Source organism: Fredinandcohnia quinoae, from assembly GCF_022427965.1.
GTDB classification, from domain to species: domain Bacteria; phylum Bacillota; class Bacilli; order Bacillales; family Bacillaceae_L; genus Ferdinandcohnia; species Ferdinandcohnia quinoae.
The window spans coordinates 1-85,353 of record NZ_JAKTTI010000018.1 but is presented as its reverse complement, the minus strand read 5'-3'; the positions used below and the strand labels follow the sequence as shown (position 1 = coordinate 85,353).

General features: G+C 36.7%; 99 protein-coding genes, 3 pseudogenes, 1 riboswitch and 1 other annotated feature. Of the genes and pseudogenes, 93 read left to right on the top strand and 9 right to left on the bottom strand.

Features of this window, described 5'->3' with window-relative positions:
* Positions 1-530: 530 nt before the first annotated feature.
* Positions 531-575, top strand: a riboswitch (PreQ1 riboswitch).
* A gap of 9 nt (positions 576-584) precedes the next feature.
* The 18 genes and pseudogenes from MJG50_RS12410 to MJG50_RS12325 all read left to right on the top strand — a co-directional run bounded on the left by MJG50_RS12410 (position 585) and on the right by MJG50_RS12325 (position 23,633).
* The gene (locus MJG50_RS12410) at positions 585-1,070 is read left to right on the top strand and encodes a QueT transporter family protein (RefSeq protein WP_240256053.1); all 486 of its coding nucleotides are present in this window, start codon (positions 585-587) and stop codon (positions 1,068-1,070) included.
* Between the two features lie 243 nt (positions 1,071-1,313).
* Positions 1,314-2,018 (top strand): MgtC/SapB family protein, encoded by a 705-nt coding sequence (locus MJG50_RS12405; protein ID WP_431307278.1) that lies wholly within the window; start codon positions 1,314-1,316, stop codon positions 2,016-2,018.
* A gap of 129 nt (positions 2,019-2,147) precedes the next feature.
* The gene (locus MJG50_RS12400; protein ID WP_240256052.1) at positions 2,148-2,609 is read left to right on the top strand and encodes a CtsR family transcriptional regulator; all 462 of its coding nucleotides are present in this window, start codon (positions 2,148-2,150) and stop codon (positions 2,607-2,609) included.
* 39 nt (positions 2,610-2,648) lie between these two features.
* Positions 2,649-3,194 carry a protein-arginine kinase activator protein McsA gene (gene mcsA, locus MJG50_RS12395; RefSeq protein ID WP_240256051.1) on the top strand — a complete coding sequence of 182 codons (546 nt, stop codon included), beginning with the start codon at positions 2,649-2,651 and terminating at the stop codon, positions 3,192-3,194.
* A gap of 3 nt (positions 3,195-3,197) precedes the next feature.
* Positions 3,198-4,295, top strand: coding sequence for a protein-arginine kinase McsB (gene mcsB / locus MJG50_RS12390; RefSeq protein WP_240256050.1), 1,098 nt, complete (start codon positions 3,198-3,200; stop codon positions 4,293-4,295).
* Complete coding sequence (clpC, locus tag MJG50_RS12385) at positions 4,292-6,730, top strand: ATP-dependent protease ATP-binding subunit ClpC (RefSeq protein ID WP_240256049.1); 2,439 nt, start codon at positions 4,292-4,294, stop codon at positions 6,728-6,730. Before mcsB ends, clpC begins: the two co-directional genes overlap by 4 nt.
* A gap of 78 nt (positions 6,731-6,808) precedes the next feature.
* Positions 6,809-7,450: pseudogene (locus MJG50_RS12380) on the top strand (AAA family ATPase); the annotation flags it as partial.
* Between the two features lie 179 nt (positions 7,451-7,629).
* Positions 7,630-8,940, top strand: coding sequence for a site-specific integrase (locus MJG50_RS12375; protein ID WP_240256048.1), 1,311 nt, complete (start codon positions 7,630-7,632; stop codon positions 8,938-8,940).
* Positions 8,937-11,465 carry a helix-turn-helix domain-containing protein gene (locus MJG50_RS12370; protein WP_240256047.1) on the top strand — a complete coding sequence of 843 codons (2,529 nt, stop codon included), beginning with the start codon at positions 8,937-8,939 and terminating at the stop codon, positions 11,463-11,465. The genes MJG50_RS12375 and MJG50_RS12370 overlap by 4 nt, the downstream gene beginning before the upstream one ends.
* On the top strand, positions 11,462-13,207 hold the full coding sequence (locus tag MJG50_RS12365) for a site-specific integrase (protein ID WP_240256046.1): 1,746 nt from the start codon (positions 11,462-11,464) through the stop codon (positions 13,205-13,207). Before MJG50_RS12370 ends, MJG50_RS12365 begins: the two co-directional genes overlap by 4 nt.
* Before the next feature lie 3 nt (positions 13,208-13,210).
* The gene (gene radA, locus MJG50_RS12360; protein ID WP_240256045.1) at positions 13,211-14,599 is read left to right on the top strand and encodes a DNA repair protein RadA; all 1,389 of its coding nucleotides are present in this window, start codon (positions 13,211-13,213) and stop codon (positions 14,597-14,599) included.
* Positions 14,600-14,852: 253 nt separating this feature from the next.
* Positions 14,853-17,177 (top strand): EcoAI/FtnUII family type I restriction enzme subunit R, encoded by a 2,325-nt coding sequence (gene hsdR, locus MJG50_RS12355; protein ID WP_240256044.1) that lies wholly within the window; start codon positions 14,853-14,855, stop codon positions 17,175-17,177.
* 149 nt (positions 17,178-17,326) lie between these two features.
* Positions 17,327-17,689, top strand: coding sequence for a replication/maintenance protein RepL (locus MJG50_RS12350; protein WP_240256043.1), 363 nt, complete (start codon positions 17,327-17,329; stop codon positions 17,687-17,689).
* A 13-nt stretch (positions 17,690-17,702) separates the two neighbouring features.
* The gene (locus MJG50_RS12345; protein WP_240256042.1) at positions 17,703-19,142 is read left to right on the top strand and encodes an N-6 DNA methylase; all 1,440 of its coding nucleotides are present in this window, start codon (positions 17,703-17,705) and stop codon (positions 19,140-19,142) included.
* A complete protein-coding gene (locus MJG50_RS12340; protein WP_240256041.1) occupies positions 19,135-20,415 on the top strand; it encodes a restriction endonuclease subunit S in 1,281 nt (426 codons plus the stop codon). The genes MJG50_RS12345 and MJG50_RS12340 overlap by 8 nt, the downstream gene beginning before the upstream one ends.
* Positions 20,416-20,644: 229 nt before the next feature.
* Positions 20,645-21,742, top strand: coding sequence for an SAVED domain-containing protein (locus MJG50_RS12335; RefSeq protein ID WP_240256040.1), 1,098 nt, complete (start codon positions 20,645-20,647; stop codon positions 21,740-21,742).
* Positions 21,743-23,125 (top strand): nucleotide-binding domain-containing protein, encoded by a 1,383-nt coding sequence (locus MJG50_RS12330; RefSeq protein ID WP_240256039.1) that lies wholly within the window; start codon positions 21,743-21,745, stop codon positions 23,123-23,125.
* A 52-nt stretch (positions 23,126-23,177) separates the two neighbouring features.
* Positions 23,178-23,633 carry an autotransporter adhesin family protein gene (locus MJG50_RS12325; RefSeq protein ID WP_240256038.1) on the top strand — a complete coding sequence of 152 codons (456 nt, stop codon included), beginning with the start codon at positions 23,178-23,180 and terminating at the stop codon, positions 23,631-23,633.
* A gap of 155 nt (positions 23,634-23,788) precedes the next feature.
* On the opposite strand, the gene MJG50_RS12320 is transcribed toward MJG50_RS12325, so the two are convergent.
* Complete coding sequence (locus tag MJG50_RS12320) at positions 23,789-24,019, bottom strand: helix-turn-helix domain-containing protein (protein ID WP_240256037.1); 231 nt, start codon at positions 24,017-24,019, stop codon at positions 23,789-23,791.
* Positions 24,020-24,271: 252 nt separating this feature from the next.
* On the opposite strand from MJG50_RS12320, the gene MJG50_RS12315 reads away from it, so the two are divergent.
* From MJG50_RS12315 to rpsI, 70 genes and pseudogenes are all read left to right on the top strand, one after another.
* Entirely contained in the window at positions 24,272-24,691 is a 420-nt protein-coding gene (locus MJG50_RS12315; protein ID WP_240256036.1) for a hypothetical protein, read from the top strand.
* 69 nt (positions 24,692-24,760) lie between these two features.
* Positions 24,761-25,087 (top strand): hypothetical protein, encoded by a 327-nt coding sequence (locus MJG50_RS12310; protein ID WP_240256035.1) that lies wholly within the window; start codon positions 24,761-24,763, stop codon positions 25,085-25,087.
* Positions 25,088-25,102: 15 nt separating this feature from the next.
* Positions 25,103-25,573, top strand: coding sequence for a hypothetical protein (locus MJG50_RS12305; protein WP_240256034.1), 471 nt, complete (start codon positions 25,103-25,105; stop codon positions 25,571-25,573).
* Between the two features lie 408 nt (positions 25,574-25,981).
* Positions 25,982-26,641, top strand: coding sequence for a lasso peptide biosynthesis protein (locus MJG50_RS12300; protein WP_240256033.1), 660 nt, complete (start codon positions 25,982-25,984; stop codon positions 26,639-26,641).
* Positions 26,625-26,759 carry a hypothetical protein gene (locus MJG50_RS22185; RefSeq protein WP_275695599.1) on the top strand — a complete coding sequence of 45 codons (135 nt, stop codon included), beginning with the start codon at positions 26,625-26,627 and terminating at the stop codon, positions 26,757-26,759. The genes MJG50_RS12300 and MJG50_RS22185 overlap by 17 nt, the downstream gene beginning before the upstream one ends.
* A 365-nt stretch (positions 26,760-27,124) precedes the next feature.
* Positions 27,125-27,673: a recombinase family protein gene (locus MJG50_RS12295; RefSeq protein WP_240256032.1), complete on the top strand. Its 549-nt coding sequence runs from the start codon at positions 27,125-27,127 to the stop codon at positions 27,671-27,673.
* The gene (locus MJG50_RS12290) at positions 27,670-28,287 is read left to right on the top strand and encodes a hypothetical protein (RefSeq protein ID WP_240256031.1); all 618 of its coding nucleotides are present in this window, start codon (positions 27,670-27,672) and stop codon (positions 28,285-28,287) included. Before MJG50_RS12295 ends, MJG50_RS12290 begins: the two co-directional genes overlap by 4 nt.
* Before the next feature lie 125 nt (positions 28,288-28,412).
* A pseudogene (locus tag MJG50_RS12285) lies at positions 28,413-29,147 on the top strand (magnesium chelatase domain-containing protein); the annotation flags it as partial.
* Between the two features lie 227 nt (positions 29,148-29,374).
* Entirely contained in the window at positions 29,375-30,466 is a 1,092-nt protein-coding gene (locus MJG50_RS12280; RefSeq protein ID WP_240256030.1) for a PIN/TRAM domain-containing protein, read from the top strand.
* A gap of 72 nt (positions 30,467-30,538) precedes the next feature.
* Positions 30,539-31,225: a 2-C-methyl-D-erythritol 4-phosphate cytidylyltransferase gene (gene ispD / locus MJG50_RS12275; RefSeq protein ID WP_240256029.1), complete on the top strand. Its 687-nt coding sequence runs from the start codon at positions 30,539-30,541 to the stop codon at positions 31,223-31,225.
* 26 nt (positions 31,226-31,251) lie between these two features.
* Positions 31,252-31,728 (top strand): 2-C-methyl-D-erythritol 2,4-cyclodiphosphate synthase, encoded by a 477-nt coding sequence (ispF, locus tag MJG50_RS12270; RefSeq protein WP_240256028.1) that lies wholly within the window; start codon positions 31,252-31,254, stop codon positions 31,726-31,728.
* A gap of 74 nt (positions 31,729-31,802) precedes the next feature.
* On the top strand, positions 31,803-33,260 hold the full coding sequence (gene gltX / locus MJG50_RS12265) for a glutamate--tRNA ligase (protein WP_240256027.1): 1,458 nt from the start codon (positions 31,803-31,805) through the stop codon (positions 33,258-33,260).
* A gap of 408 nt (positions 33,261-33,668) precedes the next feature.
* Positions 33,669-34,337: a serine O-acetyltransferase gene (gene cysE / locus MJG50_RS12260; RefSeq protein WP_240256026.1), complete on the top strand. Its 669-nt coding sequence runs from the start codon at positions 33,669-33,671 to the stop codon at positions 34,335-34,337.
* Entirely contained in the window at positions 34,318-35,715 is a 1,398-nt protein-coding gene (cysS, locus tag MJG50_RS12255; protein ID WP_240256025.1) for a cysteine--tRNA ligase, read from the top strand. Before cysE ends, cysS begins: the two co-directional genes overlap by 20 nt.
* A gap of 3 nt (positions 35,716-35,718) precedes the next feature.
* A complete protein-coding gene (locus MJG50_RS12250; RefSeq protein WP_240256024.1) occupies positions 35,719-36,123 on the top strand; it encodes a Mini-ribonuclease 3 in 405 nt (134 codons plus the stop codon).
* Between the two features lie 17 nt (positions 36,124-36,140).
* A complete protein-coding gene (gene rlmB / locus MJG50_RS12245) occupies positions 36,141-36,884 on the top strand; it encodes a 23S rRNA (guanosine(2251)-2'-O)-methyltransferase RlmB (protein ID WP_240256023.1) in 744 nt (247 codons plus the stop codon).
* A 5-nt stretch (positions 36,885-36,889) separates the two neighbouring features.
* Positions 36,890-37,399: an NYN domain-containing protein gene (locus MJG50_RS12240; protein WP_240256022.1), complete on the top strand. Its 510-nt coding sequence runs from the start codon at positions 36,890-36,892 to the stop codon at positions 37,397-37,399.
* 71 nt (positions 37,400-37,470) lie between these two features.
* Positions 37,471-38,127: an RNA polymerase sporulation sigma factor SigH gene (sigH, locus tag MJG50_RS12235; RefSeq protein ID WP_431307279.1), complete on the top strand. Its 657-nt coding sequence runs from the start codon at positions 37,471-37,473 to the stop codon at positions 38,125-38,127.
* A 157-nt stretch (positions 38,128-38,284) separates the two neighbouring features.
* On the top strand, positions 38,285-38,434 hold the full coding sequence (gene rpmG, locus MJG50_RS12230) for a 50S ribosomal protein L33 (RefSeq protein ID WP_240256020.1): 150 nt from the start codon (positions 38,285-38,287) through the stop codon (positions 38,432-38,434).
* 33 nt (positions 38,435-38,467) lie between these two features.
* Positions 38,468-38,650 (top strand): preprotein translocase subunit SecE, encoded by a 183-nt coding sequence (gene secE / locus MJG50_RS12225; protein ID WP_240256019.1) that lies wholly within the window; start codon positions 38,468-38,470, stop codon positions 38,648-38,650.
* Between the two features lie 164 nt (positions 38,651-38,814).
* Positions 38,815-39,348 carry a transcription termination/antitermination protein NusG gene (gene nusG / locus MJG50_RS12220; protein WP_240256018.1) on the top strand — a complete coding sequence of 178 codons (534 nt, stop codon included), beginning with the start codon at positions 38,815-38,817 and terminating at the stop codon, positions 39,346-39,348.
* A 194-nt stretch (positions 39,349-39,542) separates the two neighbouring features.
* Entirely contained in the window at positions 39,543-39,968 is a 426-nt protein-coding gene (gene rplK, locus MJG50_RS12215) for a 50S ribosomal protein L11 (RefSeq protein ID WP_240256017.1), read from the top strand.
* A 123-nt stretch (positions 39,969-40,091) separates the two neighbouring features.
* Entirely contained in the window at positions 40,092-40,781 is a 690-nt protein-coding gene (gene rplA / locus MJG50_RS12210; protein WP_240256016.1) for a 50S ribosomal protein L1, read from the top strand.
* Positions 40,782-40,842: 61 nt separating this feature from the next.
* Positions 40,843-40,992, top strand: a sequence feature (ribosomal protein L10 leader region).
* Between the two features lie 43 nt (positions 40,993-41,035).
* Entirely contained in the window at positions 41,036-41,536 is a 501-nt protein-coding gene (gene rplJ / locus MJG50_RS12205) for a 50S ribosomal protein L10 (protein WP_240256015.1), read from the top strand.
* Positions 41,537-41,602: 66 nt separating this feature from the next.
* On the top strand, positions 41,603-41,965 hold the full coding sequence (rplL, locus tag MJG50_RS12200) for a 50S ribosomal protein L7/L12 (protein ID WP_240256014.1): 363 nt from the start codon (positions 41,603-41,605) through the stop codon (positions 41,963-41,965).
* Between the two features lie 105 nt (positions 41,966-42,070).
* Positions 42,071-42,676: a class I SAM-dependent methyltransferase gene (locus MJG50_RS12195; protein WP_240256013.1), complete on the top strand. Its 606-nt coding sequence runs from the start codon at positions 42,071-42,073 to the stop codon at positions 42,674-42,676.
* 287 nt (positions 42,677-42,963) lie between these two features.
* Complete coding sequence (rpoB, locus tag MJG50_RS12190) at positions 42,964-46,533, top strand: DNA-directed RNA polymerase subunit beta (RefSeq protein ID WP_240256012.1); 3,570 nt, start codon at positions 42,964-42,966, stop codon at positions 46,531-46,533.
* A gap of 90 nt (positions 46,534-46,623) precedes the next feature.
* Positions 46,624-50,220 carry a DNA-directed RNA polymerase subunit beta' gene (gene rpoC, locus MJG50_RS12185; protein ID WP_240256011.1) on the top strand — a complete coding sequence of 1,199 codons (3,597 nt, stop codon included), beginning with the start codon at positions 46,624-46,626 and terminating at the stop codon, positions 50,218-50,220.
* Positions 50,221-50,355: 135 nt separating this feature from the next.
* A complete protein-coding gene (locus MJG50_RS12180; protein ID WP_240256010.1) occupies positions 50,356-50,604 on the top strand; it encodes a 50S ribosomal protein L7ae-like protein in 249 nt (82 codons plus the stop codon).
* Between the two features lie 102 nt (positions 50,605-50,706).
* Positions 50,707-51,129 (top strand): 30S ribosomal protein S12, encoded by a 423-nt coding sequence (gene rpsL / locus MJG50_RS12175; protein ID WP_240256009.1) that lies wholly within the window; start codon positions 50,707-50,709, stop codon positions 51,127-51,129.
* Between the two features lie 39 nt (positions 51,130-51,168).
* Positions 51,169-51,639 (top strand): 30S ribosomal protein S7, encoded by a 471-nt coding sequence (gene rpsG / locus MJG50_RS12170; protein ID WP_240256008.1) that lies wholly within the window; start codon positions 51,169-51,171, stop codon positions 51,637-51,639.
* A gap of 92 nt (positions 51,640-51,731) precedes the next feature.
* Positions 51,732-53,810, top strand: a complete 2,079-nt coding sequence (gene fusA / locus MJG50_RS12165; RefSeq protein ID WP_240256007.1) for an elongation factor G — start codon at positions 51,732-51,734, stop codon at positions 53,808-53,810.
* 131 nt (positions 53,811-53,941) lie between these two features.
* Entirely contained in the window at positions 53,942-55,132 is a 1,191-nt protein-coding gene (tuf, locus tag MJG50_RS12160; protein ID WP_240256006.1) for an elongation factor Tu, read from the top strand.
* Positions 55,133-55,462: 330 nt separating this feature from the next.
* The gene (gene rpsJ / locus MJG50_RS12155) at positions 55,463-55,771 is read left to right on the top strand and encodes a 30S ribosomal protein S10 (protein ID WP_003348621.1); all 309 of its coding nucleotides are present in this window, start codon (positions 55,463-55,465) and stop codon (positions 55,769-55,771) included.
* A gap of 42 nt (positions 55,772-55,813) precedes the next feature.
* Entirely contained in the window at positions 55,814-56,443 is a 630-nt protein-coding gene (rplC, locus tag MJG50_RS12150) for a 50S ribosomal protein L3 (protein ID WP_240256005.1), read from the top strand.
* A gap of 26 nt (positions 56,444-56,469) precedes the next feature.
* A complete protein-coding gene (rplD, locus tag MJG50_RS12145; RefSeq protein ID WP_240256004.1) occupies positions 56,470-57,093 on the top strand; it encodes a 50S ribosomal protein L4 in 624 nt (207 codons plus the stop codon).
* A complete protein-coding gene (gene rplW, locus MJG50_RS12140) occupies positions 57,093-57,380 on the top strand; it encodes a 50S ribosomal protein L23 (protein WP_240256003.1) in 288 nt (95 codons plus the stop codon). The genes rplD and rplW overlap by 1 nt, the downstream gene beginning before the upstream one ends.
* Before the next feature lie 27 nt (positions 57,381-57,407).
* Positions 57,408-58,238 carry a 50S ribosomal protein L2 gene (gene rplB, locus MJG50_RS12135; protein WP_240256002.1) on the top strand — a complete coding sequence of 277 codons (831 nt, stop codon included), beginning with the start codon at positions 57,408-57,410 and terminating at the stop codon, positions 58,236-58,238.
* A gap of 57 nt (positions 58,239-58,295) precedes the next feature.
* The gene (gene rpsS, locus MJG50_RS12130) at positions 58,296-58,574 is read left to right on the top strand and encodes a 30S ribosomal protein S19 (protein ID WP_240256001.1); all 279 of its coding nucleotides are present in this window, start codon (positions 58,296-58,298) and stop codon (positions 58,572-58,574) included.
* A gap of 17 nt (positions 58,575-58,591) precedes the next feature.
* Positions 58,592-58,933, top strand: coding sequence for a 50S ribosomal protein L22 (gene rplV / locus MJG50_RS12125; RefSeq protein ID WP_229141896.1), 342 nt, complete (start codon positions 58,592-58,594; stop codon positions 58,931-58,933).
* A 3-nt stretch (positions 58,934-58,936) separates the two neighbouring features.
* The gene (gene rpsC / locus MJG50_RS12120; protein ID WP_240256000.1) at positions 58,937-59,593 is read left to right on the top strand and encodes a 30S ribosomal protein S3; all 657 of its coding nucleotides are present in this window, start codon (positions 58,937-58,939) and stop codon (positions 59,591-59,593) included.
* 1 nt (position 59,594) lies between these two features.
* Positions 59,595-60,029, top strand: coding sequence for a 50S ribosomal protein L16 (gene rplP, locus MJG50_RS12115; protein WP_240255999.1), 435 nt, complete (start codon positions 59,595-59,597; stop codon positions 60,027-60,029).
* The gene (rpmC, locus tag MJG50_RS12110) at positions 60,019-60,216 is read left to right on the top strand and encodes a 50S ribosomal protein L29 (protein ID WP_010285065.1); all 198 of its coding nucleotides are present in this window, start codon (positions 60,019-60,021) and stop codon (positions 60,214-60,216) included. Before rplP ends, rpmC begins: the two co-directional genes overlap by 11 nt.
* 28 nt (positions 60,217-60,244) lie before the next feature.
* Positions 60,245-60,508 (top strand): 30S ribosomal protein S17, encoded by a 264-nt coding sequence (gene rpsQ, locus MJG50_RS12105; RefSeq protein WP_240255998.1) that lies wholly within the window; start codon positions 60,245-60,247, stop codon positions 60,506-60,508.
* A gap of 47 nt (positions 60,509-60,555) precedes the next feature.
* A complete protein-coding gene (rplN, locus tag MJG50_RS12100; protein ID WP_240255997.1) occupies positions 60,556-60,924 on the top strand; it encodes a 50S ribosomal protein L14 in 369 nt (122 codons plus the stop codon).
* 37 nt (positions 60,925-60,961) lie between these two features.
* Positions 60,962-61,273, top strand: coding sequence for a 50S ribosomal protein L24 (rplX, locus tag MJG50_RS12095; protein ID WP_240255996.1), 312 nt, complete (start codon positions 60,962-60,964; stop codon positions 61,271-61,273).
* A gap of 23 nt (positions 61,274-61,296) precedes the next feature.
* Positions 61,297-61,836, top strand: a complete 540-nt coding sequence (gene rplE, locus MJG50_RS12090) for a 50S ribosomal protein L5 (RefSeq protein WP_240255995.1) — start codon at positions 61,297-61,299, stop codon at positions 61,834-61,836.
* A 13-nt stretch (positions 61,837-61,849) separates the two neighbouring features.
* On the top strand, positions 61,850-62,035 hold the full coding sequence (locus MJG50_RS12085) for a type Z 30S ribosomal protein S14 (RefSeq protein WP_240255994.1): 186 nt from the start codon (positions 61,850-61,852) through the stop codon (positions 62,033-62,035).
* Between the two features lie 30 nt (positions 62,036-62,065).
* Entirely contained in the window at positions 62,066-62,464 is a 399-nt protein-coding gene (gene rpsH, locus MJG50_RS12080) for a 30S ribosomal protein S8 (protein WP_240255993.1), read from the top strand.
* Between the two features lie 28 nt (positions 62,465-62,492).
* On the top strand, positions 62,493-63,029 hold the full coding sequence (rplF, locus tag MJG50_RS12075) for a 50S ribosomal protein L6 (RefSeq protein WP_240255992.1): 537 nt from the start codon (positions 62,493-62,495) through the stop codon (positions 63,027-63,029).
* Between the two features lie 32 nt (positions 63,030-63,061).
* On the top strand, positions 63,062-63,424 hold the full coding sequence (rplR, locus tag MJG50_RS12070) for a 50S ribosomal protein L18 (RefSeq protein ID WP_240255991.1): 363 nt from the start codon (positions 63,062-63,064) through the stop codon (positions 63,422-63,424).
* A 20-nt stretch (positions 63,425-63,444) separates the two neighbouring features.
* Positions 63,445-63,945, top strand: coding sequence for a 30S ribosomal protein S5 (gene rpsE / locus MJG50_RS12065; protein ID WP_240255990.1), 501 nt, complete (start codon positions 63,445-63,447; stop codon positions 63,943-63,945).
* A gap of 13 nt (positions 63,946-63,958) precedes the next feature.
* Complete coding sequence (rpmD, locus tag MJG50_RS12060) at positions 63,959-64,141, top strand: 50S ribosomal protein L30 (protein ID WP_240255989.1); 183 nt, start codon at positions 63,959-63,961, stop codon at positions 64,139-64,141.
* Positions 64,142-64,174: 33 nt separating this feature from the next.
* Positions 64,175-64,615, top strand: a complete 441-nt coding sequence (gene rplO, locus MJG50_RS12055) for a 50S ribosomal protein L15 (protein WP_240255988.1) — start codon at positions 64,175-64,177, stop codon at positions 64,613-64,615.
* Positions 64,615-65,907, top strand: a complete 1,293-nt coding sequence (secY, locus tag MJG50_RS12050; protein ID WP_240255987.1) for a preprotein translocase subunit SecY — start codon at positions 64,615-64,617, stop codon at positions 65,905-65,907. The genes rplO and secY overlap by 1 nt, the downstream gene beginning before the upstream one ends.
* A 61-nt stretch (positions 65,908-65,968) precedes the next feature.
* Positions 65,969-66,619, top strand: coding sequence for an adenylate kinase (locus MJG50_RS12045; RefSeq protein WP_240255986.1), 651 nt, complete (start codon positions 65,969-65,971; stop codon positions 66,617-66,619).
* Positions 66,620-67,366, top strand: a complete 747-nt coding sequence (gene map, locus MJG50_RS12040) for a type I methionyl aminopeptidase (RefSeq protein ID WP_240255985.1) — start codon at positions 66,620-66,622, stop codon at positions 67,364-67,366. It begins immediately after the preceding gene.
* A 43-nt stretch (positions 67,367-67,409) separates the two neighbouring features.
* Positions 67,410-67,545, top strand: a pseudogene (locus MJG50_RS12035) (KOW domain-containing RNA-binding protein); the annotation flags it as partial.
* Complete coding sequence (gene infA / locus MJG50_RS12030; protein ID WP_121610285.1) at positions 67,523-67,741, top strand: translation initiation factor IF-1; 219 nt, start codon at positions 67,523-67,525, stop codon at positions 67,739-67,741. The pseudogene MJG50_RS12035 and the gene infA, both read left to right, overlap by 23 nt.
* Positions 67,742-67,773: 32 nt before the next feature.
* On the top strand, positions 67,774-67,887 hold the full coding sequence (rpmJ, locus tag MJG50_RS12025; protein ID WP_003156543.1) for a 50S ribosomal protein L36: 114 nt from the start codon (positions 67,774-67,776) through the stop codon (positions 67,885-67,887).
* A 23-nt stretch (positions 67,888-67,910) separates the two neighbouring features.
* On the top strand, positions 67,911-68,276 hold the full coding sequence (gene rpsM, locus MJG50_RS12020) for a 30S ribosomal protein S13 (protein WP_240255984.1): 366 nt from the start codon (positions 67,911-67,913) through the stop codon (positions 68,274-68,276).
* Between the two features lie 28 nt (positions 68,277-68,304).
* Positions 68,305-68,694, top strand: coding sequence for a 30S ribosomal protein S11 (rpsK, locus tag MJG50_RS12015; RefSeq protein WP_240255983.1), 390 nt, complete (start codon positions 68,305-68,307; stop codon positions 68,692-68,694).
* Positions 68,695-68,996: 302 nt separating this feature from the next.
* A complete protein-coding gene (locus MJG50_RS12010; RefSeq protein WP_240255982.1) occupies positions 68,997-69,941 on the top strand; it encodes a DNA-directed RNA polymerase subunit alpha in 945 nt (314 codons plus the stop codon).
* Positions 69,942-70,043: 102 nt separating this feature from the next.
* The gene (rplQ, locus tag MJG50_RS12005) at positions 70,044-70,406 is read left to right on the top strand and encodes a 50S ribosomal protein L17 (protein ID WP_240255981.1); all 363 of its coding nucleotides are present in this window, start codon (positions 70,044-70,046) and stop codon (positions 70,404-70,406) included.
* A 177-nt stretch (positions 70,407-70,583) separates the two neighbouring features.
* Positions 70,584-71,423, top strand: coding sequence for an energy-coupling factor ABC transporter ATP-binding protein (locus MJG50_RS12000; protein WP_240255980.1), 840 nt, complete (start codon positions 70,584-70,586; stop codon positions 71,421-71,423).
* A complete protein-coding gene (locus MJG50_RS11995) occupies positions 71,399-72,271 on the top strand; it encodes an energy-coupling factor ABC transporter ATP-binding protein (protein ID WP_240255979.1) in 873 nt (290 codons plus the stop codon). Before MJG50_RS12000 ends, MJG50_RS11995 begins: the two co-directional genes overlap by 25 nt.
* Positions 72,268-73,059, top strand: a complete 792-nt coding sequence (locus MJG50_RS11990) for an energy-coupling factor transporter transmembrane component T family protein (RefSeq protein ID WP_240255978.1) — start codon at positions 72,268-72,270, stop codon at positions 73,057-73,059. The genes MJG50_RS11995 and MJG50_RS11990 overlap by 4 nt, the downstream gene beginning before the upstream one ends.
* Positions 73,060-73,070: 11 nt before the next feature.
* The gene (gene truA / locus MJG50_RS11985) at positions 73,071-73,814 is read left to right on the top strand and encodes a tRNA pseudouridine(38-40) synthase TruA (RefSeq protein WP_240255977.1); all 744 of its coding nucleotides are present in this window, start codon (positions 73,071-73,073) and stop codon (positions 73,812-73,814) included.
* Between the two features lie 316 nt (positions 73,815-74,130).
* Entirely contained in the window at positions 74,131-74,568 is a 438-nt protein-coding gene (rplM, locus tag MJG50_RS11980) for a 50S ribosomal protein L13 (protein ID WP_240255976.1), read from the top strand.
* Positions 74,569-74,588: 20 nt separating this feature from the next.
* Entirely contained in the window at positions 74,589-74,981 is a 393-nt protein-coding gene (rpsI, locus tag MJG50_RS11975) for a 30S ribosomal protein S9 (RefSeq protein WP_240255975.1), read from the top strand.
* A gap of 193 nt (positions 74,982-75,174) precedes the next feature.
* On the opposite strand, the gene MJG50_RS11970 is transcribed toward rpsI, so the two are convergent.
* The 6 genes from MJG50_RS11970 to MJG50_RS11945 form a co-directional block, all read right to left on the bottom strand.
* Positions 75,175-75,741 (bottom strand): Uma2 family endonuclease, encoded by a 567-nt coding sequence (locus MJG50_RS11970; RefSeq protein ID WP_240255974.1) that lies wholly within the window; start codon positions 75,739-75,741, stop codon positions 75,175-75,177.
* Between the two features lie 103 nt (positions 75,742-75,844).
* Complete coding sequence (locus MJG50_RS11965) at positions 75,845-76,486, bottom strand: response regulator (protein WP_240255973.1); 642 nt, start codon at positions 76,484-76,486, stop codon at positions 75,845-75,847.
* A gap of 12 nt (positions 76,487-76,498) precedes the next feature.
* Positions 76,499-77,617 carry a GAF domain-containing sensor histidine kinase gene (locus MJG50_RS11960; protein ID WP_240255972.1) on the bottom strand — a complete coding sequence of 373 codons (1,119 nt, stop codon included), beginning with the start codon at positions 77,615-77,617 and terminating at the stop codon, positions 76,499-76,501.
* Between the two features lie 93 nt (positions 77,618-77,710).
* A complete protein-coding gene (locus MJG50_RS11955) occupies positions 77,711-78,067 on the bottom strand; it encodes a VOC family protein (protein ID WP_240255971.1) in 357 nt (118 codons plus the stop codon).
* A gap of 13 nt (positions 78,068-78,080) precedes the next feature.
* Positions 78,081-79,112, bottom strand: a complete 1,032-nt coding sequence (locus MJG50_RS11950; RefSeq protein ID WP_240255970.1) for an S-adenosylmethionine:tRNA ribosyltransferase-isomerase — start codon at positions 79,110-79,112, stop codon at positions 78,081-78,083.
* Positions 79,112-79,828 (bottom strand): SDR family NAD(P)-dependent oxidoreductase, encoded by a 717-nt coding sequence (locus tag MJG50_RS11945; protein WP_240255969.1) that lies wholly within the window; start codon positions 79,826-79,828, stop codon positions 79,112-79,114. The genes MJG50_RS11950 and MJG50_RS11945 overlap by 1 nt, the downstream gene beginning before the upstream one ends.
* A 216-nt stretch (positions 79,829-80,044) precedes the next feature.
* Here MJG50_RS11945 and MJG50_RS11940 point away from each other — a divergent pair, with 216 nt between their 5' ends.
* From MJG50_RS11940 to MJG50_RS11930, 3 genes are all read left to right on the top strand, one after another.
* Positions 80,045-80,488 (top strand): YbaK family protein, encoded by a 444-nt coding sequence (locus tag MJG50_RS11940; protein WP_240255968.1) that lies wholly within the window; start codon positions 80,045-80,047, stop codon positions 80,486-80,488.
* Between the two features lie 68 nt (positions 80,489-80,556).
* Entirely contained in the window at positions 80,557-81,270 is a 714-nt protein-coding gene (gene cwlD, locus MJG50_RS11935) for an N-acetylmuramoyl-L-alanine amidase CwlD (RefSeq protein ID WP_240255967.1), read from the top strand.
* Positions 81,271-81,379: 109 nt separating this feature from the next.
* The gene (locus MJG50_RS11930) at positions 81,380-82,426 is read left to right on the top strand and encodes a P-loop NTPase (RefSeq protein ID WP_240255966.1); all 1,047 of its coding nucleotides are present in this window, start codon (positions 81,380-81,382) and stop codon (positions 82,424-82,426) included.
* Positions 82,427-82,479: 53 nt separating this feature from the next.
* On the opposite strand, the gene gerD is transcribed toward MJG50_RS11930, so the two are convergent.
* The gene (gene gerD / locus MJG50_RS11925; RefSeq protein ID WP_240255965.1) at positions 82,480-83,070 is read right to left on the bottom strand and encodes a spore germination lipoprotein GerD; all 591 of its coding nucleotides are present in this window, start codon (positions 83,068-83,070) and stop codon (positions 82,480-82,482) included.
* Between the two features lie 151 nt (positions 83,071-83,221).
* Between gerD and MJG50_RS11920 the strand changes: the two genes are divergently transcribed.
* Positions 83,222-83,818 carry a KinB-signaling pathway activation protein gene (locus tag MJG50_RS11920; protein ID WP_240255964.1) on the top strand — a complete coding sequence of 199 codons (597 nt, stop codon included), beginning with the start codon at positions 83,222-83,224 and terminating at the stop codon, positions 83,816-83,818.
* Positions 83,819-83,836: 18 nt separating this feature from the next.
* Here the strand turns inward: MJG50_RS11920 and pdaB are convergent, their stop codons facing one another.
* Positions 83,837-84,598 carry a polysaccharide deacetylase family sporulation protein PdaB gene (gene pdaB / locus MJG50_RS11915; protein WP_240255963.1) on the bottom strand — a complete coding sequence of 254 codons (762 nt, stop codon included), beginning with the start codon at positions 84,596-84,598 and terminating at the stop codon, positions 83,837-83,839.
* Between the two features lie 282 nt (positions 84,599-84,880).
* On the opposite strand from pdaB, the gene MJG50_RS11910 reads away from it, so the two are divergent.
* A complete protein-coding gene (locus tag MJG50_RS11910) occupies positions 84,881-85,132 on the top strand; it encodes a hypothetical protein (RefSeq protein WP_240255962.1) in 252 nt (83 codons plus the stop codon).
* Positions 85,133-85,353: the final 221 nt, after the last annotated feature.

Genomic DNA, 85,353 nt, shown 5'->3' with positions numbered 1-85,353 from the left:
TAAGTTAAGATTCGCTACATAAGTACATCACCAAACCCAACCAGCAAAAGTTAACTTTTCGTGCTTTAAAAAACCTATAAAGGATTAAAACGCGGTCTTTTCGCTTCAAATCGGAGTAGACCACGGGTAGAAGTGTATATATTCTGCTGAAAAATCCGTTTCAGAACCATTTTCAGAGTATGTACCTAACCAAAAAATCCCGATATGCACGATATTCTCGGTAAATGCACGATAAAATTGAGATATGCTCGTTAATTAGATCATATGCACGATAAAATTGAGATATGCTCGTTAATTAGATCATATGCACGATAAAATAAATATATGCACGCTAGCAAGATAAAATGCTCGTTAGCCCAAATATATGCTCGAAGGCGAAAATTCACCACCCGCCAATATATGCACGTTAACGAAAATCCACCCAACCCCTAGTATGCCCGTTAGCCAAAAACACCCCACCATTCTAAAATCCGAGGATCATCCGTATACAAAACAACTATCCTATGATATGCTATTGAACGTACTTTGTGTAAGACGTGGTTCGTAACCATCCCACGATAAAAAACTAAGGGAGAGAATTAAATATGAAAGTAAAAACGCTTGTCGTGAATGGGATATTGGCAGCTTTGTATATTGCTGTTACAATGCTTATTCAACCTTTTGGATTTACCCAAGTACAATTTAGGGTTTCTGAAATTTTTAATCACCTCATCGTGTTTAATAAGAAATACTTTTTTGGGATTGTATTGGGAGTATTTTTAGCTAATCTTATGTTTTCACCTCTTGTTCAATTTGACCTTATCTTTGGTGTAGGTCAATCAGTAATCGCATTATTGATAACAATTGTGAGTGCTCGTTTCATTAAAAGTATTTGGGTACGAATGATTGTGAACACGTTAGTTTTTACATTTACAATGTTCATTATTGCATTTGAGCTCAATCTTGCTTATGGTTGGCCGTTTTTATTTACATGGTTAACTACAGCAGCTGGTGAATTTGTTGTGTTAGCTATAGGTGCACCAATCATCTACTTGTTAAATAAGCGAGTTAATCTCGAGAAAATGATATAGTTACTAGATTCCAGTATAAACAAAGAGGAGAGAGTTACTTCACAAAGAAAACGTGAAGTACTCTCTCCTTTTGCATTTTTTTATAAAAATAGGCTAGTACTAACGAAAATACATAAAATAATTCATATAATACGTACCGTTTCGTATAAATATAAAATACCTTTTTTATATTCATAAAGGGTATTTGGGTTTCGTTACCGAATACTATTTCATACAATAATGTTGGAAACAGGGGGAGTACTAGTGGCGGAATTTATAGCTTCATTTCAAAGTGAAGAGTTTATCACAATGACAATTCGGATCTTTTTAGCAGCTTTATTATGTGGCTTAGTGGGATTGGAACGAGAAATTAATAAGCATCCAGCTGGATTTCGGACACATCTGTTAGTGGGAGTGGGGTCTTGTATAATGATGCTTATGTCTCTGTATGGATTTCAGCCATATTTGGATATACATGAAAATGTAAGATTTGACCCGGCTCGGATCCCATCGTATGTCATTAGTGGGATTGGATTCCTAGGAGCTGGAACAATTCTTGTTAGGGATGCTACGGTTCGGGGATTAACAACAGCTGCCTCTATTTGGGTTGTTGCGGGATTAGGATTGATAACAGGGGTTGGCATGTATGCACCAGCTATTTTAACAACAGTAGTAGTATTACTAAGTTTGATTTTTTTAAATAAATTTGAGGAATTGTTTTTTAGATCTAACAAAAAACAAACGATACATATCGTTATTCATAAAGAAACTCAATCATTGGAAGATGTTCTGAATCTGTTTAAATCAAGAGGATTAAAAGTAAAGGACTTTACAATGAAATACTCAAAATCATCTGATGATGCAACTAGTTTTCAATATAAAATTGATGTGGAAATAAAAAATAAGCAAGAGAGAGCTAAAGTGTACGAGGAATTTTCAAACTTAGAGATGGTCCAAAAGATTTTCTAGGTTTAGATACCCGTTGTTATTGGCAAAAATATTTGTGTGAGGAGTCCTTATAGTTGAAAAAATGGAGTATTCATTTTATAGTATACATATAGTCAAATATAGTCAAAGTCAGAATGAGGTGGGAATGAAGTGAGAAATATATCTGATATCATTGAACAGTATTTAAAACAGGTTCTTGATATGAGCGATCGAGCAATTGTTGAAATTAAGAGAAGTGAAATTGCAGATAAATTTGAATGTGTCCCATCTCAAATTAACTATGTGATAAATACTCGTTTCACTTTAGAAAGAGGATATCTCGTTGAAAGTAAGCGAGGTGGCGGGGGATACATTCGAATTATAAAGGTAATAGCGAATGATGATTCTCATTTAATTGAACAACTTATAAGGCTAGTCAATAAAAGAATTTCACAAACAAGTGCAGAAGACGTTATTTTACGATTAGTTGAAGAGGATGTAATCTCGAAAAGGGAAGCGAAGATCATGTTAAGTGTGATTGATCGTTCGGTGCTTTTTATTGAGTTGCCTCATCGGGATGAGTTAAGAGCAAGAATGTTACGTGCAATGCTTACTTCATTATTGTATAAATAATCCACTCTTTGTAAGGTTGAAAATGGGAGAGGTGCTAAAATGATATGTCAAGAGTGTAATCAGCGGCCTGCTACATTACATTTTACAAAAATAATAAATGGTGATAAGACTGAGGTCCATATTTGCGAGCATTGTGCACAAGAAAAAGGTGAGATGTTCATGTTCCCGGGAAGCGCTGGCTTTTCCATCGATAATTTATTAGCTGGCTTATTGAATATTGAGCCGATTAAAGGAGCTAAGCCTAATGCTTTCCAGCAAAATGAAGTGCTGCAATGTGAAAGCTGTAAGATGACGTTTCCGCAATTTGCAAAAGTTGGCCGGTTTGGATGTTCAAATTGTTATCAAACCTTTGAGAAACATCTTAATCCGATTTTAAAAAGGCTTCATAGTGGAAATACAAATCATACTGGGAAAATTCCGAAGCGTATCGGCGGAACCATTCATATTCGAAAAGAAATTGATCAACTAAAACAAAAGCTAAAAGAATATATTAGCCTAGAGGAATTTGAAAAGGCAGCTGAAGTACGAGATCAAGTAAGGTCTTTAGAAAAAAGCTTAAGTGGCCATCGAGAGGGGGAAGAGTAGTCTATGTCCCTGGAACGTTTTATCAATCAAGCACTTAGTCCGTGGATGAATCAGGATGGTCCTGATTCCGATATTGTACTAAGTTCAAGAATTAGACTTGCTCGAAATTTTAAACATATACCTTTTTCTACAGTTTGCACAAATGAAGAAGCGCAAGTAATCGTGGATCTTTTTGAAAATGAGTTTGCAGGTAAAAGCGTTCCATCAATTGGTGAATTTGAGTTACTAAAAATGTATGAATTACAGCCAATCGAAAAAAGAGTATTGGTCGAAAAGCATTTAATTAGTCCACATCTAGCAGAAGACTCTGCGTTTGGTGCATGCCTTTTATCAGAAAATGAAGAAGTAAGCATCATGATTAATGAAGAGGACCATATTCGAATTCAATGCTTATTTCCTGGATTTCAATTATCTGAAGCTCTACATGAAGCAAATAATTTGGATGATTGGATTGAGGAGCATGTGGACTATGCATTTAGTGAAACAAGAGGATACTTAACAAGCTGCCCAACAAATGTTGGAACAGGGCTTCGTGCATCCGTTATGATGCATTTACCAGCACTTATTCTTACACATCAAATGAGCAGAATTATTCCAGCAATTAATCAGCTTGGGTTAGTTGTACGTGGGATATATGGTGAGGGTAGTGAAGCTCAAGGAAACATTTTTCAAATTTCAAATCAAATTACATTAGGTAAGACGGAAGAGGACATTGTCGAGGATTTAAAAAGTGTAGTGACACAGCTTATTTCACAAGAGCGCTCAGCAAGGGAAGCTCTCTTAAAAACGTCTAATATTCAACTGGAGGACCGCGTATTTAGATCATACGGTGTACTTGCAAACAGTCGAATAATTGAATCAAAAGAGGCGTCGCGGTGTTTATCAGATGTACGATTAGGAATTGATCTTGGCTATATAGAAAATATATCAAGAAATATCTTGCATGAACTAATGATTTTAACACAGCCAGGATTTTTACAATCATATGCGGGTGGGGCGCTTCGTCCTAACGAAAGAGATATTAGGAGAGCATCGTTAATCCGAGAACGTTTAGCGATAGAAAATCATAAGACTAATGACATGGAGGGTGATGCGTCATGATGTTTGGAAGATTTACAGAAAGAGCTCAAAAGGTATTAGCATTAGCACAGGAAGAAGCGGTTCGCTTAGGACATAATAATATCGGAACAGAACATATTTTATTAGGTCTCATTCGAGAAGGTGAAGGGATTGCCGCGAAGGCATTATTAGCACTAGGCCTTGGCCCTGAAAAAATCCAGAAGGAAGTAGAAACATTAATTGGTCGTGGACATGAAGGGTCTCAGACCATTCATTATACACCTCGTGCCAAAAAGGTGATTGAGCTTTCAATGGATGAAGCTCGCAAGCTTGGCCATTCTTACGTAGGAACAGAACATATTTTATTAGGACTGATTCGCGAAGGAGAAGGTGTAGCAGCTCGGGTATTAAATAATCTTGGGGTAAGTTTAAATAAAGCTCGACAACAAGTACTGCAATTATTAGGAAGCAATGAATCCTCTGGAGGACATCATGGTGGAGGTGCTGCAAATGCAAATACCCCAACATTAGATAGTCTTGCAAGAGATTTGACTGTGATTGCGAGAGAAGGTAGCTTAGACCCTGTCATTGGGCGCGGTAAAGAGATTCAACGTGTAATTGAAGTATTAAGTAGACGTACAAAGAACAACCCTGTATTAATAGGTGAACCTGGTGTAGGTAAAACCGCAATTGCTGAAGGGCTCGCACAGCAAATTATTAATAATGAAGTTCCTGAAACATTACGTGACAAACGAGTGATGACACTTGATATGGGGACTGTCGTTGCAGGTACGAAATATCGTGGGGAATTTGAAGATCGTCTAAAAAAAGTGATGGATGAAATTCGTCAAGCAGGAAACATTATTTTATTCATTGATGAGCTCCATACATTAATCGGTGCTGGTGGTGCAGAGGGTGCTATCGATGCTTCAAATATTTTAAAACCATCATTAGCACGTGGAGAGCTTCAATGCATCGGTGCAACAACCTTAGATGAATATCGAAAATACATTGAAAAAGATGCAGCATTAGAGCGAAGATTCCAACCGATACAAGTAGACGAACCATCTGTTGAAGAATCCATTCAAATTTTACAAGGCCTTCGGGATCGGTATGAAGCACATCACCGCGTGTCAATAACAGATGAATCGATCATTCAAGCGGTTAAGCTTTCAGATCGTTATATTTCGGATCGCTTTTTACCAGATAAAGCAATCGACTTAATCGATGAAGCTGGCTCAAAAGTCCGCCTTCGTTCATATACAGCTCCACCTAACTTGAAGGAGCTTGAGCAGAAGCTTGAGGAAGTTAGAAAGGAAAAGGATGCAGCGGTTCAAAGCCAAGAATTTGAAAAGGCAGCATCATTAAGGGATTCTGAACAACGTCTTCGCGAGCAATTGGAAGAAACGAAAAAGACTTGGAAAGAGAAACAAGGCCAGGAGAACTCAGAGGTTACCGTTGAGGATATAGCAATGGTTGTTTCGAGCTGGACCGGTGTACCTGTTTCGAAGCTGGCACAAACTGAAACTGATAAATTATTAAATATGGAAGATATCCTCCATTCTCGTGTAATTGGGCAAGAAGAAGCGGTTAAAGCGGTGTCGAAAGCGGTACGCCGTGCACGGGCTGGATTAAAGGATCCAAAACGTCCAATCGGATCATTTATTTTCCTAGGGCCGACTGGTGTAGGTAAAACAGAATTGGCAAGAGCTTTAGCTGAATCCATATTCGGTGATGAGGAAGCGATGATACGTGTAGATATGTCTGAGTATATGGAGAAGCATTCGACTTCACGTCTAGTTGGTTCGCCTCCAGGTTATGTTGGGTATGATGAAGGCGGTCAGTTAACGGAGAAAGTTCGCCGTAAGCCATATTCAGTTATTCTCTTAGATGAGATTGAAAAGGCACATCCAGATGTATTTAATATTTTACTGCAGGTGCTTGAGGATGGTCGTTTAACAGATTCCAAAGGTAGAACAGTTGACTTCCGTAATACCATTTTAATTATGACATCTAATGTTGGTGCAGATACATTAAAACGTAATAAATATGTTGGCTTTAATGTACAGGATGAAGGTCATGATTATAAAAACATGAAGGATAAAGTTATGACTGAATTAAAAAAGGCATTTCGTCCAGAGTTTTTAAATCGTATCGATGAGATCATCGTCTTCCATTCATTAGAGAAGAAGCATCTAAAAGAAATTGTTACATTAATGGTAGACCAACTTACAAAGCGTTTGAGTGAGCAAGAAATAGAGCTTGAAATAACAGATGCTGCAAAAGAAAAAATTGCTGATGAAGGATTTGATCCTGAGTATGGAGCACGTCCATTACGTCGTGCGATTCAAAAGCAAGTTGAGGATCGATTGTCAGAGGAATTATTAAAAGGAACCATTAGCACAGGGCAAAGGATCGTCCTTGATTATGAAAATGATTTTATTGTTCGAACTGCAGAAAAAGAAGTAGTACAATAGGAAGAAAGAAGAGGTATACATCAAACAAAGTTTTCGTGTATACCTCGTTTTCTTATTATGCGATGTGAGGTTACTATAATGGCGAAAAGTAAAACAAAGTTTAGCTGTCAGGCATGTGGATATGAATCCCCTAAATGGATGGGAAAATGTCCAGGATGTAACGCTTGGAATACATTAGTTGAGGAAATTGAACAAAAGTCTACAAGAAAAGGTGCCTTCAACCATTCAAACACAACTGTAAAAACAAAGCCTTCCCCAATCACTTCAATCGAAACAATGAATGAGCCTAGAATGTATACGAATAACAAAGAATTCAATCGAGTATTAGGTGGAGGAATTGTTCAAGGATCCCTCGTCCTAATTGGTGGTGATCCCGGTATCGGGAAATCAACATTATTGCTGCAAATATCATCTCAATTAGCAATGAAAAATAAAGTTCTGTACATATCAGGTGAAGAGTCTGTCAAACAAACAAAGCTACGCGCAGATCGTCTTGGCGTTACATCAGACCAATTATTTGTTCATGCAGAAACAGATCTTGAATTTATTTCCCAAGCAATTTTAGAAATAAAACCTTCATTTGTGGTTATTGATTCCATTCAAACAATCTACCATTCAGATGTCACTTCTGCACCAGGGAGTGTTTCCCAAGTTCGTGAGTGTACAGCAGAATTGATGAGGATCGCAAAGACAAACGGAATTGCAATTTTTATTGTCGGCTTAAATTATAAGAAAATGATAAAACATCTTATACCATTAAGTGAAATGAGTATAAATCCATATATACCAAGGGATATAACCATACTAAGGTTTTATCCCTTTATTTTTTTGTTGATAAAACTATATAATCATCATAGAATTAGATGAATAAATATTTGGGGGGAGGATAGTCGGAATTTATGGTTGGTGAGTTAGATAAGCATAGGAAAAGTAATGTTATTTCGATAAAGAGGAATATTCAATATAGATTTGTACATGAAGTTTGTAAATGGGAAAAGGAATATCCTAATGGTAATAAGGAATTAAAAGAATACGTGTTGATTATGGTTGAGCAGGATAACGGAGGGAATAAGAGGAGAGTTGTTCATCCCTTGAGCGAGTATTTATTACAGCCAAGGAAAAGAGGGGGAAGGCTAAAGGTTAATTCCCTAACAACAAAGGCCTCGTATATAGTTAGATTTCTGAATTATATCCTCATTGAGAATAGCCATATATTTAAAGTTAAGGATATTATGGATTTAAGATTTGAGCATGGTGTGGAATTTCTAAATTATTATGCAACTACAGGTGTAAAAAGAGAGACAGTAAAATACTGTGAGAATGAGCTAAAGCAACTATATTACTTCCTTGCAAAAAGGGGTGTACTAAACTTTATTTCCCTAAGTGATTTTGAATTAGGAAGCGGTAAGTATGATTTAACCGAATTGGTACATTCTCCGTTTTATGGGGTAGATTATCCAGATGATGATTATGATAATGTCCTGCATTATTTACCACAAGAGTTAGTGTTAATTTTTCTTGATACTGCAATATCTGATACATCCGTTTCTCGAATAGCATTAGGTGTATATTTTCAATTCTTTGGAGGACTTAGGGTTGGTGAAGTTGTGAATATCTCAAGGTCGTCTGTAAGTTTAAAAGGACCATTTGGGAAGTTTGGTATCGTAGTTAATTTGAAAAACAGGAAATTTAGAAAGGATTTGAAACACCGTAGTTCAGGTGGTGCTGTAAAAAAAATCAGGAAACAAGCAATATACCCTTATAAGGGAAATCTTTTAGAGAAAATTTATAAAAACCATATTGAAAACTATAGGGCAACGGATGGAAGTAATGCTTTATTTGTCAACGATGAAGGAAAGGCAATGACTGATTATTCTTATAGATATTACTTTAATAGGCTCAAAGAGATTTTTATTAGACGCTTGTTGGATTCTGATGATGTCATTTTAAGAAACTACGCAGTATTTCTAAAATCCAAAAAGTGGTCAACACATTTGGGGCGTGGGGTTTTCTCAAATATGATTGCAGAAGTTGCCACCAACATTACCCAAATCAGACAAGCCAGGGGAGATAATACTTTTGATGCTTCAATGTCATATTTAACTGATACGGAGAAAATGGCAAATGAATTATACAGCAATCAAATAGACATGTGGGAGATGCTTTTAAAAGACGTTACGGAACACATTAAAGAGGAGAATGTGGAATGATTCAATCCTTTGATAAAGAATGGTACACAACAAAAGAAGCACAGGAGCTAACAGGGGAAGATAGCAGGAGGCTTACCAAAAAAATAAGGGAAGGTAAGCTGACAAGGTTTAAAAAAGTTGAATCACAATACCTAATCCACGTTAGTGTTCTTGAAGATTTGTTTAAACAAAAGGATTTATTGGAAAATAATTATATCAGTTATCAAGATACTGCACGTATATTAAATAAAAGTTTAAAATCAGTAAATGATTTAGTTTACAGAGGTACGTTCGTTGATGTTATAAAAGTTGGCCGAGTGGCTTATATTTCAAAAACTGAAGTAGAAAAATATATTGATAGACAGAGTGATACAATCTCGCCACAGGATGTTATTGAGATTACTGGTTTAAGCAAATTTGATGTTAGCAATCTTATTTCTGACGGTACTCTTAGAGCAGAACAAGTCAACGACTATCTTTGGTATGTTTCCAAAAAGTCTGTGGATGCTTTCATAAAAGAGATAAAGAACAGTCATTCAATTGATGATATATGTGAACAGTTCAACATAGATAGTAAAGATATAGATAGGTATAAGAAAATTTCTTGGTTAAAAACATATAATGTCAAAGGTTTTGGAGAAAGGGTTATTCAGAAGGATTATATAAATTTCTCCAATATGAAAAAGCGGTATCTTACTATTCAAGATATAGCAAAAGAATTAGGGATTAAAGAAGGCGTTGTTAGAAACAGTTTAGTCTATACAGGCTTGGTAAAATCCAAAAAGATACAAGAGAAAATTTATGTAGTAACGAGAGAAGAAATACAAAGATTTTCCCAGACAGTAAAGGGCGTAAAAATTATCTATCATGGAAGGGAAGAGCATAAAGAATATTTTAATGACTTTATGGATGCGTTAGAAACGGAAACTGAATATAAAGAATCTCTTGCTATATATAGGAATTGGTCGAGGAGAAAAATAGGAAAGGCGAAAGTAAGAAACAAGAAATTATATGTGAGTTATTTGCTAAATAATGCCGAAAAGTTTTTCAGTTTATTAAATAAAGAGGTCTGGGAACTTACGGATACTGATATACAGAACCTCATTAATAACGAAAATACAGCCTTTTCTTCCAAAGATAATGAGTTATTATTTGATTTTTTAAGGCACTGCAAAAAAATGAAAGATTGTTCATATTCAGAGGATTACTCTTCAAGTGTTATAAATAACAGAGATTCAAAAGAACAAGAAGACAGAATTTATACAAAGGAAGAGTGGGTAGCAATCTGTACTCAATTATCCAATGTTAATTTGCATATGGAAAAAGCAATAGAAAGTAGTAGATATGCAGAAGCATGGTTGTTTACGTTACTACATCTCTCTTTAGCTTGGAGGAATTTTGATTACAGTAAAATTCCTTCTCCGTCTCTTGAAATAATTGGGATATCTGGTTTTGAATGGTTTAATACTAATGAATTTAGTCTTGAGTTAGCACAAAGAGTAATTAATGATGTAAGAATGAAAGGTAAAGATATTATAGCCAGTAAGAACAAAGTGAAAGCTACGTTAGTTATAGGTCTAACAATACCTACTGCCCTTGCATTTGTGGTTTGTGAGATTCATAGAAGGAATTCCATTGTGGATAATGACCGTCTCTTATCATCAAAATTACGTTCCTACGATTATAAAAAGGTTTTGGGTGAAGAATTACCAGCCTTTAAAAGTCTGAAGTGTAACCGTACCTTACTGACCTACCAATTTGAAACAGCGGTAATTCACGAAGGTAGAGCACATATTGCCTATCAATTAAGCTCCTATTCCAGAGCACACAAGGGTTATACGGATAGACCAAATGATATTACAAGTGTCTATTTGGTTACGACAAATACCGATGTGAGTGCAGACAATATCTCTTTTCACCTTTTTGAGAGAGGATTTTTTGGTTGGCAGATTGGGATGATGTTAAGTGTGATTTCTGATAAAGAAAATGTGAATTTAAAGGAAAAAACCAGCCTAATTAAGCAAGTAAATGATGAAATTTCTCCGTTAATGGTAGAAACTATTTCTGAATATGTTAATACAAGGCATGAAGAAGCTGAGGAGTTATTGAAGGAACTTATGTTAATGCCGACAGAAAAAATTCGTGAGAAATTGGATGAAATTTCCCAATTAAAATCACCAGCAATCATTGAACATGGGCAGTGTATAAAAGGTATTAAAAATTGCCCTTACACAATGAGAAAGACCTGTTTTGGTTGTAAATATTTAATCCTGACAAATTATATTTTAGAAATATTAAATACTCATTTATTTGATTTATTTAAGAGGTTAGAGGATACACCTATTTCCAACCTAAATAAAAGAATAAAATATACTCATATGATTCACCAACTTATGTTTATTCTAATGGATTTTAAGAGAGCTTATAATAATTTTGATGAAAACTATATCAGTTCCTTTATTGACTTAAATGCGTTAAAGGAAAAATTTCAGCATTTAGAAAGAGAGAAATTTTTAAAAATAGACAATGGAGGTGAGGTGCTATGAGAAACTCAGTTAGAATTGGTTTGCAAGATGAAGGGATATTAATACGTGACATTATTAAACAAGAGGATACAACTGTAATTTCAAGAAAAACATATATTAAATTTGATAAAAGAAATATTGATGAATTTGAGGAGAAATTTAACGAATTAAAGAGTGAAAACATTTTAAGCCCAGAATGTAGTTTTGAAGACAATGAATGGTACGGGTTAGCAATAGATTGGAACATACACTTAAAATTTGGTGATTTTGAGTATAATCAATCATTGTATAATGCTTTAAAGTGCTTTGTTATTACTGAGTTGTATGATAGAAGAATTTCGCTAACTGTTATAGGTTTAAGACTATCTGAAATTAAGAAAACTATAAAAATGACAAAAAACTATAAAGAAGAATGTTTAGAGGAGTTTATAAGATATATTGAGAGCAGACCCCCCAAGGCATTAAATGATTTTAAATATGGAAACACTGCTTTTTTATATTTTTATCCAATTAATGATTATGAAGATTATTTAGTCGAGTTGTCTTATATCCCTGGAATTAAGGTCATGGGGGAAGACGTAAGAGAGTTACCCCCGTATAAAAGCATAGTATGGTTTGATTATTTGATAAGTGATTTTATGTCAACAGCAGAGGTGACTCTAAAAAGGAAATACTATCCAGTTTACCTTTGGTGGAGAATTACAACGGTAATTCCGCTTAGGCCAAATGAATTTCTAAAGTTAAAAAGGGATTGCTGTTACTATAATCCAAAAGACAATGAATACTATATCGAAGTTCCGAGGACAAAACAACGACCAAATCCACTTTCTAAAAGAAGGGTCGTACCTATAATTGATAAATTAAAAACAAACAAGGATATCTATGATTTAATTGAAGATTATATAAAACTTACTGGTATTGGTGAAGAGCACTTTCTTTTTTCGCTAAAAGGTTTTGACCACTTGAACGATAAATTCTTTAAAAACAGAGTCATAAAAGAGAGGATTATACAAAGAGATTTTGTAACCTTGCTATCTGACTTCTATAAAGAAATTATTCAAGAGAAATACCAATTTAACGTCTATGAAAACAAAGGTGAATTTGAGTATGGTGAATTAAATTTCATATTAGTAAAACTAAGACCTGGCGATACAAGACATATGGCTTTTTGTACAATGATGCTACAAGGGTTTAACCCTTTAACTATTGCACAAATTGGAGGACATGAATCATTATACTCTCAAAATCATTATTTGAGTCATCTTGCAGAGTTTACGGAAGCCCATTCACTTATGTTAGCGAAATATATCAAACAAAACATAAATAAACCAAATGACAATGTTAATGATTTGTTTACCTCTGCTGAAAAACGGCAATTAGCATTTAAAACTATGGATAATGTTAATTCACGTAATATTGATGGAGGTCTCTGCTATAGCCGAAACTTTCCGAAAGAGTGTATAGATAAAGATTGTTTGTTTTGTAGTTATTTCCGTTTTAATTTTGCTGATGCAAAATATTCCGATATTGAACAATTGAATAATAGTCTTACATTCATTAGAGATGAAATCAAAGTCAAAATTGGATTTTTAAAAAGATATTATGAGGACATGACAAAGACAAGAAGAAACGAATTTGATGCGATACAAATAAATGAAAGTAACGAAAAAGAACTTCAGAGAGAAAGTAAAGAACTAAATATTCTTGTTAATCGGAAAGCTGTGTTATTAGCTCACATTGAAAAGTTAAATGAAATAGATTAGGAGGTGCTTCCCATCAAGAAGAAAGTTGTATATAAATGCAATAATTGTGGGTTTGAAGCAATAAAATGGTCGGGTAAGTGTCCGAACTGTGATAAATGGAATACTCTTGAAGAGTCTATTGTAGAAGCGAAAAAATCCTCTTCTGCGAAAAATTCACAAATAATTAGGAGACCAGTGCAAAGACTGGCGGATATTCAGTCAAGTAAGAGTGATAGAATTGTTACGGATATTGGTGAATTTAATAGAGTAATGGGTGGAGGAATAGTAAGAGATTCCATAACAATTGTAACTGCCAAGCCAGGTGCGGGGAAATCAACGCTATTACTACAAGTAGCCCAAGATGTGGCTTCTAAAGGATTGAAAGTTCTTTATGCCTCTGGTGAAGAAAGTGAAAGTCAAATAAAAAATAGGGCAGATAGAATATTAGGGGAACTGAATACAAATATTTGGGTTGTTTCAGATACAAGTATGGATAATGTACTTGCTTCAATAAGAGAAGTAGATGCTGATTTAATCATTGTTGATAGTATTCAGACGTTTACCTTGGATGAACATCTACCCTCCAGGGCTGGTTCTCCAACACAAACTATGGAATGTGCCAATGAACTTCTTAGAATTGCTAAAGACAGCGTAAGACCGAGAGCAGTGCTGTTAGTCGGGCAAATGAATAAAAATGAAGAAATAGCTGGTCTTAGAGCACTTGAACACCTTGTAGATGCTGTATTAATCATTGATGGTGAAAATGGAGAAGAGTTGAGAGGAATAACTGCAAGTAAGAACCGTTTTGGAAGCACTGGTGAGACCTCTTTTTTCTCTATGACAGAGGATGGAATGAAACCAATAGAAAACCCTTCAGAATACTTTATGACGCAAAGAGAAGGTAATACAGAGGTTTCAGGTAGTGCTTTAACTGTTGTTCGGGAAGGGACAAGACCGATAATCGTAGAGATTGAAAGTTTGGTTGCTGTTTCTTTTACTCCATATCCATCAAGAATAAGTGAGAATTTAAAAAGAGAACACTTGAGTACCTTGATATCCATCTTAGAACAACGTGGAGGTATAGACTTTTTTAACAAAAATGTTGTTGTAAAAACTACAGGTGGGTTGAAGTTAAAAGAACATTCTGCAAACCTTGCAATTATAATGAGCATTGTTTCATCGGCCAAAGATAGAGGAATACCAAGTGACACACTGTTTATTGCGGATATAGGATTGACAGGCGAGTTAAAAAGAGTACCCTCTCTTGAGGCAAGATTAAAAGAGGCAGATAGAATGGGGTACAAGAGAGCCTTTGTCCCCAGAAAGGCATTACAAAAGCAAATTCATTTTGAGAATCTAAAGGTTATTCAATTGAATACTTTAGGTGAGGTTATAGATGCTGTTTTCAAATGATTGATTATCGCCACAAGGAATTTTTGTAATGTAAAAGTTTTTAGCCACAGAACCCTACCTAAATTTCTTGGGTAGGGATTTTTAATATTCAGGCATAGATTGTGAGGATATACTCAGTTTACGGTAATCTCAATTAACATAACTTTCATTTTTGTTTGGAAGTATGATAAATATTGACTATATATTATAAAATATATAATAGATTTCCATTGATTAACAGTTATAATATTGATAGGGAGGAGGTTTGTTTTCAGTGGACAAAAGCAAATTAAGCGAACGTGATATTTGTACAAAATTTATTACTCCTGCTATTCAACAAGCAGGATGGGATATAAAAAAACAAGTACGAGAAGAATATAGTTTTACGGATGGTCGTGTTATCGTTAGAGGAAACCTTACCACAAGGGGAAAACGCAAAAGAGCCGACTACCTTCTTTACTATCAAGCGAATTTACCTATTGCCATCATTGAAGCAAAAGATAATAACCATTCAATCGGTTCAGGAATGCAACAGGCAATTGAATATGGAGACATATTAGACGTGCCATTTGTCTTTTCCAGTAATGGAGATGGCTTCATAGAACATGACATGCTAACTGGTTTGGAACGTGAAGTTTCTTTAGAACAGTTCCCCTCACCAACAGATTTGTGGATTAGATATAAGCAATTTAAGGGTCTTACCCAAGAACAAGAAGAGATTATTACAGAGCCATATTATTATACAATTGGAGATAAAACTCCACGTTATTACCAACTTAACGCAATTAATCGTACCATTGAAGCGATTGCTAAAGGACAAGACCGTATCTTGTTAGTCATGGCAACTGGAACTGGTAAGACGTACACAGCCTTTCAAATTATCTGGAGATTATGGAAAGCCGAAAAGAAAAAGAAGATTCTCTTTTTAGCAGACCGTAATATATTGATTGACCAAACTATGCAAAACGATTTTAAGCCATTCCAAGGGGTTATGACAAAGATTGAAAATCGTCAGATGGATAGCTCTTATGAGGTTTATTTAGCCTTGTATCAACAGCTTTCAGGCAACACAGATGAAATGGATATTTTCCGTCAATTCAGTCCTGATTTTTTTGGTTTAATAGTTGTAGATGAAGCTCATAGAGGAAGCAGTCGTGAATCATCCAGATGGAGAAACATACTTGAATATTTCCATTCAGCTACTCAAATCGGTTTAACTGCTACACCAAAAGAAACGGATAAAATCAGTAACATCGCTTACTTTGGTGAACCAGTTTATACCTATTCGCTTAAACAGGGTATTGCGGATGGCTTCTTAGCTCCATACAAAGTCATTCGGATAGGCATAGATAGGGATTTAGAGGGATTCAGACCAACCAAAGGACAATTAGATAAGTATGGACAAGTCATTGATGATAGAGAATATTATTTAACTGATTTTGATAGAGATATTGTCTTAGAAAGGCGAACTGAACTGGTCGCTAAAAAAATAACTGAGTTCTTGAAGAAAACAGACCGTTTTTCCAAAACCATTGTTTTTTGCATTGATATTGAACATGCAGAACGAATGAGACAAGCTCTGGTCAACGAAAATGCCGACTTAGTGGCTCAAAATCCAAAATATGTTATGAGGATAACAGGCGATAATGCTGAAGGCAAAGCTCAACTGGATAACTTTATTGACGAGGAGAGTCTTTATCCAACGATTGTTACAACAAGTAAATTAATGACAACAGGGGTAGATTGTAAAACTTGCAAACTCATTGTGTTAGATAACATTTTTGGTGAAAATGGTATGACGGAATTCAAGCAAATCATTGGTCGTGGAACACGCTTAAAGCCCGAATATGGGAAAGAGTATTTTACAATTATGGACTTTCGCAATGCTTCCAGATTATTTGCTGACCCTGACTTTGATGGTGAACCAGCCCAAATATATGAACCTGGTGAAGATGATGATATTGTACCACCTACACCACCTGACGGTGATAGCGAAAATGGTGACAACGATGATGGAAATGACGGTGGAGACGGTGAAAAAAAGAAAAAATTTTATGTAGCTGATGCTGGTGTTCAAGTCTTAAATGAACGTGTCATGTATTATGATAAAGATGGAAAACTCATTACGGAAAGCCTTAAAGACTATTCCAAAAAGACCATCTTACAAGAGTTTGCTACATTAGACGACTTTATTAAAAAGTGGAACAGCGAAGACCGAAAACAGGCTATTATTGATGAATTAAAAGAACATGGTGTCCTTTTGGAAGCTCTTAAAGAGGAAGTTGGTCAGGATTTTGACGAGTTTGACTTAATCGCTCACATAGCATTTGATATGAAGCCTCTGACACGTTCTGAAAGGGCTAAAAAAGCTCGGAAAGAAGATTACCTCGCCAAGTATTCAGGAGTAGCCAGAGAGGTCTTAGAAGCCATTATAGACAAATATCAAGATGAAGGAAGATTTGACTTTGAAGACGTACAGCTTTTAGAATTAAATCCATTTAATAAGTTTGGAAATCCAATGAAGATTACCAAGTCATTTGGTGGTAAAAACAACTATATTCAAGCAATCAAGGAACTTGAAAAGAATATTTACGCTTAATGAAGCTCTTTCCTTTGAGAAGGAGCTTTTTTGTTCGACAGTATTCATCAAATAATGACTTGATGAATATAAAAAATGCAGATAAAATATTAATTGAAAAGTGTTAATTATATTCATTATTTTTGGTGAATTTTTATGGTGGTGATAAATTGAAGAACTCAACTGAATTTGAACAATCGAAAGATTATTTGGAAGACCTATTATTGCTACATGGCGTTCCAAAGAACCTTGCTCTACTTCTTTTTGAGTTATTGAGCTATGTAAATAAAGATAATCAAATTGTTATCAATGCCTTTATAAAAAAGGAATTGGCTGAAAAGGCAAAAATTAGCAAAGGGACAATCGACAATGCCTTAACAAAGTTAAAAGATTCAGGGCTATTGGAGCGGTTAGATAGAGGGGTTTATATTCCGCATTCAACTTTATTAAAAGTCCCAAAGTTGATTAAAGGAAATGCAGTTTCCTTTAAAGTAACCTATAGCAAAAATAAAAAAGAGATTGAACCGATTTGAAAGGGGTTTGAATATGAGTATTGGAACATTAATTAAACGAATTCAGGATATTATGCGACAAGATTCTGGTGTAGATGGTGACGCTCAACGTATTTCTCAAATGGTATGGCTACTATTCTTGAAAGTATATGATGCAAAGGAAGAGTTATGGGAATTTTATGATGAAAATTATCAATCTATCATTCCAGAAGAATTACGGTGGAGAAATTGGGCTGTTGATGAAAAAGATGGTAAAGCACTTACAGGAGAAAAATTACTTGATTTTGTCAATAATGAGCTTTTTCCAACTTTGAAAGATTTGAAAGTAGACGAAACTTCTGAAAAAAGACAAGCAATAGTTAAATATATTTTTGAAGATGTCTACAATTATATGAAAAATGGTACGCTACTTCGGCAGGTTATCAATGTGTTAAATGAAGTCGATTTTACCGAGCACGAGGAAAGACATGCGTTTAATGATATTTATGAAAATATATTAAAAGACCTACAATCAGCAGGGAACTCAGGTGAATTTTATACCCCCCGACCAGTAACCGAGTTCATAATTGAAATGCTAAAGCCACAAATTGGAGAAAGTATTGCTGATTTTGCAAGTGGAACAGGTGGATTTTTAATTTCAGCCATTTCATATATGGAAAGCCAAATTAAAACACCAGATGATAAAAAAACGATACAACGAAATCTTTTTGGAATTGAAAAAAAACCACTTCCATATTTATTGGCAATGACAAATTTAATTTTACATGATATTGATTCTCCTAATCTTTTACATGATAACTCATTATCGAAAAATGTTAGGGATTATAAGGAAGAAGACAGGTACAATGTAATAGCAATGAATCCCCCCTATGGAGGCACTGAAGAAGAGGCTATCAAAGTGAACTTTCCAGTAAATATGCAGTCATCCGAAACTGCTGATTTATTTATGACCTTAATCATGTATCGTTTAAAGAAAAACGGAAGAGCTGGAGTCATTTTACCAGATGGTTTCTTGTTTGCTACAGATGGTGTAAAGAAAAATATTAAGGAAAAGTTATTGTCTGAATTTAATTTGCATACGATTGTCAGATTACCTGAAGGAGTATTTTCCCCTTATACAGATATAACGACTAATTTATTGTTTTTTGATAAAACTGGAGCAACAAATGAAATTTGGTATTACCAACACCCACTTCCAGAAGGCTATAAAAAATATACCAAAACCAAGCCTATCAAAAAACAGGAATTTCAATCTGAAATAGCTTGGTGGAATAACCGAAAGGAAAATGATTTTGCATGGAAGGTATCCATTGAGGAGATTAAAGATAGGCAATACAATTTGGATATAAAAAACCCAATGCAAAAAGAAGAAAAAGAAGAGCGTACATTGACAGAGATATTAAATGAATTGGAAGAAAATTTCGCATCCTCTTCACATTTGATAGGCCTTTTAAGAGGTGAATTGAATGAGTAGGTACAAAATCAAGGATTTGTTTAATATTGAAAAAGGAACATTGCAAAGCTCCAAAAATGTTGAAGGAAAATATGATTTTATTACTGCTTCATCTGATTGGAAAACACACGAAACCTTTACACATGATTGTGAAGCACTGATTTTTGCAATGGGTGCTTCAGGTTCATTGGGAAGAACTCATTACGTTAATGGGAAATTTATTACAAGTGATTTATGTTTTATTCTAACACCTAAAGAGGAGTTTAAAGATAAATTAGAGCTAAAACTCTACTATCACTACTTCAACTTTAATCGTGAAGAAATTGTTAAAGCAACAGCCACAGGTACATCAAAAAAGGCTATAAATTTGGCGAATTTCTCTAAATACGAAATTGATTATGTGGAAAATCAAAAGGAACTGTTAAGAAAAATAGAGATTGTTCTCCCAAAGGTAACAGAGTTAGAAAAAATTATAATGAGAAATTCTTCTTTGTTAGAAAGTTTGTCAAGGAAATTATTTGAGTATGGAGTAAAGGGTAAACTTGTACCCCAAAATCCTTGCGATGAACCAGCAAAAGAAATTTTGGAAAGCATAAGACAAGAAAAACTAACACTGGTAAATCAGAAAAAGTTGAAAAGAGAACAACCACTACCAGGAATAACTGATATTGAGAAACCCTTTGATATACCAAATGGATGGGAATGGGTTAGGTTAGGTGAGGTAACCAATATTTTGAGGGGGTCTTCTCCGAGACCAAAAGGAGATAAGCGTTACTTTTCAGAAACACCAACTGATTACAATTGGATAACTATAAGTGATATTACAAGTTACTCCAATAACAATATATTATATAAAACAAGGGAATTTCTAACCTCTGAGGGTTCAACTAAGAGCACATATGTTAGTAAAGATGAAGTAATTATTGCTGTGAGTGGTTCAACTACTGGAAAAAGCTGTTTAACAGGTATAGACGGATATATTTATGATGGTTTAGCTGTTATTCGTTTGTTTAGCTCAGGAATCAGTGAGAGATATTTGTCATTATTTATGAAATATCTTTACGATTTTCTTAACAATTCAAAAGAGGGCAGTGCATTTCCTAATATTAATACGGATAAATTGAAGAAGGTGGTTTTTCCGTTACCTCCTATCAATGAGCAAAACCTTATTGTTGAAAAAGTAGAGCAACTATTAAAACTTGCGAATGAACTGCAAAGTAAAGTGGTTTATGCAAAAAAAGAATCCGAATATATTATGAAGTCAGTATTACAAGAGGTTTTTGGTAACGTATAAAGCGACCGAGCCACATAAGGTTTGGGTCACTAAAGACTATTTCTTATGAGTACGACCAAGAAGACCACCTTTTTGCCCTTGCGGAGCTTAGAGGTGGTTTTCTTTTTCTGCAATTTATTCAAATTAGACACCTGTCTGGATACATATTGAATAAAAGAGTACAGGTCAAAAGCATCTATAAATATGGTAAAATAATACTATGAAAATTTAGGAGAGAAGGTTTTAGTTTTTGAACAATCAATTTTCAAAAATAAAAAATTTTTTTAAAGGATGGCATGAAAAGAAAATCACTTTGCTTTTAATTACAGGAGGAGTCGGTGTATTATCAACTGGATTTGCACAGGACTGGTGGAAAAGTGTACTCATTTCTTTTGCAAATGAAGTATTTCATACCCATATACAATACACCGAAGAGCCAACCAATTACGTATATTTAACCATAGCAACATTAGTAGGTGCAGGGTTAATCGGATTAGGACTCTGGTTTTACTTCAAAACAAAAGAAAAAGCAAAGAAACAAACAATGTTGCAAATTCGCCATTCTTCTATCGAATCGGTAGATTACTCTAAAGTCGATGTCGATTTATCTGATTACAATATCGAACCGTATCCTATTTTACAATCAGAGGAACTTAAAGTCCTTAAAGAACCAAATCTTCACCATGCTTTGCGAGAACAGGAAAAAACTGTTACTAAAATTCTCCAACGCATAGATGGAAATGCCGATATCGAATTGTCATATTGGGGATTGGCTCATATTCCACTTCTCTTTTTGCTCGGCTATCAATTAGCTGATAAGTCAAACAGCTCCTTCTTTGAATGGAATCAGAACAAATTAAGATGGGAAAAGGTGAAAGAAAAGCACGTGGTGTATCCTCCTTTAAAGATTGAAAAAACTGATTCAAAACAGAGCGTAGAAGAAACAAAGGAAGTAGTAGTAAAAATAGGAGTAACTTATCCTGTAAATGATACTGACCTAAGTGGCCTTCATTTGGATAGTCTTAACTCCTTTTATTTACACTTAGAACCACCTCACCGAAATGCAATTGTTTGCAAGGAGCAACTTAATGAATATCAGAAGAGGTTTCGCCAGTTGTTAGATGAAATAAATCAGACATTTCCTCAACTTGAAAGGATTCATTTGTTCTATTCAGGACAACCTTCTTTAGCTTACCGCTTGGGAAGTAGCATTTCACCGAGAATGGACAAGGAGATTTGGGTTTATAACTATGTAGGTTTATCTCAACCCAAATATAATTGGGCAATCAATCTTAAGAAAATTGGCAATCAAATAGATATTAAATTACCTGGGGGAGAATTGCTATAAATGAAGGATTTGAACAGTAAGTTTAACACGTTTTATGGGAAACATGTGGTCTTACCAAAAAAAGAAAAAGATTCTCTTTTTGAAAAAAAGAATTTGAATATTAAACGGTTGAAGGAGGGTTTAAAAGAATATAACGAGGAGAAAGGAACAAGTTACAAGTTAGCAGAAGAGCCTATTGTTCAAGGTAGTGTAGCGATGTCTACCGTTACCCAAAATGAAAGTAAGGATTATGATATAGATGTCGCTATTGTGTTTGAAAAAGACTTACTACCAGATGGAACAACTAAAACAAAGAATATCATTGTAGATGCTTTAAAGAAAAAATGTACAAATTTTAAAGTTGAACCTACTGCTAAGACGAATTGTGTCCGTATCGTGTATCAAGAAGGGTATCACATTGATTTTGCTATCTATCGTAGATATAAAAAGAATGAAGAAGATGACAGTTATACATATGAACATTGTGGGAGTGAATGGAGAGAAAGAAATCCAAGAGCAATCACTAAATGGTTCTTAGATGAAAATAAAGCAAAAAATTATCAATTAAGAGAAGTAGTTCGCTTGTTAAAAATGTTCTCCAAATCAAGAGAGAGTTGGGTAAATATGCCTGGTGGACTCATTCAAAGTGTTTTAGCGAACGAGCAATTTCAATCCTATGAAAGAATGGATGAATGTTTTTATTATACTGTTAAAGCGATTAAAGATAGATTAGCAGAAGACACAGAAGTGGTTAATCCAACAGACCCATCTAAAAGCCTTAAACTGGTCAGCAAAGATGATACGAAAATGGTCAACTTATATAACAGGCTAAACGATAAACTATCAAAATTGGAAATACTCTTTGATGAAGAATGTACTGAATATCAGGCTGTTGAGGCATGGGGAGAGTTTTTTAACCATTCCTACTGGACAGAACAAAAAGAGAAACTTTCAAAGGCTTTGGAGTCCTACACTTCTCTTAATGAACTTGAAGAATTCACCCGTTATCGGGAAACCGAGGAATTTATCCAATATCTATTTCCAGTAAACTACCAATCTCGGTATGAGTTAGAGTTAGATTGTAGGGTAGTAAGAAATGAAAAAACTGCTGGTTGGTTACAATCCATGATAAAAAAGAGAGAGGTATTGTTACCAGGCTGTCAATTGTACTTTATGGCTAAAACAAATGTTCCTGCACCTTATAATGTGTATTGGAAAGTGAAAAATAGAGGGGAGGTAGCCCAAATAAATGACAATATTCGAGGAGAAATTGTACAGACAGATAGCTTAAATCACTATGAAGAGACCTCTTTTAAAGGTAATCACTATGTTGAATGCTATATAGTTAAAAATGGACAATGTGTTGCTAAACAAAGAATCAATGTAGATATTAAACTATCTTGAAAAATGAAAAACAGTTTGTCTTAGTAAAACCTATATTGAAGGAGGAATTAGATTGAGCAAATATGGTTTTGATATTATCAATGGTGAAGAAGTACCGCAATTAGTAATAACAGAGAATTATGAAATAATAGGGAAACATTTGGGTACTGTCCATGTAGAAAAAGGAACTTTATTTATTAAAGGGGAATTATCTGGAACATTAGTTATCTATGAAGGTGCAAGTGTAGTGATAAATACTGGTGGAAAACAAAGTGGTACGGTTTCTGTTTATGAAGGTGCAACTATACAAATTAAAGGTAAATTAAGTGGCACATCAACCATTCACTCAGGTGCAGAAATCATTATTGAAGAAAATGCAGAGATGACGGGTACTACGACAAACAATGGCCTTATTATTATTCGTGGTGTATTTTCTGGTGCAACATCTGGGAATGGAGAATTTAGAGTAGAGGGTAACGGTTATATAAAAGAGCCAATTATTCGAGATGGAGTCTACTATTACGTTTAGGAATGCCTAAAACAAACTTTGATTCATAAAGTAGAACACTCTTTAATAAATGAAACAGAATCAACCAAAACAGGAGGATAGGCAGTGGCTTATCCTTATTTTCTTTGGAGAAAAATTTAAACGCCTTTTTTAAAAGACGTTTATAAAATACTATCTTATATTTCTTTTTCCATTTCACAAAAAAGTTCCGATGTTTTAACTTCTAAGCCTTTCGCAATTTTAACGACATTTATTAATGTAACATTCCTTGTGCCTCTCTCCACCTCGCTAATATAAGTTCTATGAAGGCCCACGATTTCAGCAAATTTTTCTTGAGAAATGTTTTTTGAGAGTCTTAGTTTTCTTACAGTAAGTCCAAATTGAGTTTTAACATTCTTATCATCCATAGTTTCAATTTAAAAAAATGTAGACTATATATCTACAGACTATGAGTGACATTTTGTGAAATGTTGACTATAATAGATAAGAATTATTAATTCCTGAAGTAAGAGGTCGATTAGATGAATAGCTCGAAGCTGACTATCGAAAATGATATATTTATAACAAAAACACTTTATTTCCTTCGGGGGTAAAGTGTTTTTTTGTATCCTATCTTACTCGGAGGAAATAGTAAATTATTTTTTACAGGGGGAGTTACTTTGAAAATAGAAAACTGGGCTATAGAAAAGGAGAGTAAAAATATTGCCTATTTATGTATCTCAATGAATGGAGAAGGAAGAAAATTCAACTCATTAATGAAAAGTATAGAAGAAATGAAAATTGAAAGGAAAATGGGAGAGCTAAGTTCTAACTATTCAGATGATGGGAAGTTAGAATGGTTCAGAAACAGAGTATATATTGATAGGAAACATCAAATAAAGGTCTTTATAATGAATGGTGATTTAGAGATTGTTATTGGTGAAATTACCTTAAGTATTCATGACTTTGAATCTAAAAGTAAATTTAAAGAATTTACAAAACTAACAATAGCAATTACTTATGAAACAATAAGTCCTGTACTGTATAAGAATCCCTGGGAATTGCTAAATTTTATTGTCATTAAAGACATCAAAAAATGATTGTAGTGGATATAATGAAGGATTCTTGAATATGGGGAATTATATCAATGGCAGATGGGTGGTCATTTTATGAACAGGATAGATGAAATAATCAATTCAGGGCAATTTGAACGAGCCTTTAATGAAGTTTGGGAAAATAAGAGTGTATCTATCAGTGATGCATATGACAACATTAATAAATTGATAATAGATTCCTTCAATACTGGATATCATTCAGGGTATAAAAATGGACATTTTGACGGAATAACTGATGTAAAACTAAAATTGATGGTGAAATTGTCAGTTCATACAAATCTGGATGATACCTTAATTCTGAAAGGGATGGAAAAAGAATACGATGGAGATTACATAAAGGCTCTTAAAGATATAAGAGAGATGCAAACGAATGATGATTAAGGAGTGTTGTGTTAAATGGAACTTGTCCCTGGAAGAGAACCGAAAGCGATAACCTATCAGCAGTTTCAAGATTACACGCCAGAAAAACTGGAAATGTACGAAAATAATGTGTTTTTCACAGAGAAAGAGCGAATTCGGATGCTTACATTACTTTTAACAAATGTAGGAATAAAAACAATGTTGAAAAACCTACCTTCTGAATCCCGAAAGGAGTTAGTGGAAGTGGTCGAAGAGATAGAAATTGAGCAAAAATATTTAAAGGTTGTAGAACATGTTGTTTCAAACTTTAGGCAACTCAAAATGAACTATGATTATCAGTTCGATAAACAAAATCAAATTGTATATATCTATTGCCATTTACTTGATACGAATACTATATGGCTTTATAGTCATATCTACGATGAAGAAACTGGAGAATTTAAAGAAAAAGAGAAATTTCATGCGTTTGCCAGTGCAGAAGTATTGCGGAGGTTATTGAATAAATAGTTTGGGTGTAAGTGGAAAACGATAGCAATACCAATCTGAGTTTATCGCCCTTATCAATAATTAGAACTAATCTTAGTAGTGGATAACTCTCTGCAACTTTTGTAGTAATATAATATTTTCATTTTCCCCACTGGTAATAAATCCCTCTTTATTGTATGCTTAAGGTGAATGGCGATACTGGACAACTATCGTCATTCCGCATAACCGAGCTTTAATAGTTTGGTTCACAATTCAATTATTTTGTGCGAGAACGACAAGAAAAACCATCCTTTTTGCCTTTGCGGAGCTTTTGGGGATGGTTTTTCCCTTTTACAATACCCATCATGCAATTGGGTTAATTAAGATATAAGCAAGGTGTTTAAATTTCCTAAATATCAATAAATAGAAATCAATTACGAGGAGAAAAAGATGATTCCACATTTTAATAGCAAATTAGAATTTCTAACTTTCTTATCCACTGAATGTATTCGTAATATGAAAAATATTGAATTTAATCATCCACAGGTATTTGGGATACAAAAAGCATATGAATCCACATTAAACTATTTAGCAAAAAAGGAGGAAGCGTCAGGGGGATGTCATCTGATTTCTGCAATGTTACATATTTTATTAACGGAGCAGGGAATTGAAAATGAACTGGTGATAGGAGAAGTAGAAGACTATGAAACTAATACCCAATTTAGTCATTCTTGGGTTGAAATAGAGGGAAAAGTCTTTGACCCAGCCGTCATGCACACTTTGGATGGTAATGTACACCCACCAGTTTATAACGGAGTAAAATTAACACTCGAACCATTAACTATGGAGTATGGCGTATCTATTGATGAAGAGGCACTGGATAGAGATGCTAAACATCTTTTAGATAAGAGTGTAACTGCTTATCTTGATGCGATTAAAGATTACGGTTATCCTAAGAATTATTTATGGGATGAGATTCTAAAAGTAGGAATCGGCATCATGGGGTTTACCAATTTATCAAGGCTTCGTAAAAAATATGATACCCATTATAGAGTATTAAAAACGAAAGGAATAGAAGCACAGGAGGTTTCAGATGACGTTAAAATGTAAGAAAGCGACTAATCCAACCAAAAGACCAATGATTGTTCCAGAAGAATTGTTTTTATCCGAAAAAGTAAGGAAAATGAATCAAGAGGCTCTTCGGATTATTGCAAAAAGGGGTATGTAAATAATGGAAGAAAGAAAATTTATAGTTAAATCAAAAGTGTACTGTTCTCTTCCCACTCCTTCTCCAATGACCATAAGACGGGAAAACGATACAAAAGAGCTACTCGACTTTTTAGAAGGATTAAAAAGGAAAAGGATTTTCTTTTGGAGAAGATAATACTCTTTTGTTTTATATAATATGTCTCCCACCAAAAATAACTGGTTTCAAAAACGGTCGTTATCGGAACTTTTGAACCCAGTTATTTTTTTGTTGAAATACTGTTGAATATCAGTACCAAAAACAGTTCCAAAATCAAATTCCCAAAATTGATGAATCCTTACGTTTATGGTACTTTGGAGACATGGTAACTGTAAGGAGGAAAACGGATGATATTTGGGTATGCCAGGGTAAGTTCCAAAATGCAGAACTTTGAAAGTCAACTTGAACAATTAAAGAAAGCTGGTTGTGAAAAGGTTTATAAGGAAAAGGTAACTGGAACAAAATTGGAGAGAATTGAGTTAGAAAAACTTTTGGAACAACTTAGACCTAATGACGTAATCATTGTAACGGAACTTACAAGACTTAGCAGGAGTACAAAGGATTTATTTAAGGTTGTAGAAGTAATAGAGCAAAAAGGTGCCCATATTAAATCTTTAAAAGAAAGTTGGTTAGACACTACTACACCGCAAGGTAAACTTATGTTTACGATTTTTGCTGGAATTTCTCAATTCGAGAGGGACTTAATTTCACAAAGAACAAGAGAAGGACTTGAAAATTCAAGAATGAGGGGTAGGAAGGGAGGAAGACCTCCGAAGTCGAATAATAATATAGAATTAGCCATAAAAATGTATAATAGTAAGGATTATTCAATAAAGGAAATTACAAATGCAACGAGTGTTAGCAAAACGACTCTATACCGCTATATAAATAAATGAAGAAAGAGGGTGAAATCTTAATGTCAGTGGAAGAGAAAAATCAAAAAAATAAGGGTGGTAGACCGAAGAAGTATGATACGGAGTATTTAAAGGAATTATTATATAAATATGTAAGTAATGAAAATCCTAATAAAGTTAAAGTTGCTGATTTGGTCAAATATACTGATATTCCAATTCAAGCCTGGAGATTCAATGAGGATATAAAAAAGGAAATTAAGCTGGTAAACAAGAAGATAGAAGATATAACCGTTATTGCTCCTATTAAAGATGTAAAAGAATTGTGGAATATTCCCTCCGCAGAAGATATAGTCATCAAGAATTATAAGAATAAAAATAAGTTGGTTGAGGTAATTGATACTTTATTAGAGGCGTATCAATTTAGCTTAGAAAAATCTCTTCATGCTGAAGAACTGGAAAGGGAGAATCTTCATCTGAAAAGTCAAATTGCTTCATTAAAAGAGGATATTGAATTTTACAAAGATGAAATGAAGAAAATGGCAGTTCAAAGCACGTTAGCAATTGAACGTAATGAGAATAAACTTAAGGACAATATCATAGACATAAAAAATTATAGTGAGACTAAAACGACTTTTAAAGACCTATTTGATGATTAACCCATACAAGGTTAAGTTTGAAGATGATGATAATAATAGTTTTATCATTAGTTAGGTTTTATCATTTAGGAAACCCATTTATATCAATGGTTTGGTGGTTTTATCAATATATTAGACAAATATAAGTGGGGCATGTAACAAAAGAGGGGAATATTGCAGGTCCGAGATTACTAGAGCATATGGTAGATACTGTTTTGTATTTTGAAGGAGAGCGACACCATACGTATCGAATTTTAAGAGCTGTTAAAAACCGCTTTGGATCAACAAATGAAATGGGTATTTTTGAAATGAAGGAATCAGGACTTGAAGAGGTAGAGAACCCTTCAGAGATTTTCCTTGAAGAGCGCTCAGCTGGCGCTGCGGGGTCAACTGTCGTTGCTTCGATGGAAGGAACACGTCCTGTCCTAGTTGAAGTGCAAGCACTTATTTCTCCTACGAGCTTCGGTAATCCACGTCGAATGGCAACGGGAATTGATCATAATCGGGTATCACTGCTTATGGCAGTATTGGAAAAACGTGTTGGATTACTACTCCAAAATCAAGATGCATACTTAAAGGTAGCGGGTGGGGTGAAATTAGATGAACCTGCTATTGATTTAGCTGTTGCTTTAAGCATTGCTTCAAGCTTTCGGGATCAACCATCCAATCCTACGGATGTCATTGTCGGTGAAGTAGGACTGACCGGAGAGGTAAGACGAGTATCGAGAATTGAGCAGCGTGTTCAGGAGGCAGCAAAGCTTGGCTTCAAAAGGGTCATTATACCAGAACGAAACTTAGGGGGATGGACGATTCCTCGAGGAATAGAAGTAATAGGAGTCAGTGATGTTCGTCAAGCAATTCAACATACATTAGGCAGATAAAAAAATGAAACATATTTCAATTAAAATCGTATAATAATAAATTGTTCATTTTTTGAGGTGCTCAAAAATTTAAGTGTAAATAAGGTAATAATAAATAGTTAAATAAAAAATACTATATAAGTATTGTTTTACACATCTATGTCATTCTGTTTACATTTTTAAAAATCTATTTATTGTAGGTTTCAATTATTATAAAGTGATTATAATGAATAAGAGGAGGTGAAGGAATGTTAAAACGTATTGTGCAGCTATTCTTTATAATTGTTGGAGGTATTCTTGGTGCTCTTTACTTACCAGAATTACTGGAGCTGTTAAATATCGACAATATTCCATTCTTAAATAAGCCATATACGCTTGCGATATTAGGTGCTATTATATTATTTATTACGACTTTTTGGTTAATTGATTACATTGTAGGACTTATTAAATGGTTAGAGGAAGCTTTGATTAAGGCTCCTGTAACTGATGTGTTATTTGGCAGTTTAGGCCTTATCTTTGGTTTAATTGTTGCATTTTTAATTGTTATTCCATTAGATCGAATTGGATTTGTCGTTGTTAATACGGTCGTTCCAATTTTCGTAACTGTTCTATTAGGTTATTTGGGATTCCAAGTAGGATTTAAAAAGAGAGATGAACTTGTCAGTTTATTTTCTATTAATCGGATAGGCAAGAAAAAGGGTGCCGAAGAGGAAGAGACGAATTCAAAGGCAAAGCAACTAAAAATTTTAGATACGAGTGTCATTATTGATGGCCGTGTTGCAGATATATGTCAAACTGGATTTCTAGAAGGAACGATTGTTATTCCACGATTTGTACTAGAAGAATTGCAGCATATTGCAGATTCATCAGATGTACTTAAACGAAATCGTGGAAGAAGAGGGCTTGATATTTTAAACAGAATCCAAAAAGAACTTTCCATAAAGGTAGATATTTATGAAGGAGACTTTGAGGATATTCAAGAGGTTGATAGTAAGCTTGTGAAGCTTGCTCAATTAACGAGCGGTGTTGTTGTTACAAATGACTTCAATCTTAATAAGGTATGTGAACTGCAGAATGTTGCGGTATTAAATATTAATGATTTAGCGAATGCTGTTAAACCGGTTGTCCTTCCAGGTGAAGAATTAAATGTACAGGTCATTAAAGATGGGAAAGAGCATAATCAAGGTGTTGCATATCTTGATGATGGTACAATGATTGTCGTGGAGGAAGGTCGCGATTATATCGGAAAACGAATTGATGTACTTGTAACGAGTGTATTACAAACATCAGCCGGTCGGATGATTTTTGCAAAGCCCAAGCTACTAGAAAAGGCATTATAGACTATACTTTTCTATAGCAATATCATAAAATGAATCCATAGATATAAATGAAATTGATAGGAGCGCTTCTCGATGAATTATCAGGTTGTTATCCCTGCTGCAGGTCAAGGTAAAAGAATGAATGCAGGGAAGAATAAACAATTCATCAAACTGCAATCAAAACCAGTCATTGTCCATACTTTGAAGATTTTTGAGGAAGATCCTCATTGTAATGGGATTATCTTGGTTATTAATAAAGATGAGCAAATTGAGTTTGAAGATCTTGTAAAGTCCTATAAAATCCAGAAGGTTATCTCGATTGTACAGGGCGGAAGTGAAAGACAACATAGTGTATACAATGGTTTGAAAAAGGTTACGGACAGTGAGATTGTATTAGTTCATGACGGTGCTAGACCATTCGTTAAGACTACTCTCATTCATGAGTTAGTACAAACTGCAATGGAAACAGGAGCAGCTGTTTTAGCTGTGCCTGTAAAGGATACAATCAAACGGGCATCCGCAAACTTGATAGTGAATGAAACTGTTGAACGTTCCGGCTTGTGGGCCATACAAACCCCACAAGCTTTTCATGTTTCAATTTTACAACATGCCCACGAGCTTGCTTTGAGGGATGATTATCTTGGTACAGATGATGCTAGTCTAGTAGAACGTATCCCTAAGCAAGTTGCAATTGTAGAAGGCGAGTATACGAACATAAAGCTAACAACACCAGATGATTTATTATTTGCTGAAGCAATTTTACAAAGATGGGAAAACTAGAAAATATACATAGAGGGGGAATTATCGTGTTCCGGATTGGGCAAGGCTTTGATGTTCATCAATTAGTCGAGGGTCGTCCATTGATTATTGGTGGAATTGAAATACCGTATGAAAAAGGTCTTTTAGGTCATTCAGATGCAGATGTGTTACTGCATACTGTCTCAGATGCTTGTTTAGGTGCGATTGGAGAAGGGGATATCGGGAGGCATTTCCCTGACACTGACCCAGCTTTTAAAGATGCCGATTCTGCGGTGCTAATGGAGCATGTATGGAAGTTAGTTAAGGAAAAGGGTTATGTGCTAGGGAATGTAGATTGTACAATTATCGCACAAAAGCCTAAGATGGCTCCATATATTGAACAAATTCAAAAGAGGATTGCAGAGCTTCTAGAAGCTTCAATCTCACAGGTGAATGTGAAAGCAACAACAACAGAAAAACTAGGGTTTACCGGACGTGGCGAAGGAATTGCAGCCCAGGTGGCCGTATTGCTTCAAAAGGGTTAATTGTGAAGCACATTAGTTGATGATAAAATATCGTGAGTAGTAAGAGTTGAGAGATGTAATGGGGGTAAAACAATATGTCAAATAACATAAGAGTACGATATGCACCAAGCCCAACAGGTCATTTACATATAGGGAATGCGAGGACGGCTTTATTTAATTATTTGTATGCAAAAAACCAAAATGGAAAATTTATTATTCGAATTGAGGATACCGACAAAAAGCGTAATATTGAAGGTGGAGAAGAAAGCCAATTAACATTTTTAAAATGGCTTGGCGTTGAATGGGATGAAGGTCCAGATATTGGCGGAGTATATGGACCATACCGCCAATCAGAGCGTAATGAAATTTATAGAAAGCATTATGAGGAATTACTCGAAAAAGGATTAGCATATAAGTGCTATTGTTCCGAAGAGGAAATTGAAAAGGAACGTGAGGAACAAGCTGCACGAGGTGAAACACCACATTATTCAGGGAAATGTCGTAATCTTTCCAAAGAAGAGCAAGAGGCTTTTGAAAAAGAAGGACGTTTACCAAGTATTCGCTTCCGTGTTCCTGCAGGAAAAGTGTACCAATTCAATGATATGGTAAAAGGTGATATTTCCTTTGAATCAGCGGGAATTGGTGATTATGTTATCGTGAAGAAGGACGGAACGCCTACGTATAATTTTGCTGTGGCAATGGATGACCATTTGATGGGAATAAGCCATGTCCTTAGGGGAGAAGATCATATATCAAACACCCCAAAACAAATCATGATTTATGAAGCATTTGATTGGGATGTACCAACATTTGCTCATATGACGTTAATTGTCAATGAAAGCCGTAAGAAGCTTAGCAAAAGGGATGAATCCATTATCCAATTTATTGAACAGTACAAAAATCTGGGCTATTTACCAGAAGCATTGTTTAATTTCATAACACTTTTAGGTTGGTCACCGGTTGGCGAGGAAGAAATTCATTCAAAGGATGAGTTTATCAATATCTTTGATTCAAATCGTCTATCAAAATCACCAGCAGTATTTGATACGAATAAACTTAAGTGGATGAATAATCAATACATCAAGAAGTTGAATCTCGATCAATTGGTTGAAATAGCATTACCACATTTAGTCAAAGCAGGTCTTGTTGATGAGAATATGAATGAGGAACAGCAACAATGGGCTCGTGATTTGATCGGATTACATCAGGAAAAAATGAACTATGGTGCAGAGATTGTTGAACTTACTGAATTATTCTTTAAAAATGAAATAGACTATGAGGAAGAAGCGAAGGAAGTATTAGCAGGAGAAACAGTCCCGCAAGTTTTACAAGCATTTGTAGAAGAAATTGATGGACTAGAAACATTTTCATCTGACGAAATAAAGGCAGCCATCAAGGCTGTTCAAAAGGCAACTGGTCAAAAAGGTAAAAATTTATTTATGCCAATCCGTGTAGCGGCAACCGGACAAATCCATGGACCAGATCTTCCTGAAGCGATTCATTTATTGGGCAAGGAAAAAATAAAATCACGAATTCAGAGCTTAATTAGTTAACATATTGATCAAAATATAATATAGTATAGATAATCTTTAAATAAGAACCATATTTGAAAATGTTGATAAGGAGAGTAAATAAGCCTTTACATTAAAATGTGTATGCAAAAAGGTAGGTTTCTTGCCCTTTTTGGATCACTCAAAGAGAGAACCACCGCCGGCTGAAAGTGGTTTATGTTAAATGCTTATTGAAATGCACCTTTGAGTCTCTTGTCGAACCACTTTGTGTAGTAGATAAGGGCGGAGCCTCACCGTTATGAGATTAAGTTGAGATAGTGTGAGATGAATCGACGCTATCTAAACAGAGTGGAACCGCGCATAAGCGTCTCTGTGTTGAATACACAGGGACGTTTTTTATTTTTCCCGGACTTTCTTAACGCATATTTATATTGGATTGGAGGTTGCCCTATGTTTAAAAGGATGAAGGAGGATATCGAGGTTGTCTTTGAGCAGGACCCTGCAGCTAGGAATTCTTTAGAGGTAATCCTAACATACTCGGGCTTACATGCAATATGGGCTCATCGAATTGCACACAGTCTTTTTAATCGGAAATTATTTTTCTTAGCGAGAGCCATTTCACAAATTAGCCGCTTTTTTACCGGTATTGAAATTCACCCCGGTGCAAAAATTGGCCGTAGGTTTTTCATTGACCATGGGATGGGAGTGGTAATTGGAGAAACTTGTGAAATTGGTAATAATGTGACCGTCTTTCAAGGTGTGACACTTGGAGGAACAGGTAAGGAAAAAGGAAAAAGGCATCCTACCATTCTTGATAACGCGTTGATTGCAACGGGTGCAAAGGTACTCGGTTCAATCACAATTGGGGAGAATTCAAAAATTGGAGCGGGCTCAGTCGTTTTACGAGATGTCCCACCTAATTCAACCGTTGTCGGAATACCAGGACGTGTAGTGGTTCAAGATGGTATTCGAATTGATAAAGAAAAAGATTTAAATCACTGCGATTTACCAGATCCAATATCGGACCGAATAAAAGAGCTTGAAGATGAAATTGAGCAGCTTAGAATAGAATTTAGAAACAGGGAAGGTGTACAGGATAATGTCCATTCACATTTATAATACATTAACGAGGAAAAAGGAAGAATTTAAACCGATTGAAGAAAACAAGGTTAAAATGTATGTGTGCGGTCCGACGGTTTATAACTATATTCATATAGGAAATGCCCGACCTGCGATTGTTTTTGATACTGTTCGCCGCTATTTTGAATTTCGAGGATATGATGTGAATTTTGTATCAAATTTTACCGATGTCGATGATAAGTTAATCAAGGCAGCAAATCAGCTTGGAGAAGATGTTCCGACAATCGCGGACCGTTTCATTGATGCGTACTTTGAAGATGTATCGGCTTTGGGATGCAAACAAGCAAATGTTCACCCACGGGTAACAGAGAACATTGATATTATCATTGATTTTATCCAAGCGCTTGTTGATAAAGGATATGCATATGAAGCGGGTGGAGATGTCTATTATAAAACAAGAGAGTTTACAGAGTATGGAAAGCTATCTCATCAATCAATTGATGAGCTTCGTCTTGGTACCCGTATTGAAGTAGGTGACAAGAAAAGGGATGCTCTCGACTTTGTACTTTGGAAAGGTGCGAAGGAGGGAGAGATATTCTGGGAGAGCCCATGGGGTAACGGGCGACCAGGCTGGCATATTGAATGTTCTGCCATGGCAAAAAAATACTTAGGGGATACAATTGATATCCATGCTGGTGGTCAAGACTTGGCATTTCCTCACCATGAAAATGAGATTGCTCAATCGGAAGCCGTTAATGGTAAAACATTTGCGAACTACTGGATGCACAATGGCTATATAAATATCGATAATGAAAAAATGTCAAAATCACTAGGTAATTTTGTTTTAGTACACGATATAATTAAAGAGCATGACCCACAATTAATTCGATTCTTTATGTTATCAGTTCATTACCGTCATCCAATTAATTACAGTGTTGAATTATTAGAAAGTACAAGAAATGGACTGGAACGATTACGAACATCATATACGAATCTTAAGCATCGTGCCCTTAGCAGTACAAATTTAACGACGAATGACGAAGAATGGCTAGCAAAAGTAAAAGAGTTCCGTACAGAATTTATTCGTTCAATGGATGATGATTTTAATACGGCAAATGCGGTATCAGTCCTTTTTGAGTTATCAAAACAAGCGAATTATTATTTACAAGAAAAAAATACGTCTGATGCAGTCATTAACACCTTCATACAAGAGTTTGTAGTTTTGTTTGGGGCACTTGGGTTAACACTAGAAGTAGATGAATTACTAGATGAGGAAATCGAAGCATTAATCGAAAAACGTATTCAAGCACGTAAGAACCGTGACTTTGCATTGTCAGACCAAATACGTGATGAGCTTAAAGCAAAGAATATTATTTTAGAAGATACTCCTCAAGGTACACGTTGGAAAAGAGGATAAGAGATGTTTTTTTCAGACACAACAATTGATAGTCATCAATTAAATAGCCTTGCACTAGCTTATATGGGTGATGCTGTATACGAGAAATTCGTGAGGCATTACCTGTTAAGCAAAGGGAATGTTAGGCCGAATCAACTTCATAATATTGCAAAACGATATGTATCTGCAAAAGCACAGTCAGCGATTATTCATCAAATGATGGATGATGATTTCTTTTCGGAAGAAGAGCAAGGTGTGATTCGAAGAGGAAGAAATGCAAAGAGTGGTACAGTTCCAAAGAACACAGATGTACAGACGTACCGCTATAGTACAGCTTTTGAAGCACTAATTGGCTATCATTATTTGCAAAAGAATAATGATCGAATTGAAATAATTATCGAAGAAGCATTTCGAATTATTGAACACTAGGAAAGGAGGAGAATACGATGGCAAATGATTATATTATTGGAAAAAATCCAGTCATTGAGGCGTTAAAGTCTGAAAGGGAAATTAATAAAATTTGGATTGCTGAAGGCTCTGTTCGTGGACAAATGACTCAAATTACCTCACTTGCAAAAGAGAATCATGTACTCGTTCAATTCGTTCCAAAAAAGAAAATTGACCAAATGGTTGAAGGTAATCATCAGGGTGTTGTCGCTCAAGTTGCGGCCTATGAATATGTAGAAGTGGATGAGTTCTTTTCCATTGCGAAGGAAAGGAATGAAAACCCGTTTATTTTAATTCTTGATGAAATCGAAGATCCACATAATTTAGGCTCAATTCTGCGTACTGCAGATGCAGTTGGAGCTCATGGCGTGATCATCCCAAAAAGAAGAGCAGTAGGACTTACAACTACTGTTGCAAAGGCTTCAACAGGTGCGATTGAATATGTACCGGTAGCGAGAGTGACTAATATTGCTCGGACACTTGATGAGTTAAAGGACCGTGGCGTTTGGATTGTTGGAACAGATGCAAAAGGAAAAGAGGATTACCGTAATCTTGATGGAAAAATGTCAATAGGCTTAGTAATTGGAAGTGAAGGTAAGGGAATTGGACGATTGATTAAAGATAAATGTGACTTTTTAATCCGTCTTCCAATGCAAGGAAAAGTTACCTCTTTGAACGCTTCCGTCGCTGCCAGTCTTCTCATGTATGAGGTTTATCGTAAGCGGAATCCACTTGGAGAATAGTACAAATGGATATCCTGCTGGTAGATGGATATAACATCATAGGTGCTTGGCCAGAATTACGAAAGCTAAAAATGAAAGACTTTGCATCAGCACGAGATTTGTTAATAGAAAAAATGGCTGAATACCAGGCATACACAGGATATAAAGTAATCGTTATATTTGATGCCCACCTCGTACAGGGAAATGAAACAAAGCTTAAGACTCGTAAGGTTGAAGTGATTTTTACAAAACAAAATGAAACCGCCGATGAACGCATTGAAAAAATGGCAAAAAAGTTAGGAAATATTAAAACACAAATTCATGTTGCAACCTCTGATTATACAGAACAATGGCAAATTTTTGGACAAGGTGCCTTAAGGAAATCAGCACGAGAACTTTTAAATGAAATGAATTCGATTGAGAACAATATCGAGCAAAAAGTAAAGAAATCATTTAAGGAAAAGAGCTCATCGAAAATTCCGCTTTCTGATGAGGTTGCAGAAATTTTTGAAAAATGGCGCCGTGGAGAAAGATGAACGGTTGACGCTTTGAAAAATAGTCCTGTATAATATTTCTATATAAAGAATTTTTTGTACGGGTCGGGGGGATAGGCGTGAAATCAAGCTTCAATGAGACAAGCAACAGATTATATGACCGACTTGAGGATGAAGAAGTCGTAGAATTAGTTCATACAGGTGAAAGTGAAGCACTTGATTATCTAATTAATAAGTATAAAAACTTTGTTCGTGCCAAAGCCAGATCCTATTTTTTAATTGGAGCCGACCGTGAAGATATTGTACAGGAAGGTATGATAGGCCTATATAAGTCAATCCGTGATTATAAAGAAGACAAGCTATCTTCCTTTAAAGCGTTTGCAGAGCTTTGTATAACCCGTCAAATCATTACCGCGATCAAAACTGCAACAAGGCAGAAGCATATTCCACTCAACTCATATGTCTCATTGGACAAGCCTATATATGACGAGGAATCTGACCGTACCTTAATGGATGTGATCTCAGGTGCGAAAGTACTGGATCCTGAGGAATTGATCATTAACCAAGAAAAATTTGATGACATAGAAGTGAAGATGGCCGAACTTTTAAGTGATCTAGAGAGGAAAGTTCTCGCTCTTTACTTAGATGGTAGATCCTATCAAGAAATATCTGAAGAACTTAACAGGCATGTGAAATCAATTGACAATGCATTGCAGCGTGTGAAAAGAAAGCTTGAAAGATATTTGGAAATAAGAGAAATCACTTTATAAATATCAATTATTAATAGGAACCAGTTTTTATCCCTGATGCTGAGTATTGACACGTAAAACTAGCCGTGATAAAGTTTGTAAGAAAATAAAAAGACTTTTATGAAAATAGCAATTGAGGCAATAACGGGTGAAGTAGTACCTTTTGGTAGGTGTTCATATGCGAAAAAAAGTAATTTTAGCTTGTGTTGATTGTGGTAGTCGTAATTACACCACGATGAAAAATAATGGCAATTCAACTGAGCGACTTGAAATAAAAAAGTTTTGTAAGACATGCAACTCACATACAACCCACCGTGAAACGAAATAAGGCGGTCTTTTATAAAAGCTGGAGGTTACATGAATGAAACGTTTAACTAAGTTTTTCAGTAATGTAGTGCGTGAAATGAAAAAAGTGAGCTGGCCCAAGAAACAAGAGTTGGTACGCTATACCATTATTACGTTAACAACTGTAATATTTGTGACAGTCTTTTTTGCACTTATTGATACAGGAATTTCTAAATTAATTCGTTTAGTACTTGAATAAGCATTGCATTCTCATGGTATAATGATGGATAATAAGCGAGAAGTGAACAAAAGCCCGGGTACGGGTTTTTTTAATTGCAAAGAAATTCCTAAATGCTGAAGTGATAAACTCATAGTTTGTATTGCACTCGAGAGGGAGGGAAGGACGAAAAAGTCCTAATCAAAATGGAAAAGAACTGGTATGTTGTTCATACGTATTCAGGGTATGAAAATAAAGTAAAAGCTAACTTGGAAAAACGGGTAGAATCAATGGCGATGCAGGACAAGATTTTTCGCGTTGTTGTACCTGAAGATGAAGAAACTGAAATTAAAAATGGTAAACAAAAGGTTATAAAGCGTAAAGTATTTCCGGGTTATGTATTAGTAGAAATTATCATGACAGATGATTCGTGGTATGTTGTACGAAATACTCCTGGTGTAACAGGGTTTGTAGGCTCTGCTGGATCTGGTTCAAAACCTACACCGCTTTTACCAGAGGAAGTAAACTTCATTCTAAAAAGAATGGGTATGGATGAAAAGCAGGTTGAAATTGATTTCGAACTTAAAGAAATGGTAAAAGTTAAAGAAGGTCCATTTGCTAACTTTACAGGTGCAATTGAGGATCTAGATCTTGATAAGCGCAAGGTTAAAGTTCATGTTAACATGTTCGGACGTGAAACCCCAGTAGAATTAGACTTTACACAGATTGAAAAAATCTAGGTGCTGTTGTAAAACAAAAAAGTTTTGAAAAAACTTGATATTGATATTGAAAAGTGGTAATATTGTCAAGGTCAGTATGTCTCAAGATAAAGAGACTAGCTATGCTAATGTTCTTTATTGATATATAAAGAATGATGATGAGTGGGAGGGTATACCCCTATTACCACATCACGGACTTTAAGGAGGTGTGTCTCGTGGCTAAAAAAGTAATTAAAGAAGTAAAATTACAAATTCCTGCTGGTAAAGCAAATCCAGCGCCGCCAGTTGGACCAGCACTAGGTCAAGCAGGTGTTAACATTATGGGATTCTGTAAAGAATTTAATGCTCGTACAGCAGATCAAGCTGGTTTAATTATTCCTGTTGTAATCACAGTGTTTGAAGATCGTTCATTCACATTTATTACAAAAACTCCTCCTGCTGCAGTTCTACTTAAGAAAGCAGCTGGTATTGAGTCAGGTTCTGGTGAACCAAATCGTAATAAAGTTGCAACAGTTAAGCGTGATAAAGTACGCGAGATTGCAGAAACTAAAATGCCAGATTTAAATGCGGCTTCAGTTGAATCTGCAATGCGTATGGTTGAAGGTACTGCACGTAGCATGGGAATTGTTATCGAAGACTAATTCCGTATTTGTTACATGTGTTTGGGGGTTGCGGATGGATTAGTATTTTTCTATTCGCAACCTTTATTCGTGGGAGGTTATCCAGGTTATTCCGTTAAAACCACAATTGAGGAGGAAATTCTAATGGCAAAAAGAGGTAAAAAGTACGTTGAAGCTGCTAAATTAGTAGACCGTACAAAAGCATATTCAGTTGCAGAGGCAATTGAACTTGTAAAGAAAACAAATACAACTAAATTTGATGCTTCTGTTGAAGTAGCATTCCGTTTAGGTGTAGATCCGAAGAAAGCAGATCAACAAATTCGTGGTGCAGTAGTACTACCACATGGTACAGGTAAAACACAACGTGTATTAGTATTCGCAAAAGGTGAAAAGGCAAAAGAAGCAGAAGCTGCTGGAGCTGATTTCGTTGGCGATACAGACTTTATTGATAAAATCTCAAAAGGTTGGTTTGATTTCGATGTAATCGTTGCTACTCCTGATATGATGGGTGAAGTTGGTAAGCTTGGTCGTGTATTAGGACCAAAAGGCTTAATGCCAAACCCTAAAACTGGAACAGTTACTTTTGATGTAACGAAAGCAGTAAATGAAATCAAAGCTGGTAAAGTTGAATACCGTGTTGACAAATCTGCTAACATTCATGTTCCAATCGGAAAAGTTTCATTTGATGATCAAAAATTAATTGAAAACCTTACTACAATCTATGAAACAATGCTAAAAGTTAAACCATCTGCTGCAAAAGGTACTTATATGAAGAACGTAGCTGTATCTTCAACAATGGGTCCTGGTGTTAAAGTAGACGCTTCAACATTCTAATCTGCAAAATAATGGTTATTGACTTTTAATAAAGTTTTTACTATAATAAATTTTGTTGTTAAAACTTAATACATTTGTACCGTAGACAGTAGGGGCTAACAAATTAGCTTAATTTCCTACCGAGGTGTAGTAGCTCATTGTAAAATGTGCAATCTTAACTGATAAATACTACCTCTATGTCTACTCGGCATAGAGGTTTTTTAAATCTTAACACCGAACGGTTTCAAGTGATCAAATCTACAGGAGGTGTAAGAATGAGTAGTGCAGTAGAACAAAAGAAACTTATTGTAACTGAAATTGCAGACAAACTCCGTGAAAGTAAATCAACAATTGTTGTAGATTACCGCGGTTTAAATGTTGGGGAAGTAACTGAACTTCGTAAACAACTTCGTGATGCTGGCATAGACTTCAAAGTGTATAAAAACTCTATGACACGTCGTGCAGCTGAATTAGTTGAGTTAGCGGGTCTTAACGAATCACTAACTGGTCCAAATGCAATTGCATTCAGTAATGAAGATGTAGTAGCTCCTGCGAAAATTCTTAACGATTTTGCTAAAAAGCATAATGCGTTAGAAATTAAAGCTGGTGTAATCGAAGGTAATGTTGCAACTGTTGAAGAAGTGAAAGCTCTTGCTGAACTTCCATCACGCGAAGGATTACTTTCTATGTTGCTTAGCGTTCTTCAAGCTCCAATTCGCAACCTTGCACTTGCTACTAAAGCAGTTGCAGATCAAAAGGAAGAACAAGGCGCTTAATAGAATTAAATTAAACAAAATTATATTCCTAATCGGATAAAACAACATTTTAAGGAGGATTTTCAAATGACTAAAGAACAAATCATTGAAGCAGTTAAAAATATGACTGTTTTAGAACTTAACGATCTAGTAAAAGCTATTGAAGAAGAATTTGGCGTAACTGCTGCTGCTCCTGTAGCTGTAGCTGCTGGTGGCGCTGGTGAAGCTGCTGCTGAACAAACTGAATTTGAAGTAGTTCTTGCAAATGCTGGAGCTCAAAAAATCAAAGTTATTAAAGTAGTACGTGAACTTACTGGTCTTGGCTTAAAAGAAGCTAAAGAAGTAGTTGACAACGCTCCAAAAACTCTTAAAGATGGCGTTTCTAAAGAAGAAGCTGAAGAAATCAAAGCTAAGCTTGAAGAAGTTGGAGCTGGCGTAGAAGTTAAGTAATAATTATTAACTTAGAAAAAAGCTCGCTACTAAAGCGAGCTTTTTTTAAACCTTACTAAATCGCGTGAGTTGAAACATAATACTTCCAGGTTAGGAGGTACATACATGGGCGATCATTATTATACGAGTAAGCCATCTGCTGAAAGTAACCAAAAAAACTGGTCTTTTTCATTGAGAGGAGAATTGTTCACATTTACGAGTGATAATGGTGTCTTCTCGAAAAAAGAAGTAGATTTTGGATCAAGATTACTCATTGAGGACTTTGTTCTTCCAGATATTGATGGTAGATTACTTGATCTTGGGTGTGGATATGGTCCGATTGGTCTTTCGATGGCAAGATCATTTAATGAGCGATTAATTGAAATGGTGGATGTAAACGAACGAGCACTTGAACTTTCCAAAAAAAATGCTGACATTAATAGAATAGAAAACATCTCTATTTATAAAAGTGATGTTTTTTCAAATATTAGTACAAATGCATTTGCGGCTATTTTAACAAATCCCCCAATTCGTGCTGGCAAAAAAGTCGTACATCAAATACTTGAAGAAAGCTATGGACGGTTAGTCGTCGGTGGGGAGCTTTGGGTTGTCATTCAAAAAAAACAAGGTGCACCGTCAGCGATCGAAAAACTAGAAACAGTTTTTGAAGAAGTAGAAGTTGTTGCTCGAAAAAAGGGGTATTTGATCATAAAAGCAAAGCGGCTTGGTTGAGGTGTAGAATGAATTTCGCTTTTTTTAAGGAATAATAAAAAATTGTTGACTCGCAATTTTTCGTGTGATAGCATTATATAATGCCGATATGTAATTTTTCCATGTATATCTAAAAAATTAAATATATGTATAAATATAGTATGTATGGAAAAGCTAATAAAATCAATAGTTCGTTTTGAAATTGTGGTTTTCCTAGTAGAAACCCTTTTTCTTTTTTTGTCTATTAATATAGGCAGCATTAATAAAAATAGCAAGATTAATAACGCTTGATATGAGGGGTGAATGAGTTGATAGGTCAACTAGTTCAGTATGGACGACACCGAAAGCGGAGAACTTATGCTCGTATTAGTGAAGTATTAGAATTACCAAATCTTATTGAGATTCAAACCTCTTCTTATCAGTGGTTTCTTGATGAGGGTCTGAGAGAAATGTTCCAAGATATTTCTCCAATTGAAGATTTTACTGGTAACCTTTCGCTTGAATTCATTGACTATAGTTTAGGAGAACCTAAATATTCAGTTGAGGAATCGAAAGAGCGAGATGTTACCTATTCAGCGCCACTTCGTGTAAAGGTGCGTCTAATTAATAAAGAAACTGGTGAAGTAAAAGACCAAGATGTTTTTATGGGTGATTTTCCACTCATGACGGAAACAGGTACGTTCGTTATCAATGGTGCTGAACGTGTTATTGTTTCTCAATTGGTTCGTTCACCAAGTGTTTATTTCAGTGGTAAAGTCGACAAAAATGGTAAACGAGGCTTTACTGCAACGGTAATACCAAACCGTGGTGCATGGTTAGAGTACGAAACAGATGCAAAAGATGTTGTGTATGTGCGTATAGATCGTACTCGTAAATTGCCAGTAACGGTTCTTTTGCGCGCGCTTGGGTTTGGCTCTGATCAAGAAATCATCGATTTATTTGGTGAGAATGAATATTTACAAAACACACTTGAAAAAGACAACACAGAAAGTACAGAAAAAGCGTTGCTTGAAATTTATGAACGTCTACGTCCTGGTGAACCACCAACAGTAGATAATGCTAAAAGCTTATTAGAGTCACGCTTTTTTGATCCAAAGCGTTATGATTTGGCAAGTGTAGGTCGTTATAAAATTAATAAAAAGCTTCATATTAAAAATCGTCTATTCAACCAACGTTTGGCTGAGACGCTTGTTGATCCTGAAACTGGTGAAATTATTGCGGAAAAAGGTACAATTCTTGAAAGAAAGATATTGGACCGTATTTTGCCGCATCTTGAGAATGGAATCGGTTTTAAAAAGATTAACACTGTAGGCGGAGTAGTTGACGAAGAAGTAGTCCTTCAGTCTATTAATATTTATGCACCTAATGATCCAGATGGAGAGCATGTAATTCCGGTTATAGGCAATGCCTATATTGAGGAAGGTGTTAAAAATATTACGCAAGCAGATATTCTAGCGTCTATTAACTATTTCTTCAATTTATTACATCAAGTTGGAGATACAGATGATATTGACCATTTAGGAAATCGTCGTCTGCGTTCAGTTGGGGAGCTTTTACAAAATCAATTCCGTATTGGGTTATCTCGGATGGAACGTGTTGTTCGTGAAAGAATGTCAATTCAAGATACGAACACAATTACTCCACAACAATTAATTAATATTCGCCCAGTTATCGCGTCTATTAAAGAATTCTTTGGTAGCTCGCAATTATCGCAATTCATGGATCAAACGAATCCATTAGCAGAACTAACACATAAGAGAAGATTATCAGCATTAGGACCTGGTGGTTTAACCCGTGAACGTGCAGGTATGGAAGTGCGAGACGTTCACTATTCACACTATGGTCGTATGTGTCCAATTGAGACTCCAGAGGGTCCGAATATTGGATTAATCAACTCACTTTCATCATATGCAAAAGTGAATCGCTTTGGTTTTATCGAAACACCATATAGAAGAGTTGACCCTGAGACAGGGAAGATAACAGAACGAATTGATTATCTAACTGCTGATGAGGAAGATAACTATGTAGTAGCTCAAGCGAACTCTCGTCTTGATGAGGACGGATCATTCTTAGATGAAGATGTTGTTTGTCGTTTCCGTGGTGAAAATACAGCAATGCACCGTGATCGCATGGACTACATGGATGTATCCCCTAAGCAAGTAGTATCAGCAGCAACTGCGTGTATTCCATTCTTAGAAAACGATGACTCCAACCGTGCACTAATGGGAGCGAACATGCAACGTCAAGCTGTTCCACTTATGCAACCGGAGGCTCCTCTAGTAGGTACTGGTATGGAATATGTGTCAGGTAAAGATTCGGGTGCAGCTGTCATTTGTAAACACCCAGGAATTGTTGAGCATGTTGAAGCAAAACAAGTATGGGTTCGTCGCTATCAAGAGGTAGACGGTCAAATGGTTAAGGGTGACCTTGATAAGTACCGCATGCTTAAATTTATTCGTTCAAACCAAGGAACCTGTTATAATCAACGCCCAATTGTATCAGTTGGCGATAATGTTGTAAAAGGTGAAATCCTTGCAGACGGTCCATCCATGGAAAAAGGTGAATTAGCTCTAGGACGTAATGTTCTTGTAGGTTTCATGACATGGGATGGATACAACTATGAAGATGCCATCATCATGAGCGAAAGACTTGTTAAGGATGATGTGTATACATCAATTCATATCGAAGAATATGAATCAGAATCTCGTGATACAAAGCTTGGACCTGAAGAAATCACTCGTGATATTCCAAACGTTGGTGAAGATGCATTACGTAATCTTGATGAACGAGGAATTATTCGCGTAGGTGCTGAAGTAAAAGATGGTGATTTGCTAGTTGGTAAAGTAACACCAAAAGGGGTTACTGAACTTACAGCTGAAGAACGTCTTCTACATGCAATTTTTGGTGAAAAAGCACGTGAAGTTCGTGATACTTCTCTTCGTGTACCTCATGGAGGAGAAGGAATTATTCTTGATGTGAAGGTATTTAACCGTGAAGATGGAGATGAGCTTCCACCAGGAGTTAATCAACTTGTTCGTGTATATATCGTTCAAAAACGTAAAATACATCAAGGGGATAAAATGGCTGGACGTCACGGTAATAAAGGGGTAATCTCAAGGATTTTACCTGAAGAGGATATGCCATATTTACCAGATGGAACGCCAATCGATATCATGTTAAACCCACTAGGTGTACCGTCACGTATGAATATCGGTCAGGTGCTTGAACTTCATCTTGGAATGGCTGCAAGACAATTAGGTATTCATGTTGCCTCTCCTGTATTTGATGGAGCTACCGAGGAAGATGTTTGGGATACTCTTGAAGAGGCTGGTATGTCACGTGATGCTAAAACTGTTTTATACGATGGTAGAACGGGTGAGCCGTTCGATAATCGTGTGTCAGTTGGTGTCATGTACATGATTAAATTAGCACACATGGTTGACGATAAGCTTCATGCTCGTTCAACAGGACCATACTCACTTGTTACGCAACAACCACTTGGTGGTAAAGCCCAATTTGGTGGACAACGTTTTGGTGAGATGGAGGTATGGGCACTTGAAGCATACGGTGCTGCATACACGCTACAAGAAATCTTAACAGTTAAATCTGATGATGTTGTTGGACGGGTTAAAACGTATGAAGCCATTGTAAAAGGTGAAAATGTACCTGAACCTGGTGTTCCAGAATCATTCAAAGTATTAATAAAAGAACTTCAATCACTTGGAATGGATGTTAAAATTCTATCTGGTGATGAAAAAGAAATCGAAATGCGCGATTTAGAAGATGAAGAAGAAAATAATCAATCAGAGGGCATCTCTCTTGATTCTGATCAACCGGTTGAGGCTGAGATAGAAAGAGACGCAGTTGCCAAAGAATAACATTATTCAGCATCCTGCTGAATAAAGGCAATTTTTTTAGCAAATAGGTCAATTAGGGTAATCCTGTAGATCAAAAGGGAGGTAGGCCCCTTGCTAGATGTTAACAATTTTGAGTATATGAGCATAGGACTCGCATCACCAGATAAAATCAGATCTTGGTCATTTGGTGAAGTGAAAAAACCAGAAACAATCAACTATCGGACATTGAAGCCTGAAAAGGACGGTTTGTTTTGTGAACGAATTTTCGGACCACAAAAGGACTGGGAGTGTCATTGTGGAAAATATAAGCGTGTTCGATACAAAGGTGTCGTATGTGACCGTTGTGGGGTTGAAGTAACTCGTGCAAAAGTCCGTCGCGAACGTATGGGACATATTGAATTAGCTGCACCTGTATCTCATATTTGGTATTTCAAAGGAATCCCTAGCCGTATGGGACTTGTCTTAGACATGTCCCCGCGGGCACTAGAAGAAGTGATTTACTTTGCTTCTTATGTTGTTACAGAATCTGGCGATACCCCATTAGATAAAAAGCAATTATTATCTGAAAAAGAGTACAGGGCATATCGTGAAAAGTACGGAAATACATTCCAGGCATCAATGGGTGCAGAAGCTATTAAAAAGCTTTTATTCGATATTGATCTTGAAAAAGAAGTTGAGGGTTTAAAAGAGGAATTAAAGACGTCTCAAGGCCAAAGAAGAACAAGGGCGATTAAGCGTTTAGAAGTTCTAGAGGCCTTCCGTAATTCCGGTAATGAACCGTCATGGATGATTCTTGATGTATTACCTGTTATTCCACCAGAATTAAGACCAATGGTTCAACTTGATGGTGGACGTTTTGCGACTTCTGACTTAAATGATTTGTATAGACGTGTAATCAATCGTAATAATCGTTTGAAACGACTATTGGATTTAGGCGCTCCAAGCATTATTGTTCAAAATGAAAAGCGTATGCTTCAAGAAGCAGTAGACGCTCTTATTGATAACGGCCGTCGTGGAAGACCAGTAACAGGTCCAGGAAACCGACCGTTAAAATCATTATCACATATGCTAAAAGGGAAGCAAGGACGATTCCGTCAAAACCTTCTTGGTAAACGTGTTGACTATTCAGGTCGTTCTGTAATTGTTGTAGGACCAAACCTTAAAATGTATCAATGTGGTTTACCGAAAGAAATGGCATTAGAATTATTTAAGCCATTTGTCATGAAGGAACTTGTTGAAAAGGGACTTGCTCATAATATTAAGAGTGCAAAACGTAAGATTGAACGTGTTAACCCAGAAGTTTGGGATGTACTAGAATCAGTTATTAAAGAGCATCCTGTACTGTTGAACCGTGCACCTACATTGCATAGATTAGGAATTCAAGCATTCGAACCAACATTAGTTGAAGGACGTGCGATTCGTCTGCACCCATTAGTATGTACTGCATATAATGCAGACTTTGACGGTGACCAAATGGCTGTTCACGTACCATTATCTGCTGAGGCTCAAGCTGAAGCACGTATTCTAATGCTTGCTGCCCAAAATATCCTTAACCCGAAAGATGGGAAACCAGTTGTTACACCTTCACAGGATATGGTGTTAGGTAACTACTACTTAACTTTAGAACGTGCTGGTGCTGTTGGTGAGGGAATGGTATTCAATGATACAAACGAAGCGTTGTTAGCATATCAAAATGGGTATGTACATCTTCATACAAGGGTAGCGGTTAATGCAGCTTCTCTTAAGAATGAGACATTCACAGAAGAACAAAACAATATGCTACTTATGACAACTGTTGGGAAATTAATATTCAATGAGATTTTACCAAAAACATTCCCATATATTAATGAACCAACGAAGACAAACCTTCAAGAAAAAACACCTGAGAAATATTTTATTCAAAAAGGTGCAAATATAAAGGAACTAATTCAAAGCCAAGATATAATTGATCCGTTTAAAAAGAAAATACTTGGTAATGTCATTGCTGAAGTATTTAAACGATTTAAAATTACTGAAACCTCAAAAATGCTTGATCGAATGAAGGATCTTGGATTCAAATATTCAACAAAAGCAGGTATTACTGTAGGTGTAGCTGACATTGTTGTATTAGCTGAAAAAGAGGAAATCCTAACGCAAGCTCAATTGAAGGTAGACAATGTTTTAAAACAATTTAGACGTGGATTAATAACTGAAGATGAGCGTTATGATCGTGTTATTTCAATTTGGAGTGCTGCAAAAGATACTATTCAAGGAAAACTAATGGAATCCTTAGATAAAAGCAACCCAATATTCATGATGAGTGACTCAGGTGCCCGTGGTAACGCATCAAACTTCACGCAACTTGCTGGTATGCGTGGATTGATGGCCAACCCGGCTGGACGAATTATCGAACTCCCAATCAAGTCGAGTTTCCGAGAAGGATTAACAGTTTTAGAGTACTTTATCTCTACTCACGGTGCTCGTAAAGGTCTTGCTGATACTGCGCTTAAAACGGCTGACTCTGGTTATTTAACAAGACGACTTGTTGATGTTGCTCAAGACGTTATTGTACGTGAGGATGACTGTGGAACAGACCGTGGATTAGTTGTAGAATCGCTAAGAGAGGGAACCGAAATAATTGAGCCACTTGAGGAACGTTTAATCGGACGTTATGCAAGAAAGAAAATAGTTCACCCTGAGACAAAGGCTGTTTTTGTTGAAGAAAACGAATTAATTACTGAGGATATTGCTAGAGAAATTGTAGAAGCAGGTATCGAACAAGTTACAATTCGTTCTGCATTCACATGTAATACTCGTCATGGGGTTTGTAAAAAGTGTTATGGTCGTAATCTAGCAACAGGTTCTGAAGTTGAGGTTGGTGAGGCAGTAGGTATTATTGCAGCACAATCAATTGGTGAACCAGGAACACAGTTAACGATGCGTACATTCCATACTGGTGGGGTAGCAGGAGACGACATTACACAAGGTTTACCTCGTATTCAGGAATTATTTGAAGCGAGAAATCCGAAAGGTCAAGCAGTTATTTCAGAAATCGCGGGTGTTGTAACCTCGATTAATGAAATTAAGGATCGACAACAAGAAATCGTCATCCAAGGCGATGTTGAAAGTCGTTCATATACCGCTCCTTATTCTGCAAGACTTAAAGTGGCAGAGGGGCAGCAGGTTGAACATGGTCAAGAACTAACAGAAGGTTCAATCGATCCAAAAGAATTATTAAAAGTAAAAGATATTAAATCAGTACAGGAATATCTATTAAAAGAAGTACAAAAAGTATACCGTATGCAAGGGGTAGAAATTGGTGATAAGCACGTTGAAGTAATGGTAAGACAGATGCTTCGTAAAGTCCGTGTAACAGATGCTGGAGATACAGATGTATTACCAGGATCATTACTTGATGTTCACCAATTCACTGACGCTAACGCTAAAGTGTTGCTTGAAGGTAAAGCACCTGCAACAGGTAGACCAGTACTTTTAGGTATTACGAAGGCGTCTCTTGAAACAGACTCATTCCTTTCTGCTGCATCATTCCAAGAAACAACACGTGTCTTGACAGACGCAGCAATAAAAGGTAAACGTGATGAGCTGTTAGGTTTAAAAGAGAATGTAATTATTGGTAAGCTCGTTCCTGCAGGTACTGGAATGAATCGTTACCGCAGAGCGGAACCGGTAATACAACAGCAAGAAGAATCTGCTGTAGTAGTAGATTAATGAAATGATAGTTCTAAGAATGGATGTTACCTACAAGTTGAAATAAAATATTTCACATGTAGTTGACATCCTTCTCTTAGGATGTTAATATATCAAAGGTGCTCCTTAAACCTGATACTTTGGAGGATATTTATGATGTCTTATGAAAAAGTATTACAGGCAACGAAGTTAATCGTTGGTACAAAGCAGGCAGTAAAAGCAATTCAAACTATGCATGTACAGGAAGTTGTTGTGGCAGAAGATGCAGATCAACGTGTGATTAATAAAATATTACACGCTGCCGAGGAAAGACAAGTACCTGTAACAAAAGTAGATTCTATGAAAAAGCTCGGAAAAGCTTGTGGAATAGAGGTTGGAGCTTCTGCTGTTGCAATTATTAATTAAAAACTGTTTTTGTGGAAGATCTACAAAAACTTTGTTTTTTGTAAAAAAATGAACCACCTGGCTATGTGGTCTAGGAACAATTCTGAAGGGAGGAAACAAACAATGCCTACAATTAACCAATTAATACGTAAGGGTCGTGAATCAAAAGTTCAAAAATCTGACTCTCCAGCATTAAATAAAGGTTATAACAGCTTCAAAAAATCACAAACTAACATTACATCACCACAAAAACGTGGGGTATGTACTCGTGTTGGTACAATGACACCGAAGAAGCCAAACTCAGCACTTCGTAAGTATGCCCGTGTACGTTTAACTAACGGAATCGAGGTTACTGCTTACATTCCAGGAATTGGACACAACTTACAAGAGCACAGTGTTGTACTAATTCGCGGAGGACGTGTTAAGGACTTACCAGGGGTACGTTATCACATCGTTCGTGGTGCATTAGATACTGCGGGTGTTAACAATCGTATGCAAGGTCGTTCTAAATACGGTACTAAGAGACCTAAAGCACCGAAGAAATAAGAGAAATGATATTTATTATTACTGAAAGGAGGAAATATAATGCCTCGTAAAGGACCTGTTTCAAAAAGAGATGTATTACCAGATCCAATTTATAATTCAAAGCTTGTAACTCGTTTGATCAACAAAATGATGGTTGATGGTAAAAGAGGTAAATCACAAGCAATTTTATATAACGCATTTGAACTAGTTCAAGAACGTTCAGGTAAAAATGCTATGGAAGTATTCGAGCAAGCAATCAAAAATATTATGCCGGTACTTGAAGTAAGAGCACGTCGTGTTGGGGGTGCGAACTACCAAGTTCCTGTAGAAGTACGCCCAGACCGTCGTACAACTCTTGGTCTTCGTTGGTTAGTTAATTACGCACGTCTTCGTGGAGAAAAAACGATGGAAGAGCGTTTAGCTAATGAAATTTTAGATGCTGCTAATAATAGTGGTGCATCTGTTAAAAAGCGTGAAGACACTCACAAAATGGCAGAAGCAAACAAAGCGTTTGCTCACTATCGTTGGTAAGATTCACACTACATGCTCTGTTAAATTAGGAAACGATTTTAGCAGAGCTTCCTAATAAAAACCATACTTAACAAAGGAAGGAGAAAGACCCAATGTCAAGAGAGTTCTCCTTAGAAAACACTCGTAACATCGGTATCATGGCGCATATCGATGCTGGTAAAACCACAACAACTGAGCGTATCCTTTATTACACTGGTAAAATTCATAAAATCGGTGAAACTCATGAAGGTGCATCTCAAATGGACTGGATGGAACAAGAACAAGAGCGTGGAATTACAATTACATCTGCAGCAACAACTGCTCAATGGAAGGGTAACCGCGTTAACATTATCGATACACCAGGACACGTAGACTTCACTGTTGAGGTTGAGCGTTCTCTTCGTGTATTAGATGGTGCAGTAACGGTTCTTGATGCACAGTCTGGGGTTGAACCACAAACTGAAACTGTTTGGAGACAAGCAACAACTTATGGAGTACCACGTGTCGTATTCGTTAATAAAATGGATAAGATAGGTGCGGACTTCCTATATTCAGTTGGTACAATTCATGACCGTTTACAAGCGAATGCTCATCCAATCCAATTGCCAATTGGTGCGGAAGATCAATTCAGTGGAATTATTGACCTTGTTGAAATGACTGCTACTTTTTATGGTAATGACCTTGGTACAGATATTCAAGAAGGAGAAATTCCTGAAGAATATGTAGATCAAGCAAATGAATACCGTGAGAAGTTATTAGAAGCTGTTGCAGAATTAGATGAAGAATTAATGGAAAAATACCTTGGTGGAGAAGAAATCTCTAAAGAAGAGCTAAAAGCTGCTATTCGTAAAGGTACAATTAATGTTGAATTCTATCCTGTAATGTGTGGAACAGCATTTAAGAACAAAGGTGTTCAAAAAATGCTAGATGCTGTAATCGACTATCTTCCAGCTCCAACAGATGTTCCTTCTATTAAAGGTCATCTACCTGAATCTGAAGAAGAAGTTGAGCGTCATTCTGATGACAATGAGCCATTCTCAGCTCTTGCATTCAAAGTTATGACAGACCCTTATGTAGGTAAGTTAACATTCTTCCGTGTGTACTCTGGTACATTAAACTCAGGATCATATGTACAAAACTCTACAAAAGGTAAGCGTGAACGTGTTGGTCGTATTCTACAAATGCACGCAAACAGCCGTCAAGAAATCTCTGTAGTTCATGCAGGTGATATTGCTGCTGCTGTAGGATTAAAAGATACAACTACTGGTGATACGTTATGTGATGAAAAAGAATTAGTAATTCTTGAGTCAATGACATTCCCAGAACCAGTTATTCAACTTTCTGTTGAACCAAAATCAAAAGCAGACCAAGACAAAATGTCAACTGCTTTACAAAAGCTTCAAGAAGAGGATCCAACATTTAGAGCACATACTGACCAAGAAACGGGTCAAACGATTATTGCGGGTATGGGTGAACTTCACTTAGATATCCTTGTTGATCGTATGAAGCGTGAATTCAAAGTTGAAGCTAATGTTGGTGCTCCACAAGTTGCTTACCGTGAAACATTCCGTTCATCTGCTCAAGTTGAGGGTAAATTTGCTCGTCAATCTGGTGGACGTGGACAATACGGTCACGTGTGGATCGAGTTCGCTCCAAATGAAGAAGGTAAAGGATTTGAATTTGAAAACGGCATCGTAGGTGGGGTTGTTCCTCGTGAATACATTCCTGCAGTACAAGCTGGACTTGAAGACGCTCTTGATAGAGGGGTACTAGCTGGTTATCCATTAGTTGATATTAAAGCTAGACTATATGATGGTTCATACCATGATGTAGACTCAAGTGAAATGGCGTTTAAAATTGCTGCGTCAATGGCACTTAAAAATGCAGCTTCAAAATGTAGCCCTGTTATCTTAGAACCTGTTATGAAGGTTGAAGTTGTTATCCCTGAAGAATACATGGGAGATATCATGGGTGGTATCACTTCACGTCGTGGACGTGTAGAAGGTATGGAAGCACGTGGTAATGCACAAGTTGTTCGTGCAATGGTTCCACTATCTGAAATGTTCGGATATGCTACTTCTTTACGTTCTAACACACAAGGTCGCGGAGTATTCACAATGCATTTTGACCACTATGAAGAAGTACCAAAATCAATTTCTGAAGAAATTATCAAAAAAAATAAAGGTGAATAATTGATTTTCATCTTTACTTAAAGTATAACTACTTATGTAAGCTATGAAAGTGAAGCTTATATGAAGATTCTCACTTTCATAGCATTTCATACTTACCATTAAAAACAAAAATACTTAAGGAGGCTTTTCAAATGGGAAAAGAGAAATTTGACCGTTCGAAACCACATGCAAATATCGGTACAATTGGTCACGTTGACCACGGTAAAACTACTTTAACTGCTGCAATCACTAACGTATTAGCAAAAAGATCTGGTAAAGGTGTAGCTATGGCTTACGACCAAATCGATGGTGCTCCAGAAGAAAGAGAACGTGGAATCACAATCTCTACTGCACACGTTGAGTATGAAACTGATGCACGTCACTATGCACACGTTGACTGCCCAGGACACGCTGACTATGTTAAAAACATGATCACTGGTGCTGCACAAATGGACGGAGGAATCCTAGTTGTTTCTGCAGCTGATGGTCCAATGCCACAAACTCGTGAGCACATCCTTCTATCTCGTCAAGTAGGTGTACCTTACCTTGTTGTATTCATGAACAAATGTGACATGGTAGATGACGAAGAATTATTAGAACTAGTAGAAATGGAAATTCGTGACCTTCTTTCTGAATATGAATTCCCTGGTGACGACATTCCTGTTATCAAAGGTTCTGCTCTTAAAGCTCTTGAAGGTGAAACAGAATGGGAAGAAAAAGTACTTGAATTAATGGCTGCTGTTGATGAGTACATTCCAAATCCACAACGTGATACTGAAAAGCCATTCATGATGCCAGTTGAGGACGTATTCTCAATCACTGGTCGTGGAACTGTTGCTACAGGTCGTGTAGAGCGCGGACAAGTTAAAGTTGGTGAAGTTGTAGAAATCATCGGTTTAACTGAAGAGCCAAAATCAACTACTGTAACAGGTGTTGAAATGTTCCGTAAGCTTCTTGACTTTGCTGAAGCTGGTGACAACATCGGTGCACTACTTCGTGGTGTTGCTCGTGAAGACATCCAACGTGGTCAAGTACTTGCTAAACCAGGCACAATCAAGCCACACACTAAATTCAAAGCAGAAGTTTATGTATTATCAAAAGAAGAGGGTGGACGTCACACTCCATTCTTCTCTAACTACCGTCCTCAGTTCTACTTCCGTACAACTGACGTAACTGGAATTTGCCAACTTCCAGAAGGTGTTGAAATGGTAATGCCTGGTGATAACATCGAAATGACTGTTGAGCTAATTGCTCCAGTTGCGATCGAAGAAGGAACTAAGTTCTCTATTCGTGAAGGTGGACGTACAGTAGGCGCTGGTATCGTTGCTACAATCCAAGAATAATTAAATGAATGATAAAAGACAGGTGAGACTCTCACCTGTTTTATTTTGCCTAAAAATATTCTTTTCCAATAAATAACGGGTAATTTTCTTCTTAACGCTGTTGAAAAGATACGTAGAGGTATGTATAATAAAAAAAGTGTTAAAAAACAGGCAGATATAAAGTTTACTCTTGCATTTCATGTTTGTTTTTTATATAATAGACAATGTTGGTCTTTGACTGCGATGATGTGGAAGGTTGCTGATACACCCGGCCGCTTTGCCATGGCGAGTGTAAGGAAATTTCCACGGAGAATGTCTATTTCAAAAATAGGCGATAAAGGAGGGAAAATAATGGCAAAACAAAAAATTCGTATTCGTTTAAAAGCATATGATCACAGAATCCTTGATCAATCTGCAGAGAAAATCGTTGAAACAGCAAAACGTTCTGGAGCAGCTGTATCTGGTCCGATCCCACTTCCAACTGAGAAGTCTGTATATACGATTCTTCGTGCTGTGCACAAGTATAAAGATTCTCGTGAGCAATTTGAAATGCGTACACACAAACGCTTAATCGACATCATTAACCCAACACCACAAACTGTTGATTCATTAATGCGTTTAGATTTACCGTCTGGTGTTGACATTGAAATTAAACTTTAATTCAATATGAAATAAATGCAAATATTATAGGAGGTGTGACTAATGACCAAGGGAATCTTAGGTAGAAAAATCGGTATGACTCAAGTATTCGTAGGAAATGGTGAACTTGTACCGGTAACAGTTATCGAAGCTACTCCAAACGTAGTACTTCAAAAGAAATCTGTTGAAACTGATGGTTATGAAGCGATTCAAATCGGTTTTGATGATAAAAGAGAAAAGCTTTCAAACAAACCTGAAAAAGGCCATGTGGCAAAAGCTAATACTGGAACTAAGCGCTTCGTACGTGAATTACGTGGAGTAAGTTTAGAGCAGTTTGAAGTTGGTCAAGAAGTCAAAGTTGATATCTTCGCTGAAGGAGATATTGTTGATGTAACAGGAAAATCAAAAGGTAAAGGATTCCAAGGTGCGATTAAACGCCACGGACAATCCCGCGGACCTATGTCTCATGGTTCACGCTACCACCGTCGTCCTGGTTCAATGGGACCTGTAGCACCAAACCGTGTATTCAAAAACAAACTACTACCTGGACGTATGGGTGGAGAACGTGTTACTGTTCAAAACTTAGAAATTGTTAAAGTAGATACAGAACGTAATCTTCTTTTAGTAAAAGGTAATGTACCAGGCGCAAGAAAATCAGTAATTACTATTAAATCTGCTGTAAAAGCAAAGTAATTTACTAAGAAAGGAGGAAAATTCCTATGCCAAAAGTATCATTGTATAACCAAACTGGTTCATCAGTTGGAGAAATCGAATTAAACGATTCTGTATTCGGGATTGAACCAAATAACAAAGTACTATTTGACGCTGTCATTATGCAAAGAGCATCAATGCGTCAAGGTACTCATAAAACAAAAATTCGCTCAGAAGTAGCTGGCGGAGGACGCAAACCTTGGCGTCAAAAAGGAACTGGTCGTGCTCGTCAAGGGTCAATCCGTTCACCACAATGGCGTGGCGGTGGGACAGTATTTGGTCCTACACCAAGAAGCTATAGCTTTAAATTACCTAAAAAAGTACGCCGTTTAGCAATCAAATCAGCATTATCAAGTAAAGTGTTAGAGGACAATATTTTAGTATTAGATAATCTAGTATTAGACACTCCAAAAACAAAAGAAATGGTTGCAGTCTTAAAAGGTTTAAACGTAGACCGCAAAGCATTGATTGTAACAGCTGATAACAACGAAGCAATTGCACTTTCAGCACGTAATATTCCTGGAGTAACTGTTGTTGCGGCAAATGGAGTAAATGTTCTTGATGTTCTTAACCACGATAAGCTTGTGATTACTAAAGCTGCGGTGGAAAAAGTAGAGGAGGTGCTCGCATAATGAAAGATCCTCGTGATATTATTAAGCGCCCCGTAATTACTGAACGTTCATCAGATCTAATGGCTGAGAAAAAATATACATTTGATGTTGATGTTAAATCAAACAAGACTGAAGTAAAAGATGCGATTGAGCAAATTTTCGGAGTTAAAGTTGAAAAAGTTAACGTCATGAATTACAAAGGCAAATTCAAACGTGTAGGTCGTCACAGCGGATACACAAACAAACGCAGAAAAGCGATTGTAAAATTAACAGCTGATAGCAAAGAAATTGAATTCTTTGAAGTATAAGTCTAAAAGAGAAGGAGGGAAATAGAGATGGCGATTAAACATTATAAACCAACCTCAAACGGTCGTCGTAATATGACATCATTAGATTTTGCTGACATAACTACTGACAAACCGGAAAAGTCGTTACTAGCGCCTTTACACAGAAAAGGTGGTCGTAACAACCAAGGTAAATTAACAGTACGTCATCAAGGTGGCGGTCACAAGCGTCAATACCGTATCATCGATTTCAAACGTGAAAAAGATGGTATACCAGGACGCGTTGCTACGATTGAATATGATCCAAACCGTTCAGCAAATATTGCTTTAATAAACTATGTTGATGGAGAAAAGCGCTACATCCTAGCTCCTAAAAACTTAAAAGTTGGTATGGAGGTAGTATCAGGACCTGAAGCTGATATTAAAGTAGGAAATGCACTTCCATTAGTAAATATTCCAGTGGGTACAGTAATCCACAATATTGAATTAAAACCTGGTAAAGGCGGTCAATTAGTACGTTCTGCTGGTACTTCTGCACAAGTTCTTGGTAAAGAAGGTAAGTACGTATTAGTACGTCTTAACTCTGGTGAGGTTCGTATGATTCTTGCAACTTGCCGTGCAACAATCGGTCAAGTAGGTAATGAACAACACGAACTAGTGAACATTGGTAAAGCAGGTCGTTCACGTTGGTTAGGCAAGCGCCCAACAGTTCGTGGATCTGTAATGAACCCTAACGATCACCCACACGGTGGTGGTGAAGGTAAATCTCCAATCGGACGTAAATCACCAATGACTCCATGGGGTAAACCAACTCTTGGATTCAAAACTCGTAAGAAAACGAATAAGTCTGATAAATTTATCGTACGTAGTCGTAAAAAATAACGGGATTGTGCTACGGTTCATCGGAACCGTAGGTCAATCACGAAGGGAGGTTCACTCATGGGTCGTAGCTTAAAAAAGGGACCTTTTGTTGATGATCACTTGATGGTTAAGGTAGAAAAGATGAATGATTCTGAGAAAAAGCAAGTTATTAAAACTTGGTCTCGTCGTTCAACAATTTTCCCTCAATTTATTGGTCACACAATCGCTGTATATGATGGTCGCAAACACGTGCCGGTCTATGTAACTGAAGATATGGTTGGTCACAAGCTTGGTGAATTCGCACCAACTCGTACTTATAAAGGCCATGCAAATGACGATAAGAAAACAAGACGTTAATGAGAGGAGGATTATCTATGCAAGCTAAAGCTGTCGCGAGAACAGTTCGTATTGCTCCTCGTAAAGTTCGACTAGTCGCTGATTTGATTCGAGGTAAGCAAGTAGGTGAAGCAGTTGCAATCCTACGTCATACACCAAAAGCTGCTTCTCCAATTGTAGAAAAAGTTCTAAACTCTGCAATTGCAAATGCAGAACATAACTACGAAATGGACGCAAACAATTTAGTAATTACTGAAGCGTATGTAAATGAAGGTCCAACATTAAAAAGATTCCGTCCTAGAGCAATGGGACGTGCAAGTCAAATCAACAAACGCACTAGCCACATTACGATCGTGGTATCAGAGAAAAAGGAGGGATAAGTAGTGGGTCAAAAAGTTAATCCAATCGGAATGCGTGTCGGTATTATCCGTGATTGGGAATCAAAATGGTACGCAGGCAAAGATTATGCTGATTTATTACATGAAGACATCAAAGTACGTGAGTATATCGCAAAACGCTTAAAAGATGCTTCAGTATCTAAAATTGAAATTGAACGTGCTGCTAACCGTGTTAACGTAACTGTTCATACTGCTAAACCAGGAATGGTTATTGGTAAAGGTGGAACTGAAGTTGAAGCACTTCGTAAAGCACTTAACCAATTAACAGGCAAACGCGTTCACATTAATATCCTTGAAATCAAAAGAGCAGATGTTGATGCAACTCTAGTAGCAGAAAATATCGCTCGTCAATTAGAAAACCGTGTATCTTTCCGTCGTGCACAAAAACAAGCTATTCAACGTTCAATGCGTGCTGGTGCTCTAGGTATTAAGACAATGACTTCTGGTCGTCTTGGTGGAGCAGATATCGCTCGTGCAGAACATTATAGTGAAGGAACAGTTCCACTTCATACACTTCGTGCAGATATCGATTATGGTACTGCTGAAGCTGATACAACTTACGGAAAAATTGGCGTGAAAGTATGGATCTATCGTGGAGAAGTCCTTCCTACGAAGAAGAAAACTGAGGAAGGAGGAAAATAATATGTTGTTACCAAAACGCGTTAAATACCGCAGAGAACACCGTGGAAAAATGCGTGGTCAAGCAAAAGGTGGTACTGAAGTACACTTTGGTGAGTATGGTATTCAAGCTACTGAAGCATCTTGGATTACTAACCGTCAAATTGAGGCTGCTCGTATTGCAATGACTCGTTATATGAAACGTGGCGGTAAAGTTTGGATTAAAATTTTCCCATCTAAACCATATACAGCAAAACCTCTAGAAGTACGTATGGGATCTGGTAAAGGTGCTCCTGAAGGTTGGGTAGCAGTTGTAAAACCAGGCAAGGTATTATTTGAGATTGCTGGTGTATCTGAAGAGGTTGCTCGTGAAGCGTTACGTTTAGCATCACATAAGCTACCAATCAAGACTAAGTTTGTAAAACGTGAAGAAATTGGTGGTGAATCAAATGAAAGCTAATGAAATTCGTGACCTAACCACTGCTGAAATTGAACAAAAAGTAAAATCACTTAAAGAAGAATTATTTAATCTTCGCTTTCAATTAGCTACTGGACAACTTGAGAATACAGCACGTATTCGTGAAGTTCGTAAATCGATCGCTCGTATGAAAACAGTAGTCCGTGAAAGAGAGATCGGTCGTAAATAATCGATAACCAGAGAGGAGGTCTACTAAAGTGAGTGAACGCAATCAACGAAAAGTCTATACTGGACGTGTTGTATCCGACAAAATGGATAAAACGATCACTGTTCTTGTAGAAACCTATAAGAAACATTCTCTTTACGGTAAACGCGTAAAGTACTCTAAAAAATTTAAGGCACATGACGAAAACAATGAAGCTAAAATTGGCGACATCGTTAAAGTTATGGAGACTCGCCCATTATCCGCTACAAAACGCTTCCGTTTAGTTGAAGTGGTAGAAAAAGCAGTAATTATCTAATTTTAATTTGTTCGGATCAATCAAAAATCCGAAGGGAGGTTTCATGAATGATTCAACAAGAAACTCGTTTGAAGGTTGCTGACAATTCAGGTGCTCGTGAAGTACTTACTATTAAAGTATTAGGTGGATCTGGTCGCAAAACAGCAAATATTGGTGATGTAATCGTTTGTACAGTAAAACAAGCAACACCAGGTGGCGTTGTTAAAAAAGGTGATGTAGTAAAAGCCGTAATCGTACGTACGAAAAGTGGCGTTCGTCGTAAAGACGGTACTTATATCCGTTTTGATGAAAATGCTTGCGTTATTATCCGTGATGATAAGAGTCCACGTGGAACTCGTATCTTCGGACCTGTTGCACGTGAACTTCGCGATAGCAACTTTATGAAAATTGTTTCATTAGCTCCAGAAGTATTATAAAACGAAATTGATTGGCCTTTAAGGAGGTGCGAAATAGATGCATGTAAAAAAAGGTGACAAAGTTCAAGTTCTTTCTGGAAAAGATAAAGGTAAACAAGGTGTAATCCTTGAAGCATATCCAAAGAAAGACCGTGTACTAGTTGAAGGCGTAAATATTGTAAAAAAACATTCAAAGCCGTCTCAAGCTAATCCACAAGGTGGAATTATCAGCCAAGAGGCACCTATTCATGTATCAAATGTTATGCCATTAGATCCAAAATCTGGTACACCAACTCGTGTTGGTTACAAAGAAGTTAATGGCAAAAAGGTACGTGTTGCAAAAAAATCTGGTGAAACTTTAGATAAATAGTATAGAAGAAAGGAGGTACTTACATGAGCCGCCTAAAAGAAAAATTCCAAAAAGACATTACACCTGCTCTAATGAGCAAGTTTAATTATACGTCTGTCATGCAGGTTCCAAAATTAGAAAAGATCGTAATTAACATGGGTGTTGGTGATGCAGTTCAAAACTCTAAAGCATTAGATAATGCTGTTGAAGAATTAGCAGCAATCACTGGTCAAAAGCCTGTTGTAACAAAAGCTAAGAAGTCAATCGCTGGTTTCCGTCTACGTGAAGGTATGCCAATCGGTGCAAAAGTTACATTACGTGGTGAGCGTATGTACCAATTCTTAGACAAACTAATTTCAGTATCACTACCACGTGTACGTGACTTCCGTGGAATTTCTAAGAAATCATTCGATGGTCGCGGTAACTATACACTTGGTGTAAAAGAACAATTGATATTCCCTGAAATTGATTATGATAAAGTAAGCAAAGTACGTGGTATGGATATCGTAATCGTAACAACTGCGAATACTGACGAAGAAGCTCGTGAGTTATTAACAGGATTCGGAATGCCGTTCCAAAAGTAAAGGAGGCGAAATCGTGGCTAAAAAATCAATGGTTGCGAAACAAAAACGCACACAAAAATTCAAAGTGCAAGAGTATACTCGTTGTGAGCGTTGTGGTCGTCCACACTCTGTACTTCGTAAATTTAAATTATGCCGTATTTGTTTCCGTGAACTAGCTTATAAGGGTCAAATTCCTGGTGTAAAAAAAGCAAGTTGGTAAACCCCGAATAGGGAAGGAGGTAAAATTACTATGGTGATGACAGATCCAATTGCAGATATGCTTACTCGCATCCGTAATGCGAACATGGTACGTCACGAAAAACTTGAAATCCCTGCATCAAAAATTAAAAGGGATATCGCTGAAATCTTAAAGCGTGAAGGTTTCGTTCGTGATGTTGAATTTATTGAGGATGACAAACAAGGAATTATCCGTATCTTCTTGAAATACGGTGCAAATAATGAGCGTGTAATTACTGGTCTAAAACGTATTAGTAAACCAGGACTTCGCGTTTATGCGAAATCTGATGAAGTACCACGTGTGTTAAACGGTCTAGGAATAGCAATCGTTTCAACTTCACAAGGTGTATTAACTGATAAAGAAGCTCGTCAAAAGCAAACTGGCGGAGAAGTATTAGCTTACGTTTGGTAATTGCTTGAAAAGAATGGAGGTGTAGTACATGTCACGTATTGGTAAGAAACCAATCGAAATTCCATCTGGTGTTACTGTTACTTTTAACGAAAACACTATTACTGTAAAAGGACCGAAAGGCGAACTAACTCGTACTTTCCATCCTGATATGATTATTAAGCATGAAGATAACGTTATTAACGTTACTCGTCCGACTGATAATAAAGAACACCGTGCACTTCACGGCACAACACGTAGTATTCTAGGAAACATGATTGAGGGAGTACACAAAGGCTTTGAAAGAGGCTTAGAGTTAATCGGGGTCGGTTACCGTGCTCAAAAAGCTGGAAATAAATTAGTCCTTAATGTTGGTTACTCTCACCCAGTTGAAATGGTTCCAGAAGCTGGTATCGAAATCGATGTTCCTTCAAATACAAAAATTATTGTAAAAGGTATCGATAAAGAGCGTGTTGGTGCATTAGCTGCTAATATTCGTGGTGTACGTCCGCCTGAGCCTTATAAAGGAAAAGGTATTCGCTACGAAGGTGAATTTGTTCGTCGTAAAGAAGGTAAAACTGCGAAGTAAACCTTTTTAGGTAAAAGAAAGGAGAGACGTAAATGATTACGAAACAGGATAAAAATGCAGTCCGTAGAAAAAGACATATTCGTGTTCGTTCTCGTGTATCTGGAACTGCTGCTCGCCCTCGCTTAAATGTGTTTCGTTCTAACAAACACATTTACGCTCAATTAATTGATGATGTAAATTCTGTTACACTTGCAAGTGCTTCTACAATGGATAAAGAACTTAACCTTGAAGCCGCTGGTAACGTAGATGCAGCACAAAAAGTTGGCGAACTTGTTGCAAAACGTGCAATCGAAAAAGGAATCAAAGCGGTAGTTTTTGACCGTGGAGGATATCTATATCATGGACGTGTAAAAGCTTTAGCTGAAGCTGCACGTGAAGCTGGACTAGAATTTTAGTAAAAAGGAGGGACAATAAGATGCATCGCATTGATCCAAACAAATTAGAACTTGAAGAACGCGTTGTTACCGTTAACCGTGTAGCTAAGGTTGTAAAGGGTGGTCGTCGATTCCGCTTTGCCGCATTAGTTGTAGTTGGAGATAAAAACGGACACGTTGGATTTGGTACTGGAAAAGCACAAGAAGTTCCAGATGCAATCCGTAAAGCTATCGAAGATGCTAAAAAGAACCTAATTTCGGTTCCGAAGGTTGGAACTACTATACCTCATCAAGTAATCGGTCGTTTTGGAGCTGGTGAAGTATTATTAAAGCCTGCATCAGAAGGTACAGGGGTTATCGCAGGTGGCCCGGTACGTGCTGTTCTTGAATTAGCAGGTGTTGGTGATATTTTATCAAAATCACTAGGAACAAACACTCCAGTAAATATGATTCGTGCTACTATTGATGGACTTACTCAATTAAAGCGTGCTGAAGATGTAGCTAAGTTACGTGGTAAATCAGTAGAAGAACTGTTAGGATAAGGAGGGAAACCAAATGTCAAACAAATTAGCAATTACCCTCACTCGCAGTGTCATTGGACGCCCTGAAGACCAACGTGTAACTGTTCGTACTCTAGGATTAAAAAAATTACATCAAACTGTTGTTCATGATGATAATGCTGCGATTCGCGGTATGATTAATAAAGTTGCTCATCTTGTTACGGTTAAAGAACAATAATTGAATTTTTTTCTGAAATAAGGAGGTGCCCAAATGAAACTTCATGAATTACAACCAGCAGAAGGATCACGTAAAACACGTAATCGTGTAGGTCGTGGTATTGGATCAGGTAATGGTAAAACTTCTGGTAAAGGTCACAAAGGACAAAATGCTCGTTCAGGTGGTGGTGTACGTCCTGGATTTGAGGGTGGTCAAACACCTTTATTCCAACGTCTACCTAAACGTGGATTCACGAACATCAATCGCAAGGACTTTGCAATTGTTAACCTTGAAACTCTTAACCGTTTTGAAGATGGAACAGAAGTAACACCTGAACTTTTAATCGAAACTGGTGTTGTAAGTAAATTAAATGCTGGTATTAAGATTCTTGGAAAAGGAACTCTTGAAAAGAAACTTACAGTAAAAGCTCATAAATTCTCCTCTACTGCTAAAGAAGCGATTGAAGCCGCTGGCGGAAATACAGAGGTGATTTAATGTTTCAGACAATCTCCAATTTTATGCGCGTAAGTGATATAAGAAATAAGATTATATTCACTTTACTTATGTTAGTAGTGTTCAGAATCGGTACCTTTATACCGGTACCAAACGTGAATGCTGATGTATTGAAGGAAAGTGGAACATCAGGTGTATTTGGTTTACTAAATACATTTGGTGGGGGCGCCCTTTCAAACTTCTCAATTCTTGCTATGGGGATCATGCCGTATATCACAGCATCCATTATCATTCAATTATTGCAAATGGATGTTGTTCCTAAATTTACGGAATGGTCGAAGCAAGGTGAGGTTGGACGCCGAAAACTTGCTCAATTCACTCGTTACGGAACAATTGTACTAGGTTTTATACAAGCGCTAGGAATGTCTTATGGCTTTAACAACATGGCAAATGGACAATTAATTAAAAATCCCGGAATTGATACGTATCTTTTAATCGCAGTTGTTCTTACTGGCGGAACTGCATTTCTTATGTGGTTAGGCGAGCAAATTACTGCAAAAGGAGTAGGTAATGGGATTTCAATTATCATTTTTGCTGGTATCGTTGCTGCTATTCCAAATGCGGTAAACCAAGTATATGTTCAACAGTTTGAAGATGCTGGTGATCAACTATTCTTACGAATCGTTACTGTAATACTATTGTTAGTTGCTATAGTAGCCGTAGTAGTAGCTGTTATCTTCATCCAACAAGCTATTCGTAAAATACCAATTCAATACGCAAAGCGGTTAGTTGCAAATAGTCCTGTTGGTGGACACTCAACACATTTACCATTAAAAGTAAATGCTGCAGGGGTTATTCCCGTAATCTTCGCGGTGTCTTTCATTATTACACCACCTACGATTGCATCGTTTTTTGGTCCAAATAGTGTGACATTGTGGATTGAAAAATATTTTGATTATACACAACCTGTTGGTATGATTATATATATTGCACTCATCGTTGCCTTCACTTATTTCTATACATTTGTTCAAGTTAATCCTGAACAAATGGCAGATAATTTGAAAAAGCAAGGTGGGTATATCCCAGGGATCCGCCCAGGAAAGAATACACAAGAATATGTAACAAAAATTCTGTATCGATTAACCTTCGTTGGTTCTATTTTCTTAGCAGCTATATCTATTCTTCCTGTATTCTTTATAAAGTTTGCTAACCTACCGGAATCTGCACAGATTGGTGGAACAAGTTTGCTGATCGTTGTTGGTGTTGCTTTAGAAACAATGAAACAGCTAGAAAGTCAACTTGTGAAACGTCATTATAAAGGATTTATCAAATAAGGTTCTGGGAATATGACTTTCCCAGTACCTACAAAGATAAGAGGCTGAGGGGGAAATTCACTTGAACTTAGTATTAATGGGGCTTCCGGGTGCTGGAAAAGGTACACAAGCCGAACAAATCGTTGAAAAGTACAACATCCCTCATATCTCTACAGGAGATATGTTCCGAGCTGCAATCAAAGAAGGAACAGAACTTGGGTTAAAAGCAAAGTCTTTTATGGATAAAGGTGAGCTTGTCCCAGATGAAGTGACAATTGGAATTGTTCGTGAAAGACTAAGTAAAGATGATTGTGAGAATGGATTTCTACTTGATGGCTTTCCTCGTACTGTTCCTCAAGCAGAAGCACTTGAACAAATTTTATCTGAACTTGATAAGTTAATTGATTATGTAATTAATATCGATGTTAATCAAGATATTTTACTCGAAAGACTGACAGGTCGTAGAATTTGTAAAAGCTGCGGTTCAACTTATCACCTTGTATTTAATCCTCCTCATGAAGAAGGTAAATGTGATAAATGTGGCGGCGAGCTTTACCAACGTGCTGATGATAATGAAGAAACAGTTGGAACTCGTTTAGAGGTTAATGTTAAGCAATCGAAGCCTCTTCTGGACTTTTATGAAGGAAAAGGATATCTTCGCAATATTAACGGACAACAGGATATCAACAAAGTCTTTGCTGATATTGAGGAGCTTCTTGGGGGATTAAAGTAAATGATTATCTGTAAGACACCTAGAGAAATAGACATCATGCGTGAAGCAGGTAAAATCGTTGCTTTAACACACCAAGAACTTAAGAAATATCTCGCTCCAGGAATCACAACTAGAGAACTGGATATAATTGCAGAAAAGTTTATTTGTGGTTTTGATGCAATTCCATCTTTTAAAGGGTATAATGGATTTCGCGGCAGCATATGTACTTCAGTAAATGAAGAGCTAGTTCATGGAATTCCAGGTGATCGAGTTTTACATGACGGTGATATAATAAGCATCGATATCGGTGCCAATTATAATGGCTATCATGGAGATTCTGCTTGGACTTATGGAATAGGAGCTATATCTGCTGAAAATCAAAAACTTCTGGAAGTAACAGAAGAATCCCTTTATAGAGGATTAAAAGAAGCAAAACCTGGTGAGCGTCTTTCAAATATATCTCATGCAATTCAAGTTTATGCTGAGTCTAATGATTTCTCGATTGTTAGAGAGTATGTTGGACACGGTGTTGGGCAAGAGTTACATGAGGATCCACAAATTCCGCATTACGGTCCACCTAATAAGGGACCGCGTTTAAAACCAGGAATGGTACTTGCCGTTGAACCGATGGTAAATGCAGGTAGTCGATACGTGAAGACGTTAGCAGATAACTGGACTGTTGTAACAGTCGATGGCAAGACGTGTGCTCATTTTGAACATACAATTGCTATTACAGAAACAGGGTATGAAATCTTAACAAAAGCATAAGAGGATTGCCCTACTAATAATTATAACAATCATCTTAATTTTTGATTACGTATCTCCGGAAGTTCAGAGCAGTATTAATGAAACTGGTCGTATGGCAAACCGAGATGAAGTTTGTCGATGAGCAAGTTACTGATTTGAAGAAGGGAGAACATTCCAATGGCGAAAGACGATGTAATTGAAATAGAGGGTACTGTCGTTGAAACATTACCGAATGCAATGTTTAAAGTTGAGTTAGAAAATGGTCATAATGTTTTAGCTCATGTTTCTGGTAAAATTCGCATGCACTTTATTCGTATTTTACCTGGAGACAAGGTTACGGTAGAATTATCACCATATGACTTGACTCGCGGTAGAATTACGTACCGTTTTAAATAAATGCGCTCCGTACTATCAAGGAGGTTAGAAAAATGAAAGTGAGACCATCTGTAAAACCTATTTGCGAAAAATGTAAAGTTATTCGCCGAAAAGGTAAAGTAATGGTTATTTGTGAAAACCCTAAACATAAACAAAAACAAGGTTAATCCACAAGGAGGTGTACGTTTAAATGGCACGTATTGCTGGTGTAGATATTCCACGTGATAAACGTATTGTTGTTTCATTAACATATATTTTCGGAATCGGCCGTCCAACTGCTGAAAAGGTTTTAGCTGAGGCTGGAGTTTCTGAAGATACACGTGTTCGTGATCTTACTGAAGAAGAATTAGGAAAAATCCGTGATATTATTGACCGTTTTAAAGTTGAAGGTGACCTTCGTCGTGAAGTATCTCTTAACATTAAGCGTCTAATTGAAATTGGCTCATATCGTGGTCTTCGCCACCGTCGCGGACTACCTGTTAGAGGTCAAAATACAAAAAATAATGCTCGTACACGTAAAGGTCCTCGTCGTACTGTAGCGAACAAGAAAAAATAATTAGTAAATAAAGGAGGTAAATCATAAAATGGCTCGTAAAACGAATACTCGTAAACGTCGTGTGAAAAAGAATATTGAAGCTGGCGTTGCACACATCCGTTCAACATTCAATAACACTATCGTAACAATTACTGATACACACGGAAATGCTATTTCATGGTCAAGCGCAGGTGCTCTTGGATTTAGAGGTTCACGTAAATCAACACCATACGCTGCTCAAATGGCTGCAGAAACTGCTGCAAAGGTTTCAATGGAACATGGTATGAGAACTCTTGAAGTAACTGTTAAAGGTCCTGGAGCAGGTCGTGAAGCTGCAATTCGTGCACTTCAAGCTGCTGGACTAGAAGTTACTGCAATTAAAGACGTTACTCCAGTACCACATAACGGATGTCGTCCTCCAAAACGTCGCCGTGTTTAACTTTATTCCTGCAGAATAAAGTTAAGCCTCCGGCGGGTGCCTCAGGTTTCTAGAGGGAGTTATCAAGCAAGCTCGAAGAATCTGGGTGCAAATACGCCAAGGCGCATTTGATTTTTTCTGTATAGATTTTGTATCCATGTCTATAATGGGTTATGATAAAGTATTTTTTTAGTTCTGACAGAATAAATTAATTGAGTTGTTGTGCACATAAAGGGAACTTAACTTTAGGGAATTTCGGTTAGACTTATAAACTTTTAGGCTTGTCTAGCCGGGGTTTCGACGTTTTGAAGGAGGGTTTATAAATGATCGAAATTGAAAAACCAAAAATCGAAACGGTTGAAATCAGCGAGGATACCAAGTATGGTAAATTCGTCGTCGAGCCACTAGAGCGTGGATATGGAACAACTTTGGGTAACTCCTTACGTCGTATCCTACTATCTTCACTTCCTGGTGCCGCTGTAACGTCTATCCAAATAGATGGTGTACTACATGAGTTCTCAACAATTGAAGGCGTCGTCGAAGATGTAACATCTATTATCTTAAATGTGAAGAAATTAGCACTCAAAATCTACTCTGATGAAGAGAAGACTCTTGAGATTGATGTTCAAGGTGAAGGTTCAGTTAAAGCTTCAGAAATTACACATGATAGTGATGTGGAAATTTTGAATCCTGATCTTCATATTGCAACTCTTGCTAAGGATGCACATTTACGTGTGAGATTAACTGCAAAGCGCGGACGAGGATATACTCCTGCCGATGCAAACAAACGTGAAGATCGGCCAATCGGAGTAATCCCAATTGATTCAATCTATACACCTGTTTCACGTGTTTCTTATCAAGTTGAGAATACACGTGTAGGACAAGTCGCGAACTTTGATAAATTGACTCTTGATGTTTGGACAGACGGAAGTACAGGTCCAAAGGAAGCAATCGCACTTGCTGCTAAAATCCTAACAGAGCATTTAAATATCTTTGTAGGATTAACGGATGAAGCACAAAATGCAGAGATTATGGTCGAAAAGGAAGAGGATCAAAAAGAAAAAGTCCTTGAGATGACAATTGAAGAATTGGATCTCTCTGTTCGTTCTTATAACTGCTTAAAACGTGCTGGCATCAATACAGTTCAAGAGCTTGCTCATAAGACAGAAGAAGATATGATGAAGGTTCGTAATCTAGGACGTAAATCTTTAGAAGAAGTAAAAGCGAAATTAGAAGAGCTTGGTTTAGGCTTACGTAAGGATGACTGACTAGTTATGCAACTTGCTAACTAGGCATTTTCTTTGTTGCAATAGCCTGGTTTTTCTTTAAACTTGTCTTCCATAATAATTCAACAAAGGAGGGAATACCTCATGTCATATCAAAAATTAGGACGTACTAGCGCTCAACGTAAAGCGTTACTACGTGATCTTACTACTGATTTAATCATTAACGAGCGTATTGAAACTACTGAAGCGCGTGCGAAAGAATTAAAATCAGTTGTAGAAAAAATGATTACTTTAGGTAAACGTGGAGACTTACATGCTCGTCGTCAAGCAGCTGCATATATTCGTAATGAAGTGGCTAACGTTGAGTCTGGTCAAGACGCACTACAAAAGCTTTTCAGTGATATCGCTACTCGTTATGAAGAGCGTCAAGGTGGATACACTCGTATCATGAAACTTGGACCTCGCCGTGGTGACGGTGCACCAATGGTTATCATCGAATTAGTTTAATTGAACATGTTTTTTTATGATAAGGGCGGGTCAGTTAATAAACTTGATCTATGCCCTTTTTGTTTTATCCAAGCACTTTCGCATTTCACATTCCATTGGTAGAATAGAGGATATGATTAGCAGAGAATAGAATAGGGTTATTTCAATTGAAATAATGAGAGGTTGAGGAGGACGGGAATGAATACGAATCTGTTAAAAATAGAAAACATCACATATAGATACTCTGAGGAAGCCAATTATGCACTAAATAATCTATCATTTTCCGTTCAACAAGGAGAATGGCTAGCAATCGTTGGCCATAATGGATCTGGAAAATCAACTCTTGCTAGAATACTTAACGGATTATTGCTACCAAAATCCGGAACAGTTTCAGTTGATGGAATTACGTTAACTGAGGATTCGATTTGGGATATTCGTAAAAAGATTGGCATGGTATTTCAGAATCCAGATAATCAATTTGTTGGAACAACCGTTAAGGATGACATTGCGTTTGGTCTAGAAAATAATGGTGTTTCAAGAGATGTTATGATAGAAAGAATTGATAAAGTGATTAAATTGGTGAAAATGGAGGATTTCCTCGATAATGAACCACACCAACTTTCAGGAGGACAAAAACAACGGGTTGCAATTGCGGGAGTATTAGCTGTACAACCGGATCTCATTATTCTTGATGAGGCAACTTCAATGCTTGATCCAATTGGCAGAGAAGAAGTTCTTAACACAATTCGCCAAATAAAAACTGAGAGCAATATTACAGTAATCTCCATTACACATGATTTAGAAGAGGCTGCAAGAGCAGACCGGATTATTGTTTTAAATCAAGGGCAGTTATTTGCAGAAGGTACCCCAGAGGAAATATTTTCACTTGATGAAAAGCTCATTGAAATTGGTTTAGATTTACCTTTTTCAGTGAAGGTTTCAAAAAAACTGAGAGCAATCGGGATACAGCTTACGAAGAATCATATAACAGAAGAGGGCTTGGTGGATGAACTATGGACATTACAATCGAAAATCTAGAACATCGTTATCAAGTTCATTCCCCATTTGAAAGACTTGCCTTATATGATGTGAATACCGTTATACAATCGGGTTCTTATGTAGCCGTTATAGGACATACAGGGTCGGGTAAATCAACAATCCTACAACATTTAAACGGGCTGTTAAAACCAACTGCGGGTTCCATTACAATTGGTGACCGGACCATTTCTGCTAATAAGAAAGAAAAAAATTTAAAAACACTTAGAAAAAAGGTTGGAGTTGTGTTTCAGTTCCCAGAGCATCAGTTATTTGAAGAGACTGTTGAAAAAGATATTTGCTTTGGACCAATTAATTTTGGTGTATCTACAGAAGAAGCGAAGAAGAAGGCTCGACATGCGATTCAAATGGTGGGACTATCTGAGGATTTTTTAGAAAAGTCCCCGTTTGACTTAAGTGGAGGACAAATGAGACGTGTTGCCATAGCAGGAATATTAGCGATGGAGCCTGAAGTTCTTGTTCTTGACGAACCAACAGCAGGTTTAGACCCGCGCGGTCGTTCAGAAATTATGGAGATGTTTTATAAATTACATCAGGAACAGAAGCTAACAACGATTCTTGTTACACATAGTATGGAGGATGCAGCACGCTATGCTGATCAAATTCTAGTAATGGAGAAGGGAACAATTAAGCTTCAAGGGAGCGCAGAAGAGGTCTTTTCTAACTCTGAAAGGTTAAATCAAATGGGTCTTGATGTACCTGAAGTCGTGAAGTTTAAAAGATTACTCGAGCAGCGATTAGGAATTGAAATCCCGTTATCAGGCTTATCAATTGATGAAATCATTAACCACGTTGGCCAAGTCTTTAATCGACGAGGTGCGGGTGTATGAATATAATCATTGGAAGATATGTACCAGGATCATCGTTACTTCATAAAATGGACCCTAGAGCTAAATTACTATTGATCTTTTTCTATGTGTTTATCGTCTTTATCGCAAATTCTGTGCTTACCTATATTTTATTGGGAATCTATACTTTCATCGTTGTGCTGTTAACGAAGATTCATATTCGTTATATTATATCAGGGCTTAAGCCAATTTTATGGATTGTCCTATTTACATTTGTCCTGCATATTTTTATGACGAAAGAAGGCGACCTATTATTCAAATTCGGTTGGTTTGAGGTATTTGAAGGTGGAATTCAGCAGGGGATATTTATATCATTAAGACTTTTTTATTTAGTATTAATGACAACTATTTTAACGTTAACTAGTACACCTATTGAAATTACAGATGGGATGGAAAGTCTGCTCGCTCCATTTAAGAAGATTGGGTTACCAACACATGAGCTTGCACTAATGATGTCAATTGCCTTACGTTTTATCCCGACAATCATGCAAGAAACAGAAAAGATTATCAAAGCACAATCTTCACGAGGTGTGGATTTTACAAGTGGTCCAATAAAGGAACGAATGAAGGCAATTGTCCCTTTATTAATCCCTTTATTTATTAGTGCTTTTAAGCGTGCAGAGGAACTTGCAATCGCAATGGAAGCAAGGGGATATCGTGGTGGAGATGGCCGAACGAAGCTTCGAAAGCTACAATGGGGAACAATTGACTCCGCAATGCTGGCTTCTTTATTAATAGCCGCCATTGGCTTGTTTTTATTACGTCACTAATGGAGAGACTAATGGAGAGAGTAAAATGTATCATTGCATATGATGGAACTAACTTTTCAGGTTATCAGGTTCAACCGAATAAGAGAACGGTCCAGTCCGAAATAGAAGGTGCCCTAAAGAAGATGCATAAAGGGTATGAGGTTAAGATTGTTGCCTCTGGCCGTACAGATGCGAAGGTTCATGCACTTGGCCAGGTCATACATTTTGATTCTACCTTCACAATTTCACCAGATCGATGGAAACAGGCACTTAATGCATTGTTTCCCGATGATATTCAAGTAAAGTCTGTTGAAATCGCCGATTCAGGTTTTCATGCCCGTTATGATGTATCTGCAAAGGAATATCGGTATAAGCTGTTAACTTCACATGAAGGTAATGTGTTCGAACGGAATTATTCATATCATTATCCATATCCATTAGATCTTGATGCAATGAGGAAGGCTGCTGATTATTTAGTGGGAACACATGATTTTTCAAGCTTTTGTGCATCAAGAACAGGGGTGAAGGATAAAGTCCGCACGATTACACATATTCAAATTGAAAAGCAAACCGATGAATTGATATTTTCTTTTTTAGGCAATGGCTTTTTGTATAATATGGTGAGGATTTTAGTAGGTACATTGTTAGATGTTGGAAGAGGGGCAATACCGCCATTTGAAGTGAAAAATATTTTAGCTAGTAGGGATCGGACTCTCGCGGGTAAAACTGCTCCAGGACAGGGCTTGTACTTGTGGAAAGTATTTTATGGTGATTGAGCTTTCATGTCCAGCTCCAGGCGCCTTGCGCATTTCATGTTGTCCAGCTCCAGCGCCTAGCCCCTCGAGGTCAAATAACCTGTGGTAATAAAAGTCAAAAAGCGACTTTTTTACCACAGAACATTTGCTTGTCGGGGCTGATCAAGGCGCTTCCGCTTTTCTTATGACAACTAAACCTGGTGTAACATTTTCTTGACAATGAGCCTTGAAAGATATATTATATCATATGGTATGATATTTTAACCCCACGTTAAAGCCCCGGAACTTTAATCGTGATTTGATAAATATGAACCAAGCAATTATAGGAGGGAAACTCATGCGTACAACGTTTATGGCAAATGCTAATAATATAGAGCGTAAATGGTATGTTGTAGATGCTGAAGGTAAAACTTTAGGTCGTCTTTCAACTGAAGTAGCAACGCTTTTACGTGGAAAACACAAACCAACTTTTACACCACATGTTGATACTGGTGATAATGTAATCATTATTAACGCTGAAAAAATCGAATTAACAGGTAATAAATTAAACGGTAAAATCTACTACCGTCACAGTCAATATCCAGGTGGATTAAAATCAAGAACTGCACTAGAAATGCGCACAAACTATCCAACAAAAATGCTTGAACTTGCAATCAAAGGTATGCTTCCAAAAGGACCACTTGGTCGCCAAATGTTCAAAAAATTGCACGTGTATGCTGGAAGCGAACATCCACATCAAGCACAACAACCTGAAGTTTACGAACTTCGCGGTTAATTAAAAGGGAGGTTAATAATATGGCACAAGTACAATATTATGGCACTGGTCGTCGTAAGAGCTCTGTTGCACGTGTACGTCTAGTTCCTGGCAACGGAAGCATTATCATTAACGACCGTGAAATTGCAGATTATATTCCATTTGAAGCTTTAAGAGAAGTTGTAAAACAACCTCTTGTTGCTACAGAAACTACAGGAAGCTACAACGTTCTTGTTAACGTTAATGGTGGAGGATACACTGGTCAAGCTGGTGCAATCCGTCACGGTATCGCTCGTGCGTTACTACAAGTTGATCCAGAATACCGTGGAACATTAAAAGCGGCTGGTCTATTAACTCGTGACCCACGTATGAAAGAACGTAAGAAATACGGACTTAAAGGTGCTCGTCGTGCACCTCAGTTCTCAAAACGTTAATCTTAATAATAAACACATTATTATATCAACGTTTACAGGCTATCTCATTTATGATGAGGTAGCCTGTTATTGTTTAAAAATAGGTTAAGGATGTAATGTGAATTTTATTAGTTAATGAGAGAGAAGTAGTATCCTTTATTATGATTCAAAGTAATAGACCGTCTTGTAATGGAAAAAGCTAGCCACGTAATGACTAGCTTGGGTTGAATAGATCGTTGGTATTTATCTTAAATTCTTCAAAAAGGTTTGAGACAATACATTCTCCTAGATGAACTAGAGTGAATTGAATCTCTACATCTTTATCCAAATAATAAACCATTATATAATTTTCCATCGGGTCTACTATCCAGTATTCCTTAACACCGGAATTCATGTATAAATTCAGCTTTGTAATCATATCGTGCGATTTATTTGAAGGACTCAATATTTCAATAATAAAATCAGGAGCCCCAACATATTCGTTTTCAGTGAAATTGTCCTGGTTGCATACTACAAATAAATCTGGGATAACCTTCGTTTTTTCATCTGTACTTTCGTTAGTAAAGACGACATCAGTAGGTGCTGCAAATACTCTGCATTTACTCCCCTTCAACAAATTGTATAACTCACCATGCAAGTAAGATGATATCTCTTGATGTTTAATGCTCGGTGAAGGAGACATATATATAACCCCATCGATAAATTCTAACCTTTTATCAGTCTTCCCTCTTTCAGATTCAAATTCTTCATAGGTGCTATACCTTTCATTTAATAGACTCAATGCAATCACCACCCTATTTCAAGTATATTCGAATGATAACTAAAAGAAAAGCTCTTACAAAGACTCAACTATTTTTTGTTTTTGATCGTCCATGAGAATCCTGTTAATCACTTATTTGATTTCGTACCGCAAATAGTGCTGCTTGAGTCCGATCTGTTAGTTCAAGCTTTGACAACAAATTTGATACATGGGTTTTAACCGTTTTTTCAGTAATAAATAATGCGGAGGCAATTTCTTTGTTGCTTTTTCCTTTGGCAATTTCTTTTAGCACATCGAGTTCTCTTTTGGTTAATTCTTGCAATAGGTCTCTTTTTTGAATGTTCTTCTTAGATAAGCTGTCTAATAAATGGGTTGTTGCTCTAGGGTGAAGTTGATTTTCGCCACTCATCATTTTTTTAATAGATAGTACTAGCTCATCTGGTTGGATATCCTTTAATTGAAAACCAGATGCACCTGCCTCAAGGGCAGGGATGACATGATCTTGGTCGGAGAAGCTGGTCAACATCATAATTTTGATGTCTGGTTGTTCCTTTTTTATAAGTCGAGTTGCTTGAATTCCGTCCATTTCCGGCATAACCAGATCCATTAAGATAAGATCGGGAGTTAATGATGTTGCTAGTTGAACTGCTTCATGTCCATTCGTCGCTTCCCCAATAATTTCAAAATCCTTTTGTGTACGAAGGAAAAAGACTAACCCTCTTCTGACGATAGGATGATCATCTGCTATTAAGATGCGGATCTTCACGATTTTCCCCTCCTAAAATGGAATATGGACCTGTATTTCAGTTCCCATTCCAGGCTTACTGATTAAGCGGAATTTCCCATTTAATTTTTGAGTACGAGCTTTCATATTTTTTAAACCCAATGAGGGTAGAATCCGATGTTCCTCATAATGAAAGCCACAGCCATCATCCTTAATTGTCAACATTACCTCATCCAAGGACGCATGTAATGATAAACTCACCTTAGAAGTTTGTGAATGCTTTTTACAATTGGCTAAAGCCTCCTGTCCAATTCGCCATAAAGCTTCCTCTACTTTTCCTGGTATGTTGGCTACTCCGGTAAACTTTGTATCAATCGAAAGGCTAAGTAATTGGGCATAACTCCTAAGTGCACTTACCACACCATTTTCCAGTCCGTGTGGTTTTAATTGCCAAATCAATGCTCTCATTTCACCTAAGGCATCTTGAGCTAAATCTTGAATATAGCTGAATGTTTGTTTTACGTCTTTTGATTTTGTCATCTCAACACCAGCCCTAGCAGTAAGACTCAGGGAGAAAAGGAGCTGGTTCACAGAATCATGAAGATCACGTGCAAGGCGATTTCTCTCAGCAACAAGTGCTGTATCATGTTCAAGTTGTGTAAGTTTAATTCTTTTTAATGCTGTTCCGATTTGATAGGCAATCGCCTCAAGTAAGGCAAGTTCATTTCTTTGAAAATGAGTTTTATTTGGTGAGCCTACATTTAAAATCCCAAACCGTTCTTCCCCAGCACGGAGCGGGACAGTTGCATGATGGGTAAGGCCGCAGGTTTCCCCAGCATTATCTAAAAGTGCATCTTCGATTCGTTTACATTCGATAATATTTGTTGCCTGATTGAGGCTTTGTTTATTATATCTATTAACACACCAGCATGAACCCTCACACATTCGTTGTTTATTGTTTTTTGTCAAAGCAGGAGGTAAAGCCTCATCCGCTGCGAGCTGCTGTGTACCATTATCATCAATAAGGAAAATCCAGCCTATTTGTAATCCAGTAACGTGGAGGAGCTTTCTTAAAACCTCGGATAATACAATCTTTGTATCTGTTCCTTCATTTAGAAGCTCAGCAATTTCCTTTAAAATACTTATTTCTTCATACCTGCGATCTTCAGTCATTTCAGTCACCCTCCACCATCAGAGAATCTCCTTTCATTATAGCCTATTTTTAAATTTTCAGATAAAAAACTGATCCTCATTTTAGCAGAGGAGTCAGTTTTGAACAGTTTGTAAAAACTCGATTATTTCTCCATGAGGTCCTTTGTAAAAGACGGTCTTCCAGCCGTTTTCGAGGGTATAAGGACCTTCAACTATTGGTACGTTATTAAAACTTTTCATTATTTCATCGAGGTTCCTAACCTCAAAGCAAGTATGAGTGTGATTATTGACGGTAGAGCTCTTTTCTTGAGTGGCTATTAACTCAATCCTGAAATCCTTTGAGGTTAAAAATACAATTTCTTCGTCCATGAAGGTAAAATGATTTTCGACTCGAAAATTCAGTTGTGTTGTATAAAATGAGATTCCTTCATCTATATTCCTTACTTCTATCCCAATATGGTGGAGACGCATACCTTTCCCTCCATTATATAATGAGATTCATGTCACCAAACTCATGCCATAAATAGCGATTCTTAATTGCTTGGTCATATGCGTGAAGCAAATGATGCTCTGATACAAATGCTGTAAGCATATCTAGATGGCTAGCTTTTGGCTCGTGAAATCCTGTAAGGATACCGTCAACTATTTTTAAAGGATAATGTTTAGTGATGTATAGGTTGGTTACCCCAGATAGTTTTTTGCTGTTAGCTACACTCTCTAATGCGCGAACCACTGTTGTACCAACCGCGATTACCCTGTGGCCAGAGGCCTTTGTCTCCAGAATTCGTTTCATTGTTTGTTCAGAGACCTGGTACTCTTCTTTATTCTCTTCAGGTGTGGGGTTCCAACTATCATCAAGTAAATAGCTTAATCCTGTATGCAATTGAATATACTCATGTTGTATATTCTTAGATTTTAATTGAAATAGCAGCTCCCAGCTAAAAGCTCTTCCAGCAGAAGGCATCTCTACTGAACCGGGGTGACTTGCAAAGACTGTTTGATAGTAATCCAGATCCCACGGGTGGTTTATATACTCATATCGTACAGGCTCACCGAGAGAATAAATCAGATTAAAAAATTCTGAGCCATTTTTTGTAAAACGAATCCTCCTAAGTGGCGAATCCCCTTTTTCGTTGATGACGGTTGCTGATAGTTCAGATGAAAAATATAAGGTATCGCCGATTTCAGCAGTGGTTGGTACAATCAAAGCATCCCATGTATTCTCTTCGCGATGCATCCGCGCTAAGCGAACCTCAACCTTTGAAGTAATCAAGATATGATTACGAAACCATTTTGCGTATAAAACAGCAGGGATGGTTCGGCTATTATTTAAAATAATCAAATCCCCAGGATTGAGATAGTTGGAAAGATGAAAGAAGCGATCATGTCTACTTTCACCAGAAGCTCTATTTAAAACCATTAACCTGACATGGTCCCTTCTCAAACCACGTTTTTCAGGAGGGGAGGAGGCATTTAGCTCATTAGGAAGATAAAAATCCAATGCTTCGGTTACCATTATTTAAGCACTTCCTTTTGTGCCTCGAAACGTTGGCCATTGATTCCTTCAGATTTTCTTGAAGCTAAGGATAAAAATATATCAACGACCTCTTCCGGCTTTGATAATGGGTACTCACAATTTGGAACAGCCAATTGATGCATTTCAGTGTCCATTTCTCCTGGGTCAACCATATTTACACGGACATTTGTATCACTCAATTCATCTGCCCATGTTTGGGTAAGGCCTTCAATTGCAAATTTTGAAATTCCATATGCTCCCCATCCAGCATAGCCTGTATGGCCAGCTTCTGATGTCACATTGATGATCGAGCCGTCATTTCGTTCAAGCATCCCAGGAATCACTCTTCTTGTTACAAAAAATTGGCCAAGCACATTCACTTTCAATACTTCGGCAAAATCCTCTTCAGGATAGTCGAGAAGGTAAGGCATTGGACTTGGTCCTAGAATAGAAGCATTATTAATGAGTACATCAATATGTCCAAACGTACTCTCTGCCAGTGCAACGAATCGTTCCACATCCCTAGAATTTGATATATCAGCTGTAACGGCTAATACTTCACCCCCAAATTCTTTAGCTTCTTCCATTACTTTAACGATGCTTTCAGACGATCTCGAACATATGGCCAGCTTCGCTCCTTTTTTAGCAAAAGCTAATGCTAGTGCTCTCCCTAATCCCTTAGAAGCTCCAGTTATCATCACTACTTTATTTTTCATTCAAAACTCCCCTTTATTAGTTGATGACATAATCGTACCTTTTTTCTAAAGACATTCCCTCGGAGAGAAGGTTGAATTTTTTCTACAACTTTAGACTGAATGATGCTGATGGATAAATGCTCATGGATTAACTCATTTTGGAAGTTAAGGTACATTGTGTTGTACGCATGAATCCATTGATTCAGTAGGAAACTAGTTCTCAAAGGGGGTTTATGAATGAATGTTATTACTACCTTCAAAGAGAAACGAAGAGAAAAGCAAATCACATATGAGCGTAAGATGCTACGCGAGCTGTCACTTGAGGGACTTAAGAATAATGCAATCGAAACCTTTGGGGATTATTTTCGATCAGGCTCTATGCTCGGAAGCGCGATAGAGGAAGGTTGTTTAGATGTTGCGATTGAAGCATATCTATTAGGAGCGAAATATAGCCGTTTCGGATATTATGGGGAATCAGTAGAAAGTGTAAAACAAAGATGCTATCAATATGAGAAAAACTTAATTGATGCACTGTATGATTTCATTGGATACTGGGGTCAAATTGGTGATAACGATGTTGTAAATGAATCATTATATTATGCGTGTGAGCATTATGTAGACACCTGGTGGATGGAAGGATTCATGAAAGGTGAAAAAAGATACCGCCTAAAATTGCATTGAAATTTTTATTCATATATACTCTCTTTGTCCCATATAGTGAATTGTAGGGACGAGCAGGAGGGAAAAAAGTGAATAAAAAAATAAAGATTACCGCAATTATTGCAGGGGCACTTATCTTATTTTTGATTATACAATATCGTTTCATGGATAAAGATGTTTGGAATTCTTGGAATCTCCCTCTGTCCGGCAAGATCATTATTATAGACCCAGGACATGGAGGTGTTGACGGGGGTGCAGATAATGGAGATATACAAGAGAAGGATATTGCCCTAAGTATATCATTAAAATTAAGAGATTACCTCCAACAACAAGGTGCCCTTGTTCAGATGATAAGAGAAAATGATGTCGATCTGGCTTCTAAGGGAACAAAAGGATATAGTCGAAGGAAGACAGAAGATTTGAAAAAGCGGGTTCAGATTATAAATGACTCAGAAGCAGATCTTTTTATTAGTGTACATTTAAATGCAATTCCTTCACCGAAATGGAGAGGTGCTCAAACCTTCTATTTTGGTAGCTATAAGGAAAATGAAGCTGTTGCAAAGTACATTCAAGATGAGTTGCGAAATAATTTAGGAAATACAACTAGACAAGCAAAATCGATAAATAGTGTTTACTTATTAAAGAGCTCGAAAAAACCAGGTGCCCTTGTTGAGGTCGGTTTTTTATCAAATCCAGATGAAAAGGCATTATTGGTGCAGGATAAATATCAAGATAAGCTAGCAGCCTCCATATATACAGGAATATCACGTTATTTTTCCAATGAAGACAACCCGCCCGATTAATGAGGTGGGTATTATTTTATTATCTATGAGATTCCTCACACTGTATGTCTAACAAGGTATGTTATAATGTGATTGGTGAAACCGAATACAATATAGGTGGTGCTTATATATGATTAACGAACAACAGGTCAGGGAAATTTTAAATAAGAAGAAGGATCCATTCTTACATAAAACATTCGAAGAAACTAATGCAATCCAAGAGGTAAGGGTGAAAGAAGAAAAGGGACATGTAAGTGTGAAGATTGCACTTGCGAAGACCGGAACTTCCGAGCAGTTACATCTTCAATCAATGATAGTCAATGCGCTTAAAGAGGCTGGGGCAGAATCTGTCGGATTACGCTTCACGGAATTATCTCAGGAAGAGCTTGCAAAGTTCAAAAATGAAGATGGAGCTTCAGATTCATTATTATCACCAGTTAACTCGACAACTTTTATTGCAATAGCAAGTGGTAAAGGTGGAGTTGGTAAATCAACAGTATCTGTAAACTTAGCGGTATCGTTAGCAAGACTTGGAAAAAAGGTTGGACTAATTGATGCTGATATATATGGATTTAGCGTTCCAGACATGATGGGTATTACAAAACGCCCTGTCGTACGCGGCGAGAAAATTATTCCTGTCGAAAGAATGGGTGTAAAAGTAATCTCAATGGGCTTTTTTGTAGAGGATAACTCACCAGTTATATGGCGTGGGCCAATGCTCGGAAAAATGCTTAATAATTTCTTCAATGATGTTGAGTGGGGCGGCCTAGATTATTTATTATTAGATTTACCTCCAGGAACAGGAGATGTAGCACTTGATGTACACACAATGCTACCTGCTTGTAAAGAAATTATTGTAACAACACCACATCCAACAGCAGCATTTGTTGCTGCAAGAGCGGGTGCAATGGCGTTACGTACCGAACATGAAATTCTTGGTGTTATTGAAAATATGTCATACTTTGAAAGTAAGCTAACAGGTGAAAAGGAATATGTCTTCGGACAAGGTGGCGGAGAAAAGTTAGCAGAAGAACTTCAGACTACACTACTAGGAAAACTTCCACTAAGACAGCCTGATTGGAATGACGATGACTTCGCTCCATCTGTATATGATCAGGAGCATCATGTGGGTAAAATATACATGGAACTTGCACAAAAGGTTGTAGATTCCCTATAAAAGAAATCACCTCTTTGGCACTATTAGGTCAAAGAGGTGTTTTTATAAATGCCCTACGAATTACCTCCATCGCCACTTTCTTTCTTTGCCTCTTTTTCCTTTTGGAGGTCTTCAGCAGCCTTGATTAAAATATCTTCAATTTTCGCTTTAAATAGTGGGCTTTCAAAAGTCTCGCTTATAAGTGTTTGGAAATGCTTTCGAAAATCTTGGCTTTTTAAAACAGTCGTCATTTCCTTTTCCATTTCGGGGTTCTTTAAGATATCCAGCATCATTCGTTGGTAATCAGGATCCTTCATTAACCCTTTAATAATTTTTTCATGCTCAGACTGCATACTTTTTGCATAGCTTTCTACAAATTTTGTGTCTTCAAATGTCTTCTTCCAAAATTCTATACCTTTTTCAGATGTTAATGTTTCTTCAACCGACTTTTTAACCATTGGCTGACCCATAACAAAATTTTGTTTCATTTTCTCATCGGTCATAATATCCTCGATTGCTTTTTTTCCATCATCTGTTTTTAAAATATCGACAACCATCTTTTTCGTTTCATCGTAATCTATTTGGTTTTTGCCGACATCTGCTGGTGCACAGCCAAAAACGAAAAGCATAGAACTCATGATGAGGAGCGATATCCATTTTTTCATTGTAGCAAAGCTCCTTTCAAGGGGATCCTTATAAGTTAATATGCTGGATTTTAATAAAAAATATACGCATGCTTACCATCAATAACTGGCTTTTCTACCAATTGGTTTGGTACAATCAATAATGAGTTTAGTAAGATTTGGAGGATTTGTCGTGAAAAGTCGAAATTGGGTAAGACTATTCCTTTCTACATTATTGATTGGAGCAGTAAGTACGATTATCGTTGGTTTTGCTGTAAAATGGAATGAATATAAAGATTTATTTTTAGCATCAGACATCATTGAAATACTCCTCGTTGTTCTTTGGCTGATTGGAGTCGGCTTTATATTTAGTATCATTAGTCAAATGGGCTTTTTTGCATACTTGACCATTCACCGTTTCGGACTAGGTTTATTTAAAAGAGTCTGGAATCCAGTACAAATTGTATTAATCGCATTTGTATTTTTTGATCTTGTTTATTTTCGATATCAGTTTTTTGGAAAAGAAGGAGATTCAATCACTCCTTATCTCATAATTGCAATTGTTATCTTAATCTTTGGACTCATTATTGCTTATATTAAGAGTAAACAAACAAATAAAGGTGCTTTTATACCTGCATTATTCTTCATGTATGTCGTATCTATTGTCGAATGGATGCCAGCCATACAGGTTAACGAAAATAGTTGGTTCTATCTAATGTTATTTCCACTATTAATATGCAACGCTTATCAATTATTAATTCTACATAAAATATTAAATAAAAAGAGCTGATCCAATGGTCAGCTCTTTTTATTCTACTTTTTTCGATTGAACTTTCGTGTTTGCAATTAAGTCACTTACTGTTACGAAGGAATAACCCTTCCCTTTTAGTTCTTTTATTATATTTGGAAGTGCAACTTCCGTTTGCTTTGCAGAGTCTGATGCATGGAAAAGAACAATATCGCCCCCATCGATGTTTTCCAACACATTACTTGTGATTTTTTGAACTCCGGGATTTCTCCAATCATTCGAATCAACACCCCAATGTACAACTGTGTATCCAATTGAATCAATTACCCTTACCACTCTTTTGTCAAAATTTCCGTCGGGTGTTCTAATTAGGTTAACCGTTTTAACCTGCAGCTTTTTAAACACATCCTGTGCACGATAAATATCTTTCTTTATTTGTGCATCCTCAAGATCCATATAATTTTCGTAATTATAACCCATTGTGCCAATTTCATGACCATCATCAATAATCCTTTTAACAATATCAGGGTGCCGTTCAGCCCAAGAAGCAGATAGGAAAAATGTTGTTTGAACACCCTCCTTTTTTAATAAATCAATAATTGGAAGGGCCTTTGTATCACCCCAAGTTATATCGAAAGTGAGTGCAATTGTCTTTCCAGATTTAGGTCCTTTATAAATAACGCGTGGACCATTATCTGTTGAAAATACTGGTGCAATATTTCCTTGTTCTATATAAAAAATGCCTGCAGTAAAAAATGAAGCCGCAAGAATTATGATGGCCTGTTTAACTCTTTTGGCACTTAGAATGTAGAAAAAATTCATATGTATCCCCCTTGTCCAAGACTTCTCTCTGTCTACATATTATGCAAAGTGATTAGATATATGTATGAAAAGTATTAGAAACTCTTTCATATGAGTAAAACTTCAATAAGAGAGAAGGCTTCAACCTTTTACTGACTGGTGGTTAATCAGTCGTACAATTATTGGCAGTTATGCTTCCTCAATTCGAGTAGCTTTGAGGAAGGAGTTTGACTGTCAGTTAATGTTGGATAAAATATCAAATTGTGGAAATAACTAATTTTACAAAACAACAGAGGTGAAAGAATGATTGGACTACTTATAAATCAAAAAGAAGTGAAAGAAATAGAATATTTATTGAAACGAGAAATGGAAGAGATTTTATTTGATGTTGAAGATTCTAGAATCGACCATATAGTTAAAAGAGCGATGGAAGAGAGGTATCAAATATTGTTCAGTATTTTTAAGAGAGTGGCTGAACCATCAGAATGTATGAAGTATATTCGTTCTAAGACAGGAGGAAGTAGAAAAGGAAAATATAATGTTAGAAAGGGCTAAAATTAGCCCTAAAAATATTATTGACATGTTTTTTTGATGGTGGTATAGTAATAAACGTTGTCGTATTAAACGACTACCGAGTCAAAAAAGTTTTTGAAAAATATATTGACTTCGCGAAATTAGGATGTTATATTAATAAAGTCGCTTATAAATGAAAGTGACGAATAAGTTCTTTGAAAACTGAACACAATACAAGCGTCAACGTTTAATCAAGATAACAT

Excerpts from the sequence above, each read along its gene's own strand:
- truA (WP_240255977.1), top strand. The coding sequence starts at position 73,071 with ATGGAGAGAGTAAAATGTATCATTGCATATGATGGAACTAACTTTTCA.
- MJG50_RS12000 (WP_240255980.1), top strand. The coding sequence starts at position 70,584 with ATGAATACGAATCTGTTAAAAATAGAAAACATCACATATAGATACTCT.
- rpsG (WP_240256008.1), top strand. The coding sequence starts at position 51,169 with ATGCCTCGTAAAGGACCTGTTTCAAAAAGAGATGTATTACCAGATCCA.
- MJG50_RS11960 (WP_240255972.1), bottom strand. The coding sequence starts at position 77,617 with ATGACTGAAGATCGCAGGTATGAAGAAATAAGTATTTTAAAGGAAATT.
- MJG50_RS11940 (WP_240255968.1), top strand. The coding sequence starts at position 80,045 with ATGAATGTTATTACTACCTTCAAAGAGAAACGAAGAGAAAAGCAAATC.
- rplO (WP_240255988.1), top strand. The coding sequence starts at position 64,175 with ATGAAACTTCATGAATTACAACCAGCAGAAGGATCACGTAAAACACGT.
- MJG50_RS12375 (WP_240256048.1), top strand. The coding sequence starts at position 7,630 with ATGGTTGGTGAGTTAGATAAGCATAGGAAAAGTAATGTTATTTCGATA.
- rpsE (WP_240255990.1), top strand. The coding sequence starts at position 63,445 with ATGCATCGCATTGATCCAAACAAATTAGAACTTGAAGAACGCGTTGTT.
- MJG50_RS12290 (WP_240256031.1), top strand. The coding sequence starts at position 27,670 with ATGAAGAAAGAGGGTGAAATCTTAATGTCAGTGGAAGAGAAAAATCAA.
- rplQ (WP_240255981.1), top strand. The coding sequence starts at position 70,044 with ATGTCATATCAAAAATTAGGACGTACTAGCGCTCAACGTAAAGCGTTA.
- infA (WP_121610285.1), top strand. The coding sequence starts at position 67,523 with ATGGCGAAAGACGATGTAATTGAAATAGAGGGTACTGTCGTTGAAACA.
- MJG50_RS12345 (WP_240256042.1), top strand. The coding sequence starts at position 17,703 with ATGAGTATTGGAACATTAATTAAACGAATTCAGGATATTATGCGACAA.
- MJG50_RS12370 (WP_240256047.1), top strand. The coding sequence starts at position 8,937 with ATGATTCAATCCTTTGATAAAGAATGGTACACAACAAAAGAAGCACAG.
- MJG50_RS12330 (WP_240256039.1), top strand. The coding sequence starts at position 21,743 with ATGAAGGATTTGAACAGTAAGTTTAACACGTTTTATGGGAAACATGTG.
- MJG50_RS12305 (WP_240256034.1), top strand. The coding sequence starts at position 25,103 with ATGGAACTTGTCCCTGGAAGAGAACCGAAAGCGATAACCTATCAGCAG.
- secE (WP_240256019.1), top strand. The coding sequence starts at position 38,468 with ATGAAACGTTTAACTAAGTTTTTCAGTAATGTAGTGCGTGAAATGAAA.
- rplA (WP_240256016.1), top strand. The coding sequence starts at position 40,092 with ATGGCAAAAAGAGGTAAAAAGTACGTTGAAGCTGCTAAATTAGTAGAC.
- MJG50_RS11955 (WP_240255971.1), bottom strand. The coding sequence starts at position 78,067 with ATGCGTCTCCACCATATTGGGATAGAAGTAAGGAATATAGATGAAGGA.
- MJG50_RS12340 (WP_240256041.1), top strand. The coding sequence starts at position 19,135 with ATGAGTAGGTACAAAATCAAGGATTTGTTTAATATTGAAAAAGGAACA.
- rplR (WP_240255991.1), top strand. The coding sequence starts at position 63,062 with ATGATTACGAAACAGGATAAAAATGCAGTCCGTAGAAAAAGACATATT.
- rplB (WP_240256002.1), top strand. The coding sequence starts at position 57,408 with ATGGCGATTAAACATTATAAACCAACCTCAAACGGTCGTCGTAATATG.
- MJG50_RS11950 (WP_240255970.1), bottom strand. The coding sequence starts at position 79,112 with ATGGTAACCGAAGCATTGGATTTTTATCTTCCTAATGAGCTAAATGCC.
- MJG50_RS12250 (WP_240256024.1), top strand. The coding sequence starts at position 35,719 with ATGTTTTTTTCAGACACAACAATTGATAGTCATCAATTAAATAGCCTT.
- MJG50_RS11910 (WP_240255962.1), top strand. The coding sequence starts at position 84,881 with ATGATTGGACTACTTATAAATCAAAAAGAAGTGAAAGAAATAGAATAT.
- MJG50_RS12010 (WP_240255982.1), top strand. The coding sequence starts at position 68,997 with ATGATCGAAATTGAAAAACCAAAAATCGAAACGGTTGAAATCAGCGAG.
- ispD (WP_240256029.1), top strand. The coding sequence starts at position 30,539 with ATGAATTATCAGGTTGTTATCCCTGCTGCAGGTCAAGGTAAAAGAATG.
- rpsM (WP_240255984.1), top strand. The coding sequence starts at position 67,911 with ATGGCACGTATTGCTGGTGTAGATATTCCACGTGATAAACGTATTGTT.
- MJG50_RS12195 (WP_240256013.1), top strand. The coding sequence starts at position 42,071 with ATGGGCGATCATTATTATACGAGTAAGCCATCTGCTGAAAGTAACCAA.
- clpC (WP_240256049.1), top strand. The coding sequence starts at position 4,292 with ATGATGTTTGGAAGATTTACAGAAAGAGCTCAAAAGGTATTAGCATTA.
- rpsS (WP_240256001.1), top strand. The coding sequence starts at position 58,296 with ATGGGTCGTAGCTTAAAAAAGGGACCTTTTGTTGATGATCACTTGATG.
- rpsL (WP_240256009.1), top strand. The coding sequence starts at position 50,707 with ATGCCTACAATTAACCAATTAATACGTAAGGGTCGTGAATCAAAAGTT.
- mcsA (WP_240256051.1), top strand. The coding sequence starts at position 2,649 with ATGATATGTCAAGAGTGTAATCAGCGGCCTGCTACATTACATTTTACA.
- MJG50_RS12300 (WP_240256033.1), top strand. The coding sequence starts at position 25,982 with ATGATTCCACATTTTAATAGCAAATTAGAATTTCTAACTTTCTTATCC.
- cysS (WP_240256025.1), top strand. The coding sequence starts at position 34,318 with ATGTCCATTCACATTTATAATACATTAACGAGGAAAAAGGAAGAATTT.
- MJG50_RS22185 (WP_275695599.1), top strand. The coding sequence starts at position 26,625 with ATGACGTTAAAATGTAAGAAAGCGACTAATCCAACCAAAAGACCAATG.
- secY (WP_240255987.1), top strand. The coding sequence starts at position 64,615 with ATGTTTCAGACAATCTCCAATTTTATGCGCGTAAGTGATATAAGAAAT.
- pdaB (WP_240255963.1), bottom strand. The coding sequence starts at position 84,598 with ATGAATTTTTTCTACATTCTAAGTGCCAAAAGAGTTAAACAGGCCATC.
- MJG50_RS12180 (WP_240256010.1), top strand. The coding sequence starts at position 50,356 with ATGTCTTATGAAAAAGTATTACAGGCAACGAAGTTAATCGTTGGTACA.
- rplV (WP_229141896.1), top strand. The coding sequence starts at position 58,592 with ATGCAAGCTAAAGCTGTCGCGAGAACAGTTCGTATTGCTCCTCGTAAA.
- MJG50_RS12280 (WP_240256030.1), top strand. The coding sequence starts at position 29,375 with ATGTTAAAACGTATTGTGCAGCTATTCTTTATAATTGTTGGAGGTATT.
- MJG50_RS12240 (WP_240256022.1), top strand. The coding sequence starts at position 36,890 with ATGGATATCCTGCTGGTAGATGGATATAACATCATAGGTGCTTGGCCA.
- rpmG (WP_240256020.1), top strand. The coding sequence starts at position 38,285 with ATGCGAAAAAAAGTAATTTTAGCTTGTGTTGATTGTGGTAGTCGTAAT.
- gerD (WP_240255965.1), bottom strand. The coding sequence starts at position 83,070 with ATGAAAAAATGGATATCGCTCCTCATCATGAGTTCTATGCTTTTCGTT.
- rplM (WP_240255976.1), top strand. The coding sequence starts at position 74,131 with ATGCGTACAACGTTTATGGCAAATGCTAATAATATAGAGCGTAAATGG.
- rplL (WP_240256014.1), top strand. The coding sequence starts at position 41,603 with ATGACTAAAGAACAAATCATTGAAGCAGTTAAAAATATGACTGTTTTA.
- MJG50_RS11995 (WP_240255979.1), top strand. The coding sequence starts at position 71,399 with ATGGACATTACAATCGAAAATCTAGAACATCGTTATCAAGTTCATTCC.
- rpmJ (WP_003156543.1), top strand. The coding sequence starts at position 67,774 with ATGAAAGTGAGACCATCTGTAAAACCTATTTGCGAAAAATGTAAAGTT.
- map (WP_240255985.1), top strand. The coding sequence starts at position 66,620 with ATGATTATCTGTAAGACACCTAGAGAAATAGACATCATGCGTGAAGCA.
- MJG50_RS12295 (WP_240256032.1), top strand. The coding sequence starts at position 27,125 with ATGATATTTGGGTATGCCAGGGTAAGTTCCAAAATGCAGAACTTTGAA.
- rplW (WP_240256003.1), top strand. The coding sequence starts at position 57,093 with ATGAAAGATCCTCGTGATATTATTAAGCGCCCCGTAATTACTGAACGT.
- rpsI (WP_240255975.1), top strand. The coding sequence starts at position 74,589 with ATGGCACAAGTACAATATTATGGCACTGGTCGTCGTAAGAGCTCTGTT.
- MJG50_RS12310 (WP_240256035.1), top strand. The coding sequence starts at position 24,761 with ATGAACAGGATAGATGAAATAATCAATTCAGGGCAATTTGAACGAGCC.
- rpmC (WP_010285065.1), top strand. The coding sequence starts at position 60,019 with ATGAAAGCTAATGAAATTCGTGACCTAACCACTGCTGAAATTGAACAA.
- cysE (WP_240256026.1), top strand. The coding sequence starts at position 33,669 with ATGTTTAAAAGGATGAAGGAGGATATCGAGGTTGTCTTTGAGCAGGAC.
- rpsJ (WP_003348621.1), top strand. The coding sequence starts at position 55,463 with ATGGCAAAACAAAAAATTCGTATTCGTTTAAAAGCATATGATCACAGA.
- fusA (WP_240256007.1), top strand. The coding sequence starts at position 51,732 with ATGTCAAGAGAGTTCTCCTTAGAAAACACTCGTAACATCGGTATCATG.
- MJG50_RS12320 (WP_240256037.1), bottom strand. The coding sequence starts at position 24,019 with ATGGATGATAAGAATGTTAAAACTCAATTTGGACTTACTGTAAGAAAA.
- rlmB (WP_240256023.1), top strand. The coding sequence starts at position 36,141 with ATGGCAAATGATTATATTATTGGAAAAAATCCAGTCATTGAGGCGTTA.
- rplD (WP_240256004.1), top strand. The coding sequence starts at position 56,470 with ATGCCAAAAGTATCATTGTATAACCAAACTGGTTCATCAGTTGGAGAA.
- mcsB (WP_240256050.1), top strand. The coding sequence starts at position 3,198 with ATGTCCCTGGAACGTTTTATCAATCAAGCACTTAGTCCGTGGATGAAT.
- MJG50_RS11930 (WP_240255966.1), top strand. The coding sequence starts at position 81,380 with ATGATTAACGAACAACAGGTCAGGGAAATTTTAAATAAGAAGAAGGAT.
- rpsK (WP_240255983.1), top strand. The coding sequence starts at position 68,305 with ATGGCTCGTAAAACGAATACTCGTAAACGTCGTGTGAAAAAGAATATT.
- MJG50_RS11990 (WP_240255978.1), top strand. The coding sequence starts at position 72,268 with ATGAATATAATCATTGGAAGATATGTACCAGGATCATCGTTACTTCAT.
- MJG50_RS12365 (WP_240256046.1), top strand. The coding sequence starts at position 11,462 with ATGAGAAACTCAGTTAGAATTGGTTTGCAAGATGAAGGGATATTAATA.
- rplN (WP_240255997.1), top strand. The coding sequence starts at position 60,556 with ATGATTCAACAAGAAACTCGTTTGAAGGTTGCTGACAATTCAGGTGCT.
- tuf (WP_240256006.1), top strand. The coding sequence starts at position 53,942 with ATGGGAAAAGAGAAATTTGACCGTTCGAAACCACATGCAAATATCGGT.
- MJG50_RS11945 (WP_240255969.1), bottom strand. The coding sequence starts at position 79,828 with ATGAAAAATAAAGTAGTGATGATAACTGGAGCTTCTAAGGGATTAGGG.
- rplJ (WP_240256015.1), top strand. The coding sequence starts at position 41,036 with ATGAGTAGTGCAGTAGAACAAAAGAAACTTATTGTAACTGAAATTGCA.
- gltX (WP_240256027.1), top strand. The coding sequence starts at position 31,803 with ATGTCAAATAACATAAGAGTACGATATGCACCAAGCCCAACAGGTCAT.
- rplP (WP_240255999.1), top strand. The coding sequence starts at position 59,595 with ATGTTGTTACCAAAACGCGTTAAATACCGCAGAGAACACCGTGGAAAA.
- nusG (WP_240256018.1), top strand. The coding sequence starts at position 38,815 with ATGGAAAAGAACTGGTATGTTGTTCATACGTATTCAGGGTATGAAAAT.
- rplC (WP_240256005.1), top strand. The coding sequence starts at position 55,814 with ATGACCAAGGGAATCTTAGGTAGAAAAATCGGTATGACTCAAGTATTC.
- rpsH (WP_240255993.1), top strand. The coding sequence starts at position 62,066 with ATGGTGATGACAGATCCAATTGCAGATATGCTTACTCGCATCCGTAAT.
- rpmD (WP_240255989.1), top strand. The coding sequence starts at position 63,959 with ATGTCAAACAAATTAGCAATTACCCTCACTCGCAGTGTCATTGGACGC.
- rplX (WP_240255996.1), top strand. The coding sequence starts at position 60,962 with ATGCATGTAAAAAAAGGTGACAAAGTTCAAGTTCTTTCTGGAAAAGAT.
- rplE (WP_240255995.1), top strand. The coding sequence starts at position 61,297 with ATGAGCCGCCTAAAAGAAAAATTCCAAAAAGACATTACACCTGCTCTA.
- MJG50_RS12410 (WP_240256053.1), top strand. The coding sequence starts at position 585 with ATGAAAGTAAAAACGCTTGTCGTGAATGGGATATTGGCAGCTTTGTAT.
- rplF (WP_240255992.1), top strand. The coding sequence starts at position 62,493 with ATGTCACGTATTGGTAAGAAACCAATCGAAATTCCATCTGGTGTTACT.